The following is a 115,343-nucleotide window of genomic DNA, read 5'->3' as shown; positions in this document are numbered from 1 at the left end:
GGTGGCCGTGGATCTGGCCCTCATGGGGCCGAGCGGCGTCCACCTCGACAGGTCCGGGCTCGAGGCCCGGTTGGGCCCGCAGGACCGCCCGGTCCGGATGCACATCGAGGTGCACACCTACCGGGCGCTGCCGGCCGGCGCGCCTGTAGAGCCCGGGGGGCCTCTACAGCAGTGAGGCGTACATCCGATGGGTCTGCTCGGCGATCGCCTCCCACGAGAACCGGGTACGGGCCCGCTCCTCGCCCGCCCGTCCCATCCGGGCGGCCTTGCCCGGGTCCGCCACCAGGTCGTTGACGGCAGCCGCGAGCCCGGCCTCGAATGCGTCGGTCGCGGATGCGTCGTAGTGGACGAGGGTGCCCGTCTCGCCGTCGACGACCACCTCGGGGATCCCGCCGACATCGGACGCCACGACCGCCGTGTCGCACGCCATCGCCTCCAGGTTGACGATGCCCAGTGGCTCGTAGACCGACGGGCAGGCGAAGACCGTCGCGGCGGAGAGGATCTCGATGACCTCCTCGCGCGGCAGCATGTCGCGCAGCCAGAACACACCGTCGCGGGTGGACTGCAGGTCCGCCACCAGCGACTCCATCTCGGCGGCGATCTCGGGGGTGTCCGGGGCGCCGGCACACAGCACCAGCTGGGCGTCAGGGTGGAAGTCCCGGGCGGCGCGCACCAGATGCGGCACGCCCTTCTGCCGGGTGATCCGGCCGACGAACGCGACGATCGGCCGGTCCGGGTCCACCCCGTTCCGGCGCAGGACCGAGCCCTCGCCGGCGAAGGTCTCGACGGGTGACCACACGGAGGTGTCGATGCCGTTGAGGATCACGTGGATGCGGTCCGGGTCGATCTCGGGGTAGACGCGCAGGATCTCGTCCTTCATCCGGGCGCTCACCGCGACCACCGCGTCGGCTCCCGCGAAGGCGGTGCGCTCCGACCACGACGAGACCCGGTATCCGCCGCCGAGCTGCTCGGCCTTCCACGGCCGGCTGGGTTCCAGCGAATGCGCGGACACGACGTGCGGGATGCCGTAGAGCTGCCCCGCGAGGTGCCCGGCAAGCCCCGTGTACCAGGTGTGGGAGTGGACGAGGTCCGCGCCCTCGGCCGCGACGCTCATGCGCAACCCGGCGGAGAGAGTCTGGATCGCGGGGTTGGCGTCCGCGCCCAACTCGGGATCCGGTCGGAAAGCGCGGGCGGTGTCGCGGTCGGCCCCCATGCACAGCACGTCCACCTCGCACAGCGGCCGTAGGTTGGCCACCAGTTCGGTCACGTGCACTCCGGCACCGCCGTAGACCTCCGGCGGGTACTCCCTCGTCATCATCGCTACTCGCACACCGGCCAAGGTAGTCGCTCGGGCCCCCGCCCGAGGCGTGCCCGGCGAACACCGCCCGACCGCGGGGTTACGGTTCGGTACTGGGCGGGGGCAAACCGCACGATGACCGGTCCGGGTGAGGGCGGAGTCGATACGGTGGGGGCGTGAGGAATCAGCCGCACGTCCTAGCAATCGTCCTCGCCGGTGGCGAGGGCAAGCGACTCTTCCCGCTCACGGCGGACCGGGCCAAACCCGCGGTGCCGTTCGGGGGGTCCTACCGTCTCATCGACTTCGTACTCAGCAACCTCGTCAACGCGGGGTTCATGCAGATCTGCGTCCTCACCCAGTACAAGTCCCACTCGCTGGACCGCCACATCGCCCAGGTGTGGCACATGCGCGGGATGGGCGGCGAGTACGTCGCACCGGTCCCCGCCCAGCAACGTCTGGGCCCCCGCTGGTACACCGGGTCGGCCGACGCGATCCTGCAGTCGCTCAACCTGGTCTACGACGAGAAGCCGGACCACATCGTCGTGTTCGGCGCGGACCACGTGTACCGGATGGACCCCAGGCAGATGCTGGACCACCACATCTCCACGGGCGCCGCCGTGACCGTCGCGGGGATCCGTGTCCCGCGCAGCGAGGCGTTCGCGTTCGGCTGCATCGACGCCGGCGACGACGACCTGATCCGCGGCTGGGTCGAGAAGCCCTCCGACCCCCCGGGCACGCCGGATGATCCGGACGCGACCTTCGCCTCCATGGGCAACTACATCTTCACCACCGACGCCCTCATCGAGGCGCTCAAGGCGGACGCGGAGAAGCCCGACTCCACCCACGACATGGGCGGCGACATCATCCCGGCCCTCGTCGAGCAGGAGCGGGCCTACGTCTACGACTTCGCCCTGAACAACGTCCCCGGCGAGACCGAGCGTGATGCCGGGTACTGGCGCGACGTGGGCACCATCGACGCGTTCTACGACGCGCACATGGACCTGGTGTCGGTGCACCCCGTGTTCAACCTCTACAACTCCCTGTGGCCCATCCGGACCCAGCAGGACAACCTGCCGCCGGCGAAGTTCGTCAACGGCGGCATGTCCCAAGAATCCATGGTCGGCTCGGGGACGATCGTCTCCGCCGCCACCGTGCGCAACTCGGTGTTGTCGAACAACGTCATCGTCGAGGACGGGGCGGTCGTCGAGGGCAGTGTCCTCATGCCGGGCGTCCGCATCGGTCGCGGGGCCGTGGTCCGCAAGGCGATCGTCGACAAGAACTGCCACATCGGCGACGGGGACCTGATCGGTGTGGATCACGAACGCGACCGCAGCCGGTTCCCGGTCAGCGCGGGCGGCGTGGTGAGCGTCGCCAAGAACACCACCACCTCACTGCAGGGCTGACCTCGCGCCCCGGGGGGTGAACCCTCGGGAGGGGAGGACCGCTCAGAGGGTGACCACGGTCAGGCCGGTCCCCACGGGGAGCACCGTGACGTGCGCGCGCTCGGGGAGCTCCGCGTCCTCGGGCAGCGGGGCGTGCTCGCCCATCAGGACCAGCGCGCCGCCGGCGCGCAACAGCTGGTGGGATCGGGAGATCACGCGCGGCACCGAATGTGCCGGGACGTCCGCGACCACGAGGTCGTAGGCGCCGTCCGCGAGTTTGTCGGCCACCTCGAGCGGCCGGGCGGCGATGTAGCGGGCGGAGGAGGCGGGATGGCCCGCGCCGCGGACGGCCGATCGCGCCGCCTCGAGGTGATGCGGGTCGTCGGTGATGCAGGTGACCACGGCTCCGGAGCCGGGCGCGGCCGCCGCGAGGATCGCCAGAGCGGGGACTCCCGGCGCGGGGGTGATGCACACGGCGGCGCGGGTGCCGTTCAAGCGGGCCACCAGGCGGATCGCGTCCGCGGTCAGGGCGTCCGGCGAGGCGGCCCCGAGTTCCTCGGCCTCGGCCCGTGCGGAGGCGTAGAGCGAGTCGTCGACAAGGGCGGCGCTGCGTTGCGCCATCCCGTCGAGACCGGAGCGATCGGTGGCGGGGACATCAGAGGAATCGGACACCTGAGCAGCGTATCCCCGACCGGGGAGGCAACGGTGACCAACGCGCGGTGATCGGATCGGTATCAGACTCTCAGGGCTGTCTCAGTACGTGTATACCGTGAGGACAGCCCCGTAGGGGAGGGTGGGTACACGTCGCGCCACGAGGGCGCGGCCACCACCGCGCGGGCTCCCACAGGCCCGGGCCGGAAGGCGGCGGCAGCGCATGTACTCACGAACCGTGCACGGGACGGCGATCGCACCGGTCGCCCTCGACGAGGCGGCCGGGACTGCTCGTTTCGACGCCACCGGCGAGGCTACGGACATGCCGTCCTGGTCCGAGCTCGTCGCGCAGCACGGTGACCGTGTCTACCGCCTGGCGTATCGCCTCTGCGGGAACGCCCACGACGCCGAGGACATCACCCAGGAGGCGTTCATCAGGGTGTTCCGCTCGCTGGACCGCTACAAGCCGGGGACCTTCGAGGGCTGGATGCACCGTATCGTCACCAACCTGTTCCTCGATTCCGCACGCCGGCGCGGGCGCATCCGCTTCGAGGCGCTGCCCGAGGACGCCGAAAGGGTGCCCGGTCGAGAACGCAGCCCGGAGCAGGTGATCTCGGAGGAGACGTTCGACCCCGTCCTGCAGACCGCCCTGGCCAACCTGTCTCCGGAGTACCGCGCCGCCGTGGTCCTCAGTGACATCGAGGACCTCAGCTACGAGGAGGTCGGACGCATCCTGGGCGTGAAGATGGGCACCGTCAGGAGCCGGATCCACCGCGGACGGGCCGCGTTGCGTGCGGAACTCGAGGCGGCCGGGGTCACCGGCGCCCACCAGCGCATCGACTGATCCCTCCGGCGATCGGCACAACCCGCGTCCGTACCGGGAACAGCGGGTGGCGGCGCGGGAACCCTGCGGGTACGCCGGACGTTGACCCCTCGACGGGGACTCGGACGAGCCCACGAGATGACCGGAGAAGGGGAGGGGCGTGGACAGACACCTCCACGAACGCGGACCCGGCCCCGAGTTCACGCTGTCGTTCGACTCGGCGCGGAAAGTGGTCGACAGGACCGGCCCGCCCCGCGCCAGGGAGAGCTTCCTGTCCACCGACCACCTCTCCACGGAAGCCGCGGCAGCCTATGTCGACGGTCGGCTACCGCCCTCGGGGCAGTCCCGGGCCGACGCCCACCTGGCCCGGTGTCCGCACTGTCGTCGGGAGGTCGAGGTCCAGCGTGAGGCACGCCGCGCACTGCGCGGATCCGGCCCCATCCAGATGCCCCGCGAACTCCTCGAACGGCTGCGGTCACTCGAGGACGCACCCGATCCGGCCACGCGGACGGGCCCCGATCCGGTGGCCGGGTCCGAGGAGACCCACGGTTGGTCGAGACTGCTTCGCCGGCTGTGGCGACGCGGCAACTAGGGTGGGCCGGGTGGAGGACGACACAGGCGCGGCCGGGCCCGCGGCGCGGGACGGGGAACCGGACCGCCCGCTTCGTGAACCCGCCCCGATCGATCGGCCGGCGGTGGGCGAGGACGATGTCGCACGGTTCGCCCGACCAGACGGGGTCACCGGTGGATTCGACCCGTCCCGTGCCGGTGCCGCCGCGCACCCCGGCCCGCTCCTCGGCGGCGACGCCGATCCGGTCCTCGAGCAGGCCTTCGCCCCGGCCCCGGGAGCCGCTCGGGGTATAGAGCGGCATCCGGCGTGGCAGGACGAGTCCGAGGTTCCACCGCCGCCCGCTCCGGACCCGTGGCGCGACCCCGACGCTCCGGTCGGGTACGGCGCACCCGCAGTGCCCGCCACTGCCGACCACGAGCCGGTCGACCTGTCGGGCGCGGCCGCGGCCCCCGCAGCCAGGCTCTCGCTGTCCGAGGCACTGTTCGAACGTCGGCTGAGCAGTCAGGCCGTGGCCGGCGCGACCGCGGCCGTCGCCGTCGTCGCCCTCGTCGCGGGCGCCATCGGCGCCGTCGTGGCGGACTCCGCGCGCGTCCTCACCACTTCCACCGTCCGGATCGCCGACGCCCCGGAGAACGTCATCCGATCCGACAACCCGATCGGTGAGGTCGCCCAGCGCGTCCAACCCGCCGTCGTCAACATCTCGGTGTCCACGGCGTCGGCCCAGGGGGAGGGCTCCGGCATCGTCATCGACCCACAGGGCTACATCGTGACGAACAACCACGTCGTCACCATGGACGGCGCCGCCGACCGCGCGGACATCGACGTCATCTTCCCCGACGGCTCCAGGGCCTCGGCCGAGATGGTGGGGCGCGACCCCGCCACCGACCTCGCGGTCCTCAAGGTCGACGACGTCCAGAACCTCACCGTCGCCACCCTGGGCGACTCGGACGACGTCCAGGTGGGGGAGCAGGTCATCGCCATCGGCTCGCCCCTCGGACTCGCCCGGACCGTCACCGAGGGCATCGTCTCGGCGACCCGGCGCCCGATCGCCCTCGGGGAGGCCACCTCGGACGGCGACGTGGTGATCGACGCGATCCAGACGGACGCCGCCATCAACCCCGGTAACTCCGGGGGACCGCTCATCGACGGGACCGGAGCGGTCATCGGTATCAACACCTCCATCTTCACCCAGTCCGGGGGTTCCATCGGTCTCGGCTTCGCCATCCCGGTCAACGACGTCCGCGAGATAGCGACGTCGCTCATGACCGACGGGGCGGTCCGCCACGCCACAATGGGCGTCAACGCCCGCAAGGCGGACAACGGGTCGGTGGAGGGCGCCGAGATCGTCAACGTGCGTGAGGGCTCGCCCGCCGAGGAGGGCGGACTCCGGGAAGGGGACGTCGTGACCAGGGTCGGTGACCGGCAGGTGCGTTCCTCCGATGAACTGGTGGTGGCCGTCCGTCGCGCCGGGGCGGGCGTCGACGTCCCGGTCGAGGTCATCCGCGGTGGAACGCGGGTCGAACTGACCGTGCGCCCCGCGCTGGGCTGACCGGGGGCACCGGACAACTCGGGTTCCCACCGGTGAGCCCGGCGACGTATCCTGGCTGCGATGTTCACAAACGTGGGGTGGTCCGAGCTCCTGGTGCTCGGCGTGGTGGCGTTGGTGGTCCTGGGGCCCGAGCGCCTACCCGAGGCCGCCCGTTGGCTGGCCTCGGCGATCCGCAAGGTCCGTGAGTTCGCCAGCAACGCCCAGCAGCAGCTCAGGGACGACTACGGGACCGAGTTCGAGGAGTTCCGGGAGCCCCTCAAGCAGCTCAACGACCTGCGTGGGCTGAGTCCGCGCGCGATGGTCACCAAGCATCTCCTGGACGGTGACGACTCCCTGTTCTCCGGGGACTTCGGAGCCGCTGCGCCGGCGGGCGCTCCCGCGGTCGCCGGCGGGGCGGGTTCCGCGGGAACGGCCTCCGCCGACCCCCGCCGGTCGACGGCGCCGCGGACCGCCGGCACCGCACCCGTCCGGGACACCCCGGCGCCGCCGCCCCCGTCATCGGGACCCGTGTGGGACAGCGACGCCACCTGACCCGCCCTCACGACCGGCCCGGCGCGCGTCCGGCCCGACCCGCGGCGGACAGACGGCACGAACGGCCGGGGGCTGAGCCCCCGGCCGTCGCCGTCCGTCAGAGGTGCCGGGTGGTGTCGATCCCGAGGTTCATCCCCGCCAGGCCCCGGGGGCGCACGGCCAGACCGTCCGCGATCTCGCGGTATGCGCGCCCGGACGGCGAATCCGGCTCGGCGAGGACGATGGGCGTGCCCTCGTCCCCGTGCTCGCGCACGGCCTGCTCCAGGGGGACCTGACCGAGCAACGTGACGGGTGCACCGACCGAGCGGGACAGATTGGCCGCCACCTCGGCACCGCCGCCGGTGCCGAAGACATCCATCCTGGTGCCGTCGGGCAGCTCGAGCCATGACATGTTCTCGATGACACCCGCGATGCGCTGACGGGTCTGCAGCGCGATCGATCCGGCCCGCTCGGCCACCTCTGCGGCAGCCTGCTGGGGCGTGGTGACCACGAGGATCTCCGCGGAGGGGATGAGCTGCGCGATCGAGATCGCCACATCGCCCGTGCCGGGGGGCAGGTCCATCAGCAGGACGTCGAGATCACCCCAGTAGACGTCCGCGAGGAACTGCTGCAACGCCCGGTGGAGCATGGGCCCGCGCCACACAACCGGGGTGTTGCCCTTCGTGAACTGTGCGATCGAGATGACCTTCACGTCGTGCGCGACGGGCGGCAGGATCATCTGCTCCACCTGGGTCGGCCGCGCGTCGGTCCCCAGCATCCGAGGGATCGAGTGGCCGTAGATGTCGGCGTCCAGTACACCCACGGAGAGCCCCCGCGAGGCGAGGGCCGTGGCGAGGTTGACCGTCGCGGTGGACTTGCCGACCCCTCCCTTGCCCGAGGCGACCGCGTAGACGCGGGTCAGGTTGCCGGGCTGGGCGAACGGGATGACGGGCTCCGCGGCATCCCCGCGCAGATGCTTGCGCAGTTCGGTGCGCTGCTCGTCGCTCATCACGTCGAGCTCGACAGCGATCTCGCCGACGCCCGGGACGTCGGCCACCGCCGTGCGGACGCGGTCGGTGATGGTGTCCCGCATCGGACAGGTGGCGACGGTCAGGTAGATGCCGATGTCGACCCGGCCGGTGGCGGGGTCCACCTCGACACCCTTGACCATGCCGAGCTCCGTGAGCGGCTTCCGGATCTCCGGGTCGTCGACCTTCGCCAGGGCGGCCCGGATCAGTTCTTCGCTGGGTGCACTCATGATGCCCCGAGTCTAGGCGTCACGGCACCGGGTGACGATTCAGGCAGGCGGCGGCACGCAGAACGGAGGTATGCAGGGCAACTCGATCACGGGCAAACCCGGTAGCGCCGGAGCCGGGGGCGCCACCGCCGGAGGCGCCGGGCGTTCGGGCGACGGCGTCGGAGTCGGCGTCGCCGACGGCGAAGGCGAGGCGCTGGGCGCGGGCGGGGCCGGAGTCGTCGGGGACTCGACCTCCGTGCAACCGGGCACCGGGGCCTCGGGCTCACCCGGAGCAACGGGCTCGGGTGCCTCGGTGGGCTCGCCCTCCCACCCCTCGGGGCATCGTTCGGGCGGCTCCGGGGGTTCGATGGTGGGTTCGGGCTGGTGGATCTCCGGCAGGTCCGACGGCAGCGGGACGGCGTTGACCGCATAGCCGTGGGCCCAGGCGTTCACGTTGGCGACATAGGCCAGCGAGTTGTTGTAGGCCAGGACCGCCCGGGTGCGGGCGGCGGGATCGGCCATCGATCCCCCCTGCCCACACAGCAGGGACGCCGCCGACAGCGCGCCGTCGTAGATGTTGTTCGGATCGGCCACCCCGTCGTCGTTGGCGTCGCGACCGAGACCGGCCCAGGTCGAGGGGATGAACTGCACGGGGCCCACCGCGCGGTCGAACTCCGCATCGCCGTCGAACCGGCCCCCGTCCGTGTCGGTGATGACGGCGGTTCCCGGAAGGCTCCCATCGAGGCGGGGGCCCAGGATGCGGCCGATGGTGTTGCCGTGGACGTCGAACCGACCACGTCCCTGGTTGGACTCGACCTGGCCGATACCGGCCAGGAGAGTCCAGTCCATCTCGCAGGCGGGCTTCTCCGCATTGAGGCGGTCCGCGGCGCGGTGATAGGCGTCGAGGGCGATGCCGGGGATGCCCAGCGGCCCGTCCGGGATGGTCGCCGGCTCGATGTGGGCGGCGCCGGGGTCCTCCGGGGCGGCCGGTTCCTCCTCCGGGGACGGCTCTATGGTGCGGGAGGTGGCGGGAGCCTCGGTGACCGTCGGCGTGCTGGGCGCGTACTCGGCCAGCGGAGTGATGTCCGGCGGCGCGGGGCGACTGGTGTCCATGTTCAGTCCCACGGCCGACAGCACAGCGATCGCGCTGGCGGTAACGGCGGCACTGGTCAGAACCCGGCGATCGGCGTTGTGCGCAAAAAGGCGCAAGACTTCCCCCTACGACTTCCCGGTCGGCCCAGCGAACGTGCTGCGCCCCACGACGTTCCGTCCCGGCCGAGGCTACCCCCGGCCCTTGACGTCTGAATCGGTTTTGTTGTGATCGGCGTTACACGTCCCGGGTTCGAGGCCGGAGAGGAGGGTCTCGATCCGCTCGACGGAATCACGGAGGTCGTCGAGCTCCCGCCGGAGGTAGTCGCGGGTGACCGTCTCACCGACGGAGAGCCGGACCGAGGCGAGTTCCCGGGCGAGGAACTCGGTGTCCGCCTTGGTCTGCGTGGCGCGGAGGCGATCCTCCCTGACGGACTCCTTGTCGCGGTCCTCCTGCCGGTTCTGTGCGAGCAGGATCAGCGGAGCGGCGTAGGCGGCCTGCGTCGAGAACGCGAGGTTGAGCAGGATGAAGGGATACGGGTCGAAGCGCAGGGCGACCACCGCGACGTTGATGATGATCCAGACGATCACGATGATCGTCTGGATCAGCAGATATGTGCCGGTCCCGAAGAACCGCGCGACGGACTCGCTGTAGCGGCCGACCGCGTCTGCGTCGAAGCTGATCCTCGGTCTGCGCGAGGTCACCGGCATCGAGAGCGAGGACCGCACGGTGGGCTCGCTCATCGGGTCGCCTCCCTGTCGTCGTGCAGGTCCATGTCCCGCCAGTCGTCCGGGAGCACATGGTCCAGCAGATCGTCGACCGCCACCGCGCCGAGCAGGTGTCCCTCGTCGTCGACCACCGGCCCGCACACGAGATTGTAGGTGGCGAAGAACCTGGTCACGGCGTCCGTCGAGTCGGACGGGCGCAGCGTGGACAGGCTGGTGTCGACGGTCTCGGCCACCATCATCGACGGCAGCTCCCGCAACAGCGCCTGGATGTGGACGCATCCGAGGTACTTGCCCGTCGGTGTCGCGGTGGGGGGCCTCACGACGAAGACGAGGCTGGCCAGGGCCGGGCTGAGGTCGGGGTTGCGGCAGTGGGCGAGGGCCTCGGCCACCGTCGTCTGCGGAGACAGGATGATCGGCTCGGGGGTCATGAGCCCGCCCGCGGTGTCCGCGTCGAACGTGAGCAGACGCCGGACGGGAGCCGAGTCCTCGGGGTTCATGCGTTCCAGGAATGACTCGGCGTCCTGCTCCGGCAACTCACCGAGCAGATCGGCCACGTCGTCGGGGTCCATCGCCTCGAGCACGTCCGCCGCCCGCTCCAGCTCGAGCCGGGTGACGATCTCGGTCTGCTCGTCGTGGGGCAGCTCCTGGAGGATGTCGGCCAATCGCTCGTCGTCCAGTGTCCTGGCGACCTCCAGCCGACGGACCTCCGGCAGTTCCCGCAGGGCGTTCGCGACGTCGGCCGGGCGCATGTCGGCATAGTGCTCGACCAGGCTCTCGGCACTGTGTTCCGGGGTGCCGATCGCGTCGTCGTCGAGGCCCCGGATTCGGCTCCACGGGTGGATCGACACCTCGCCGCGGCGGCCGAGCGAGGCGCGCCCGCGTCGTGCGCGTACGGCGAGTCGGGAGACGAGCCAGTCCCTCGAACGCTGACGCTCGATCTCCACGTCGACCACCTGGTAACGGATGTCCTTCTGGTCGCCGCCCGACTTCTCCGAACCGACCTGGTCCCGCTCGACTCCGATCACGGAGTCGACCAACGCTCCCAGCACGAGGTTCTCCCCGGGTCGGGACTGGAACCGGTGCAGATTGATGGTTCCCGAGACCAGGGAGACGGACCGGGGGTCGATCGAGGCGACCCTGAGCATCGGCACGAATATCCTGCGACGCGTGGGCAGCTCGACCACGAGTCCGATCACCCGGGGGGGCTTGTGCCGCGACCGCATCGTCACCACGACGTCCCGGATCCGTCCGATGTCGTCCCCGTCAGGGCCGATCACCGGGAGTCCGGCTAGCCTGGCGACGAAGGCCTTGTTGAGGTTCGCCATGTCGACCAGGCTAGTCACCCACGGGCGGCGCCCGCCCGCCATACCGGACGTAAGGGAGTGCCACTCACGATGACCGCAGCCCCCCACGCGACACCCGCGCCATCGGAGGACGCCGCCGCGGCGCTCTCCGAACTCCGTGCCCGTCCCCGGCGCACGGTACTGGCCGTGCCCGGCAGCAGTGTCAAGATGATCGACAAGGCCAGGGGACTGCCGGTGGACGAGGTCTTCCTGGATCTCGAGGACGCGGTGGCGGGTCCCGCCAAGGAGGAGGCCCGCCAGAACGTGGTGGCCGCCCTGAACGGCGGGGACTTCGCCGCGCCCACGGTCGTGGTGCGCGTCAACGCGTGGGACACCGAGTACACGGTGCGGGACGTCACCGAGATAGTCGGTCGCGCGGGTGCCCGCGTCGACGCACTGTTGCTGCCGAAGGCGCGCTCCGCGGCGGAGGTCGTCGCCCTCGACCTGGTGCTGACCCAGGTCGAGAAGGCGGCGGGACTACCGGTCGGGCACATCGGCATCGAACCCCAGATCGAGGACGCCCTGGGGTTGACCAATATCGATCAGATCGCCACGGCCAGTCCCCGTGTCCTGACGCTGGTGTTCGGTCCGGCCGATTTCATGGCCTCCGTCGGGATGCGCACCCTCACGGTCGGGGAGCAACCGGAGGGTTACGCCCCGGGTGACGCCTACCACCACGTACTCATGACCATCCTCGTCGCCGCCCGCGCCCACGGCCTCCAGGCGATCGACGGGCCCTTCCTCAAGGTGCGGGACGTGGAGGGGTTCCGCCGGGCGGCCGCCCGCACCGCAGCACTCGGCTTCGACGGCAAGTGGGTGTTGCACCCGGCGCAGGTCGACGCGGGCAACGAGGTGTTCAGCCCCCGCCAGGAGGAGTTCGACCAGGCCGAGGCCATCCTCGAGGCCTACGCGCGGTCGACGTCCGTCGAGGGAGGTGCTCGCGGTGCGGTGATGTTCGGCGACGAGATGCTCGACGAGGCCAGTCGTAAGATGGCGCTGGTCGTGTCCGCGCGGGGTCGTGCGGGCGGGATGACCGTGACGGATCAGGCCGGTGCAGGAACGGACCCGGAAGGACGGACATCATGAGCTCTCCCGTGAATCCGGCAGGCGGTAGGACCCGGGGTGGACAGACCCCGGGCCTGCCCACGCCGCCGACCGGTTGGGTGGTCGGGTCGTACCCCACCTACGCGCAGGCCCAGGCCGCGGTCGACCATCTCGCGGACGAGGAGTTCCCCGTCCACGAGGTCACGATCGTGGGAGTGGACCTGATGCAGGTCGAGCGGGTGACCGGCCGGCTCACATGGCCCAAGGTCCTGCTCGGTGGCCTGGCCACCGGCGCCTGGCTCGGGCTGTTCATCGGCCTGTTGCTCGGCATCTTCACGCAGCCCATGTGGGGAGTCGTCCTGACGGGCCTGGTGGGCGGGTCGGTGTTCGGTGTCGTCTCGGCCTCGCTGTCCTACGCGGCCACCCGCGGCAAGCGTGACTTCGCGTCCACCTCGCAGCTCGTCGCGGGACGGTACGACGTCCTGTGCGAGCCCGCCAACGCGGAACGGGTGCGCGACGAGCTCGCCCGCCTCGGGCTGAAGTAGTGCTGCCCGGCGGTCCGACGAGCTCCTCGGACGTGCTCTCCGCGGTGCGGGCGCATCTGATCGAGCACCACGGCCCGGAGCCCCAGGAGGCGTCGGTGACGTTCCTCGGCGCGTCACCGATCAGGATCCTGCGGTTCGTGGACATCGAGTCCGGCGTGGTGCGGTATGTCTCGCTGGGGTGCTCAGCCGAACCGATGGGGGACCCCTCGGCCCTCGTTCCCGACCCCACCGCGCCGCGGGCGGAGCTGAGTCTGATCCTGCGTGGCGGGGTGGACGGTCTGGTCCGCGCGCTGGCGGTGCTCGCGGCCGCACCCGCGGTGGAGGGCCTCGTCCTGTCGGAGGGAGCACTGATCGACCTGGGCGAGCCGCTCTGGCCGGGCGCGTCGTTCACGGGGGTCGTCCTGCGGGCTCCGGAGATCCCGGACGTGCCGTTGCCCGGTGACGCCTCTCCGGTCACCGTGTTCCGGGCCGTTCCGGTCACCCACACGGAGGCGGCGTGGGTACGGATGAAGGGCGCGGCGGAACTGGAGGAGGCGTGGGCGGAGGCAGGCATCGATGTCACCGATCCCGGGCGCTCGGCGGTCAACCCCGGGCTGAACCGCTGATCACAACCAGCGGTTCCGGCGAAACAGCAGGAAGAGCCCGGCGCACATCGCCACCATGATCCCCAGCACCACGAAGTACCCGTATCGCGCCTCGAGCTCCGGCATGTGGCGGAAATTCATGCCGTAGACGCCCGCGATCATCGTCGGTACGGCCGCGATGGCGACCCAGGCGGAGATCTTGCGCATGTCGGTGTTCTGTTGGACCCCGACTATCGCCGCCGCCGCGCTGACGAGCGAGGTACTCTGCTCGTCCAGGGTCGCGACCACCGCTGCCGCCTGTGCGTGGTGGTCCTGGACGTCGCGGAAGTAGTGGCGGGCCTCGGCAGGGACGAGGTCGAGATGATCGACCGACAGGCGTCGCAGGGGCGTGGTCAACGGCCCGATGACGTGTTTCAGTTCGAGTAGCTCCCGCTTGAGGACGTAGATCTGTTCGATGTCCACCCGGGTGCGCGGCGTGAAGAGCGCCGACTCGAGTTCGTCGATGTCCGCGGCCATCCCCTCAGCGGCCTCGATGTAGCTGTCGACGACACGGTCCGCCACGGCGTGCATCACCGCCGCCGGCCCGATCGCGAACCGTTCCGGCGAGTACCCGGGCGCGCCGACGAGGTCGGTGGGGGTGATCTGGTCCCCGTGACGGACGGTCACCACGAAGTCCCGGCCCAGGACCACCATCAGCTCGCCGGTGGACACGATGTCGCTGACCTGCGTGACCGTCTCGTGGGCCAGGTACCGCACGGTCGACATGTTGAGCACGAGAGCGTCGTCGTAGGCCTCCAACTTGGGACGCTGCCGGCCACTGGTCGCGTCCTCGGTGATGAGCTCGTGCAGCCCCAGGTCCCGGGACAGCGCCTCCATCTGGTCGTGCCCCGGGGCGTCGAGGCTGATCCAGACGAAGCCTCGACCGCTGTCGCGCACGCGGCGGATCGCCTCCCGGTGCGGGACCCGGCCGCGTTCACCGACACCGTCGATGTAGACGACGCAGTCCACGGTCGCGTGGTGCGCCGACCCGGCCGGGCCTCGTGGCGTGGCATCTGCTCGGATTGTCGACGGCCGTCGTGGTGGGATCGCGGGCACCCGGTCCCCTTTCCTCGTCTCGCCTGACAATATCCGCCGTGCGGGCCCTCGGAGTGACGACCGGCGGGCGTGGCTGGGAGACTGTCCCTCGAGGTGATCCGCGCCGACCGGCGCGGCCGGGGTGAGGAAGGGCGTGGTCGGATGCTGCGGACGGGGGATCGGGCGGGGCGGTGCGCGATGGTGCTCGCGGGGGTTGGCGCGATGGCACTGTCCGGCTGCCAGGCGCAGTCGTCGATCGTTCCCGCGCACCGGGACGATCCGGTGGTGGTCGTCGAGACCGCATCCTTCGGCGAGGTCGAGATCGTCGGTCATATCTACGGCAACGCCCTGGTGCGGTCGGGGTCGCGGGTGACCGCCCGCCCGCAGGCCGGGACCCAGGACGAGGTCGTGGAATCCGTGGTGACCGGGGAGGCGACGTTCACGATCGGGTTCACCGGTGAGTTGCTCCGGACCTTCGACGAGAACTCCACCCAGGTCGAGGCCGATGAGGTGTACACCGCCATGATGGCCGCCCTCCCGGAGGGCGTGACCGCGGCGGATCCTGCGCCCGCCGAGGACGCCCCCGTGTACGCGGTCACCCGGCACATCTCGGAATCGCGAGGCCTGCGGACGATGTCCGACCTGGCCGGGAGGTGCGGTGAGTTCACCCTCGGCGCACGCGAGGAGGCGCTCGCGGATCGGGAGCTCGCCACATCCGTCGGTACCACCTACGACTGCGGTTTCGGCCGTCGCGTGGCGCTGGGGCCCAACCCCCGCGCGGTGTTCGACGCCCTGCGGGAGGGGGAGATCGGGGTTGGTCTGGTCCAGTCGGCCGACCCCGTCCTCCATCCGGAGGACATCGTCGCGTTGGACGACGACGAGGACGCCGTCCTCGCCCAGCACCTCGTGCCCGTGTTCCGCAAGGGCTCGCTCTCGGAGGATCAGCTCGCCCTGGTGAACCGCATCAGCGGGGAGCTGACCACCGAGGATGTCCGCGAGCTCCTGCTGGGGGTCGAATTCGGTTCCGCGACCCCCGTCGCGTTGGCGAACTACTGGTTGGACGAGCACGGTTACTGACCTCCGCGAGGGGTGGAACACGAGGAAGGGCCCGACCTGGTGGTCGGGCCCTTCCTCCTACGCGGTCACTCGAGGTCCGCAGTCCTCCGATTCGGCGGTCACTCGAACGCCTGGTCCACCAGCGCCTTCTGCTCGACGGCGTGGACCTTGCTCAGACCCGTCGAGGTCGCGGCCATCGGGCGACGCGAGACCCGCTTGAGGGGCGGGAAGTCCTCGATGCGCTCGGGCAGCTCCAGGGCGAGGAAGCTCCACGCTCCCTGGTTCGCCGGCTCCTCCTGCACCCACCGGACCTCGGTGAGGTTCGGGTAGTGGTCCAACGCCTCGCGCAGGCGGCGGTGCGGCACCGGGTGGATCTGTTCGACCCGGACGATCGCGATGTCGTCGCGGCCCTCCTTCTCCTGGCGGGCGGCGAGCTCGTAGTAGAGCTTGCCGGACACCAGCAGCATGGTCTTGACCTTGCCCGGGTCCTTCGAACCGTCGGCGAACGTCGGGTCGTCGAGAACCGAACGGAACTTGCCGTTGGTGAAGTCCGAGATCGCGCTGACGGCCTTCTTGTTCCGCAGCATCGACTTCGGCGTGAAGACCACCTGCGGCCGCTTGATGCCGTCGGTGGCATGACGACGCATGAGGTGGAAGTAGTTCGCCGGGGTCGACGGCTGCGCGACGGTCATCGAGCCCTCGGCACACAGCTGGAGGAACCGCTCGATGCGACCGGACGTGTGGTCCGGGCCCATCCCCTCGTGCCCGTGCGGCAGGAGAAGGGTGACGGAGGACTTCTGACCCCACTTGGCCTCGCCGGAGGAGATGTACTCGTCGATGATGGTCTGCGCGCCGTTGACGAAGTCACCGAACTGCGCCTCCCACAGCACGAGGGCCTCCGGGTCCCCGACCGAGTAGCCGTACTCGAATCCGACGCCCGCGTACTCGGTGAGTGCGGAGTTCCACACCTCGAAGCGGCCCTCGGCGTCCTCGAGGTTCTGCAGGGGCGAGTAGGGCTCCGACGTGGTCTTGTCGACCACCACGGCGTGGCGTTGCGTGAAGGTTCCGCGTTGCGAGTCCTGACCTGCGAGACGCACGGTCCGGCCCTCCAGGACGAGGGAACCGATCGCCAGCAGCTCGGCGAACGCCCAGTCGATGTTGCCGTTGTAGGCCATCTTCTGGCGCGCCTCGTAGACCGGCTTCACCCGCGAGTGGATGTGGAAGTCCGCGGGCAGGTTGCCGAAGGCGTCGCCGATGGCGTGGATGACCGACTCGTCCACCGCCGTCACCAGGCGCTTGGGCAGCGGCTGGTTGGGCAGGATCGACTCGGATGCCTTCACCGGGTGCTTCTCGAGCTCGCGGACCTCGTTGAAGACCCGCTCGAGCTGCCCCTGGAAGTCGCGGAGAGCGTTCTCCGCCTCCTTCTCGGTGATGTCGCCGCGACCGACCAGATCCTCGGTGTAGGACTGGCGGACGCTCTTCTTGTCGTCGATGACCTCGTACATCCGCGGTTGCGTCATCGACGGGTCGTCGGCCTCGTTGTGACCGCGGCGGCGGTAGCAGACGAGGTCGATCACGACGTCCTTCTTGAACTGCTGGCGGAAGTCCATCGCCAGCCGGGCGACCCGCACGCATGCCTCGGGATCGTCACCGTTCACGTGGAAGATCGGCGAGCCGATCATCTTGGCGACGTCCGTGGAGTACTGGCTGGAGCGCCCGGCCTCGGGCGCCGTGGTGAACCCGATCTGGTTGTTGACGACGATGTGGATCGTGCCGCCGGTGCGGTAACCGTCGATCTGAGAGAGGTTCAGGGTCTCCGCGACCACTCCCTGTCCGGCGAATGCCGCGTCACCGTGCAGCATGAGCGGCACGACCGGGTACTCGGAGCGCCATTCCGGATCCTCGATGAGGTCCTGCTTGGCGCGGACGATTCCCTCCAGGACCGGATCGACGGCCTCGAGGTGCGACGGGTTGGCGGTGAGCGACACCTTGATCTCGTTCTCGCCGAACATCTGGTACTGGATGCCCTCGGCCCCGAGGTGGTACTTGACGTCACCCGACCCGTGCGCGGCGGAGGGGTCCATGTTGCCCTCGAACTCGGTGAAGATCTGCCGGTAGGGCTTGCCCACGATGTTGGCGAGCACGTTGAGCCGCCCGCGGTGGGGCATGCCGATCACGACCTCGTCGAGGCCGAACTCGGCGGCCTCGTCGATCACCGCGTCCATCATCGGGATGACGGACTCGGCGCCCTCGAGGGAGAAGCGCTTCTGGCCGACATACTTGGTCTGCAGGAACGTCTCGAAGGCCTCCGCGGCGTTCACCTTGGACAGGATGTACTTCTGCTCGGCGACGGTCGGCTTGTCGTCGACCCCCTCGAGGCGCTCCTGGATCCACTGGCGCTGCTCGTTCTCGAGGATGTGGGTGTACTCGATACCGATCTTGCGGCAGTAGGCCGCACGCAACGCGGACAGTACGTCCCGCAACCGCATCTTGTCCTTGCCGACGAAACCGCCGACGGAGAACTTGCGGTCGAGGTCCCACAGGGTGAGCTCGTGGGAGTTGACGTCGAGGTCCGGGTGGAACGTGCGACGCCGCTTGGCGTGCTTCCCGTCGAGCGGGTCGATGTCGGCCATGAGGTGGCCGCGGTCGCGGTAGGCGGCGATCAGCTCGAGGACGCGTGCGTCCTTGTCCACCCGCGGGTCGGTGATGTCCTGACGCCACCGGACCGGCTCGTAGGGGATGCCGAGGACGTCGAAGATCTCGTCGTAGAACTCGTCCGCGATCAGCAGACGGTGGATCTCACGCAGGAACTCGCCGGATTCGGCGCCCTGGATGATCCGGTGATCGTACGTGGAGGTGAGGGTGGTGATCTTGCCGATGGCGTTGTTGGCCAACTGCTCGTCACTCGCGCCCTGGAACTCGGCGGGGTACTCCATCGCGCCCACGCCGAGAATGGCGCCCTGGCCCACGGTGAGGCGCGGGACCGAGTGCACCGTGCCGATTCCGCCGGGGTTCGTCAGCGAGATCGTGACGCCGGAGAAGTCGTCCATCGTCAGCTTGCCCTCGCGGGCGCGGGCGACGATGTCCTCATAGGCGTCGAGGAATCCGCGGAAGTCGAGCTTCTCGCAGTTGCGGATCGCGGCCACGACCAGGGACCGGCCGGCCTTGGTCTTCATGTCGATCGCCAGACCGAGGTTGATCCCGTTCGGGGTGACGACGTTCGGCTTGCCGTCGACCTCCTCGTAGTGGTTGTTCAGGTTCGGGTAGGCCTTGACGGCCTGGACCATGGCGTACCCGATGAGGTGGGTGAACGAGATCTTCCCGCCGTGGGTGCGCTTGAGGTGGTTGTTGATGACCACCCGGTTGTCGACCATCAGTTTCGCCGGGACCGCGCGGACCGAGGTCGCGGTGGGGAGGGACAGCGACGCGTTCATGTTCTTGACGATCGCGTTGGCCGCGCCCCGGATGACCTTGCTCTCCTGCTCCGCGGGGGGCTCGTACTCGGGGCGTGACGGCTTCTTCGTCGCCGCGGTGTCGGACTTCTTCCGAGTCTCCGACTTGTGCTCCGGGGCGGGCACCCCCTCCCCGCGGGCCTTGCGCTTGGGCGAGGCGTCGGCAGCGGGCTTCGCCGCGATGTCCTTGGCGGACGCCTCGGGGGTGGAATCGTCGACGGTGATCTCGGACGGTTTCTTGTCTGATGTGACCGATTCCCCACTGCTCCCACCTCCCGATCGGGGCCGACTGCTCTTGCCGGATTTTCCGCCCGAGCTGCCGGGGGAGGTGCCGTTGGTCGAGTCACCACCGGAGGAGGAGGCGGCCTCCGGGTTGGCGTCGAAGAACTCGTGCCAGGACTTGTCCACGGAGGACGGGTCCTTGGCGAACCGCTCGTACATCTCGTCTACGAGCCACTGGTTCTGTCCGAACTGTGAGACGTTGTTGCTCACGATCTCTTGGTGCCTCTCTGGTTCTGTGGTGGGTTTCACACGTCAATAGATCCAGGCTAGACCTTCTGCCCGTGCCGGGCTCTCCGATCTCACCTGACAGGGGGATGCCCCCGGCCCGTCACGGCCGGTTCACGTGGCGGGCCACGAGTCCGGTGGCGTGCCGAACGCGGCATCAGCGGTCTCCACGACCGTCCGCCCCAGCTTCCGGTTGCCCCATCCACCCACAGCGGCGCCGAGCCCCGCGGGTGCCAGTTTGCCCACGGCGAGCCCTGCCCGCTTCACGGCGAACTTCCTGACGAAGCGGGTCATCATCCGACGGTTGATCTCCTTCAGCCCGGGTACCCGGAGTGCACGGCCGGCCAACGAGCCGCCCGTGGCCGCCCCTCCCGACGAGCTGACCGCGTTGGCCAGGATGGCGGTGCCGGACGCACCCAACATGACTGTCATGACCAGCAGTTCCTCGTGCTCGTCGTGGCGGACGTCCACGCCGTGGACCTCGGCCACGGCGAGCGTGTAGAACGCGGCGGCCTCGAGGAACACCAGCGACTCCGCGCCGATCGCGCCGAAGGCGACGATGGTTCCGAGACCCGGCACCGCGGCCGTGGCACCCACGGCCGCACCGGACGCGGTGACGGTGTTCAGGAACCGCGCGTCGAGACGCTCGCGGATCCGGGCCGGGCTCTCGTCCGGGTGATGGGCCCGGAGTGTGCGTACGTAGGCGCGGGCGGCACCGGTCTGGCTCCGGATCGCCCGGCGCAGGGCGGCAGTGATCACCCCCGCGGCCGGGCCGGAGACGTCGGATTCAGCGGGCACTCGATCGGGCACTGGGCACTCCTGGAGGTCAAGGCGGCGCGGGGGCGGGCCGGGCTCGAACCTCTACCGTACGTAAGGCGCGCGGGGTGGTGGCTCAGGGCAGCACACGCTCGGTGTAGTCGTTGCCGAAGACACGCTCCGGGTCGAGACGGTCACGGACGGACACGAAGTCGTCGAAGCGGTCCACCATGGCGGACAGGTCCTCCGCGGTGCGGGTGTGCATCTTTCCCCAGTGCGGTCGCCCGCCGGCGGCGAGGAAGATCCCTTCCGCGAGACGGAACAGTTCGGTGTGATCCATCAGGTGGTACTGGTGCACGGCGATGTAGCAGACCTCGCGCCCGTACGCCGTGGACATCCACACGTCGTCGGCGGCGGCGAACCGCACCTCCACGGGGAACGGGGTGACGATGCCGGAGCGGTCGATGGTGTCGCGGAGGTCGCGCAACACCCCGGCCGCCGCCGCGACGGGCACGGCGTACTCCATCTCCCGGAAGCGGACCCGCCGCGGGGAGGCGAAGACCCGGTAGCTCCGGTCGGTGAAGTCCCGTGCGGACAGAGCCCGTGAGGCGACCCGGTTGAGCCGGGGGGTCAGCGCCGGACGTCGGGTCGCGGCCCGGCACACCACGTCGAAGACCTCGTTGGAGAGGAGTTCGTCGCCGATCAGACCCCGGATGCGTCCCACCGGGTGCAGCTCGGCGTCCCCGGGCAACCGGGTGTTGCGTTTGACGTTGATCGCGTCGGTGTGGGGGAACCAGAAGAACTCGGCGTGGTCCGCGGAACGTGCGAAACCCTCCAGGTCCGCCAGTGCGGCGGTCAGGGTCCACGGACGCTCCTCGGCCCGCAATGCGAAGGCCGGGACGCATCGGACCGTCATCTTGGTGATGATCCCCAGTGCGCCGATCCCGAGGCGGGCCGCCTCGAACACCTCGGGGTCGGATTCGCGGGAACAGGTGAGAACGGAACCGTCGGCGGTCACGATCTGGAGCCCGACGACCGTGGCGGGCAGGCCCGGTGCCGCACATCCCGTGCCGTGGGTCCCGGTCGACACCGCCCCGGCGAGGGACTGTTCGGCGAAGTCCCCGAGGTTCGGCTGTGCCAGACCGAGCTCCCACAGCAGCGGTCCCAGTCGGTGCAGCCGGGTACCCGCCCAGACGGTCACGTCCGCGCCGTCGACGCGACCGTCAGCACCACGGGTCGGCACGATCGATTCCACACCGGCGAGGTCGTCCAACGACACGAGCACGCCGTCCGTCGCGGCCGCCGGCGTGAAGGAATGGCCCGCGCCGACACACTTGACCCTGGTTCCGCGCTCGGCCGCCCGCGTGACAACGTCGCTCACCTCGGCAACGGTCGTCGGGAGCGACCGGCCCGAGGGAGAGGCCAGGACATTGCCGGCCCAGTTCTGCCAGGGGGCCACCGAGGTCGTCATGGCAGGAGAGGGTACCCGCGCGAGGCGGGGCGGGAGGCGGTCCTGGACCATCGACCCGGAGTGGGGGCGGACGCCCGGCACGCCGGGGGAGCGGGTGCGGTGAACGGTGTGCACGTCCACGTCGTCGTCGTACCATGGACGCGTGACCAGACGACTTCCTGCCGATCAGCGCCGGGCGCAGCTCCTCCAGGCCGCCCTTGAGATCGCCGAACACGACGGACTGGGTGCGGTGACCGTCCGCGGCGTGGCCGAACGGGCGGGCGTGTCGCTGGGGGTCGTCCACTACTGCTACACGGATAAGGAAGAGCTTCTCCGCGAGGTCATCGGCGCCGTCAACTCGGAGGTCCACCAGGCCGCCCGGGCCTTCGTGAGCGTTGACTTCGATTCCGGGATCCGGGGCACCGAGGGCCTGCGGCGACGGCTGTACGAGGCGATCGACCTGATCTGGGCGGTGATCTCCGCATCGCCCGACCGGCAGCTCCTCACCTACGAGATCGTGTCGTACTCGTTGAGGACCCACGGGCTGCCCGAAGTCGGCCTGGCCCGCGACCAGCAGGAATCCAACGAGGCAATAGTGCGTTCGGTGCTCGAGCGCACGGCGCAGTCCGCCGACGTGCAGTGGGCGATGGGCCTCGACGACATGGTGCGCGTCGTCCTGTCGATCATCACCGGCATCAGCCTGCGGTGGCAGATCTACCGGAACGACGACGAGGCCAACGACCTCCTCCACCGGGCGGTCGACCTCGTCGTACGGGACGCGCGACCGGTCGACGGTGCCTAGCAGGGAGGCGGACGGCCTCCCCGTGGTCGTCGACTCGCTCCGGGTCGCGACCGCGGGCCTCGACGCGCCCCTCGCCGCTCTGCACCTGCCGAGTCTGCGGGCGAACGTGGACGACCTACGCCGCCGGGCAGGGGGCACCAGGATCCGGGTGGCGAGCAAGTCCGTGAGATCCCGAGGCGTGCTGCGGGAGGTGCTCGGCGACCGGCTGCGCGGCGACGACTCCGTCCGCGGGATCATGGCCTACTCGCTGGACGAGGCGTTGTGGTTGGTGGAGTCGGGGTGCGACGACGTCCTGATGGGGTACCCCACCGTCGACCGCTCGGCCCTGGGACGCCTCGGAGCAGATCCGCAGGCGCTGGACTGCGTGACACTCATGATCGACCATCCGCGCCAGCTGGAGATCGCACGGGAGGCGGGGGCGTCCGGGGCGCGGGTGTGCATCGACGTCGACTGCTCCCTCCGGCTGGGGTCCGTCCACCTGGGCGTGCGCCGCTCCCCGCTACGCGGACCGGACGACGTCGAGCCGCTGGTACGGCGGGCCGTCGCCACCGGCTTCCGCGTGGTGGGCGCGATGTTCTACGAGGCGCAGGTGGCCGGGGTGCCCGATGACGTGCCGGGGATCGGCGTCGTCAAACGGCTCTCGATGCGGCGGCTGCGGGATGTGCGACCGGCGGTGGCGTCCACGATCGAGTCGATCACCGGGACACCGCCGGAGATCATCAACTCCGGGGGATCCGGGTCCGTCGCCGAGAGCGCCGGAGCGCCCGCCGTCACCGAGGTCACCGCGGGATCGGGACTGTACGTGCCGGGGCTGTTCGACGCCTATCGGACCTTCACCCCGCGGCCGGCGCTGCTGTTCGCACTGCCCGCCGTGCGGACGCCGGCCCGTGGTCTCACCACGTTCCTGTACGGGGGATACGTCGCGTCCGGCGTCCCGGGGCGCGACCGGCTCCCGGTGCCCGCCGCCCCGGCGGGGTTGCGATACCTCGGTCGGGAGGGGGCCGGAGAGGTCCAGACGCCCGTGCGGGGGCAGGTGGCCATCGGCGAGAGCGCATGGTGGCGTCACGCGAAGGCGGGGGAACTGTGCGAGCGGTTCGACACTCTCCACGTGGTGGACGAGACTGCTGACGGGCCCGTCGTGGTGGATCGCTGGCCCACCTACCGTGGTGAAGGGAAGTGTTTCGGATGACCGACGCCCAGCAGATGTCCGGGCAGGCGCGGGAGCGGATGCATGCCGAGGCCGTCGCGATCACGGCGGACCTCGTGTCGATCGACTCGACCAACACCGGTGACCCCGCGACGATCGGCGACGGCGAGACGAGGGTGTGCCGCCGGATCGCCGAGTACCTCGACGAGGTCGGCATCTCCAGCGAACTCGTGGAGTCTGTTCCCGGACGAGGGAGCCTGTTCGCCCGGGTCGAGGGAGCCGACCCGGACGCGGGCGGACTGGTCGTGCACGGACACGTCGACGTCGTCCCCGCAGTCGCCGAGGACTGGACCGTCCCGCCGTTCGCCGGTGAGATCCGCGACGGCTGGCTCTACGGACGAGGCACCGTCGACATGAAGAACATGATCGGCATGATGCTCGCGGTGGTCCGCCACTACCGCCGGGAGGGGATCCTGCCCCGGCGGCCGCTGCTGCTCGCGTTCTTCGCGGATGAGGAGGCCGCGGGGATCATGGGTGCCAAGTGGGTGGTCCGGGAGCGGCCCGAGATCTTCGACGGCATGACCCAGGCGCTCAGCGAGGTCGGGGGCTGGTCGGTACCGGTCGACGGCCGCCGCCTCTACCCGATCGCCGTCGCCGAGAAGGGCGTCGCCTGGGCCACGGTGACCGCACACGGGACCGCCGCACACGCGTCCCGCCCGACCGGGGACAACGCCGTCGCCGCGATCGCCGGGGCGGTTCATCGCGTGGCCGATCTCGACTTTCCGGTGCAGCCGACCGAGGCAAACACCGCGCTGGCCGCGGCGGTCGGTCGGCTGGCCGGAGGAAGCGGCGAGGTCGCCGAACTGCCGGATCGGCTCGAGGTCCTCGGGCACTTCGGGCCCCTCGTCTCCGCCTCGCTGTCCCACACCGCCTCACCGACGGTCCTGTCCGCCGGGTACAAGACCAACGTCATCCCCACCGAGGCACGCGCGGAGATCGACTGCAGAGTACTCCCCGGAGGTGAGGACACGTTCCGTGCCGAGATCGAGCAGGAGCTCGGCCCCGACGTGACGGTCGAGTGGATCTGGGAACCACCGATCGCCGCACCGGCCGACGCCCCGTTCGTGGAGGTGATCCGCGAGGCCGTCAGGCAATCCGACCCCGATGCCATGGTCGTGCCGTACCTGTTGCCCGCCAGCACGGACAACAAGCATCTGGCCCCGCTCGGGATCGACGGCTACGGGTTCGTCCCACTGCGCGTGCCCGACGAGTTCGACGTCTTCGGCCATTTCCACGCCGTGGACGAGCGGGTACCGGTGGACGCACTGCATTTCGGTGCCGACGTGCTCGCCCGAGTGCTCCGATCCGCGTGAGGGGCGCGCTCACCGGACATCCGACGCCGTCTGCGCGGACCCGCCTGCCCGCGGACGTCTGGGTCCTCGTCGCGGCCGCGTTCGCCGTGGCGATCGGCTACGGTCTGGTCGCCCCGGTGCTGCCGCAGTTCGCCCGCAGCTTCGACGTGTCGGTCACGGCGGCGTCGGTCATCGTCAGCGCATTCGCGTTCTTCAGGTTGGTGTTCGCGCCGGCCGGTGGGTTCCTCGTCGACAAACTCGGCGAGCGGTGGGTCTACATGTCCGGTCTCCTCATCGTGGTGGTCTCCACGTTGGCGACCGGGCTGGCGCAGAACTACTGGCAGCTCCTGGTCTTCCGCGGTCTCGGCGGTCTCGGGTCGACGATGTTCACGATCTCCGCGATGGCCCTGCTCACCAGATTGTCCCCGCCCGGCGCCCGGGGACGGATCGCCGGCCTGTACGCGACCGCGTTCCTCATCGGCAATATCGGCGGTCCGGTTCTGGGCGGATTGTTGGCGGGCTTCGGCATGCGCATCCCGTTCTTCGTCTACGCCGGCACGCTGCTGGTGGCGACCGGCGTGGTGGCGGTCTTCCTCCGCGGGGGCCGACGGCCCTCACCCGACGACGGGTCCCCCGAGCAGGAACCCCTCCCGGTCGCCGAGGCGCTACGGCACAGCGGGTACCGCGCCGCGCTGATCTCCAGCTTCGTCAACGGGTGGACCTCGTTCGGTGTGCGGGTCGCCATCGTCCCGCTGTTCGCCGCGGCCAACTTCGATGCCGGCGCCGGTATCGCCGGCACCGCGCTGGCGTCGTTCGCGGTGGGGACCGCCTCGGTGGTCTCCGCGGCCGGGTGGTTGTCCGACAGGTACGGGCGACGTCCGATGGTGATCCTGGGTCTGGTGATCTCCGGCGTCACCACCCTCGTCCTGGGCTGGTGTGACACCGTGCCGTTGCTCGTGGCGGCCTCGGTCATCGCCGGGATGGGCGCCGGGATCCTCAACCCGTCGCAACAGGCCGCTGTCGCGGACGTGATCGGCGCGGACCGGGCAGGCGGCAAGGTCCTCGCCACCTTCCAGATGGCCAGCGACTCCGGAGCGATCCTGGGACCGGTCGTGGTGGGGCTGGTGGTGGACCTGCTGGGCTACAAGGCGGGGTTCGCGGTGTCCGGCGTGCTCCTATTGGGGGCCGCGATCCCGTGGATCATCGCCGAGGAGACCCGTGAGGCCACGAACCCGGTGACCACGGGGGAGTGACCTGCGGCAGCCGTGTCGCTCAACAGCCCCCTGACGCCGTAGAATGTAAAACCTCATGGAGAACAACGACGAGGACCGTACCGCCACCGCCGGCGACGAGGTCGACACCGACGCCAGCAATCCCGAACCAGCCTCCGCCGCGGACAACGGCGCCGCGAACAATGGCGCCGCGGACAACGGCGCTGCGGACACGGCCGCGCCCGCGCGCACCGGCGCCGCCGCCCCTGCAGCCGGCGGTGAGGACGAGCCCGAGGTGACGTTCGCCGACATGGGGCTGGCCCCCGCGGTCGCGCAGGCGGTCAGGGACGTGGGTTACGAAGTCCCCTCCGCCATCCAGGCCGCGACGATCCCGCTGGTCCTCGAGGGGCGTGACGTGGTCGGCCTGGCACAGACCGGCACCGGTAAGACCGCCGCGTTCGCGCTGCCCATCCTGTCGCTGATCGACCCGGCGGTGAAGAGCCCCCAGGCCCTCATCCTGGCGCCGACCCGAGAGCTCGCCCTCCAGGTCGCCGAGGCCTGTGTCACGTACTCGGCGAACATGCCGCAGGTGAACGTCCTGCCCATCTACGGCGGGCAGGCCTACGGCATCCAGCTCTCGGGGCTGCGGCGCGGTGCGCAGATCATCGTCGGCACCCCGGGGCGTGTGATCGACCACCTGAAGAAGGGCACGTTGGACCTGTCGGGTCTGCGGCACCTCGTCCTGGACGAGGCCGACGAGATGCTCGCGATGGGGTTCCAGGAGGACGTCGAGCGGATCCTGTCGGACACCCCGGAGACGACCCAGGTGGCCCTGTTCTCGGCGACCATGCCCGCCGCCATCCGGCGGATCTCGCAGAAGTACCTCACCAATCCGACCGAGGTGAAGGTGGCGTCGAAGACGTCGACCGCGCCGAACATCACGCAGCGCTACGTCCTGGTCAACCACCGGGACAAGCTCGACGCTCTGACGAGGATCTTCGAGGTCGAGGACTTCGACGCGATGATCCTGTTCGTCCGGACGAAGTCCGCCACCGAGGAGCTGGCAGAGCGACTCCGTGCACGGGGGTTCTCCGCCGCGCCCATCAACGGCGACATCCCGCAGAACCTGCGTGAGCGCACGATCGAGGCGCTGAAGGACGGTCGCACGGACATCCTCGTCGCCACCGACGTGGCCGCCCGGGGTCTCGACGTCCCCCGGATCAGCCATGTCGTCAACTACGATATCCCGCACGACACCGAGTCCTACATCCACCGGATCGGCCGGACCGGTCGCGCCGGTAGGAGCGGTGAGGCGCTGCTCTTCGTCACCCCGCGCGAGCGCCGGCTCCTCTCCCAGATCGAGCGGGCCACCCGCCAACCGTTGACCGAGATCCAGCTCCCGAGCGTGGACGACGTCAACGAGATGCGGATGGCCAAGTTCGCACAGTCGATCACCGAGAGCCTCGAGGACCCGAGCATCGCGCTCTTCCGCCGACTGGTGGAGGAGTACGCCTCCGAGCACTCGGTCTCGATGTCCGACATCGCCGCCGCTCTGGCGACCCAGTCGCGGAACTCGGACGACTTCCTCATGCGGGAGCCCGAGCGCCCGCCGCGCCGGGACGACCGTCGCGAGCGGCCGGCACGCGACTTCTCGGACGGGCCGCGTCCGTCGCGGTCGGGGAAGAACATGGGGCAGTACCGGATCGCCGTGGGTAAGCGGAACAACGTCAAGCCCGGCTCGATCATGGGCGCCCTGGCCAACGAGGCCGGGCTCCGGGGCGGTGACATCGGACGCATCTCGATCCGGTTCGACCACTCGATCGTCGAGCTGCCGGCGGATCTCCCCGCGGACCAGCTCAACTCGATGAAGGGAATCCGGGTCGGGGGTTCCGAGATCGACATCCGCCCCGACTCCGGCGCTCCGTCGGGTCGTCCGTCGTCGTTCCGGGACGACAGGGGCGGCAAGCCGCGTGGCGGCGGACCCCGACGCGATGACCGTGGTGACCGTGGTGACCGGCGCGGCGGCCGTGACGAGAAGCGCGACGACCGTGGGGGCTTCCGCCGCGGTGACGACGACCGCCGCGGTGGTGGCTTCCGCGGGCGTTCCGGCGGGGGCCCGGACCGCCACTGACGCCGGGCCTTACGGGCCGGGCGGGCACCGCCGGATCGCGCCCGCGAGAGCGTCATGATCGGCCCTCGTCACCGGCAGGCCGTAGGCGATGGCCGCGGTGAGGTACCGGGAGGCGTAGAAGCAGTGTCGACCGGGATCCGGGGGTAGCCAGTCCGCCGGGGTCGAGTCGCTCTTGCCGGTGTTGACCGACGCTGCGACGGCGAGCAGGTTCCGGTCGACGTCGTTGGCGAACGCGGCACGTCGCCCGGCCGGCCACGACCACGCGCCCAGGTCCCACGCCGCGGAGAGCGGGTAGACGTGGTCGACGTGGATGCCGCGCACCCCCGTGGTGCCCACGTCGACGAGCCTGCCGGTGTACGGATCGGTCAGGACTCCGCCAGACACCTCGCACCGTGCCCCGGGCGTCCTGGTGCCGCCGACGAGGTCGCGGGCCAGGACATCGTGACGGGTGGAGCACCCGTTTCGGGACCCCGGCGCCCCGGTGGTGTCACTCCAGGCCGGGCCGAACACGCACGCGGACGCCCCCGAGCAGTCCCGCTCGTACCCGGGAGCGGGGTTCCGCGACTCCACCACCTCGACCGCGTCGAGCAGTGCCCCCACCGCTTCCCGCGGTGGGCTGCCCGGGACGGAGCGGGGCGGTTGGCCGGACCACCACACGGCGGCGAGCACGCCGAGCACGACGAGGGCCAGGGCGAGCGCCCGGGGTGCGGGCGGCGGCACGACTCGGCCAGCAAGCGGGCGCCTCCGGGTACGGGGATCATGGCTCACGCATCGAGTCTGACGCGGGGGTCGTCGGGTCGCGCCCGCCGACGGGGTCGGCAGGGCGGGACTGTGGACAGGTGCGCGCCTGTGGACAGCGGCCTCGCCTGTAGCTCTCAGGGGAGCACGCGGGCCCGCTGTCGGACCGGCGTGCTTACATGTGCACGTGACCCCGACCGCCGCACCCCGACTACACGCCGTGTGGCAGTCCGGGGTCGTGGGGTTGTGGTGCGAGACGGGATTGCGTAGGCCGGAATCGATCGCCCCCGCCGCCGAGGTCACGGCTGTGGGCCGGGCCGGAGCCCCGCCGGAGGTGATCCGGTTCCTGGAGCGCTACTCGCTGACGCACCGGATCGGGGTTCGTGCCCCGGTCGAGGGCCGGGTCCGGACCGCGACGGTGCCGGGGATCCGGGTCTCGGTCGGCGCGGCGGTGGATCTGTCCGGGATGGTCGACGCCACCGACCACTGGGTCGGATCCGGGCTGCGGGCCCTCGCGGCACTCTCGTCGGGCGTGGCCGCCTTCGTGCGTGCGGGGCACGTCGTCCCCGTCCTCGGCCGTTCGGAGGGCGCATGGGACGCGTCATGGACTCTCGCCGCCTCACCCGTGGTGTCGGCGTGGGCAGCGGAGAGCCTGTCCCGGTGCCACGGGCTGGTGGCGAACCGCGAGGACCTCGACCGACTACTCGCCGCCCTGGCGGACCAGCACGCTCGGATGGCCCTGGCGCCCCTGGCGGGCGATCGCCGGAGCGACCTGGGCACGGCCTTGATCACGGGCGGGGGCGTGACGTCCGGGGGCCAGGCGTTGGCGGAAGCGATCGACGAATTCGGACGGGCGGCGGCGGCACGGGACGTCGAGGTGGTGTTCCGGATCGTCGAGCCGACCGGCGGTGACGACGAGGGCCCGGGCGATTCCGACGGCGGGGCCGGGCACGCCGCGCCCGGGGAGATCCTCTGGCGGCTGGAGACGCTGGTGCGCACGGGCACCGATTCCCTTCGGCCCTTCACCGAGCTGCCCGATACGTCGGCCGTGGGTGACGCGGTGCGCGACGTCGTCGACCGGGCGGTCCGGTCGTGGCCACCGCTGGGGCGTGCCACCCACACCGCCGGCAGTCCGGACCTGATGATGCCCACCGACCTGGTGGTGCAGTTGGTCGACGAGGGGGTGGAGGCACTACGGGGGAGAGGTGTCGAGATCCTCCTGCCGCGAGCCTGGACCAGGGTGCGGACCGCCGTCCGGGTCGCGGTCACGGAGCCGGGCACCGAGAACGTCGATTCGGGGCGTCGGCTCGGGCTCGATCAGCTGGCGGACGTGAACTGGGAGATGGTCGTCGACGACGTCCCCCTCGACCCCGCCGAGGCCCAGATGCTCCTCGACGCCGCGTCCGATCTGGTCAAGCTCCGCGGACAATGGGTCCGGGCGGACCCCGGTGCACTGCGTCGGGCGGCCCGCTTCCTCGCCGCGCGGCGCGGGGGGCGGGTCACGGCACCCGCACTGGTCGCCGCCCTGATGTCCGAGGAAGGCGAGGGCGTCGAGGTGGAGGCGCCCACGACCATCGACTGGATTCCCTCGTCGTCGTCGATCCCGGTCGACCTCCCACCCTGGTTCCGCGCCACGCTCCGTCCGTACCAACTGGAGGGGGTGCGGTGGTTGACCGCGCTGTCCAGCGCCGATGTCGGCGCCGTGCTGGCCGATGACATGGGGCTCGGCAAGACCATGCAGGTGCTCGCGCTCACCGCGTCCGAGCACGCGGCGGGCCGGACCGGCCCCACTCTCGTCGTGGCGCCGCTCACCCTGGTGGCCACCTGGGCCCGGGAGTCGGCGACGTTCGCCCCGGAGCTGCGGGTCCACGTCCATCACGGACCGGCCCGCGAACGGGGTGACGACGCGGCCACACTACTCGGAGCCGCCGACCTCGTGCTGACCTCCTACGGGACGGCGTCCCGGGACGCGGAACTGCTCGCCCGGGTGGCCTGGCGGCGGTTGGTCGCCGACGAGGCCCAGACCATCAAGAACCCCTCCACCTCGGTCGCGCGCGCCGTCGTCTCGATCCCGGCGGAGCACCGGATCGCGCTGACAGGGACACCGGTGGAGAACCGGTTGGACGAGCTCCGCGCCGTCCTGGACTTCGCCAATCCGGGGATGTTGGGTTCGGCCAGCACCTTCCGTGCCCGGTTCGCGATCCCCATCGAGTCCCACCGTGACGAGGCCGCGGCATCGAGGCTCCGGGCACTCGCCGCACCGTTCGTGCTGCGCCGCCTCAAATCCGACCCCCGCGTGGTCGCCGATCTCCCGGACAAGCAACACATCAGGGTCGATTCGCCGCTGACCCGTGAGCAGGCGACCCTGTACCGGGCGGTCGTCGAGGACATGATGGAACAGGTCAAGGAGTCCGAGGGGGCCGCCCGCAAGGGCGCCATCCTCTCGGGGCTCACAGCCCTGAAACAGGTGTGCAACCACCCCGCCCACTACCTCGGGGACGGGTCCGCACTCCTGCGCGGCGGCCGCCACCGTTCGGGCAAACTCGCCGCACTCGACGAGGTCCTCACCGAGATTCTCGACGCGGGGGAGAAGGTGCTGCTGTTCACCCAGTACCGGGCATTCGGCGATCTGATCCTGCCCCTACTCGAGCGTCGGGCCGCCACCGCCGTGCCGTTCCTGCACGGCGGGGTCACCGCGGCCGGACGGGCTCAGATGGTCGAGGAGTTCCAGGCATCGCACGGCCCACCGGTGATGCTCGCGTCGCTACGCGCGGGAGGGACCGGACTGACCCTCACCGAGGCCAACCACGTCGTACACCTGGATCGCTGGTGGAACCCGGCGGTGGAGAACCAGGCCACCGACCGGGTCCACCGCATCGGCCAGACCCGGGTGGTCCAGGTGCGCACGCTCGTCGCACCGGGCACGGTCGAGGACCGTATCGACGAACTCCTCGAAGCCAAGCGGGACCTCGCGGAGTTGACGCTGGGACCGTTGGCCGGCGCGCTGACCGAGCTCGCGGACGCGGACCTGGCGGCACTCGTCGAGTTCACCGACGTGGGGCGGGACGAACCGTGAGCGGCGAAGCGGGCATCCGGGCGAGGTCCCGGGCCGGGCAGTTCGGCGCACACATGTGGAGCAGACGCTGGGCGAGTGACATCGAATCCGGGGTATCCCGGGGTGACGCCCACATGGCACGACAGGACGCCCGCAGGGGCAAGGTCCTCTCCCTGCACCACTCGGGCCGGTCCGTCCGGATCGACGTCGACGGGAGCAGACCGGAACCCTTCACCGTGGAGTTCACGTTCGCCCCGCTCGACGACACCGACTCCGACGCCCTGCGCATCGCCCTCAGGCGGGAGGAACGGGGAGTGCTCGGCGCCCTGGCCGGGGACTTCTCCGACACCGTCGGGTTCCTCCTCCTGCCCGCGGTGCACGGGGCGACCACGTTCACCTGCCATTGTCCGGTGCAACCCGGCCCCTGCCGACACGTGCTGGCGGCCGCCTACATCATGGTCGAGTGGTGGGACTCCCGGCCGGAGGTGTTGTTCGAGCTCAGGGGCCTGCGACCCGAGCAACTCGGCGCCGTCCTCCGGGGCGGAGGGGACGACGACGAGGTGTCCTTCGACGTGGAGGAGACGCTGTGGGGTGGTGAGCCGATCCTGCCGGCGTCGCCGTCACCCGGGCCGGCCGGTCTCGAGGACCTGCTGGACGCGCCCGTCACCCGCAGGCTCGCCGCGGCGGCGACCAACGACGCGCTCGAGCAACTCCGGGTGGTGGCGGACCTCGAGGACTTCCTCGACGCGTTCGGCCGGTACCGGCCGCGGTGAGGCGGGCCGCCGGTGCGTAGCGTGTCCGACCCGCGTCCTACGATGCGGCCATGACCAACCCACGGGACGGCGACGCCATCCGATTCCTCCACTCAGCCGATTGGCAGCTCGGTATGACCCGGCGGTTCCTCGGAGACGAGTCCCAGGCCGTCTTCACGGCGGACAGGCTCGCGGCCGTGGAGGCACTCGGTGGGTTGGCCGAGCGACACGGGGCACAGTTCGTGGTGGTCGCGGGCGACGTGTTCGAGGACAACGCGGTACCCCGGTCGGTGGTACTCCGCGCGGTCGAGGCCCTGTCCGCGTTACCGGTGCCGGTGCTGGTGCTGCCGGGCAATCACGATCCACTGGACGCGTCCTCGGTGTTCCGGTGCAGGGACTTCTCCCCGGCGCTCGAGGGCGGGGTCGTCGTGGTCCTCGACGGTTCGGGCCCGGTCGAGGTCGTTCCCGGCGTCGAGGTGGTCGGCGTCCCGTGGACGTCCAAGCGTCCGGACCCCTCGCGGTTGCCGGCGCTTCTGGCGTCTCTCGAACCCACTGACTCCGTGCGGGTCCTCGTGGCGCACGGGGGTACCGACGAGATCTACGGCGGGCACTCCCCGTCGGTCGAGGCGATCGCCGTGGCTTCGCTGGAGGAGGCGATCGAGTCCCGCCGCCTGGACTACGTGGCGCTCGGGGACAGGCACTCGGTCACCCGCGTGGGCTCCGGCGGGCGCATCTGGTTCTCGGGGAGTCCGGAGACCACGGACTTCGACGACGTGGAGAAGGACTCCGGCAACGTCCTACTGGTCGAGCTCGGTGGGAGAGGTCCGTCGGGGGAGAGGCGAGCGTGCGAGGTCACCCCGCTGGCGACGGGCCGGTGGTCCTTCCTGGCGGTGGACGCGGAGATCGATACGGACGGGGACCTCGACTCCCTCGCCGAGCGGATCGAGGCGGTGCAGGACAAGCCGCGCACCGTGCTGAAACTCGGGCTGACCGGCACCGTCGGGGTGGCCCTGCGCGCGCGGATCGATGCGCTCCTGGAGACCTGGGACGCGGTGTTCGCCTCCGCGTACCTGCGCCAGTCACGCACCCACCTCGTGGTCCGCGCGGAGGACTCGGACTTCACGGATCTCGTGGACGGGTATGCGGGCCGCGCGGTCGCGGACCTCGTCGACATGGCGGCCACCGGCGGGGTGGACGCCGAGGACGCCGGGCACGCCCTGAGCTTGCTGTACCGGCTCGTGGACGGGGGAACGCGATGATCCTGCACCGGTTGATGATCGAGGACTTCCGCGGGGTGGTGCGCGAGGAGGTCGACCTGCCCCCGCGTGGGGTGCTGGTGATCGAGGGCCCCAACGAGTCGGGGAAGACCAGCCTCATGGACGCCTTGGAGATGCTGCTCGAGCACAAGGCCTCGTCCGGGCGTGCCGAGATCAAGGCTGCCAGCCCTGTCGGCAGGGACGTCCCCGTGGTGGTGGAGGCCGAGTTCTCCGTCGACGGCGAACGGATGCGCTACCGCAAGGAGTTCGTCCGCGGCAAACGCACCTCCCTCGAGTTCCCGGGTTCGGCACGCACGGCGATGGCGGGAGACGACGCCCACGACTTCGTCCGCGACCTGTTGGACCGTCAGGTCGACAGGTCACTGTGGCGCGCCCTGCGCATAGCCCAGGACGAACCTCTGGGCCAGGTCGACGCGGCCAAGGGTATGGACTCTCTCCGCCGCGCGTTGGACGCCGCGGCGGGCGGTGAGGACCCGACCGGCGACGACTCGCTGGTCGAGCGCGTCGCCGAGGAACGCAATCGCTATCTCACTGCGCGGCGGGGCGAGCCGACCGGCGACCTGGCGCGGTCGGAGTCCCGGCTCACCGAGGCGCGGGCCGCGCTGTCCGAGGCACGGGCCCGGCACGCGGAACTCGACGCGGCGGTCGCGGACCACGAAGCCCGGTCCGCAGTCCATCGCGCGCGACTCGACGCGCTCGCCACGCTCGAGAAGGAAGTCGGGCGTCTCGAGGCCGCGGGCCGGGCAGTCGCGGACCTCAGAGGGGTCAGCGCATCCGCCGATGCCGAGGTCGACCGGGCGGTGGCCGCGCATGACGCCGCGCTGCGCGAGCAACGAGAGCGTCGGGAACTCATCGACAGGGCGATGACCGAACAGCGGAGGGAGACCGATCTGCGGGCGGCTGCCGCCACCGCGGCCGAGAGGCTGGAACCCGCCCAGCAGCGGGCCCGTCGGGCGCGGGCCGAACTGGAGGCGGCGGAGAAGCGAGTGATCCGGGCCCGCACGCGCCTCGATGCCGCACGCGCGGTCGAGGAGGGCGACCGCAGGCGGGCGGACCTCGAGCACCTGGAACGACTCCTCGGGACCCTGACAGAGGTGGGGGACGAGCTGCGCCGCAAGGAGGCGGAGCTCGCCGCGGTCGACGTCGCCGATGGCTCGGTCGACGCCATCCGCCGCGCGGACGAGACGCTGCGGGAGGCCGTCATCCGGTCCGCAGCCAGTGCTCCCCGGGTGGAGATCACCGGGGAGGGCGAGTTCCGGGTCGGAGGGGAGGGCCTCGACGCCTCTGCGGGGTGGACGCACGAGATCGTGGAGGACACGGTCTTCGAGGTCGGGACGGTATCGCTGACTGTCGTCCCCGCGGGTGACACGGACTCCGTCCGACGGGACGAGCAGTCCGCTCGCCTCCGGCTGGACCACCTTCTCGCGGAGCTCGGTGTGGAGAACCCCACGGAGGCGGAGGAACGCTCCCGGCGGGCGGGCGCGCTGCGTGCCGAGATCGAGGCACTGCGTCGACGGCGATCGGACCTCCTCGGCGGCGAGACGGCGGATGATCTCACCGCGAGGCGGGACGACCTGCGCTCACGGGTCCCGGCCGGGACCGTGCCGTCCGGCCAGGTCGCGGAGGAGAGGGCAGGAGGAGCCGTCGCGGAGGGGGAGGACGATCCGGAGACCGAGTACGCCGCCGCGGAGGAATCGGTCGTCCGCTGCAGGGCGGAGGATCGTGCCGCATCCGCCGAGGCCGAAACACTCCGCACCGAGTACGCGACCCGTATCGCACTGGCAGACGAGGCAGCCGGCCGGCACGGTGAGTGCGGGGAGGCGCTGTCGGCCGCGCGAGACGCCACCCCGGATCTCAGCCTCGAGGAGAAGGCGGGGGCGGCGCGCCTCCGGGCAGAGACCGCCCGTGAGAAGGCACGCGAGGCGAAGGCGGAACTGGACGAGGCGCTCGCCGACGCGCCGCCCGGTCTGCTGGACAACGCCCGGGCCTCACTGTCTTCACTGGCCGCCGAGGAACGCGAATCGGCTGCTGCCGTCGCCACGTCGATGGGCCGGGTCAACGCGATCGGCGACCAGGGCCGGCTCGAGGGGGTCGCTTCCGCCGAGCGCGAACTCGAGGCGGCGGAGAGGGAGAACGCAGCGCTGTGGCGCCGAGCCCGTGCGGCGGACCTGCTCCACCGCACACTCGCGGCGCGTCGATCGGAGGCTCTGCTCGCGTACCAGGCCCCGTTCCACAGGGCGGTCGTCGAACTCGGTTCCCTCGTGTACGGGCGTGACTTCGACGTCAGGCTCGGCGAGGATCTGACCATCCTGTCCAGGCGGGTCGGGGATGTGACCGTCGACTACGAATCGCTATCCGGGGGCGCCAGGGAGCAGTTGGCGGTGATCGTCCGGATCGCCTGTGCGCGACTCGTCGGCGACGACGGCGTCCCCGTTTTCCTCGACGACACCATGGGCTATACGGATCCCTCTCGCCGACTCACCATGGGAGCGGTCATCGCCGCGGCTGCGGCGACGTCACAGGTCATCGTGCTCACGTGCGACCGCGCCCGGTTCGCGGGCATCGGGGGCGCACACACCCACGTCATGCAGAGGTCTGGCACCGATCGCGAGTGAACGCCGTTGACGGCGGCGGGCGCCCCGGAGCGATGGTGGAGGAATGCCGAGTGGGTCGTCGTGCTGTAATAGCCCCATGACGGAGACACGCTGGTTGAGCGATGACGAGCAGCGCATGTGGCGCCGGTACCGCGATGTGAACCAACTGCTCGAACTCGCCATGGAGCGCCAACTCCAGCGGGACGCCTCGATGTCTCAATCCGATTACTCGGTTCTGGTGAGCCTCAGTGAGGCCGACAACCGGGGACTCCGGGCGAGGGAACTCGGCGCCGCGCTCGGCTGGGACCGAAGCCGGGTCTCTCACCAGGTCCGGCGTATGGAGGGGCGCGGCCTGGTGGCCAAGGGAGAATGCGCGGAGGACGGTCGCGGGACCGTCGTCACCCTCACCGAGGCGGGCGCCCAGGCGATCGCGTCAGTGGCCCCCAAGCACGTCGAGAAGGTCCGGGAGCTGTTCATCGATGTGCTCTCCGAGCACGAGGTACTCGCACTCACCGACATCTACGAGCGAATCGTCGACCGCATCGGTGAGGTGGACGGCATCACCCGGCCCACCTGACGCGGAGCGGGAGAGACGAGAAGGGCCCGGGCAATCGCCCGGGCCCTTCTCGTCCTGCGTGTGCCCCCGAAGGGAATCGAACCCCTGACCTTTGGTACCGGAAACCAACGCTCTATCCCCTGAGCTACGAGGGCGGGATACCGACCCTCACGGGCCGGAGGCCGCTCCAGCGGACGCCCCGCATTGGCGGGGATCGCTCGAACAGCGAGACTGATCGTAGCACCGGCGGTCGGGCAGGGCCGCATCGGGCCCGTCGGGGCTCGGACGGGTCGCCCGGACAGACGTCCGATTCCCCCCGCGACGTGCCGACACCTAGGATAGGAAGACGTGACTCCCGCCGATCTCGCCGCCGTCATCCGCGCCGCCCTCATCTCCGTTCTCGCCGACCGCGGGGCCGACACGTCGGTCGTTCCGGAGTCGGTGACGGTGGAGCGGCCGCGCAACCCCGAGCACGGGGACTACGCGACGAACATCGCTCTCCAACTGGCCAAGAAGGTGGGGTCGGCCCCTCGCGAACTGGCGCAGGATCTCGCGACCGCGCTGGTGGCCGACCCGGGCGTGGCCTCGGCCGAGATCGCGGGACCGGGGTTCCTCAACATCCGTCTCGATTCCGGGGCCCAGGGCTCGCTCGTCGCCACCGTGCTCTCCGCGGGCGAGGAGTACGGCAACGGGGACGCGATGGCCGGCCGCCGGGTGAACCTGGAGTTCGTCTCCGCGAACCCCACCGGGCCCATCCACCTGGGCGGAACACGCTGGGCGGCGGTCGGTGACGCCCTCGGTCGTGTGCTCGAGGCCTCCGGCGCAGCGGTCACGCGTGAGTACTACTTCAACGACCACGGTGCGCAGATCGACCGCTTCAGCCGTTCGCTGGCCGCGGCTGCTCGCGGCGAGGCGACCCCCGAGGACGGCTACGCGGGGGCGTACATCCAGGACCTCGCGTCGAACGTGGTCGCCGAGCACCCGGACGTGCTGGAGCAGCCGGAGTCCGAGGCCCTCGAGACGTTCCGAGCGGTCGGCGTGGACCTGATGTTCAGCCACATCAAGAACTCGCTGGCCGAGTTCGGAACCGTCTTCGACGTCTACACCCACGAGAACTCGATGTTCACCTCCGGTGCGGTGGACCGCGCGATCGAGACGCTCAAGGGCAACGGGAACCTCTACGAATCCGAGGGCGCCTGGTGGCTCCGGTCCACCGCGTTCGGTGACGACAAGGACCGCGTGGTTCTCAAGTCCGACGGCGACGCCGCCTACATCGCCGGTGACATCGCCTACTTCCTCGACAAGCGCGAACGCGGCTTCGACCTGTGCATCTACATGTTGGGAGCCGACCACCACGGGTACATCGCCCGGCTCAAGGCCGCCGCAGCGGCCCTGGGCGATGACCCGGCGACGATCGAGGTGCTCATCGGTCAGATGGTCAACCTCGTCAGGGACGGCGCCCCGGTCAAGATGAGCAAGCGGGCGGGAACCGTCATCACGCTCGACGACCTCGTCGACGCCATCGGCGTCGATGCCGCGCGGTACGCGCTGATCCGGTCCTCGGTCGACCAGACGATGGACATCGACCTGGCGCTGTGGACGTCGGCGACGAACGACAACCCCGTCTTCTACGTGCAGTACGCGCACGCCCGTCTCTGCTCCCTGGCGCGCAACGCCGCCGATCTGGGGGTCACCCCCGAGGGCGCGGACCTGGCGCTGCTCACCGAGGACCGGGAGGGTGCGCTCATCCGCACCATCGGTGAATTCCCCCGGGTCGTCGCCAGCGCCGCGGACCTGCGCGAGCCCCACCGCATCGCGCGCTACCTCGAGGAGTTGGCCGCCGCGTATCACCGCTTCTACGACACCTGTCGTGTGTTGCCGATGGGTGACGAGGAGCCGGGCCCGCTGCACGCCGCCCGGTTCGCGTTGAGTACGGCCACCCGGCAGACCCTCGCGAACGGCCTCCGCCTGATCGGCGTCAGCGCACCGGAGAAGATGTGAGCGCCCACCCCGCCGGGGCCCGGCACGAGGTCCCGCACGCGCCGGGGATCGGTGAGCGGCCCGCCGACGCGAACGACGTCATGGCACTGGCGCCCTCCGTGTGGCCACGCGGTGCCGACCGGCGCGACGACGGAGTGGTGGAGTTCGCGGGTGTCACCGCGAGCGAGCTCGCCGCGGAGTTCGGTACGCCACTGTTCGTGATCGACGAGGACGATTTCCGCTCCCGGTGCCGCGAGATGGCGGAAGCGTTCGGCGGGGCGGACCGCGTGCACTACGCATCCAAGGCGTTCCTGACCACGGAGACTGCTCGCTGGGTCGCCGAGGAGGGGCTGGGGCTGGACGTCGCCTCGGGCGGCGAGCTCGCGATCGCGCTGAGGGCCGGGTTCCCGCCCGAACGGATCACCGTCCACGGAAACAACAAGTCAGCGGACGAGCTGCGCCTGGCCGTCCGCAGTGGCGTCGCCCACGTCGTGATCGACGCGATGTCGGAGATCGAGATCCTCGACCGGATCGCCGGTGAGGAGGGCGTCGTCCAGGACGTGTTCATCCGGGTCACGGTCGGCGTCGAGGCCCACACCCACGAGTTCATCGCGACCGCCCACGAGGACCAGAAGTTCGGCTTCTCGCTCGCGGGCGGTGCGGCGATGCAGGCCGTCCGCGCGGTGTTCGACGCGCCGAACATCCGGCTGACCGGGCTGCACAGTCACATCGGGTCCCAGATCTTCGATATCGACGGGTTCGAACTCGCGGCGCGACGGGTGATCGGACTGCTGCGCGAGATCGTCGACGAGTTCGGCGCCGAGCGGACAGCTCAGCTCGACCACCTCGATCTCGGCGGCGGTCTCGGCATCAGCTACGTCTCGTCGGATGATCCGCCGCCGGTGGCCCAGTTGGCGGCGTCCCTGCGGGAGATCGTCGAGGGTTTCGCCCGGGATGCCGGGCTCGTCCCGCCGACGCTGGTCGTCGAGCCCGGTCGTGCCATCGCCGGCCCGGGCACGGTCACGCTGTACGAGGTGGGCGTGGTCAAGGACGTCGAGCTCGCGGGCGGGGAGAACCGGCGCTACATCAGTGTCGACGGCGGGATGAGTGACAACATCCGCACGGCCCTGTACGACGCCGTCTACGACGCCCGGCTGGTGGGACGCTCGTCAGACGCCGAGCCGGTGGTGTCCAGGCTGGTCGGCAAACACTGCGAGAGCGGCGACGTGGTGGTGCGCGACCTGTGGATGCCGGAGGACGTGGGTGGCGGTGACCTGGTGGCCGTCGCGGCCACGGGCGCATACTGCTACTCCATGTCGAGCCGATACAACATGATCGGGCGACCCGCCGTGGTGGCGGTGCGCGACGGGCGGGCACGATTGGTGCTGCGCCGTGAGACCCTGGACGATCTGACGAGCCTGGAGGTGGGACAGTGAGCGACGCAAGCGCGTCAGGCGTGCGACCCGTGGGGGTGGCGGTGCTCGGGATGGGCACCGTCGGATCCGAAGTCATCCGCTACATGACCGAGAACGCCGACGCACTGGCGGCCCGCATCGGCGCGCCCCTGGCCCTCCGCGGCGTGGCGGTGCGCGATCTCACCAAGGATCGCGGGCTCGATCCGGACCTGCTCACCGCGGACCCGTCGTCGTTGGTCGCGCGCGACGACGTCGACGTCGTCGTGGAGCTCATGGGCGGCATCGACGTGCCGCGTCCGCTCCTCCTCGAGGCGCTGCGCCACGGCAAGGCCGTGGTGACGGCCAACAAGGCACTGCTCGCGGAGTACACGGACGAACTGGCGGCGGTGGCCGACTCCACGCACACCGATCTGTACTTCGAGGCGGCCGTGGCCGGTGCCATCCCGGTGATCGGCCCGCTGCGCCGATCGATGGCCGGCGACCAGGTGGAGCGCGTGCTGGGGATCGTCAACGGCACCACCAACTACATCCTTTCGGAGATGGGTTCGACCGGGGCCGACTACTCGGAGACCCTCGCGGAGGCCTCCCGTCTCGGGTACGCCGAGGCCGACCCCACGGCCGATGTCGAGGGGTATGACGCGGCCGCCAAGGCCGCCATCCTCGCGTCGATCGCGTTCCACAGCCGCGTCACCGCCGGGGATGTCTACCGTGAGGGCATCTCGCGGATCTCGCCGGACGACTTCGAGTCGGCCCGCGACATGGACTGCACCATCAAGCTGCTCGCCATCTGCGAGAAGCTCACCCAGTCGGATGGGTCGGAGGCCGTGTCGGCGCGCGTGTACCCGGCGCTGCTGCCCAACACCCACCCGCTCGCCACGGTGAACGGGGCGTTCAACGCCGTCGTCGTCGAGGCGGAGGCCGCCGGTCGACTCATGTTCTACGGACAGGGTGCGGGAGGTTCCCCGACCGCGTCCGCGGTCCTGGGCGACATGGTCGCCGCCGCCCGCAACAAGGTCGGTGCGGGTCGCGCCCCGGGGGAGTCGACGTACGCCGCTCTTCCGGTCGCCTCCATGGACGAGATCTCGACCCGCTATCACGTGCGCATGCGGGTCGCCGACAAGCCGGGCGTACTCGCCCTCGTCGCCGCCGAGTTCTCGCGGCACGGCGTCTCCATCGCACAGGTGCGACAGACCGAGGTCGAACTGCCGGAGACCGAGCTCGACGATGTCGAGCCCTCCGCGGAGCTCACCGTCCTGACCCACCGGGCGTCGGAGCGCGCGCTCTCCGACACCGTGGCAGCACTGTCGGATCAGGACGCCGTCACGGCCATCACCAGCGTCATCCGTCTCGAGGGAGTGGACACCGAATGAGCAACACCCACCAGCCCGTGCACAGCCGGTGGCCCGGCCTCATCGAGGCCTACCGCGACCGACTCCCGATCGGGGACGACTGGGAGCCGGTGACGCTCTACGAGGGCGGGACCCCGCTCATTCGCGCGACCCACCTGTCCGCCGTGACGGGTTGCGAGGTGTACCTCAAGGTCGAGGGCCTCAACCCGACCGGATCCTTCAAGGACCGGGGCATGACGATGGCGGTGACGGATGCCAAGGCTCGCGGCCAGAAGGCCGTCCTCTGCGCGTCGACGGGCAACACGTCCGCATCGGCGGCCGCCTATGCCACTCGCGCCGGGATGGAGTGCGCCGTGCTCATCCCGCAGGGCAAGATCGCCGCCGGCAAGCTCGCCCAGGCCGTGATGCACGGGGCCACCATCATCCAGGTCGACGGCAACTTCGACGACTGTCTGGAGTTGGCGCGCAAGACCACCGCCACCTACGCCGAGATCGGGTTGGTCAACTCGGTCAACCCGGTCCGGATCGAGGGACAGAAGACGGCGGCGTTCGAGATCGTCGATGTTCTCGGGCGCGCCCCCGACCTGCACTTCCTGCCCGTCGGCAACGCGGGCAACATCACCGCGTACTGGAAGGGTTACACCGAGTACCACGCCGACGGGATCATCTCGTCCCGCCCGCGGATGATGGGTGTGCAGGCCGCCGGCGCCGCACCGCTGGTCGACGGCGCCCCGGTCAAGAACCCCGAGACCATCGCCACCGCCATCCGGATCGGCTCCCCGGCGTCGTGGGACGGCGCGGTGACCGCCCGCGACGAGTCCGGGGGGACGTTCCGCAAGCGCACCGACGAGCAGATCCTCGAGGCGTACCGCATGGTCGCCGGCAAGGATGCCGTCTATGTCGAGCCCGCCTCCGCGGCCTCGGTGGCGGGGTTGCTCGACGCGCACGCGGGCGGTGAGCTGGAGGCGGGACAGACCATCGTGTGCACCGTGACCGGCAACGGACTCAAGGACCCGGACACCGCTCTGCTGGGGATGCCCAAGGTCGAGGCCATCCCGGTGGATCCGTCGGCCGTCGCCGGCGCCCTCGGCCTGCAGTGAGCGAGGTGAGCGGTCCCGGCCCGGAGGTCTTCGGCAGCTCGGGTGGGCACATCCTGCCGGTCGGGCGCACGGTCACGATCGAGGTACCGGCGTCCAGCGCGAACCTCGGGCCGGGTTTCGACGCTCTCGGGGTGGCCCTGGGGCTGTACGACACGATCACGGTGACCACGATCGACTCCGGCCTCGAGCTGGAGGTGTCGGGGGAGGGCGCCGGTCAGGTTCCCGAGGACGCCTCGCACCTGGTGGCCAAGGCCGTCGAGGCCGGGCTGCGTGCCGGTGGTGTGGGTGTGCCGGGCGTACGGATCTCCTGCCGGAACGCGATCCCGCACTCCCGCGGTCTCGGGTCGTCGGCGTCCGCCGCGGTCGGCGGACTGGTCGCGGCGAACGGTCTGATGGGCGGGGTGCTGACGAACGACCACCTGGTCCAGCTCTCGAGCGAGTTCGAGGGCCACCCGGACAACGCGGCGGCCAGTGTCCTCGGCGGGGTCGTGGTGTCGTGGACGGAGCGCTCGGCGACAAGCGTGCACTACCGTGCGGTCCGCATGGAGGTGGATCCCTCGATCGTCGCCACCGTTCTGGTGCCGTCCGAGACGTCGTCGACCGCGCAGACCCGCGGCCTGCTCCCGGCCACCGTCCCGCACGAGGACGCGGCCTTCAACGCGAGCCGCGCCGCGCTGATGTCGGTCGCGCTCGCGGCCCATCCGGAGTTCCTGCTGGCCGCGACCGAGGATCGGCTCCACCAGTCCTACCGGGCCCCGGCCCTGGTCGGCACCACCGAGTGGGTCACCAGACTGCGTGAGCGGGGTCTCGCGGCGACGGTCTCCGGCGCCGGCCCGACCGTGCTGGTGTTGGGCACCGACGGGTTGCCGACCGACCTGCGCGCCGATGCCGAGGCGCAGGGATGGACGGTGCTGGACCTGCAGATCGCGGACGGTGCCCGGGTCGTGGCCGGAGACTGACACCCGGTCGGGCGACGCCCCGTCCGATCGGTAGAGCGTCCCTTCGAGACCCCGTCTGAGGGATTCAGTCGGACGCCTCCGGGGCGATCGTCGTGATCTCGTAGTCGCCCGCGGCGTGGCGCGCCCGGATCCTGATCTTGTCGAACTTTCCGACCGTGGTCTGCGGGATGTGGTCGACGAAAGCCCAGTGATCCGGGCGCTTCCAGTTCTCCACGACGCCCTCGAGACCCTCCCAGAGGGCGCGGGCGGACGCGGTCGCCCCGGTCTTGAGCTGGACCAGGACGAGCGGCCGGTTGCCCCAGCGTTCGTCCGGGACGCCGACCACGGCCACCTCTGCGACCCGGTCGTCGAGCAGGACCGCGTGTTCGAGTTCGACCGTCGAGATCAGTTCACCGCCGGAGGCGATGATGTCGTCGACCCGGTCCACCACGTCGAGGTAGCCCTTGGGGGAGATGCTGGCCACGTCCCCGGTGCGTAGCCATCCGTCGACGAAGCGATCGGAGGCCTCGTCGCCGAGGTAGCGGGCCGTCACCCACGGGCCGCGGATCTGGAGTTCGCCGACGGACCACCCGTCGTTGTGCTGGACCCGGCCGCCGTCCACGATGCGTGCCTTCACTCCGGCGGGGAACCGTCCCTGACCGAGCATCTGTGCGCGTCGCCGGGTCGCGGAGGAGTGGGGGTCCGGTCGCGCGAACGTCGCGATGGGGCTGGACTCGGTGAGTCCGTAGGCCTGCATGATCGTGACCCCGTGACGCTCGACGAACGCGTCGAACAGGGCCTCGGGGACGGGTGATCCGCCGACGAGGACCTCGCTGAGATGCGCGATCGATTGCGGATGGTTCTCCAGCCGCCGGAGTAGCCGTTGGAGGGTGGCCGGTGTGGTGGCCATCTTGTTCGGCCTGTATGTGCGCAGCAGGTCGGCCATGTCGTGGCCGGTGGTGAGCACCCGGCCGGGCCGTGGTCGCGCGGTGACGAGGCCGGCGCCGGTCATGAAGGCGGCGTACGGCAGCCCCCAGGACATAACGTGGTACATCGGCACGGTGGTCAGGACGGTGTCGCCGCTGCGCAGGGCCGCGCTCTCGGCCATGGACATCTGCATGGAGTGCAGCCAGATGGACCGGTGGGTGTAGGCGACGCCCTTGGACGCGCCGGTGGTGCCGGAGGTGTAGGCGATCGCCGCGGCGGAGCGTTCATCGAGGTCGGGCCACGGGTAGGCGGTGGGTTGGCCGTCGAGGAGGGTCTCGAGGGCGTGGACGTCGGCATCGAGCTCGCCGAGGTCTGGGGGTACCTGACCGTCGACGACGACGAGGTGGCGCAGCGAATCGAGCTGCGCGGCCACCAGGAGTGCCGAGGAGAGCAGCTCCGGGTCGACGAGTACGACCGACACCCGGTTGTCGCTCAGGACGGAGAGCATGAACTCCCGCGAGCGGAGGACGTTCACCGGGAGGGCGACCGCGCCCATCGCGGGGAGGGCGAACATCGCCTCGACGACCTCGGTGCGGCTGCCGGACAGGATGCCCACCACATCGCCGGGTCGTACCCCGAGCCCGGCGAGGGCGTGCGCGGTGGCGGCCGCGCGGGAGGCCAGCACGTCGTATCGCACCGGACGGGGTTCCAGGTCGCCGACGAATCCGGTGACAGTGGACCCACCGTGTCGTTCCGCCGCGTGCTCGAGGATCCGGGACACGAGCAGTGGCGTGTCCAGCATCGTTCCGAGCACGGTCACCTCCGAGGTCGTGTGGCCCTTGTCGTGTGCTGTACGTTACCGCCCGCATCCGACGCGGTGAGCGCCAGTCGCGACTCGCGGAAGGGGGACCTGCGCGCGATCGGCCACAGAGTAGTATGCTTGGACCCAGCCACGGGCGCCCGGTCGTCCCAGCATTCCGAGTCGATCCTCGCAGCACCCTCCGCACCAGGTCGGTGTGGTGTGGATCGGACTCGGTGGGACAGGCCGATCGGCGAGTGGCGTACAGGGATCCCCACTATCGAGCGGTTCTCCCCTCACGAGGATCCCCCTCAGACGAAAGATCCGTGTCCGGCCACGTTGCCGCCACGGAAGGCCCCAGCGGCCACCCCGGGACGCCGAGTCCGCTTCCCGGACACCTGCTCGATGCGAGGCGGCGTACGCCGCCCCGGCCCCGGGCCCAGAAAGGATCCCCGTGACCTCGACGGACACCACTTCCACGCCAGCACAGGGTGCCTCGCTGTCGGCGATGCGCCTGAACGATCTCAAGTCGCTGGCCCAGCAGATGGGCCTCAAAGGCCTGTCGGGTAAGCGCAAGGGCGACCTCGTCGCGATGATCGAGGGCGCCCGGGGTGGCAGGCCCGCGCCGGCCCGTGAGCCCGCCCCGAAGACCGCGCCCGCCCCGGAAACCGAACCCCCGGTGGCCGGCGAGCCCGCGGCGAAGGCCGAGTCGGCTCCGGAGAAGGCGCCGGACCGCGATGAGGCGTCTGCACGAGACGAGGCGTCTGCACGGAGCGGGGCGCCCGCCCCGCAGGCCGAGTCCGGCCGACGGGATCGTGGCGACAGGGCCGGGGGCGGTGCGGAGAACCCCCGGGGCGGGTCGGATGACTCCGACTCCGGTCGCCAGGGGGACCGGTCCCGTCGCGAGGACGGCAACCGCGGTGGCGGGCAGCGACAGGGGCGTAACCAGCAGAACCGGGATCAGCAGGGCGGCCGCAACCGCGATCAGCAGGGCGCGCGCAACGACCAGGGCAACCAGGGCGGCAACCGCGATCAGCAGAGCGGCCGCAACGACCAGTCCGACCAGGGCGGCGGCGACAACGGCCCCCGCGGTGACGGTCAGAACCGGGATGACGACGGAGGAGGCCGCGGCCGTCGCAGCCGCCGGCGCCGCGAGCGCAATCGCGGCGGGGGGCGCCCGGCCGAGGGTGAGACGGAGGTGCGGGACGACGACGTCCTGCAGCCGGTCGCGGGCATCCTCGACGTGCTGGACAACTACGCGTTCGTCCGCACGTCCGGCTACCTCGCGGGACCCAACGACGTCTACGTCTCCATGAACATGATCCGTCGTCACGGCCTGCGTCGCGGTGACGCGATCACCGGCGCGGTGAAGATGCCCCGCGACGGCCAGAACGACGGCCAGGGCGGCGGCCAAGGCGGCGGCGGGGGCCAGGGTGGCGGCAAGAACCGTCAGAAGTTCAACCCGCTGGTCCGCATCGACACCGTCAACGGTGGCCCGGTGGACCAGGTTCGCAACCGCCCGGACTTCGCGAAGCTCACCCCGCTGTACCCCAACCAGCGACTGCGCCTCGAGACCGAGAAGAACATCATCTCGACCCGCGTGATCGACCTGATCATGCCGATCGGCAAGGGGCAGCGCGCGCTGATCGTCTCCCCGCCCAAGGCCGGTAAGACCACGATCCTGCAGAACATCGCCAACTCGATCGCGGTCAACAACCCGGAGTGCCACCTCATGGTCGTCCTCGTCGACGAGCGGCCGGAGGAGGTCACCGACATGCAGCGTTCGGTGAAGGGCGAGGTCATCGCCTCGACCTTCGACCGTCCGCCGTCGGACCACACCCAGGTCGCGGAGCTCGCGATCGAGCGGGCCAAGCGTCTGGTGGAGATGGGGCAGGACGTCGTCGTCCTCCTCGACTCCATCACGCGACTCGGCCGCGCCTACAACAACTCCTCGCCCGCCTCGGGTCGCATCCTGTCCGGCGGCGTCGACTCCACGGCCCTGTACCCGCCCAAGCGGTTCCTCGGCGCGGCGCGCAACATCGAGAACGGTGGATCGCTGACGATCATCTCCACCGCGATGGTGGAGACCGGCTCGGCCGGCGACACGGTGATCTTCGAGGAGTTCAAGGGCACCGGCAACGCCGAGCTCAAACTGGACCGTCGCATCGCCGAGCGGCGGGTGTTCCCCGCGGTCGACGTGGGACCCTCGGGGACGCGCAAGGAAGAGCTGCTCATGACCCCCGAGGAAGCCGGGATCATGCACAAGTTGCGCCGCGTGCTCTCGGGGCTGGACTCCCACCAGGCCATCGACCTGCTCATGTCGCAGTTGCGCAAGACCAACAACAACTACGAATTCCTGCTGCAGGTGGCCAAGACGACGCCCACCCTGCCGCAGGACGAGGAGTGACCGGGAGCGAGGGACGGTCGCCGTCCTCGATCGACGACGTCCTGGCCGAGTACGGGGGCCTCGAGACGCAGTTGTCCGACCCCGCTCTGCACGAGGACGCCACCGCCGCCCGCCGGGTGGGCAAACGCTTCGCCGAGCTCACCCCGATCGTGCAGTGTCACCGTGCGCTGGTGTCCACGCGCGAGGACGCCGCCGCGGCGCGGGAGCTCGCCGGCGACGATTCCTCGTTCGCCGGGGAGGCCGAGGAGCTGGAGGCTGAGGCGGCCGAGCTCGAGACCCGCCTGGCCGACCTGCTGGCGCCCCGCGACCCACACGATGCGGACGACGTGGTCATGGAGATCAAGTCGGGGGAGGGCGGCGAGGAGTCCGCACTGTTCGCCGCCGACCTCGCCCGCATGTACACGCGGTACGCCGAGAAACACGGATGGGTGATCGAGGTCCTCGGCCTCACGGAGTCCGACCTCGGCGGGTACAAGGACGCGACCTTCTCCATCCGGGCTCGCCAGCCGTCTCGCGACGGGGTGTGGTCCCGCCTCAAGTTCGAGGGCGGGGTGCACCGGGTCCAGCGGGTGCCGGTCACCGAGTCCCAGGGCCGGGTCCACACCTCGGCCGCGGGCGTGTTCGTCTACCCGGAGCCCGAGGACGTGGGTCCGGTCGAGATCGACGAGTCCGACCTGCGCATCGACGTCTACCGCTCATCCGGCAAGGGCGGGCAGGGCGTCAACACCACCGACTCCGCGGTGCGGATCACCCACCTGCCCACCGGCACGGTCGTCACGTGTCAGAACGAACGCAGTCAGCTGCAGAACAAGCAACGCGCGCTACAGGTGCTCGCGGCGCGACTCCAGGCCGCCGCCGAGGAGGCCGCCAACGCCGAGGCGTCTGAGGGCCGGGCCACCCAGGTCCGCACCGTCGACCGGTCGGAGCGCATCCGCACCTACAACTTCCCGGAGAACCGCATCGCCGACCACCGGGTGGGGTTCAAGGCGCACAATCTCGACGCCGTGCTGGACGGTGACCTCGACGCGGTGCTCGACGCCCTCGCCACCGAGGAGCGGCGGCGACGAATGGAAGAGGCCTAGGCCGTGAACCCGCGCTCGGCCGGGGTGACCGGGGTCGTGCGTTCGGCCGCGCAGGCGCTCGGCGCGGCGGGCGTCGACTCCGCGCACGTCGAGGCCCAGCTCATCTGTGCGCACGTGCTCGGCATCGACCGCACCCGGCTCATGCTCGCCGACGACCTCGACGCCGCCGCGGTGAGCGAGGTCGAGCGGATCGTCGCCGCCCGCGCCCGCGACCGGACCCCCCTGCAGTACCTGCTCGGCCGCGCGGTCTCCGGACGGCTCGAGTTGGCCGTCGGGCCGGGGGTGTTCATCCCGCGACCGGAGACCGAGTTGCTGGTCGAGTCGACGCTCGCGGCCCTGCCCGCACCGGGCCCCGGCCCCGGCCCGGTCGTGGTGGACCTCTGCGCCGGCAGCGGCACCCTCGCGTTGGAGATCGCCCACGCCCGGCCCGACGCCCGCGTCCACGCCGTCGAACTGCACGAGGCCGCGCTGGAGTGGCTGCGCCGCAACGCCGCCGAGCGCGCCGCCGCCGGGGACACCCCGATCGAGGTCCACCACGCCGACGCCACCGACGCGGACGTCCTCTCGGACCTGCGGGGCAGCGCCGCCGCCGTGGTGTCCAACCCCCCGTACATCCCGGTCACCGATGATCTCCCCGCCGACGTCCTCGAGCACGAGCCGGCGACGGCGCTGTTCGGGGGGCGGGACGGCCTCGTCGTCGTCACCCCCCTCGTCGGCGTGGCCGCCGCCCTCCTCGCGCCGGGAGGGCACCTCGCCGTCGAGCACGACGACACCACCGGCGCCGCGGTCGCCGCGGTCGTGGCCGCGCAGGGGGGCTTCGGTACCGTGGAGCAGCACACCGACCTCGCCGGCCGACCGCGATTCGTCACCGCGACGCGACTCGACGCGGGCCACGACGACACGCACGACGACGACGACCGCGACGACGACAAGGTCGACACGACAGTCCGGAAGGGGACCACCCGGTGACCATCACCTACGACTGCACCGAGGACACCGGCCGCGAAGTCGGTCTCAGTTCCGCTGCCGGCGCCCTGCGCTCGGGCCGGCTGGTCGTGACCCCCACCGACACGCTCTACGGCATCGCCGCCGATGCCTTCGACCCGGACGCGGTGGTCTCGCTGCTGTCGGCCAAGCGCCGTGGCCCGGACATGCCGGTGCCGGTCCTGGTCGGCTCGTGGGAGACCATCGACGGCCTCGTCGTGAGCACCCCGGCCGCCGCCCGCGACCTCATCCGCGCCTTCTGGCCGGGGGGCTTGAGTCTCATCGTGCACCAGGCACCGTCCCTGGGCTGGGACCTCGGCCAGACCCGCGGCACGGTCATGCTCCGGATGCCGCTGCACCCCGTCGCCATCGAACTCCTGCGCGAGGTCGGCCCGCTCGCGGTGTCCAGTGCCAACGTCTCCGGTCAACCGCCGGCCACCACCGTGGCCCAGGCCCGGGAGCAGCTCGGCGACTCGGTGGCCGTGTACCTCGACGGCGGCCCATGTGCGATCGGCCAGCCCTCGACGATCGTCGACCTCACCGGGCCCGGTCCGCGCATCGTCCGCGAGGGCGCGGTGACCGCCGAGCGCGTGGGAGAGGTCCTCGGCGTCGACCCCGCGGTCCTGCGCGGCTGAACCATGGGTGCCGGGGTCCCGTTCCGGGAGCTGCTGCTCATCGCGGTCACCGCCGGACTGGTCACCTTCGTCGTCACCGGTCTGGTCAGGGGAGTGGCACCCGCGATCGGCGGGCTCGCCTACCCGCGGGAGCGGGACGTGCACCAGGTCCCCACCCCCCGGCTCGGCGGGGTGGGCATCTTCACCGGGATGCTCATCGCCGTCTACCTCGCCGCGCAGCTGCCGGCCCTGAACCGGGCCTTCCCGCCCTTCGCCCCCGACGTGGAGGCCACCATCGTCGCCGGCGGGGTGATCGTGCTGGTGGGGATCGTGGACGACATCCTCGGGCTCGGGGCCGTCACCAAACTCGCGGGCCAGGCCGCCGCGGCCGGGGTCCTGGTCGCGATGGGCGTGTCGTGGACGCTGCTGTACATCCCCTTCGGGGACGGCAACATCCTCGTCCTCGACCAGCTCCAGGCCGGACTGCTCACGGTCGTGTTCACACTGACGATCGTCAACGCGATGAACTTCGTGGACGGACTCGACGGGCTCGCCGCCGGACTCGGGGCCATCGCGGCCACGGCGATCTGCGTGTTCTCCGTGGGCATCATGCTGGACCAGGGCGGGACCGTCGGGGCCTACCCGCCGGCACTGGTCACCGCGGTCCTGGCCGGGGCGCTCATCGGGTTCCTGCCCCACAATTTCCAACCCGCCCGGATCTTCATGGGCGACTCCGGGTCCATGCTGATCGGACTGGTCCTCGCCGCGGCCTCGACGAGCGCCTCCGGGAAGATCTCGCAGAGCCTGTACGGGCCCCAGGACATGATCGTCCTGCTCTCGCCGGTGATCGTGGTCGCGGCCGCGATGTTCGTGCCGATGCTCGACCTCGTCATGGCGGTGGTGCGGCGGGTCGGGGCCGGCCGTAGCCCCTTCGCACCCGACAAGATGCACCTGCACCACCGGCTGCTCGCGCTGGGGCACTCCCACCGGAGGGTCGCGCTGGTCATCTACGCGTGGGTCTCCCTCATCGCGTTCGGGGCCGTCGGGGCGACGATGCTGCCCACCGAGGTGATCGTCCCCGCGATCGCGGCCGGTCTCCTCTCCGTCCTGGCGGCGACCCTCGTCCCTCGCCTCCGCAGTTCGCGCGGGAAGCACCGGACGGCCGACGGGCCCCGATCCCCGGGCGACTAGGCTGCGGGGTATGGACGACACCCCCGGACACGACGCCCCCGGACACCAGGTCGAGAGCGCCCACACCATCGGACTACGCAGGGCGGTGACCCTCGGCGCCGCCGCGCTCGCCGTGCTCATGGTGATCAGCGCAGGGCTGTGGTGGGCGGTGGATGGTCGCTCCGGCCTGTGGGGCGCCCTGCTCGGGGCCGCGATCGGTGGCGTGTTCGTCCTCCTCACCGCGGTGGTGGTGATCGCCACGGCCCGAACCTCACCCCAGGTGACCGGAGCCGTCCTGTTGGGAACGTGGCTCCTCAAGCTCATCGTGGCGATCGGGGTCGTCGCGGCTCTCAAGCCGCTCGACTTCTACTCCAAGCCCGCGTTCGCCACGACCATCGTCGTGGCCATGGTCGTGGTCCTCGCGTCGGAGACGGTGGCCATTCTGCGCACGCGCGCCCCGTACGTGGAGCCCTGAGCTGGGATTTTCCGGCACTCCCGATCGGTCACGGACTGGTTTCGGGGAGATGTGGAGCTGATAACGGCGTGAGGTGCCCCCAGGGGTCCGCAGGGGATGGCCTTTGCTACGATGCTCTGCGGAGGGAAACCGGAAAAGGGTGCGGCGGTACACGCCGCGAGAATCCCCGGGCCCTCCCGGGTTCCGCAGGTCGGAACGAAACACTGGACATGACCACCGTCTCTGCAGGCGGCCCGAACAGGGGAGAGAGCGCTGAGCACGTCACTGCTGGCATTCAAGGGCGAGTTCCATCCGCCGTCACTAAATGACTTCTTCCCGCCGGCCGTGCTCTTCGAGGGGACTCCGTTCGCTCTGGACCGGCTGATGATCATCCGGCTGATCGCGGCGGCCGTCGTCGCGGTGCTGTTCTACCTGGCGATGCGCCGGTCGGCCGTCGTGCCGCGCGGACTGCAGAACGTCGGCGAGATCGCGCTGGACTTCGTCAAGAACAACATCTCGGACGAGATCATCGGGAAGAAGGACGGTGACCGGTTCCTCCCGGTCATCGCGACGATCTTCTTCCTCACGCTGTTCATGAACCTGCCTGCCGTGATCCCGGGCTTCAACATCTCGCCCAACGCGCGGATCGGCATGCCGCTGGTCATGGCCGCGGTCGCGTATGTGGTCTTCATCTATGCGGGAGCCAAGAAGTACGGCTTCTTCTCCTTCGTGGGCAAGTCGGTCGTCGTGCCGAACCTTCCCCCGGCGCTGCACCTGCTGGTCGTGCCGATCGAGTTCGTGTCGACCTTCATCCTGCGGCCGGCCACGCTGACCATCCGTCTGATGGCCAACATGCTGGCCGGGCACATCATGATCGTGCTGCTGTTCTCCGCCACGAACTTCTTCTTCTGGCAGTTCAACGGGTGGACCGCGGTCAGCCTCGTGACCATCATCGTGTCGGTGGCGTTCACGTTCTTCGAGCTGCTGGTGATCTTCCTGCAGGCGTACATCTTCGCGCTGCTCACCGCGGTGTACATCGACCTGTCGTTGCACGCCGACAGTCACTAAAAGACTTCCGGCGCCGCGAGCGCCGGGACACCCAGACCACACCGACGACCGAGTGCGGACATCCCGCACCGGCCATCTGAAAGGGAACGGAAACCCACATGGATATCGTCACTCTCGCCCAGGCAACCGAGACGACCGCCCGCGGTTACGGCGCCATCGGCTACGGCCTCGCCGCGATCGGCCCCGGCATCGGCATCGGCATCGTCGTCGGCAAGGCGATCGAGGGCATGGCCCGCCAGCCCGAGATGGCCGGCCAGCTGCGCACCACGATGTTCCTGGGCATCGCCTTCACCGAGGCCCTGGCGCTCATCGGTATCGTCACCGGCTTCATTTTCTGATCGCCGGCTGGCGAAGGTCAACGACATGAATCCGATCCACATTCTCGCCCAGAGCGAGACCGAGGGGCTCCCGCTGGAGGAGACGCCCAACGTCCTCTCGCCGGCGCTGTACGACATCGTCTGGTCGCTGATCCCGTTCGCTGTCGTCCTGTTCGTGTTCTGGAAGTTCGTCCTCCCGATGTTCAAGCGGGTCCTGGACGAGCGCACCCAGCGCATCGAGGGCGGCATCGAGAAGGCGGAGGCCGCACAGGCCGAGGCGAAGGCGGCCCTGAACAAGTACAACGCCCAGCTCGCCGAGGCGCGTGGCGAAGCCGCGAAGATCCGCGACGACGCGCGTGCGCAGGGGCAGCAGATCCTCGCCGACATGAAGGCGGAGGCCCAGGCCGAGAGCGACCGCATCGTCGCCGCCGGGCAGCAGCAGCTCGCCGCGCAGCGTCAGCAGATCGTCACGGAGCTCCGTGGCGACCTCGGACGCCAGTCGGTCGAGCTCGCCGAGCGGCTCATGGGTGAGCAGCTGTCCGATCCGGTCCGCCGTTCGGGCACCATCGACCGTTTCCTCGCCGACCTGGACAAGGTCGCCGGGGCGGGCCAGAAGTAAGGAAGAAGCAGACTATGCACGCAGCAAGCCGCGACGCCCTCGAGCAGTCCCGGTCGGTCCTGCAGTCCACGCTCTCCGCGAACCCGGCCGGGGGCGCCACGGGCGCCAAGGTCGGTGCCGAGCTCTTCCGGGTCGTCGACGTCCTGGAGGGTGACCGCTCCCTGCGGGTCGCCGTCGCGGACTCGTCCGCACCGGTCGAGGCCCGCGAGGACCTCGCCCGTTCGGTGTTCGGCTGGAAGATCGACGAGTCGACCCTCGCGGTCGTGCTTGCTGCGGTCGCACTGTCCTGGTCCACCCCGCGGGATCTCCGTGAGGGCCTCGTCACCCTCGGCCGGGAAGCGCTCCTGCTCTCGGCCCGGGAGCAGGGTCAGCTCGGGACGGTCGAGGACGAACTGTTCAGATTGGGCCGCATCGTCGCCGGCGACGCGGAGTTCGAGCAGGCTCTGTCCGACCGCACGACCACCACGGAGTCCAAGCGCGCACTCCTCGGTCAGGTCCTCTACGGCAAGGTGACCGCGGTCACCGAGGCGCTCGCCGGACAGGCGATCGCCCGGCCGGACGCCATGCCCGCCGACGATCTGGACGCGCTGTCCAGGCAGGCGGCCGAACTCCAGGGACAGTCGGTGGCCGTGGTCACCAGTGCTACGGAACTCACCACCGAGCAGCGGGCCGCACTCGAGGGCAAGCTCGCCGAGATCTACGGACGGGAGATGGCGGTCCACGTCCAGGTCGACCAGGCGGTCCTCGGCGGCATGGTGATCCGCGTCGGTGACGAGATCATCGACGGTTCCGTCGCCGGGCGGCTCTCGGCCGTACGACGGGCGCTTCCCTAGGCCTCGACACCCGACGAGCAACGGTCGCACTCGGTCGATGCTCACCTGACAAGACACATCCAGACCACACTTAGTGAGAGCAGGAATGACATGGCGGAGCTGACTATCTCCTCCGACGAGATCCGCAGTGCGATTGCGAATTACACCTCGACGGTCTCCAACGAGGCGTCGCGCGAGGAGGTCGGAATCGTCACCGACACGGGCGACGGTATCGCCCACATCAGCGGACTCCCGTCCGCGATGGCCAACGAGCTGCTGGAGTTCCCGGGCGGCATCCTCGGCGTCGCACTGAACCTCGAGGACCGCGAGATCGGTGCGGTCGTGCTCGGCAACTTCGACGAGATCGCCCAGGGGCAGGAGGTGCGTCGCACCGGGGAGGTCCTCTCCGTTCCGGTCGGCGACGGCTTCCTCGGTCGCGTCGTCAACCCGCTCGGGCAGCCCATCGACGGCCTCGGCGACATCGAGTCGGAAGGCACCCGCGCCCTCGAGCTGCAGGCGCCGTCCGTTCTGGAGCGCCAGCCGGTCGAGGAGCCCATGCAGACCGGCATCAAGGCCATTGACGCCATGACGCCGATCGGTCGCGGTCAGCGTCAGCTCATCATCGGTGACCGCAAGACGGGCAAGACCGCGGTCTGCATCGACGCGATCCTCAACCAGAAGGCCAACTGGGAGTCGGGCGACAAGACCAAGCAGCTCCGGTGCATCTACGTCGCGATCGGCCAGAAGGGCTCCACCATCGCGGGTGTCAAGGCGACGCTCGAGGAGAACGGCGCGATGGAGTACACCACCATCGTCGCCGCCCCCGCCTCTGACTCGGCCGGCTTCAAGTGGCTCGCGCCGTTCACCGGTTCGGCCATCGGGCAGCACTGGATGTACGACGGTGCGCACGTCCTGGTCGTGTTCGACGACCTGTCCAAGCAGGCCGACGCGTACCGCGCGATCTCGCTGCTGCTCCGTCGCCCCCCGGGTCGCGAGGCGTACCCCGGCGACGTCTTCTACCTGCACTCCCGCCTGCTCGAGCGGTGCGCCAAGCTCTCGGACGAGATGGGCGGTGGGTCGCTGACGGGTCTCCCGATCATCGAGACCAAGGCCAATGACGTCTCGGCGTTCATCCCGACCAACGTCATCTCGATCACCGACGGTCAGGTCTTCCTCGAGTCCGACCTGTTCAACCGCGGTGTGCGTCCGGCCGTCAACGTCGGTATCTCCGTCTCCCGAGTCGGCGGTGCCGCGCAGACCAAGGGCATGAAGAAGGTCTCCGGCTCGCTGCGTCTGGACCTGGCCGCGTACCGCGACCTCGAGTCGTTCGCGACGTTCGCGTCCGACCTCGACGCCGCCTCGAAGGCGCAGCTCGAGCGTGGCCAGCGTCTGGTCGAGATCCTCAAGCAGGACCAGAACTCGCCGGTCGCCGTGGAGGACCAGATCGTCTCGATCTACCTCGCCGGTGAGGGTTTCTACGACTCCGTCCCGGTCGAGGACGTCCGTCGCTTCGAGGGCGAGCTGCTCGAGACCCTGCGGCACTCCGCCTCCGACGTCTACAGCCAGATCGAGGGGGGAGCCGCGCTCTCCGACGAGTCCAAGTCGACCCTCGAGGCCAAGACCAACGAGTTCAAGGAGGGCTTCGTCGCCACCGACGGTTCCCGTGTGGTCAACGAGCCCGAGGCCGAGGCGCTGTCCGAGGACGAGATCGATCGTGAGAAGCTCACGGTCACCAAGAAGAAGAAGGCCTGAGGCCTGCGATGACAGCCATCCGATTCAAGGTCGAGAGGAGAGTGATCCACGCCCATGGCCAACATGCGTGAACTACGCGACCGGATCAAGTCGGTCAACTCGACCAAGAAGATCACCAAGGCCCAGGAGCTGATCGCGACCTCGCAGATCTCCAAGGCCCAGGCCCGGGTCGCGGAGGCCAAGCCCTTCGCGGACCAGATCACCGCGATCCTCACCGATCTCGCGAGTGCCTCGTCGCTCAAGCACCCGATGCTCAACGAGCCGGAGAACCCGAAGCGGTCCGCCGTGCTGGTGGTGACCTCCGACCGGGGCATGTGTGGTGGTTACAACCACAACGTGCTCAAGGAGGCCGCCGAGCTCATCGCCTACCTCGAGAGCGAGGGGCGTGAGGTCGACATCTACGTGATGGGCAACAAGGGGATCGTGTACTACACGTTCCGCGAGGTCGAGCTCGCCGGTGCCTGGCACGGGCATTCGCAGAAGCCGGACTACCAGGAAGCGCGTCCGGCGTTCCAGCTCCTGTCGGCGGCTTTCAAGGCCGGCGGCGAGTCGACGTTCGACGCCTCCGAGTTCCTCGAGGGGGACGGCACGGACACCACCCGCAAGGGCGTCGACGAGGTCCACATCGTCTACACCCAGTTCAAGTCGATGCTCACGCAGACCCCGCGGGCGCGTCGACTGGCCCCGATCGAGACCGAGGTCGAGATCGAGGAGCTGGACCTCAGCGACGGCATGATGGACGACAGCCCCAGGTCGGAGTCCGAATTCAAGCCGGAGGTCTCCTTCGAGCCGGATGCGGACACCCTCCTGGACAACATTCTCCCGAGGTACATGTCGACCCGTGCCTTCGCCTCGCTCCTTGAGGCGGCGGCGTCGGAGTCGGCGGCACGACGGACCGCCATGAAGTCGGCGACCGACAACGCCACCGAGCTGGTGGAGGGCCTGAGCCGCGAGGCGAACCAGGCACGCCAGGCACAGATCACCCAGGAAATCAGCGAGATTGTCGGTGGCGCTGGTGCGCTCGCCGCTAGCGCAGGAAGTGACTAAGCAATGACCACAGCTGTTACCGATCAGAGCACGACGGGCACGGCCGGTCTCACCGGTCGGGTCGCCCGCGTCCTGGGTGCGGTCGTCGACGTGGAGTTCCCGCGCGGCGCCCTCCCGGCCCTCTTCAACGCCCTCACCGCCGAGATCACCCTCGCGGCGGTCGCCAAGACCGTGACGTTCGAGGTCGCCCAGCACCTGGGCGACAACATGGTGCGCTGCATCTCGATGCAGTCCACCGACGGACTCGTCCGCGGTGCCGAGGTGGTCGACTCCGGTCAGCCGATCTCGGTTCCGGTCGGCGACGTCGTCAAGGGCCACGTCTTCAACGCCCTGGGCGACTGCCTCGACGCGCCCGGCACCGGCCGGGACGGCGAGCAGTGGGGTATCCACCGCGAGCCGCCGGCCTTCGACCAGCTCGAGGGCAAGACCGAGATCCTCGAGACCGGCGTCAAGGTGATCGACCTGCTGACCCCGTACGTCAAGGGTGGCAAGATCGGTCTGTTCGGTGGTGCCGGTGTCGGCAAGACGGTGCTCATCCAGGAGATGATCACCCGTATCGCGCGTGAGTTCTCCGGTACGTCGGTGTTCGCCGGCGTCGGTGAGCGCACCCGTGAGGGCACCGACCTCTTCCTCGAGATGGAGGAGATGGGCGTCCTCCAGGACACCGCCCTGGTGTTCGGTCAGATGGACGAGCCGCCGGGGACGCGTATGCGCGTCGCGCTCTCGGCCCTCACCATGGCCGAGTACTTCCGCGACGTGCAGGGCCAGGACGTCCTCCTGTTCATCGACAACATCTTCCGCTTCACGCAGGCCGGTTCCGAGGTTTCGACGCTGCTCGGCCGCATGCCGTCCGCCGTCGGTTACCAGCCGACCCTCGCGGACGAGATGGGTCAGCTGCAGGAGCGAATCACCTCGACGCGTGGTCGCTCGATCACGTCGCTGCAGGCGATCTACGTCCCCGCCGACGACTACACCGACCCGGCGCCGGCCACGACGTTCGCCCACCTCGACGCCACCACGGAGCTCTCCCGCTCCATCGCGTCGAAGGGCATCTACCCGGCCGTCGACCCGCTCACCTCGACCTCTCGGATCCTCGAGCCGGGCATCGTGGGCGAGGAGCACTACCGCGTCGCCCAGGAGGTCATCCAGATCCTCCAGAAGTACAAGGAACTCCAGGACATCATCGCCATCCTCGGTATGGACGAGCTGTCCGAGGAGGACAAGGTCACGGTTCAGCGTGCCCGTCGCCTCGAGCGCTTCCTCGGCCAGAACTTCCTGGTCGCCGAGAAGTTCACCGGTCAGGTCGGTTCGGTCGTCCCGCTGTCGGACACCATCGAGGCGTTCGACAAGCTCTGCAAGGGCGAGCTGGACCACCTTCCGGAGCAGGCGTTCAACGGCATCGGCGGTCTCGACGATGTCGAGGCCAACGCCAAGAAGCTCTCCGGGAAGTGACGGTCGTCCATGGCTGAGATCGAAGTCGAGTTCGTCACCGTCGAGCGCAGGTTCTGGTCCGGGACCGCATCCATGGTGGTCGCCAAGACCAGCGAGGGTGAGATCGGTATCCAGGCCGGTCACGAGCCTCTGCTCGGTGAGCTGGATGCCGCCGGTACCGTCACGGTGTACACGGACGAGGGGCGCAAGGTCGCTGCCGTCCAGGGCGGCTTCCTGTCAGTGACCGCGAACAAGGTCAGCATCCTCGGGGAGTCCGCAGAGTGGTCGGACGCGATCGATCGCGCCGCCGCGGAGCGGCAGCTGTCCGAGGCCGGCGATGACGCCTCCGCCGCGGCCACCGCCCGGGGCCGACTCCTCGCCATCGAGAAGGCCGGCGCCTAGTACGCACGGTCCGCCCGTCACACACGGCCGCGACCGCCGGAAGGGGATGAGCAGAGTGACGGCTCCCATCGAGATCATTCTCGGTGTCGTCATCCTGCTCGTGCTCGTCCCGGTGGTCGCGGCCGTCGTGTATCGACTGGTCGTCGTGCGTCGTAATTCCACGTCGGTCCTCGTTCGCAGGGCCGGGGAGGATGCGTGGGGATACGGCGCCGTCCGGTACTCGGATACCGAGGTCGCGTTCTACCGTCTGCTGAGCGTGAAGTTCGGTGCCGACGTGCGGTTGGACCGGCGGACCCTCGTGCTGGGCCCGCGTCGACAGCCCACCGGTCCGGAGCTCGACGTGGCAGAGGAGGGCGAGGTGATCGTTCCGTTCTCCGGACACGACCGCCGCGCCCGTCCGGTCGAAGGTGAACTCTGCGTGGCCCTCGCAAAACTGACCGGGATGCTCGCGTGGGTCGAGGCCTGCTCCACCGAGCAGGTCCGCCCCCGGCGTCCCCACCGCTGACACCATCCGCGCCGCGTGCCGGGGGCGGTGCCCGTACCCAGGAGGAACCGTTGCGTCTCGTCGTAGCCACGTGCCAGGTCGACTACGTCGGTCGCCTCACGGCTCATCTTCCGATGGCCCCGCGGTTGTTGCTCGTCAAGGCCGACGGGTCTGTGAGCGTTCACGCCGACGACCGCGCCTACAAGCCCCTCAACTGGATGACCCCGCCGTGTTCCCTTACCGAGCGGGATCACCCGGAGAACCCGGAGCATCAGTTGTGGGTCGTGGAGAACAAGGCGGGGGAGCAGCTACGGATCACCGTCGCCGAGGTGCACCACGACTCCCGACACGAACTGGGCGTGGACCCGGGACTGGTGAAGGACGGTGTCGAGGCCCACCTGCAGGAGTTGCTCGCCGAGCACATCGAGACGCTCGGTCAGGGGTACAGCCTGGTCCGCCGGGAGTACATGACGGCGATCGGCCCCGTCGACATCCTCGGCCGTGACGGGGAGGGCACGACAGTGGCGGTGGAGATCAAACGTCGCGGCGAGATCGACGGGGTGGAGCAACTGACCCGCTATCTGGAGCTGCTCAACCGCGACCCGTTGCTCGCGCCGGTCAGCGGGATCTTCGCTGCCCAGATCATCAAGCCCCAGGCTCGCACCCTCGCCGAGGATCGTGGCATCCGATGCGTGACCCTGGACTACGACTCCCTGCGAGGGATCGAGTCCACCGACCTCCGACTCTTCTGACCGCAGGCCATCGGGATGCCCAGGCGACACCGACGCGGCGAAGCCGACCGGCCGCTACCGCCGCGGCACGGACTCGGGGGCTCGGCGCTCGAACCCGGGCCGGCCGGTGACCCCGATTCGTACCACGTACGGCGGATCCCCGGGGCCAGAGCGGGCAAGGACTACCGGTGCCCCGGTTGCGATCACCTGGTGACCTCCGGTACCGCGCATGTGGTGGTGTGGCCGGACCGGCCCGGAGGGGACGAGGAACGTCGCCACTGGCACACCGGGTGCTGGTCCGGCCGGGGCCGGAGAGGCCTCACCCGTCGCTGGAGTTGAGGTCCGGTTCCTCCGGCAGGTCGAACTCCACGTCGTCGCCTGTCCCGGGGACAGGTTCGAGCTTCGCCCGGATCGCGCCGAGATCGTCGAGCACACGCTCGCGGAGCACGCGCAGATCGTCCACATGCCGTCGCGCCCGGGAGACCAGCTGGTCCGCCCGGCGGCGGGCGTCGTCGACGAGCCGACGGGCCTCCTCCTCGGCCTCGCGACGCGTGGACTCCGCGGCCGCCAGCGAGGCGTCATGGCGTTGCGTTGCCGCGCGCAGCTCCTCGCTCCGGCGCAGATCCGAGGCCAGTCGGTGGTCCTCATCGATCTCGTGCCGCCGGCGCGCCGCCTCGTCGTCCAGTCGCCGGGCCTCTCGTTCCGCGGCGAGGATGATCTCCCGGGCGCGGGCGCGTGCCGCATCGAGGACGGACGAGTGCTCGGTGCGGGTCGCCTCGGCACTCCTGCGGACCGCGGCCAATTCGGCGCCCGCGGTCTCCCGTAGCCGCCACGCGTCCTCCTCGGCCTCCGCGCGAATCCGGTCGGCGGTGGCGTGAGCGGAGTCGCGGATGGACTCGGCTTCGGCGGTGGCCAGCGAGAGCATCGTCGACACCCTGTCCGACATCTGACCGCTGGTGACGGGAGCCCGGCCGAGTTCGGCGACCCTGGCCTCGAGGTCGGCCACGCGTGCCCGCTGCCGGTCGGCCTCCGCCGCTGCTCTCTCGGCACGCTCGACCGCGGCGTCCCTGTCAGCGCGCAGTACCCCCGTCTCCGTCTCGAGACGGGTGAGTGCTCCCATCACCTGCTCACGGTCAAATCCCTTGCGCACCACCGCGAAGGACTCCGCCGTGGTGGGTGACGTGTGCATGCTCGACATGTCACCACCCTAGCGGCGGGCGCGTGAGGGGCGACTAGTGCTGTGCGTCGGCGGGCTCGACGAGCTCGAGGAGCACGCCGCCCGCGTCCTTGGGATGGACGAAGTTGATCCGGGAGTCCGCGGTGCCCCTCCTGGGTGCCGGGTAGAGGACTCTGACGCCCCGCCCCGTGAGGTGTGCCGTGATGGCGTCGATGTCGGTGACCCGGACCGCCATCTGCTGGATCCCCGGCCCGTTGCGGTCGATGAACTTGGCGATGGTGGAGGACTCGTCCAGCGGTGCGAGGATCTGCAGCAGGGCGCCGCCTTCCGGGCGACCGGGGGAGCCGAGCATGGCCTCGCGCACGCCCTGCTCCTCGTTGACCTCCTCATGGAGGTTCTCCATCCCCAGGTTCTCGCGATACCAGTCGACGGCGGCGTCGAAATCGGGCACGGCGACCCCGACGTGGTCGATCGCCACGACGAGGTCGGAGGGCAGGAGGGGTTGGCCGGCTGGGGTAGTCGTCATGCCCATCACGTTAGTCGGTCGGTGCTCGCGGTAGTTTGGTGACCACAGTCTCATCCCCTCCATCGGAAGGTGTCTCATGACCGCCGACCCCACCCGTACCGTCATCGTCTCCGGCGCCCGCACCCCGTTCGGCCGCCTGCAGGGCGGCCTGTCCTCGCTGTCCGCCCCGGAGCTCGGCGGCATCGCGATCAGTGCGGCCCTCGAGCGGGGCGGCGTCTCCCCGGAGGCCGTCGATCAGGTGATCATGGGACAGGTGCTCTCGGCCGGCAACGGCCAGATGCCCGCGCGTCAGGCCTCGCTCGCCGCCGGGCTGCCCAAGCGCGTCGACGCGCTGAGCATCAACAAGATGTGCCTGTCCGGTATGACCGCGATCGCGCTGGCGGACCAGGCGATCCGGTCCGGGTACTCCGAGGTCATCGTTGCCGGCGGCCAGGAGTCGATGTCCCAGGCTCCGCACCTGCTGCCCAAGAGCCGCGCCGGGTACAAGTACGGGTCGATCGAGGTCCTCGATCACATGGCGTACGACGGCCTGCACGACGTTCCGACCGACCAGCCCATGGGTGCGCTCACCGAGGCGCGCAACGTCGAGCTGGAGATCACCCGTGAGCACCAGGACGAGTTCGCGGCGACCTCCCACCAGCGCGCGGCCGCGGCGGCGAAGGAGGGGCGGTTCGCCGACGAGATCGTGCCGGTGACGGTAAAGGGCCGCAAGGGCGACACCGTCGTGGACACCGACGAGGGCGTGCGCGCCGACTCGACCCCCGAGTCGATGGGCAAGCTCCGTCCCGCGTTCTCCAAGGACGGGACCATCACCGCCGGTTCGTCGTCGCAGATCTCGGACGGCGCCTCGGCGACCATCATCACGTCCGCGGCCCGTGCCGAGGCCGAGGGCTGGCCGGTGCTGGCCGAGATCGTCGGCTACGGCACCGTGGCCGGCCCGGACTCGACCCTGCAGCACCAGCCCGCCGACGCGGTGCTGAACGCGTGCGAGCGGGCGGGAGTCGACGTCTCCGACATCGACCTGTTCGAGTTCAACGAGGCCTTCGCCTCCGTCGGACTGCACTCGACCCGCATGCTCGACCTGAGCCCCGACAAGGTGAACGTGAACGGCGGCGCCATCTCGATCGGTCACCCGATCGGGGTGTCCGGCAACCGCGTGGTGCTGACCCTGGCCCTCGAGCTCGCACGCCGCGGCGGCGGGCTCGGAGCGGCTGCCCTGTGCGGCGGCGGCGGCCAGGGTGACGCCCTGATCATCCGGGTGCCCGCGGCCGGCTGACACCCCCGCGCGCCCGTCGTGGCAGGATCGGTGCCGTGACGAGACCAGGTAACCGACCCCCGTCCGCCGCCGAACAGAAGCTCGCGGCGTCGCTCGCAGGCGCCGTCGACCTGTCCGGTCTGAAGAAGCGGGCCGAGACCCGCCGGGGCGCGACCGACACCGGTCGCGCCCCGGGTCAGGGCGGCCCGCCGCCGGGCTCCGGTCCGGAAGTGGTGGTGGAGGTGGACGAGGCCTCCTTCGAGCAGGAGGTGCTGGCCCGCTCCGCTCAGGTTCCGGTGATCCTCGAGCTGGTGTCCCAGCGGGCGCCGACCGCGTTGACCGGCTTGTTGGACGCGCTGGCCGTGGAGGCCGGCGGGCAGTGGGTCCACGCGACAGTGGACGTCGATGCCTCCCCGGGCATCGCACAGGCGCTGCAGGCCCGCGCGGTGCCGACCGTGTACGCCGTGGCGGCGGGCCGCCCGCTCGCCGACTTCGAGGGCGAGCAGCCGGAGGAGGCCCTGCGGCAGTGGCTCGCGGCCGTGCTGCGCGCGACCGAGGGCAAGTTGGGTGGGCCCGCACCGGACACCGACGACGTGGAGCCGGAGGAGCCCACCGACCCCGAGCGGGACGCCGCCGAGGACGCGCTCGCCGAGGGGGACCTGGCGGCCGCGGAGGAACGGTTCACCGCGCTCGTGGAGGCCCGCCCGGGCGAGCACTCCCTGGTGGAGGCGCTGCGCTACGTGCAGGCCGCGCGCCGGTCGACGGAAGCGACCGACTCGGGAGAGGGTTCCGTCCCCGACGCGTTGCGGGCTGCAGACACTGCCCTGGTGGGCGGAGAGTACGAGGCCGCGTTCTCGACACTGGTGGACGCGATCCGTGTCCACGTCGGCGACGAGCGCGTCACGTTGCGTGCGCGCCTGCTCGAGCTCCTCGAGGCCCTGCCGGTGGACGATGAGCGGGTGCTGGCCGCGCGCCGGAACCTCGCGAGCGCGCTCTACTGACGCTCGGCTCCCGGCCGCTCAGGCGCCCGCGATCTCCGTCGTCGTCGGTGCCGCGTGTCGGAACCACACGGTGGCGCGGGGGCCGACCGTGATCGCCGCGGAATAAGGCCGTCCGTGGTGGGGTGCCGGCTCGGCGTGGACACCGCCGAGGTTGCCCGCGCCCGAGCCCTCGTAGGCCGAGGCGTCGGTGTTGAGGATCTCCTCCCAGTACCCGTCCTCGGGGAGCCCTATGCGGTAGTCGCCGAGCGCGGCGCCGGAGAAGTTGACCACGCACGCGACGGTGTTGCCGGCGTGGTCCGTCCGCAGGAAGGACAGCGTGTTGTGGGCGGCGTCGTTGGCGTCGATCCACGAGAACCCGGAGGGGTCGTCGTCGAGCGACCACAGGCCGGGATTCTCGGCGTAGCGGGCGTTGAGGTCACGCACGCAGGCGAGGATGCCTCGGTGGTACTCGCCCTCCCAGCCCTCGAGATTCTCCCAGGCGACACCCTTGTCGGCGTCCCACTCGGTGGTCTGCCCGAACTCGAGGCCCTGGAAGAGCAGCTTCTTGCCGGGGTGCGCCCACATGTAGGCGTACAGGCTGCGGATGCCGGCCGCACGGTCCCACGAGGTGCCGGGCATACGCTCCCACATCGATCCCTTGCCGTGGACCACCTCGTCGTGGCTCAGGGGGAGGACGAAGCGCTCGCTCCAGGCGTACATCATCGAGAAGGTGATCTCGCCGTGGTGGAAACCGCGGTAGATCGGGTCGAGCCCCACGTAGCGCAGGGTGTCGTTCATCCAGCCCATGTTCCACTTCATGGAGAACCCGAGGCCGCCCGTGTAGGTGGGCGACGTGACGCCGCCCCAGGACGTGGACTCCTCGGCCACGGTGAGGAAACCGGGGTGCTCCCGGGCCAGGGTGGCGTTGACCTCCTGGAGGAACGAGATGGCCTCGAGGTTCTCCCGTCCACCGTGGATGTTGGGGGTCCACTCGCCGGCCTCGCGGGAGTAGTCGAGGTAGAGCATCGAGGCCACGGCGTCCACCCGCAGTCCGTCGATGTGGAACTCCTCGGCCCAGTACAGGGCGTTGGCGACGAGGAAGTTGCGCACCTCGTGGCGGCCGAAGTCGAAGACGTAGGTGCCCCAGTCGGGCTGTTCGCCGCGTCGGGGGTCGGCGTGTTCGTAGAGCGGGGTGCCGTCGAACCGGCCGAGCGACCACTCGTCCTTGGGGAAGTGGGCGGGTACCCAGTCCACCAGGACTCCGATACCGCGGGAGTGGAGGTGATCGATGACGTAGCGCAGGTCGTCCGGGGTGCCGAACCGGCTGGTCGGGGCGAAGTACGACGAGACCTGGTAGCCCCACGAGCCGCCGAAGGGGTGCTCGGCGACCGGCATCAACTCCACGTGGGTGAACCCGGTCTCGATGATGTGGTCGGCGAGTTCGTGCGCGAACTCGCGGTAGCCGAGGCCGGGCCGCCAGGAGCCGACGTGGACCTCGAGGACGGTCATCGGGGAGTGCGAGTGGTCGCGGGTCGCGCGGGCGGCGATCCACTCGTCGTCGTTCCACTCGTAGCCGGAGGTGAACACCTTGGACCCGGTCGAGGGCGGCACCTCGGTGGCCACCGCCATGGGGTCGGCGTGGTCGATGGTCCGGCCGTCGGCCCCGCGGACGCAGTACTTGTAGACGGCGCCGTCGGCGACGTCGGGGACGAACAACTCCCACACCCCGGAGGACCCGATCGAGCGCATGGGCAGCGCGGTGGGATTCCATCCGCAGAAGTCGCCGACGACGCTCATCCCGCGGGCGTTGGGCGCCCACACGGCGAACGATGTGCCGGTGACCGGTCCGCCCGCGGTGTCGTAGGTGCGCACGTGGGCGCCGAGGACGTCCCACAGTCGTTCGTGGCGCCCTTCGCCGATGAGGTGCAGGTCGACCTCGCCCAGCGTCGGGAGGAAGCGGTAGCCGTCCGCGACGGTGCGCGTGTGGCCGTCGGGGTAGCGGACCCGGAAACGGTAGTCGGCCACGTCCGTCTCGGACACCGCCGCGTGGAACACTCCGTCGCCGACCGGGGTCATGGGGACGGTGCGGTCGTCGAACACGATCTCCACCTCCACCGCCCCCGGCTGGACGGTGCGGACGACCGAGCCGTCGCCGTCGCGGTGCGCGCTGTAGACGGAGTGCGGGTCGTGGTGGGTGCCGGACCGGAGCCGGCCGAGGACGTCGTGCGGGATCGGCGTCGGTTCCGTGGGAGTGACGGGCCCGGGGGACGCGACGGGCGGCGTGGCCGGCGCGGGCGGTGTCGGTGACGGCGGTGACGGCGGCGACGACGACGAGGGCGACGACGACGAGGTCTGCTCCGGCTGGAGCCGGTCGGTGGAGCGGTCCTTCTTCTTGTGCTTTGCCATGGCCGTTCGCCTCAATCCACGGTGTGCGTGCGGTAGGACTGTTCGACCCTACGTGCTTCGTCGCAGGGCGGGATCGCGATGATGTGTGCGACGGCGGTCCACGGCTCGAGCCGGACGTAGTTGCTCGACCCCCAGTGGAACTCGGAGCCCGTCACCTCGTCGCGGACGCTGAACCGGGCGTCGTCGTCGTATCCCAGGGCCGCCATGTCGAGGTGGAGGGTGCCCTCCTGGACGCCGAGGGAGTCCAGGGAGACCACCGTGAGAACACAGTCTCCGGTGGCCGGGTCGACCTTGGAGTAGGCGATGATCTGGTCGTTGTCCACGTCGTGGAACGTCAGGGTGCGCAGCTGCTGCAGGGCGGGGTGCTCGCGGCGGACCCGGTTGAGGGTGCGCAGCCACGGGGCGAGCGACTGCCCGGCGGCCTCCGCGGCGGCGAAGTCACGGGGCCGCAGCTCGTACTTCTCCGAGTCGAGGTACTCCTCGCTGCCGTCGGCGACGGGCTGCCATTCGTAGAGCTCGTAGCCGGAGTACACGCCCCACGAGGGCGAGAGCGTCGCGGCGAGCACCGCCCGGATCGCGAACATCGCCGGGCCGCCACGTTGGAGCGACTCGTGGAGGATGTCCGGGGTGTTGGTGAACATGTTGGGGCGGGCCTCGTCGACGTGGGCCAGCAGCTGCTCGCAGAACTCCACCAACTCGGCCTTCGTGGTCTTCCACGTGAAGTAGGTGTAGGACTGCGAGAACCCGCGCTTGGCCAGTCCGAACAGCCGGGCCGGCCGGGTGAAGGCCTCCGCCAGGAACAGCACGTCCGGCTCGGTCCGCTTCACCTCGCTGATGAGGCGGTTCCAGAAGTCGGCCGGCTTGGTGTGCGGGTTGTCCACCCGGAAGATCCGTACCCCGAGGGACGTCCACAGCCGGACGACACGCAGCACCTCGGCGTAGATGCCCTCGGGGTCGGTGTCGAAGTTGACCGGGTAGATGTCCTGGTACTTCTTGGGCGGGTTCTCGGCGTAGGCGATGTGCCCGTCGGGCAGCACGGTGAACCACTCGGGGTGTTCGGCGGCCCAGGGGTGGTCGGGCGCGCACTGCAGGGCCAGGTCCAGTGCGACCTCGACGCCGCGCTCCCCGGCGTAGGTCACCAGGTCCCGGAAGTCGTCGACGGTGCCGAGGTCGGGGTGGACCGCGTCGTGTCCGCCCTCGGCGGAGCCGATGGCCCACGGGGACCCGACGTCATCGGGCCCGGGGGTCAGGGTGTTGTTGCGGCCCTTGCGGTTGATCTCTCCGATGGGGTGGATCGGCGGCAGGTACACGACGTCGAACCCGAGGTCGGCCGCGTGGTCGACGTAGGAGCGCGAGGTGGTGAACGTCCCGTGGACGGGACGGCCCTCGTCGTCCCACCCGCCGGTGGAGCGGGGGAAGAACTCGTACCAGGAGCTGAACTGCGCCTCGCGACGGTCCACCCACACGCGGTGGGTCTGACCCACGGTCACGAGTTCGCGGACGGGATCGGCGGCCAGCGCGGCCGCGGTCTCGTCCGACAGCGCCGGGGCGGTCCGGGTGGCCGCGTCGCCCGGACCACGCAGCGCGGCGGCGGCCCCGGTCAGCAGGTCGACCCGGTCGGCTGCGCCGGCGACCGTCGCCCGGGCGATCGCGGTGTCGAGCACGCGGGCGCCCACCTCGAACTCGTTGCCCAGCTCGCCCGAGTCCAGACCCGCGGCCATCTTCTTGACGATGCCGCTGCGCCACGTCGCGAACGGGTCGGACCACGCCTCCACCCGGAACGACCACATCCCCGACACATCCGTGGGCAGCAGCGCGTGGACGGTGTCCGGCTCGGTGCCGGGCACCATCGTGGTGCGGGAGGACGCGCCGCCGGGTCGGCGGACGACCAGGCTGGCGGACAGGGCGTCGTGGCCCTCGCGCCAGACGATCGCGGAGACGGGCAGGATCTCCCCGACCACGGACTTGGACGGGAACCTCCCGCAGGAGACGAGGGGGCGGACCTCATCGATGGCCAGACGGTCGTTCACGTCGGTGCTCCTCTCGGCGGGTGGGCGCCGCGGTGGGCGGCGTCACCCCCACGACGCTAGCGAAGTCGGGCCGATCCTTCAGGGGTGCCCGAGTCGGCGTTCACCTGCACGGCCGTGTTCTTCGCCACCCGTCCTCCCGATTACCGGTTAGATGGGCGTCGTGAGCACCCTGATCGACATCGACCCCGACCTCGTCCTCGACCTCCGCGACGTCTCGCTCCGGCGGGACGGCACGTCCCTCGTGGGGCCCCTGTCCTGGCAGGTGGAACTGGACGAGAGGTGGGTGGTGCTCGGCCCCAACGGCGCGGGCAAGACCTCGTTGCTGCGGATCGCCTCGGCCCTGGAGTACCCGAGCACGGGGACGGCCGTCATCCTCGGGGAGCAGCTGGGCCGGACGGAGGTGACCGAGCTGCGCAGCCGTGTCGGCCTGTCGTCGGTCGCGGTCGCCGGCCGCATCCCCGGCGACGAGGTGGTGCAGGACCTGGTCATCTCCGCCGGATACGCCGTGCTCGGCCGCTGGCGGGAGAAGTACGACCCGGAGGATTTCGAGCGCGCCGCGGACACCCTCGAGTCGATCGGGGCGGAGCACCTGGCCGAGCGAACCTGGGGCACCCTCTCCGAGGGGGAGCGCAAGCGCGTGCTCATCGCCCGCGCCATGATGACCGATCCCGAACTGCTGCTCCTCGACGAGCCGGGGGCGGGGCTGGACCTGGGCGGCCGGGAGGACCTGGTCGCCCGCCTCGGGGACATGGCGATGGATCCGGACGCCCCCGCCACGGTCCTGGTCACCCACCACGTGGAGGAGATCCCCCCGGGGTTCACCCACGCCATGCTCCTGGCGGAGGGCGAGGTCACCGCGATGGGGCTGATCGACGAGGTGATCACCTCCGACAATCTCAGCAGGGCCTTCTCCCAGTCGATCGTCGTGGACGCGATCGACGGACGCTACTTCGCGCGCCGGGCGCGCCGCTCGGGCCGGCACCGGCGGGCACCACGGGCATGACGGCACGTGAGGCTCCCGCGGCGTTCGCGCCGGAGGCCGTGCCGGTCCGCGAAGCCGCCACGGTCGCCCTGGTCCGCGACGCGCGGGTCGGCGGGGGAGTGGAGGTCTTCCTGCAGCACCGGGTGGCGACCATGCAGTTCGCCGCCGGGATGTCGGTGTTCCCCGGCGGAGGCGTCGAACCGCGGGACTACCACGGCACCCGCCCCTGGCGCGGGCCCGAGCCGGAGTGGTGGGCCGGGCGGTTCGGGATCGAGGCGGACCGCGCCGCCGCGGCCGTCCGCGGGGTGGCGCGGGAACTGTTCGAGGAGACCGGGGTGCTGCTCGCCGAGCCGGCGACCGGGCCGGGAGCCGCCGCACCGGCCGACCCGCCGGGCCCCGACGAGCGGCGCGCACTCGATGCGGGGGAGGGCGACCTGGATTCGCTGCTCGCCGCGCACGGCCTGGTGCTGTCCGCGCACCTGCTGCGACCGTGGGACCGGTGGACCACCCCGGTCGGGCCCCCGCGCCGGTACGACACCCTGTTCTTCGTGGCGGCCCTGCCCCACGGCGTCGAACCGGACGGGGGCACGACCGAGGCGCGCGCGACCGAGTGGATCCGCGCCGACGACGCCGCGCAGGCGGGGACCCTCGGCCGGCTCGGCATGCTGCGCCCGACTCTCGACGTACTGTCCGATCTGGCCGCCGCCGCCGATGTCGACGAGGTCTTGGCCACCCCGCGGGCCATCGCTCCGGGCGGGAACTAACGTTGCGTCGGTGACCCCCGAGGACCTGGAGTTCCTGCGCACCGCCGCCGGACGCGACCTGCTCGACCTCGCCGCCGGCCTGGCGTGGTCCCGCGCGGACCTCGTGGCCTCGACAGCGGCCGTCCGGCGCGCGGATCCCGTGCACGCGGCGGCGGCGATCGACGTCGTCACCGCCCGGGCGCGCGCGAGGGGTCGAATCCGGGGTGCCGGGGCGATGCTGCTCACCGACGAAGCCGTCCAGCAGGCCACCGCGTGGCCCGTCGCGGCCCTGCGGGCCGGGCGCCTGGCAGGACGGGACGTCCACGACGTCACCTGTTCCGTCGGCGCCGAGCTCACCGAACTCGTCCGGACGGCCGACCGGGTGATCGGCTCGGATCTGGATCCGGTCCGCGCGCGGATGGCGGCCCACAACGTCCCCGGAGCACTCGTGTGCGTGGCCGACGCGCTCGCCCCGCCCAGCCGCGACGCCGTCCTGGTGGCGGACCCCGCCCGCCGGTCCGGGGGCCGTCGGGTCCACGACCCGGCGCGGCTCAGCCCGCCGCTGCCCGACCTGCTCGCCGTCGCCGCCGACCGCGATCACGTCATCAAGTGCGCCCCGGGCCTCGACACCTCGGTGCTCGACCACTGCGGGGAGGTCGAACTGGTGTCCCTCGACGGCTCGGTGCGGGAGGCGTGCCTGTGGTCGCCGGGCCTGTCCGCGGGTGTGCGCCGCCGTGCGACCGTGGTCCGCACCACCGCCGCCGACGCGGCCGGACCGTGGGGACCACCGCGCCTCGTCGCGGACGGGGTCGCGGTCCACGTGGAGGAGGTGACCGACGGCGACGACGACGAGGTCGACGCCCACGAGGAGGCCGAGCGGTTCATCGTGGACCCCGACGGGGCGGTCGTCCGCGCCGGACTCGTACGGCACTGGGCCCGCCGCCACGGGCTCCGCCAGCTCGACCCGAGGATCGCCCATCTGACCGGGCCACGGGTCCCGGACGGCTACACCGGGTTCGAGGTGCTCGAGAAGTGCAGGCTCGACCGCAAGCAGCTGCGCCGCGTGCTGCGCCGGCGAGACTGCGGGTCGCTGGAGATCCTCGTCCGCGGCGTGGACACGGACCCGGACGTGCTGCGGCGCTCGCTCTCGCTCAGCGGGTCACGGCCACTCGCGCTGGTGGTGACCCGGATCGGCAGCTCCGCCGTGGTGTTCGTGTGCGGGCCGCGCACCGCTCACTCGAACACGTAGAGGGCGCCCACCGCGGTCGTCAGCGCGATCCGGCCGTCCGCGTCGACGCTGAGTCCCGAGACCGGGCCCGTCGCGGCGGGCACCTCGATCCGGTGGAGGGTGGCGCCGTCGGTGCCGTCGAGCAGGTGGACCGCGATGCCGGGCTCGTCGTCGGATCCGCCCGAGCGCACGGCCACCAGCACCCGCCCGTCCGGCGTCGCGGCGGGGTTGGTGAGCTGGCGCAGGTCGTCCCGGCGCCAGACCACCCGGCCGGTTCCGTCCTGCCCGCGAACGGCCACCACCGGCGCCGGGCCCGCGTCGTCGTCGTGGTCGTCGTCGGGTCCCCTCCACACGGTCGTCGTGCGACCGCCGCTGACCACGGTGCCGTCGGGCAACAGGGCGGGAGGCGTGTCCGGTCGGTACCCGACGGGGGCGGTCCACAGTGCCGCGCCGTCGGACGTCGAGTACGCGGCGAGATCGCCGTCGGCCGCGTGGACGTAGACCTCGTCCCGGTCGTTCGACAGCACCACCGGCGTCCCCAGGCGCCCGTCGGGCAGGGGTGCACGCCACAGCACGTCGAGGGCAGTGAACTCACCGGCGACCAGTCGCACCGCCACCAACTCCGGATCGTCGGCGCCCGGCGTCCACGCGGTGAGGTAGGCGGTGGCCGTGTCCGTGTCCACGGCCGCGGGGGCGGGGACCGGGCAACCCCGCGCGCCGGTCGCGCACCACGGGAGCCCGTACGCCGGGTCGTCCGTGGAGATGTCGCCGGCGATCCGCAGTTCGGGCGTGACGTCCAGACCGGTGTGGGCGTTGATCACCCGTGCCGCCCCCAGGTGCGACACGAGCAGCAGGTGGCGTCCGTCCAGCAACGTCACGGTCGTGGGCACGCCCCGGGTCGCGGCGGTCCATCGGTTCTCGCCCTCGGCCGTCAGGGCGCCGACCCCGCCGTAGAGGGGCACGAACAGCGAACCGCGCCCGTCGACTGTCGCGGTGATCCGCGGCCCGTCGGTCGGCAGGCGCAGACACCACCGCTTGCGGCCGTCGTCGGCGGTCAGTGCGAAGAGGTTGCACCCGCGCTCGGAGATCGTGGCCTGGAACGACGTGCCGATGCCGTCCGAGGAGGCCACGCCGACCGCGGGCGCACCGAGGGCGCGTGACCACAGCAGTCCGGGGGCGTCCGAGACCCCGGAGTGTGCGCGACCGGAGTTCGGCGGGCCACCCGCGAGCGAGGACCAGCTCGCGGCCTGGCCCAGGCGGGCGCCGCCGCTCTCGGTGTCCGAGGCGCACCCGGCGGCCAGCCCCGCCGCCAGCGCGACGGCGACCAGGGCCCGCGCGGTGCGCGGCGTCAGTGCCGGTGTCGGTGCCGGTGCCACAGGTCCCCCCGTCGAGTCGAGACAGTCACACGAGAGAGTAGTCCGCCGCCCGCCGCCCACCCGACCGGCGCTCCGACGTGGCGCACGCGGGGGCCGACCGGGCAGGGGTGCGGGCGGGGGAATCACGGATCGCGGAGTGCACTCCGCCGCTAGCGTGACGGGCATCACCCGTGCCCACGGAAGGCGGCCACACCCCGATGACAGCGAACTCCGGACTCGACACCGCGCTCACCCCGCTGAGCTTCCTTGAGAAGGCCGCGCGCGTCTCGCCCGACGCCACCGCGGTCGTCGACGGCCCACGCCGTCAGACCTACGCCGAGTTCGCCGACCGGGCCACCCGGCTGGCCTCCCTGCTGAAGATGCGTGGCGTCGCGCGCGGTGACCGGGTGGGCGTCCTGGCGCCGAACTCGGCCGAGGCGCTGCTCGCGCAGTTCGGCGTCCCCCTCGCGGGCGGCGCCGTGGTCGCCCTCAACACCCGCCTCGCCCCGGCGGAGATCGCCTACATCGTCGAGCACGCCGGGATCGCCGTTCTCATCGCCGACGCGGAACTCCTCGCGGGGCTGGGCGACGAGGTCCCCGACGCGTTGCGTCTCGTCCTGGTCGCCCCGGACGCCGACGGCACGCAACCCGACCCGGCCCGGTTCGGCCCGCGTGCCGAGGCCCTCGAGGACGCTCTGGCGTCCGCCTCCCCGCAGCCGGTCTCGTGGACGGTCGCCGACGAGGACTCCGTCATCGCGGTCAACTACACCTCCGGCACCACCGGCCGGCCCAAGGGCGTCATGTACACGCACCGGGGTGCCTACCTCAACTCCCTCGGCGAGATCGTCACCCAGGGCCTGGACGCCGACTCCAAGTACCTCTGGACGCTGCCCATGTTCCACTGCAACGGGTGGTGCACGACCTGGGCCCTGACCGGTGCGATGGGGACCCACGTGTGTCTGCGCGCCGTCCGCGGGGACGAGATCTGGAGACTGTTCGACGACGAGGGGGTCAACCGCCTGGCCGGCGCACCAGCAGTGTTGTCCACCATCGCCGACGACCCGGCCGCCCGGCCGATCGACGGGATCCGCATGGTCACCGCCGGGGCCCCGCCCTCGCCGACCATCCTGCGCCGCTTCGAGGAGCTCGGCATCGACGTCACCCAGGTGTACGGACTGACCGAGACCTACGGCCCGTTCACGGTGTGCACCCCGCAGCCCGGATGGGCCGACCTGGACCCTGACGAGCGGGCCGGGCTCAAGTCGCGCCAGGGCGTCGCCATGATCCACGCCGACACCGTGCGTGTGGTCGAGCGCACCTCACCGGGGGAGAGTCGGCTGGTCGACGTCCCCGCCGACGGCGTGACCATGGGCGAGGTCGTCATGACCGGCAACGGGGTCATGAAGGGGTACTTCGGCGACCCCGAGGCCACGGCCACCGCGTTCGCCGGCGGGTGGTTCCACTCCGGCGACCTGGGCGTCATGCACCCGGACGGATACGTGCAACTGCTGGACCGCGCCAAGGACGTCGTGGTCTCCGGCGGCGAGAACATCTCCACCATCGAGGTCGAGCAGGCGGTCGTGTCCCACCCCGACGTGGTCGACTGCGCGGTCGTGTCCATGCCCGACGAGAAGTGGGGCGAGCGTCCCAAGGCCTACGTCGTGGTCCGGCCGGGCTCCACGCTCGACGAGGCCGCCGTGATCGAGCACTGCCGGACCAGGATCGCGCGCTACAAGGTGCCCGGTGCGGTGGAGTTGACCGAGGCCCTGCCCCGGACGTCGACCGGAAAGGTCCGCAAGAACGAACTGCGCGACGCCGCCTGGTCCGGCTGGGACAAGCGCATCAACTGAACCACCCGCCCCACCCGGTGGCCGCCGACCGGGCGCCGTGCCCCGCCACCGACCGCCCCGGCACCGTCACCGCGGCCACGGCCGCGTTATTGTGTCTGGCAGGACCACAATCCGGTGCGCCCGGTCTAGACGGGGGCGCACCCCGCCCCGACTCGCAGGAGGTCGACGCAGGCCCATGACGAACATCGTCGTACTGATCAAGCAGGTTCCCGACACCTATTCCGAGCGCAAGCTCACGGACGGGGACTACACCCTGGACCGCGAGGCCGCGGACGCGGTCCTGGACGAGATCAACGAGAAGGCCGTCGAGCAGGCGCTCCAGATCAAGGAGGCCCACGGCGGCGAGGTGACCGTCCTGTGCGCCGGTCCGGACCGCGCCACCGAGGCCATCCGCAAGGCCCTGTCCATGGGCGCCGACAAGGCCGTCCACCTCAACGACGAGGCCCTGCACGGTTCCGACGTCGTCCAGACCTCGTGGGCCCTGGCCAACGTGCTGGGCACCATCGAGGGCACCGAGCTGGTCATCGCCGGCAACGAGGCCACCGACGGCCGCATGGGTGCCGTCCCGGCCATCCTCGCCGAGTACCTCGGCCTCCCGCAGCTGACGCACATGCGCACCCTGGAGATCGCCGACGGCGTCGCCAAGGGCGAGCGTGAGACCGACGAGGGCATCTTCGAGGTCGAGGCCACCCTGCCGTGCGTCGTCTCCGTCGGCGAGAAGATCAACGAGCCGCGGTTCCCGTCCTTCAAGGGCATCATGGCCGCCAAGAAGAAGCCGGTCGAGTCCCTCACGCTGGCCGACGCCGGCGTCGAGGCCGCCCAGGTGGGCAAGGACAACGCCGCGTCCAGCGTCACCTCCGCGAGCCCCAAGCCGCCGCGCGCCGCCGGCGAGAAGGTCACCGACGAGGGCGAAGGCGGCAACGACGTCGCCAAGTACCTCGTGTCGCAGAAGCTCATCTGACGCGAACTCACCCCGACCGACTCATCCCAGTCTTTTTCAAGGAGAATCCACCATGGCTGAAGTCCTCGTCGCGGTCGAGCACGTCGACGGCGAACTCAAGAAGGTGTCCCTCGAGCTGCTGACCGCCGCTCGTGCCCTCGGAGAGCCCTCCGCGGTCGTCTTCGGTGAGACCGGCACCGCCGCCGCGCTCACCGATGCCCTCAAGGAGGCCGGCGCGGAGAAGATCTACGTCGCCGAGGGTGACGCGGTCCAGAACTACCTCGTCACCCCCAAGGTCGACGTCCTGGCCGGCCTCGCCGAGCAGGGTGCGGCCGCGATCGTCCTGGCCGCCACGTTCGAGGGCAAGGAGGTCGCGGGTCGTCTCGCGGCCCGCACCGGCTCCGGCACCCTGTGTGACGTCGTGGAGATCAAGTCCGACGGTTCGGCCGTCCACTCGATCTTCGGTGGCGCCTTCACCGTCGAGGCGACCGTCTCCGGCGAGACCCCGATCTACACGCTGCGTCCGGGCTCCGTCGAGGCCGCCCCGGCCGCCGGCGCCGGCGAGGTCGTCGAGGTGCAGGTCCCCGAGCCCGAGAACGCCGCCAAGGTCATCTCGCGCAACCCGATCGTGGGCGGCGACCGCCCCGAGCTCACCGAGGCGACCGTCGTCGTCTCCGGTGGTCGTGGCGTCGGCTCCGCGGACAACTTCGAGAAGGTCGTCGAGCCGCTCGCCGACTCGCTCAAGGCCGCCGTCGGCGCGTCGCGCGCCGCCGTGGACTCGGGCTACTACCCGGGCCAGTTCCAGGTCGGCCAGACCGGCAAGACCGTGTCGCCGCAGCTGTACATCGCGCTCGGTATCTCGGGTGCCATCCAGCACCGCGCCGGCATGCAGACGTCGAAGACCATCGTCGCCGTCAACAAGGACGAGGAGGCCCCGATCTTCGAGATCGCGGACTACGGCATCGTCGGCGACCTGTTCAGCGTCGCCCCGCAGCTCACCGAGGCCATCAACGCCCGTAAGTGAGCAGGACGCACCGCGTCCACCAGCGTCACCCGGACCCCGGCACCCCTGCGGTGCCGGGGTCCGGCGCGTTCGGGCGTATCCTTGCCAGCGATATGCCCACCACCCGCTCCGTGCACTATCTCGACCACGCCGCGACCACCCCGATGCGCGCGGCGGCCGTCGACGCCTACGCCGAGGCGTCCTCCTCGGTCGGCAACGCGTCCTCGCTCCACGGCTCCGGACGCCGCGCCCGCCGCCGCGTCGAGGAGGCCCGCGAGTCCCTCGCGCACCACCTCGGCTGCCGACCGTCCGAGGTGGTGTTCACCTCCGGCGGGACGGAGTCCGACAATCTCGCCGTCCTCGGGCAGGTGGGTGCCTCGGCGGGCGACGTGGTGGCCGTGGGGGCCACCGAGCACCACTCCGTCCTCGACGCCGCCGCCCACCTGGCCACCGACCGGGGCGGCCGGAAGGTCGTCAGGGTGTTGCCCGTGGACCCCCGCGGCGCCGTCACCCCGGCGACGGTCCGTGACCTCGCGGACGAGCTCGGCCCCCGCCTGGCCCTCGTCGCGATGATGCTCGGCAACAACGAGATCGGCACCCTCACGGATGTCGCGGCGGCGGCCGGCCCGGTCCGCGCGGTGGGCGCGGCCGTCCACACCGATGCCGTCCAGGCCGTCGGCCACGTCCCGGTCGACTTCTCCGCCCTGGGCGTGACCTCCCTCAGTCTCTCCGCACACAAGTTCGGTGGACCGCTCGGTGTCGGAGCGTTGCTCCTCGACCGTGGTGCCGACTGCGTACCGATCGGGTACGGGGGTGGCCAGGAGCGGGACCTGCGGTCCGGGTCCGTGGACGTGCCCGGGGTCGTCGCCATGGCGGCCGCGCTCGAGGAGGCGGTCCGTGAGATGGAGTCCGAGGCCCTGCGTCTGAGCCGGTTGCGCGATCGGCTCGTCGCCGGGGTGCTCGCCGAGGTCCCCGGTGCGATCGCCAACGGGGGCGGGGAGCGCCTTCCCGGGATCGCCAACCTCACCTTCCCCGGCTGTTCCGGCGAGTCGCTCATCCTGCTGCTCGACGCCGCCGGGATCGAATGCTCCACGGGCTCGGCCTGCACCGCCGGGGTGGCCGAGCCGAGTCACGTCCTGCTGGCCCTGGGTGCCGACGAGGCCGCTGCCCGCAGCAGTCTGCGCCTGAGCCTGGGGTACACCACCACCGAGGACGACGTCGACGCCGCCGTCGCGGCCATCGGGCCCGCGGCCGAACGCGCCCGCGTCGCCGGCCTCGGGCTCGCCCGCACCGGGATGGCCCGCACCGGGATGGCCGCATCATGAGGGTCCTCGCCGCCATGAGCGGGGGAGTGGACTCCGCTGTCGCCGCCGCCCGTGCCGTCGCCGCGGGACACGACGTCGTGGGAGTCCACCTCGCACTCAGTGCGGATCCGGCGACCCTGCGAACGGGATCGCGCGGGTGCTGCTCGCGGGAAGACGCGGGGGACGCCCGCCGGGTCGCCGACCTGCTGGGCATCCCGTTCTACGTGTGGGACTTCGCGGAGCGCTTCCGTGCCGACGTGATCGACGACTTCGTCGAGTCCTACGCGCGGGGTGAGACCCCCAACCCGTGCCTCCGGTGCAACGAGCGGATCAAGTTCGAGGCCCTCCTCGACCGGGGCATGGCGCTCGGTTTCGACGCGGTCGCCACTGGCCACTACGCGCGGTTGTCGTCCGAGGAACTGCCCGACGGCACCCGGCGGCCGGTCCTGCGCCGCGCCGTGGACGACGCCAAGGACCAGTCCTACGTCCTCGGAGTGCTCACCCCGGAGCAGCTCGCGCACTCGATGTTCCCCCTCGGGGATTCACTCAAGTCGCAGGTCCGCGCCGAGGCCGAGGCCGGCGGGCTGCCCGTCGCCTCGAAGCCCGACAGCCATGACATCTGCTTCATCCCGTCGGGCGACACCCGCGCCTTCCTCGGGGCGCGTATCGGCATGCGTCCCGGCGCTGTCGTCGACGCCGACACCGGCGACGAGCTCGGCCGCCACGAGGGAATCCACGGGTTCACCATCGGCCAGCGCAAGGGCCTCGGGGTCAGCGGCCCCGCGGCGGACGGCCGCCCCCGCTACGTCACCGCGATCGACGCCGACAGTGGCACCGTCACCGTCGGTGGCGCGGACCATCTGCTCTCGTCCGGCATGACCGCGTCCTCGCCCTACTGGCTCGTCGACGACGACATCCGCGAGACCGACTGCCTGGTGCAGATCCGCGCCCACGGCGAGGCGACCCCGGGCCACGTCCGACGCCTCGGCGACGGACCGGATGCCCGGCTCGAGATCACGCTCGAGAAGCCGATCCGCGGCGTCGCCCCCGGGCAGGCCGCCGTGCTGTACCGGCCCGAACCGGGCGGCGACCGCGTTCTGGGCAGCGGCACCATCTCCGCGTCCCGTCCGGCCGCGGAGAGCGCGTGACGCCGGTGGGACCGTCCAGCACCGGGGCCGGCCCCATGCCCGGCACCGACCCGCGGGAATCGGCGCGGGTGATCATGGGGGAATGCCACGCGCTGCCGTTCCTGCCCGAGCTTCCGGATCGCGGCCCCGGGGCCGACCAGGTCGGCCGCACGCTGGCGATGCTCGCCGACCTGCCGGTCGACGTCTCGCCACGCGGATGGCGACTCGCCGACGCCCCGGGCCGCCTCGCCCGTCGTGCCGCCGACTTCCTCGACCGGGACGCCGACGCCCTCGAGGAGGCCGACGAGCGGGCCCGTGATCCCGAGGGGGACCCCGCCACCGACTCCCGTCGTCTGCAGGTCCGGATAGTGGGCCCGTGGTCCCTTGCGGCCGGGGTGGAACTGCCCGGCGGTTTCCCCGTCCTCAGCGACCGCGGCGCCCGGCGGGACCTGGCCGCCTCCCTGGCGGAGGGCGCGGGTGAGCGAGCCGTGCGGCTGGCGGGCCGGATAGGGGCAGGCGCACGGATCCTGGTGGACGAGCCCCTGCTCTGGCATGTCGCCGCCGGGACGGTCCGCTCGCCCAGCCGTCTCGACCCGATCGCGGCCGTCCCGCCCGATCGACTCGCCCTGTCGCTCTGCCGGTTCGCCGATGCGCTCCGCTCCGCCGGGGCCGCAGAGGTCCTGATCCGGCTCCCGGTCACCTCCGACCCGGGGGCGCCCCCGGTCTGGGAGATCGTCAGCGACCCCCCGCGGGGTGAGACGCCCCTTGACGGGGTGTGCCTGGCGGCCGCGCCGCTGCACGCTGCCCGGTCGCATGCCGCGCTGGATGCAGCCGGAACGGTCCTCGGTGACGGCGGGATCCTCCACCTGGAGGGCCTACCCGGTGGCGGCCCGCCGCCACGCACCGTGGCGGAGGCCGAGGACACCGCAGTGGGGCTGCTGGCCCTGCTCGACCGACTGAGCGCACCCAGGTACTCGAGCCTGGACCGCGTCGTCCTCACGCCCACCGAAGAGGAGACCTCGACCGGTGAGGGCCGAGCCGCGGCCGCCCTCCGCGGCGCCCGTCTGGTGGCCGAGACCACCCCACGGGTGGCGGAGTAGCAGGCGTCGCGGCGCTACGGCATCGCCATCGGCCAGAGCGTGTTGACGTCGGACGAGTCCTTTCCGGACCGCTCCAGGTACGCGACGAAGTCCCGCTGGCGCGTCTCGTGCCAGCTCGCCTGGCGCGCATTGACCTCCCGCCAGTCCGGACCCGACAGTTCCGGCTGTCCGCCGAGCATCTTCCACGCCAGCCGGGCGGCGGCGAGCGCATCCGCCGCGGCCTCGTGGGCGCTGTCGAGTCGTACCCCGTGTAGACCGCACAGGGCCTCGAGCGTCCGCTTGCCCTTCCGGTAGGGATCCACCGCGCGGTCCACGACATACGGGTCGATCACGGGACCGAGGATCTCGAACGACGGGTCCCACCGTCGCAGGATCGTCAGGTCGTAACAGGCGTTGAACACCACCAGCGTGCGTCCCTCGCCCCATCCCCGGCGGATGGCGGCCACCGTCTCGGCGATGACCTCGGCGTGGGGGCGGCCGTTCTCGCGGGCATGGGCCGTGGTGATGCCGTGGACCGCCGTCGCCCCCTCGGGAATCTCTATGCCCGGGTCGGCGAGCCAGTTCCGTTCCTTCTTGTGCTGCCCGTCTATCGCGATGAGGGCGGAGGAAACGACGTGGGCGGTCCGGGGGTCCGGGCCCGTGGTCTCGAGGTCGAACGCGAGCAGTCGGTTCCGGTCGATGGCGAGGGGTGGCTGTGTGTGGGTTGTCATGGGCTCACCGTAGGGCAGGGCTCCGACATCGAGGCCCCGCCCGGCATTACCCTGTCCTCGTGAGCCTTCCCGATGACAACAGTCAGCCCGTCGGCACGGGGGACATCCCGCCCGAGGTGCGGCAGGAGTGGACCGAGCTCGCGGAGACGGTCCGCGATCACCAGTTCCGCTACTACGTCAAGGACGCGCCCATCGTCTCCGACGCCGAGTTCGACCGGCTCTTCGAGGAGTTGCAGGCGCTCGAGGTGACGCACCCGGGGCTGCGGACCGCCGATTCGCCGACCCAACTGGTCGGCGGTGGCTTCTCGACGGATTTCGCCCCGGTCGAGCACCTCGAGCGGATGACCAGCCTGGACAACGTGTTCTCCGAGGAGGAGCTGCGCGACTGGGTCGCCTCCGCCGTCGAGCAGGCGGGAGTATCGGAGGACCGGCTGCCGTTCCTGTGCGAGGTCAAGATCGACGGGGTGGCCCTGGACCTGGTCTACCGCGACGGGAGGTTGGTCAGCGCCGCCACCCGCGGTGACGGGCGTACGGGGGAGGACGTGACCCTCAACGCGCGGACCATCGACGACATCCCGGTCACGCTCACCCCGTCGGACGACCGCCCGTTGCCCTCGCTCATCGAGGTGCGGGGCGAGGTGTTCTTCCGACTCGAGGACTTCGCCGAGCTCAACGCCCGTCTCGTGGCCGAGGGCAAGGCACCGTTCGCCAACCCGCGCAACAGCGCGGCCGGGTCACTGCGCCAGAAGAACCCCGCCATCACCGCCCAGCGCCGACTCGGCATGTACTGCCACGGTCTGGGCGCGGTCGAGGGCGCGACCTTCGAGAGCCTCCACGACGTCTACCTCGCCCTCGCCGACTGGGGACTGCCAGTCTCACCGCACACGGCGCCCGCCACCGGGGTGGAGGAGGTGGTCGATCGGATGAGGTTCTGGGGTGAGCACCGCAGCGACCCCGAACACGAGATCGACGGTCTCGTCGTGAAGATCGACGACCGCGCGGTCCAGCGTCGACTCGGCCAGACCTCTCGCGCGCCGCGGTGGGCGATCGCCTACAAGTACCCACCGGAGGAGGTCATGACGGAACTACTGGACATCCGGGTCTCCGTCGGGCGCACCGGGCGGGTGACCCCCTTCGCCCACATGCAGCCGGTCACGGTCGCCGGTTCGACGGTCTCGTTGGCCACCCTCCACAACCAGACCGAGGTGATCCGCAAGGGCGTGTTGATCGGCGACACGGTGGTGATCCGCAAGGCCGGTGACGTGATCCCCGAGGTCCTCGGCCCGGTGGTCGAGCGGCGCGACGGTACCGAGCGCGAGTTCGTCTTCCCCGAACGTTGTCCGGAGTGCGATACGGTCCTGGCCCCGGCGAAGGAGGGCGACGCCGACTGGCGCTGCCCCAACCAGCGTTCCTGTCCCGCCCAGCTGCGGGAGCGGCTGTTCTATCTGGCCTCGCGCAACGCCCTGGACATCGAGGCGCTCGGGTACGAGGGCGCCTCGGATCTACTGACCAGCGGGGTGCTCGTCAACGAGGCCGGACTGTTCGACCTCACCGAGTCCGACCTGCTCAGGACAGACCTCTACACCCGCGTCGACAAGGCCACCCGCAAGCAGATCGAGGCGGGGGCCGAACCCGAACGGACCGTGCTCACCGAGAACGGTCGCAAGCTGCTGGCCAACCTCGCCACCGCCCGGGACCGACCGCTCTGGCGGGTACTGGTCGCGCTGTCGATCCGACACGTGGGCCCCACGGCCGCGCGCGCCCTGGCGACCCGGTTCGGGACCATGGAGGCCATCCGCGCCGCGTCCGAGGAGGAACTGGCGGAGACGGACGGGGTCGGGTCGACCATCGCGGCCTCGGTGGTCGAGTGGTTCGACGTCGACTGGCACCGCGAGATCGTCGACCGGTGGACCGCCGCCGGCGTCTCGATGGCCGACGAGCGTGACGAATCGATCCCGCGGACGCTCGAGGGCCTGACGATCGTGGCGACCGGCTCACTCGAGGGTTTCACGCGCGACGGCATCAAGGAGGCGATCATCGCACGCGGCGGCAAGGCCTCCGGGTCGGTCTCCAAAAAAACCGACTACGTCGTGGTGGGCGACAATCCGGGGTCCAAAGCGGCCAAGGCCGAGGAGTTGGGCCTGACGATCCTGGACGAGGCCGGCTTCGTCGACCTGATGGACAACGGTCCGGCCGGGGCGGGGGAAGGGGACCTGGACCCGGATGTGAACGCGGAACCGGAGGAAACCGACCCGTGACCCCGGTGACGCCCCTCGCCCAGTTCCCCTGGCCGCTGTTCCTCGGAGCGGGCGTCGGTCTCGCGCTCGCGGTCGGTGTCTCCCTCCGTGGTCTGCGGGGCGAGGGTCCCGGGCGCCTCCTCTCGGTGTCGGCCTCCGCCGTGGCGGGGGCATCGACCGGAGCGTTCGCCGGACTGGTGTGGCTCTGGGTCGGCCCGATGTCGAACCCGGTCTCCTGCCTCTACTCCTGTAACGAAGTCGCGCAGTTCCTGTCGAACGAGCAGTTCCGTCAGATCGTCCTCATGACGGACCTGGCATGGGTCCTGCCGGTCACAGCGCTGCTCTTCGCGGCGGTCGCGGTGTGGTCGTGGCGACGCGGACCCCGCCGCTGACCGACATCCGTGCCGGACCGGCGTCGAGGGAGCGGCGGGCCCGCCCGGTCAGCCGGCGTCGAGGGAGCGCAGGATCCCTGTGAGGTACCCCAGCCGAGCGACCTCGGACGGCCTGAACGAGGGACCGCCCGGTCGGCCCACCACGAGGATGTGCCCCGAGTTCAACGGCGCGGCCGCGAGCGAGGTGTCCATGGCCGTCCACTCCGCCGGCACGCCGTCGTCGTCGTCGTCCAGTGCGGTCACCCGCTCCAGGCCGCACAGCACGGAGACCTCGCCGCCCTCCCACATCGGTGCGGACTCGCCCCGCGCGATCAGACGGCACCGCGCGTCCGCGGTCACCTCCACGACCAGCGCCCAGCCGACGCGCAGCGCGGAAGGGAGCTCGTCGGCGAGCAGTTGGGAAGCCCCGGCACCCGCCCCGGCGACGGCGTCGATGAGTTCGAGTTCCCGATGCGCGTCGAGGATCCCGCCGAACGGCCGCAGGGAGTCCACCATCACGCCGTCCAGGCGCTCGGCGGCGGTGATGAGGGCGTCCGGGAAGGTGCCGTGCGGGACCTCCACGACTATGTCGTCGACGGCGACCCCGTCGAACCGGTCCACCACGTCGAGGCTGATGATGTCCGCGTCCACGGTCCCCAGCGCCACCGCGAGGGAGCCGAGACTGCCCGGTCGGTCGGGCAGCATGACACGGAGCAGATAAGACATGACGCCCATTGTGCCGCACGCATTCGGGCTGACTAGGCTGGGCCGGTACCGACCACGTCACGGAAAGGGGCAGGCACGTGACCTCGATCTCACGCGGGGACGTCGCGCATCTGGCCAGGCTCTCCCGCCTGGAACTGAGCGACTCCGAGCTGGACTCGTTCGCACAGCAGCTCACCGACATCCTCGACCACGTGCAGGCGGTGTCCGAGGTCGCCGCGGAGGACGTGCCCGCGATGAGCCACCCCACCGCGATCACCAACGTCTACCGCGACGACGTGGTCACGCCCGGCCTCACCCCGGAGCAGGCACTCGACCAGGCCCCGGCGGCCGACGAACAGCGCTTCGAGGTTCCGCAGATCCTGGGGGAGGACGCATGACCGAGCTCACCACCGCCACCGCCGCCGAGCTGGCCGGGCGGATCGCCGCGCGGGAGGTGTCCTCGGAGGAGGTCACCCGGGCGCACCTGGACCGTATCGGCGAGGTCGACGGCGAGATCAACGCCTTCCTCCACGTGGGCGCGGACGAGGCCCTCCGGGCGGCCCGGGACGTCGACACCCGACTGGCGGCCGGCGAGGAGCTCGGACCCCTGGCGGGCGTGCCCATCGCCCTCAAGGACGTGTTCACCACCACCGACGCCCCCACCACCTGTGGCTCACGGATCCTCGAGGGTTACCGTTCGCCGTACGACGCCACGGTCACCGCGCGACTGCGCGAGGCGGGGATCCCGATCCTCGGCAAGACCAACATGGACGAGTTCGCCATGGGGTCGTCGACCGAGAACTCGGCCTACGGCCCCACCCGCAACCCGTGGGATCCGAGCCGCACCCCCGGTGGTTCCGGCGGTGGCTCGGCCGCGGCGCTGGCCTCGCACCAGGCCCCGATCGCCATCGGGACCGACACCGGCGGGTCGATCCGCCAGCCCGCCGCGCTCACCGCGACGGTCGGCGTCAAGCCCACCTACGGGACGGTCTCGCGCTACGGGCTCGTCGCCTGCGCGTCGTCGCTCGACCAGGGCGGGCCCTGCGGCCGCACAGTCGAGGACACCGCGCTGCTGCACCAGGTCATCGCGGGGCACGACCCGCGCGACTCGACGAGCCTCGACGTGGCGGTCCCGGACGTCGTCGCCGCCGCCCGTGAGGGCGCGAAGGGTGACCTGACGGGCCTGCGGGTGGGCGTGGTCACGGAGTTCTCCGGCGAGGGCTACCAGCCCGGCGTCGAGGCGTCGTTCCGCGCCGCGGTGGACACCCTGCGAGACCTGGGTGCCCAGATCGTCGAGGTCTCCTGCCCCAACTTCCGGTACGCGTTGCCCGCCTACTACCTCATCCTCCCGTCCGAGGTGTCCAGCAACCTGGCACGCTTCGACGCCATGCGTTACGGCCTTCGGACCGGTGACGGGTCGGCCGACCAGGTCATGGCCGCCAGCCGCGAGGCGGGCTTCGGCCCCGAGGTCAAGCGCCGCATCATGCTCGGCACCTACGCCCTGTCGGCCGGGTACTACGACGCGTTCTACGGCCAGGCCCAGAAGGTGCGCACGCTCATCGCACGCGACTTCGATGCCGCCTACGAGAAGGTCGACGTGCTGATCTCGCCGACCACGCCGACGACCGCGTTCCCGCTCGGGGACAAGGTCGAGGACCCGGTCGCGATGTACCAGTTCGACCTGTGCACCCTGCCGCTGAACCTGGCCGGTCACTGCGGGATGTCCGTGCCGTCCGGTCTGGTGGAGGGCCTGCCCGCCGGTCTGCAGATCATGGCACCGGCACTCGCCGACGACCGTCTCTACCGGGTCGGGGCCGCCTACGAGGCCGCGAGAGGCGCGATAGCGTGACGACCGTCCCCGAGAGGGACGCATGGAAGGCGCTCGCGGCACTCGTCATCGGGTTCTTCATGATCCTGGTGGACCAGACGATCGTGGCGGTGGCCACCGACGCGTTCGTCACCCAGCTCGGCGCCACGACCAACCAGGTCATCTGGGTGACCAGCGCGTATCTGCTCGCCTACGTGGTGCCGTTGCTGTTCACCGGTCGGCTGGGGGACCAGATCGGGCCGCGACGGGTGTCGATCGCGGGCCTGGTGCTGTTCACCGGCGCCTCCCTGTGGTGCGGGTTGGCGCCCGACATCGAGACCCTCATCGTGGCGCGGGTGTTCCAGGGCTTCGGCGCGGCACTGCTCACCCCGCAGTCGCTCAGTGTCATCACCCGGGTGTTCGCGCCCGCGCGCCGCGGCGCGGCCATGGGTGCATGGGGTGCGGTGGCGGGTATCGCCTCCGTGGTCGGCCCGGTCTTCGGCGGTGTGCTCATCGACGCGTTCGACTGGCGGTGGATCTTCTTCGTCAACATCCCGTTCGGTGTCCTCGCGGTGGTGTTGGTGTGGCTCTGGGTCCCGGTGCTGGAGACCAGGTCGCGCTCGTACGACATAGCCGGGATCTTCCTGTCCGCCGTGGGCATGTTCCTGCTGGTGTTCGGGATCCAGCAGGGTGAGGAGCACGGATGGGGCGGCACCACCGCCGGGTTCATCGCGGCGGGCGTGGCGGGTCTGACCGTGTTCGTGTGGTGGCAGTCCCGCGTCCGCACCGAGCCGCTCGTACCTCTACGACTGTTCCGGGACCGCAACTTCTCGATCGGCACGTTCGGCGTCTCGACGATCGGCTTCGTCACCGCCGGCACGATGGTGCCGCTCATGTTCTACCTCCAGGGGGTCAAGGAACTCAGCCCGACCCGCGCGGGGATGATGTTGCTGCCCATGGCCCTGATCGCGGGTGTTCTGGCGCCGTTGGTCGGACGCTGGGCGGATCGTCTCGATCCGCGGATCTTCACGGGCATCGGCTACTTCTCGTATGCGGTCTCCCTGTTCTGGCTCGCGCTGGTGATGGACGCCCAGACCTCGATCCCCGTCCTGCTCGGTCCGATCGCCCTCATGGGGGTGGCCAACGGGTGTGTGTGGGCGCCGACGTCGTCGACCGCGATGCGACGCCTCGAGTTGGCGTCGGCGGGCGCGGGATCCGGTGTCTACAACACCACCCGCCAGGTCGGGGCGGTGCTGGGGTCCGCCGCGATCGGCGCGGTGGTACAGGCCCGGTTCGTGGCCCACGGTGACATCGGCCAGGCGGTGGCCGACGCGATGTTCCTCCCCGCTGTTGTCGTCCTGCTGGGAGGTCTGGCCACCATGGCGTTCCGTACCGGTGAACAGTCGGTGAGCCCGGGGCGGTGACCGCCGCGATGCGGGGCGGGCGGACCTAGACTGCGGGGTAACCGAGAGGAGCTCGACGTGCGTATAGGTGTACTGACCGCCGGCGGCGACTGTCCGGGACTCAACGCGGTCATCCGCGCTTTGGTCCGCACCGCCAACTCGGAGTACGACTCCCCGGTCCTGGGCTTCCAGGACGGGTGGTCCGGGCTGGTGAACGACCGTGCCGTGCCGCTGTTCGACGACGAGGGCATCGATCGCATCCTGCTCCGCGGTGGCACGATCCTCGGAACCGGCCGACTGAACCCCGACATCCTCACTGCGAGCCTGCCGGTCATCCGCCAGACCCTCGAGCGGCACGCGATCGACGCGCTCGTCGCGATCGGCGGAGACGGCACGCTCAAGGCGGCCCGCTGGCTGACCGAGAACGGCATCCCCGTGGTGGGGGTGCCCAAGACCATCGACAACGACGTCGGCGGCACCGATTACACCTTCGGCTTCGACACCGCCGTCTCGATCGCCTCCGATGCCATCGACCGGCTGCACACGACGGCGGAGTCGCACGAGCGGGTCATGCTCGTCGAGGTGATGGGCAGACATGCCGGCTGGATAGCCCTGCACGCGGGCCTGGCGTCCGGTGCGCACATGATCGTGATCCCCGAGGTCCCGTTCGACATCGACTACGTGTGCAAGGTGATGAAGCGCCGGTTCCAGATGGGGGAGGCGTACGGGATCTGCGTGGTGGCCGAGGGCGCGACGCCGGTCGAGGGTTCCGGCATGACGCTGCGCCGGGGCGGCACCGACCAGTTCGGCCACGAGGTGTTCACCGGGGTGGCCGACCAGATGGCCGCGGCGATCAAGGAGCGGATGAACCGCGACGTCCGGACGACCGTGCTCGGCCACATCCAGCGCGGCGGTACGCCGACCGCGTACGACCGCGTGCTCGCGACCCGTTTCGGGGTGCACGCGGCGCACGCCGCGCACCGGGGGGATTTCGGGCAGATCGTCGCGCTCCGTGGGGAGTCGATCGAGATGGTGCCGGTAGAGGACGCGGTCGCCGTGCTCAAGACCGTCCCGGAGGACCGCTACCGCGAGGCCGCATGCCTCTTCGGCTAGATTGTTCCGCATGGAGTTCACCGAGGTCGTGTCACGTTTCGATCCCGTCATGGGCATGGAGGTGCACGTAGAGCTGCACACCAACACCAAGATGTTCTGCGGGTGTCCCACCGCGTTCGGGGCGGATCCCAACACCCAGGTGTGTCCGGTGTGCATCGGTCTGCCGGGCGCGTTGCCGGTGGCCAACCGCCAGGCGGTGGAGTGGGCCATCAAGATCGGTCTGGCGCTGAACTGCTCGATCGCGCCGTACAGCAGGTTCGCGCGGAAGAACTACTTCTACCCGGACCAGCCGAAGAACTACCAGATCTCGCAGTACGACGAGCCCATCGCCCACGACGGGTACCTCGACGTGCAGCTCGAGGACGGCAGCACGTGGCGCGTGGAGGTCGAGCGCGCGCACATGGAGGAGGACACCGGCAAGTCCACCCACGTCGGATCCGCCACCGGCCGCATCCACGGCGCCACCCATTCGCTGCTCGACTTCAACCGGGCGGGTGTACCGCTCATCGAGATCGTCTCCAAGCCGATCGTCGGTGCAGGGGAGCGGGCGCCCGAGATCGCGCGCGCCTACGTCACGACGCTGCGTGATCTGCTCCGGAGCCTCGACGTGTCCGACGTCCGGATGGACCAGGGCTCGATGCGCTGCGATGCGAACGTCTCGTTGATGCCGAAGGGCGCCACCGAGTTCGGCACCCGCACCGAGACCAAGAATGTCAACTCCCTCCGCAGCGTCGAGATCGCGGTCCGCCACGAGATGTGCCGCCAGGCGGACGTGCTCACCGCGGGTGACGAGGTCGTGCTCGAGACCCGGCACTTCCACGAGTCGGACGGCACCACCACCTCCGGCCGGCCGAAGGAGTCGGCGGAGGACTACCGCTACTTCCCGGAGCCGGATCTCGCGCCCGTCGAGCCGACCGAGGAGCTCATCGAGGAGATCCGCGCGACACTGCCGGAGCTGCCGTGGGTGCGCCGCGCACGGGTCCAGGCGGACTGGGGCGTCTCGGACGAGGAGATGCGCGACCTCGTCAACGCCGGGGCCCTCGACCTGATCCTCGCCACGGTGGACGCGGGCGCACCGGCCGCCGAGGCCCGCTCGTGGTGGGTGTCGTACCTGACCCAGCAGTCCAACAAGCGTGGCGTCGCGCTCACCGAACTCGAGATCTCGCCGGTGCAGCTGGCGCGCGTGATCGAGTTGGTCGCCGAGGGCAAGCTCACCAACAAGCTCGGCCGCCAGGTCGTCGACGCCGTCCTCGACGGCGAGGGCGAGCCGGACCAGATCGTCGCCGACAAGGGCCTCGAGGTGGTGCGAGACGACTCGGCGCTGCAGAAGGCCGTCGACGACGCCCTGGCCGCGCAGCCCGACATCGCGGAGAAGATCCGTTCGGGCAAGGTCCAGGCCGCCGGAGCGATCGTCGGTGCCGTCATGAAGGCGACCCGCGGTCAGGCCGACCCGGCGCGCGTGAAAGAGCTGGTCATCGCGGCGTGCAACTGAAACTCGCACGGTAGCTGAATCGGCACGGTAGCGAAATCGGCACGGTACCTGAATCGGCACGGCCATCCACGCCGACCGACCAAGGCTATGCGGACTGATCGCCCTCGGTCGCGTCATCAGGGCGGAGTCGCCGTTCGGTGCCGGTGGCGTTCGGCCGGGTGGTGCCTGGCGGGTTGGTGAGGTGGCCGTCGTCGGCGGTGAGGCGGTCGAGGTGTTCTCGCCATTGGTGTTCGAGGATGTGGTTGCGTGCCTGGGCCAGGGGGCCGGTGGGGTTGGTGTGGTGTTCGTGGCCGGTTTCGGTGATGATGGTCAGCTCGCCGAGGGGGCCGGGGCGGTAGGCGCAGTGGCCGAAGGTCTTTTCGCGGTGGTGTTTGCGGCAGAGGCACATCAGGTTCCACTCGGCGGTGGGGCCGCCCAGTTCGGGGCGCCTGTGATCGAATGCGATGACGTGGTCGATTTCACAGTCGTGGGCGTCGACGGTGCATCCGGGGTGGCGGCAGGTCCCGTCGCGTAGTCGGATCCGTTCGGCCAGGGCCGGGGTGATGAAGTATTTGAGGGGTGCTTCGGGGGCGTCGAGGGTGCCGGGGGCGGGGTCGATGAGTTCGAACCGGACGGTGGCGTCGCCACCGGAGAGGATCTCCTCGCACAGCCAGTCGAAGCTGGCGTAGGCGCCGTTGACGAACTGGACCTGGTTGGGCAGTCCTTGGGCGATGGTGTTGATGACCGAGATGCGGACGGGCTTGTCGGTGCCCCATGAGGCGCCCAGCGGGGGCAGGTGGCCGCGGTCGCCGTCGACGGTGTTCGCGGTGTCCTCGGGGTGGTGTGCGGGGTCGGCGATGTCGGTGGTGTTGGGGTCGCCCAGGGCGATGAGGGCGTCGGCGCGGAGTTGGTTGCGGCTGCGGGGATGGCACAGGTCTGCGGCGGCACGGGCGGCGGCCTCGATGCGGCGGCGCAGCTTCTCGGCGTCGCCGGAGGGCAGGTTGGCCCACATGGAGGTCATGCCGTTGCGTCCGGGGCGGAACCGCACGGTCCGTTCTTCGGCGGCGGCGTCTGCGGCGTCCTGGGCGGCTTGTGGGGCGTGGCGTGCGACCGCGTTGTCGACGGAGGTGTCCAGTGCGGAGCGGCTGGGCCGGTGGCCGCCGGCAAGGGCCCGGGTGAGGCGGCCGATGACATCGGACTCGACGGCGCCGACGACCTCGTCGGGCACGCCGGCCAGGCGGCAGGCGGCGTCGATGGCGAGTTGCTCGGGCAGTAGGCCGCGTTCGAGGGCGCCCCGCAGTAGCGGGAGCCGGGTGTGGGCCTGGATGGCGGCGGTGACCAGGTGGCCGGCGTGCCAGCAGGTCAGTGACATGGCCGCGGCCAGGTGGTCGCGGGCCCGGCCGGCCGGATCCAGGCGGGCGTGGGCGGGGCGGGTGTCGTCTTGCGTGTCGCCGTGGGTGGCCTCGTCCAGGCGGCGGAAGCTCTCCACCAGCAGGTACGCGGCGTGCAGCCGCCTCGCCGCGGCGAGGTTCTGCGCCAGCGTCACCGACCGGGCCACCTCGCTGAGCGCTGACGCGTCCAACGACTCCAACGGCTCATCCACCGCGCGCAGCGCCCAGAAGTCGGAAGGGCTCATCGTCGTCACCAAGGCCCTCACCCCCATGCGCCAGGCATTCCGAATCGAATGTGTGCACTACCCTACCCGGGGTGTCGTATTGGCACAAGCGTTCGACGAGCTAGGTCCGGGCGTCGCCGCCACCACCGGACTGGGGGAGGATCACGGCCCGGTCATCGGTGGGCACCGGTGATGCACCATCCTTGTTGGTGGTGCCCGCCAGCAGGACCCCCTCGCCGACGACGGACAACCCGGTCAGCCGCCCGTACCGGCCCTCAGCCAGCGCCTCGGGCTGACCACGAGCCGCGCCGCCGGCGGTCTGGAGGGTGTCGACCCGCTCGGCGTCCGGGAGGGCGATGGCGAGCGTGCCCTCGGATGCGGCGCACCCACCGGCGGAACGCTGGTCCGGCCACGTCCACACCGTGCGATCCGGTGTCCGGATCGCCGCACCGCGGTCGGTGACCGTGGAGAGGAAGAGATCCTCGCCGAGAGGACACAACGCCTGGATGCGCCCGAGGTCGCGTCCGATCACCTCGGGGTCCTCCGCGCGGCCGATCCCGGTGAACGTCGGGAACCGGACGACCTCGGAGCCGGCGCCGACGGTCAGGATGTCGTCGACGAACGCGAGGCCACCGCTGTCCGCGGGTGCGAGCTCCGCGACCGTGCGGGGGGCGTCGCCGCGCGCCAGTCGTTCGACCCGGGTGGGTCCGTCGCCGACGACGAGGAGATACACCAACCGGTCCTGGGCGAAATCCGGGGACGGCGCGACCGCGGCCACCCGACCGGACCGGGGATCCACTCTGCCGAACTGCTCGGGGTCCGCATCGGCGGAGACGATCTTCACCCCGCCCGTGGACTCGGCGACCAGCGCTCGCTCACCGAGCCCGGCCACCGCGACGGCCGGCTCGAGGCAGGTCGCGATGACGGCGGGGTCGGGATCGACGCAGGGTCCCGTCTCGGCCGGGGGCTCCGGCTCCCCGGGGCGCGACGTCGGGGGAGGGGTCGGTGCGCCGGGAGGGCTCGGCGGAGCGGCACCCATCCCCGGCCCGGCCGCGGGCGTGAACGGGTCCTCGAGGCGGTCGTCGAACCTCGCGCAACCGGACACGGCGACGGCCAGTGCCAGCAGCAGCGGGAGCGATCTCATGCCGACCAGACTACGGCGCGCCGTGTCCTTCAGCGTCCGCGCACCGGCATCGGCCTACAGTCGATCCGTGACTTCCTCAAAGCGCGGAGACGACGACGCCCGTACCGAGATCATCCACGACGTCGATTACCCGCTCGACGTCCCCAACGCCCAGGGCGCGGGCGCCGGTTCGCGGGGCGGCCCGGGGGACGGCGCGACCACCGCGTTCCCCGCGGCCGGGCGCACCGACTACTCGCAGTTCGCCGAGTCCGGGGGGTACGACGTGTCCTCGCCCCTGCCCTTCGGTGACCAGCCCACCACCATCGCGCCCGCGTCGCGGGACACGATCGGCCGCCGGGGAACGGCCGACTTCGGGCTGTTCGTCCTGAGACTGGCCGTGGGCGTCCTCCTCGCGATGCGGGGACTGCAGAAGCTCGTCGGACTGTTCGGCGGGCCCGGGATCGACGGGTTCACGCAGACTCTCACCGACTCCGGATTCGACCAGGCCCGCATCCTGGCGATCGCTGGCGGCGCCGTCGAACTGGTGGCGGGCGTCATGCTCGTGGTGGGACTCGCCACCCCGGTGGCGGCGGGCGGTCTGCTGGGGCTCATCGGACTGGGGATAGCGATCCGACTGACCGGGACCGACCCCATCCCCGTGCTGAGTGACACCACCCGCGGACTCGAGGTGTCGATCCTCTACGCCGCGGCACTGGTGACCCTCCTCTTCTCCGGACCGGGACGATGGTCCGCCGACCGCAAGTGGGCATGGTCCCACCGTCCCCGCTTCAGCGGCGTCGTGTGGGTGATCGTCGTGGCGGTCATCGCCGGTCTGGTGTGGTACTTCCTCAACGGCACCAATCCGCTGACCTCCTCAGCCGACAGCGCCCCGGTCACCGCGGGCTGAGAGCCCGGGAGCCGGGGCGCGCGGCCCTGACCAGGCGCGTCAGTCGGGCAGGATGCGCACGGCACCCTTGTCCGCCGAGGACGCCATCGAGGCGTACGCGCGGAGAGCGGTGGACACTTTCCGATCACGCTTGACCGGCCGCCACGGGAGAGGGCCCCTCTCGGCGCGGCGGCGGGACAGCTCGTCGTCGTCGACATCCACCGAGATGGACCGCGTGGCGACATCAATGGTCACGATGTCACCGTCACGCACCAGGCCGATCGGGCCGCCCGAGGCGGCCTCCGGTGCGATGTGACCGATGGACAGCCCGGACGACCCGCCCGAGAAGCGGCCGTCGGTGATGAGCGCGCATTTCGTCCCGAGGCCGGCACCCTTGATGAACGCCGTGGGGTGCAGCATCTCCTGCATCCCCGGACCGCCGGCCGGGCCCTCGAAGAGCACCACCAGCACCTCGCCGGCCTGCAGCGTCTTGTCCAGGATGACCGAGACGGCCTCCTCCTGGGACTCGACCACCCTGGCCGGACCGGAGAAGTGGAAACTGTCCTCGGACACGCCGGCGGTCTTGAAGACGGACCCGTCCGGCGCGATGTTCCCGCGCAGGACCGCGAGCCCGCCCTCCGCGGTCGCCGGGTGCTCGACCGAGTGGATACAGCCGTTCTCGGCGTCCGTGTCGAGCGACTCCCAGCGGTTGTCGGTCGAGAACGGCTCGATCGTCCGCACCCCGCCCGGGGCCGCGTGGAACAACTCGATCGCCTTCTCGGTCGCGGTGCCGCTGCGGATGTCCCAGTCCGCGACGTGCTGCTCGAGCGACGGGGAGTGGACCGAGTGGACGTCCGTCTCCAGCAGGCCCCCGCGGTACAGCTCGCCCAGGATCGCGGGAATGCCGCCGGCCCGGTGGACGTGCTCCATGTAGTAGTCCGAGTTGGGCGCGACCTTGGCCAGGCAGGGGATCCGGCGGGAGATCTGCTCGATGTCGCTCAGGTCGAAGTCGACCTCGCCCTCCTGCGCGGCGGCGAGGATGTGGAGCACGGTGTTTGTGGAGCCGCCCATCGCGACATCCAGCGCCATGGCGTTGGTGAAGGCGGACTTGGTGGCCACCGAACGGGGGAGTACCGAGTCGTCCCCGTCCCGGTAGTGGCGAGTGCACAGATCGACGATGACGCGGCCGGCCTCGGCGAACAGCTCACGCCGCGCACTGTGGGTGGCGAGGGTCGAACCGTTGCCGGGCAGCGACAGCCCCAGCGCCTCGGTGAGGCAGTTCATCGAGTTGGCGGTGAACATCCCGGAGCAGGACCCGCACGTCGGGCAGGCCGAGCGCTCGATGGCGTCCAGGCCCTCGTCGTCCACGGCCGAGTTGGCGGACGCGGAGATCGCCGTGATGAGGTCCGAGCCCGCCTTGACCACGCCGTCGACGACGACGGAGAACCCCGACTCCATCGGCCCGCCGGAGACGAACACGGTGGGGATGTTCAACCGCATCGCGGCGTTGAGCATGCCCGGGGTGATCTTGTCGCAGTTCGAGATGCACACCAGCGCGTCCGCCGTGTGGGCGTTGACCATGTACTCCACCGAGTCCGCGATGATCTCCCGGCTGGGCAGCGAGTAGAGCATGCCCGCGTGGCCCATCGCGATCCCGTCGTCCACCGCGATGGTGTGGAACTCGCGGGCCACGCCGCCCGACGCCGCGATCTGCTCGGCGACGATCTCACCGACGTTCTTCAGGTGGACGTGGCCCGGCACGAACTGGGTGTACGAGTTCGCGATCGCGATGATCGGCTTACCGAAGTCCGAGTCCGTCATGCCGGTCGCGCGCCAGAGGGCACGCGCCCCCGCGGCGTTGCGTCCGGCGGTACTGGTTCGTGACCTCAGGGGCGGCATGGGACCTCGCTCCGACTCGATGGGGAGGGCGCATTCCGGGGGTCGTGCCGTACGGGGCAGCGGTGTGCGCGCGCCCCGCGGTGACACCCGATCGCGCCGTGACCACCACACAATACGCCCCGATGTGGGTCTACTCTTCTCACGGTCGGCCATCCGGCCGGCCTCGACGTGACGCGAATGGGGATGGACATGACCGACTCCGGTCACACGGGTGGGCTACGTGAGTTCCTCTCGCACTCGGCGGGGGCGGTGGCCCTGGTCTGTGGACTGTTCTTCCTCCTGTCGTTCATGTACCTGGGGGGCACCGCGGATCCGCAGTCCCACGCGAGGTACATCCCCGTGGCGGTGGTGGACGAGGACGTCGCCGCGACCCTGGAGACCCCGATCGGTCCGCGTGGTCTCGACATGGGGTCGCGGATCACCGCGGGGCTGCTCCAGAACAACGACTGGGGGAGGGTCCGGCTGCACGTGGTGGATCCGGAGGCCGCCGAGGAGGGCCTCCGGGACGGCACGTACTTCGGTGCGGTCCGTATCCCACCCGAACTGAGCGGGCGGGTGGCCGGGCTCGTCGAGGCCGCGGCGACGGAGGCGGGCGACGCGGCGGGGCCACCCGAACGCGCCCGCATCTCACTCGAGTACTCGCCACGCGTGTCCATCGTCTCCGGTCAGGTCATGAACACCATGGCGGACGCGATGCAGGAATCGTTCCACGACCGGATGGGGACCGAACTGCTGTCGCAGTCCCGGCTGCTGGCCGAGGCCGAGGGCAGGACCGTCGGCGCCGCGGCCGCGGTCGCGCTCTCCGATCCGGTGGCGATCGACGTCGTCGCGTGGAACCCGCTGCCGGACGGGGTGTCGAACGCGTCGCTCCCGATGTTCTACGCGCTGGTCGTGATCCTGGCGGGATTCACCGGGGCGATGATCATCTCCGCGCTCCTGGACGCCCGGCTCGGCTTCATCCCGCTGGAGATCGGGCCGGTGGCGCTCCATGTCCACGTGGCGCCGTTCGGGCGGCTCCAGACACTGGCCCGCAAGTGGGTGGTCACCCTGATCACGGCGCCGCTCGTCTCGGGGCTCGTCCTGTGGGTGGCGGACATCATCGGTGTCACCGGGTACGACCCGTGGCACATGTTCTGGTTCTCGAACCTGGTCATCATCGCGGTCGGGGTGTGTGCGCACACGATCATCGCTGCTGTCGGCAACGCCGGTCTGCTCGTGAACCTCGTGGTGTTCGTGGTGCTGGGGATCCCCACCTCGGGCGGCGCCACCCCGACCGAGATGCTCCCGCGGGTGTTCGTGGCCATCGGGACGCTACAGCCGATGCACCAGGCCTACCTCGGGCTGCGGTCGATCATGTTCTTCGACTCCGGGTGGGAGGCGGGTCTCGGACACGCGGTCTGGGTCCTCGGCGGCTGGGCGGTCGCAGGACTCGTCGTGGGTGTGGCGGTCACGGTCGTCTACGAGCGGATGGGTATGCGACGCCAGGCCGTGGCCGACCGGGTCCCCGCCGGCCGCGGGGTGACCGGCGGAGCGGGAGGGTCAGGCGGACTCGGGTCCGCTCGCGGCGTACGGGTCGCGGATACGGCCACGGCTGGCGCCGGACAGCCGCGGGAGGTCGTGGAACGAGACCCCGCCCATCGGGAGTGACGTGTCAGAGGTGGTCACGAGCCGGGCGAACCCACGCCTGGGGAACATCACACCCCTGACCTCATCCCACGGCACGGACCGTCGGGAGCGCCAGGACGACAGGTGGACACCGTCCTCGTCCAGTCGGGTCCAGGTCCGGGCCACCCACCAACCGAAGGCGACGGGGAGCAGCACCAGCCAGCCCAGGGCGACGGGGTAGGACGTGACGGGCCAGAGGATCGCCAGCACGAAAATGGCGATGACGACGTACGACATCGGGTTGACCCGGAAGAGGGCGTGATCGCGGGGGCTCGACTCCGGGACGGGAGCTCTGAAAGGGGCACTCATGATGCCTCCAGTCTGGCATGGCCCACATAGTGGGATCGATGTTCCACGAGTTGACGCTACCGTCGGCCGCGGCCTAGTCTGGGCCTCGTGAACACCTGGAACGGTCTCGTACTCGGCCGGCGCGTCGGCGCCTGAGCCCTACCTGGCTTTCCGTCGACGCGCACCCTCGCCGGCCTTTCGTGGCCGACGGGGGTTTTTTGTTGCCGGGTCAGACCGCGGTCAGAGAAATCCACGATCACGGCCGACCACGAACCACGGCTCCACGACCAGCATGAAGGACAGTTGAAGTGAGCGCACCAACGGCACAGCCCGGACCCCGTCCGGGTGCAGAGCAGAAGGCCCGGTCCGCGGCCCCAGAGCGGATGACGGGGGCCCAGGCCGTCGTCCGGTCCCTCGAGGAGATCGGCACCGAGGTCGTCTTCGGCATCCCCGGCGGGGCCATCCTGCCGGTCTACGACCCGCTCTACGACTCGGCCAAGGTCCGGCACGTCCTGGTCCGGCACGAGCAGGGCGCCGGTCACGCAGCGACCGGCTACGCCCAGGCGACCGGAAGGGTCGGCGTCTGCATGGCGACCTCGGGCCCCGGCGCCACCAACCTGGTGACCCCGCTCGCGGACGCGCAGATGGACTCGGTCCCGATCGTCGCGATCACGGGTCAGGTCGGGACCGCACTCATCGGCACGGACGGTTTCCAGGAAGCCGACATCTCGGGCATCACCATGCCGATCACCAAGCACAACTTCCTCGTGTCCCACGGCGAGGACATCCCGCGGATGATCGCCGAGGCGTTCCACATCGCGCAGACAGGTCGCCCCGGCGCTGTGCTCGTGGACATCCCCAAGGACGTCCTGCAGGCCGAGATGACGTTCTCGTGGCCGCCGGAGATGAAGCTGCCCGGCTACCGGCCCGTCACCAAGCCGCACGGCAAGCAGATCCGTGAGGCCGCCCGGATGATCGGCAAGGCCAGGCGCCCGGTGCTGTATGTCGGCGGCGGCGTCATCAAGGCCGACGCCTCCGCGGAGCTCATGGCGCTCGCCGAGCTGACCGGCATCCCGGTCGTGACCACGCTCATGGCGCGCGGGGCGTTCCCGGATTCCCACCGGCTGCACTACGGCATGCCGGGGATGCACGGAACCGTCGCCGCCGTCGCGGCGCTGCAGCGGTCCGACCTGCTGGTCACCCTGGGCGCCCGGTTCGACGACCGGGTCACCGGTCGCCTCGACACCTTCGCCCCGGACGCCAAGGTCATCCACGCCGACATCGACCCGGCCGAGATCGGCAAGAACCGGGCCGTCGACGTGCCGATCGTCGGCGACATCAAGGAGGTCCTCGTCGAGCTCGTCGAGACGCTGCGCGGCGAGCGCGAATCCGGCACGCTGGGCGAGCCCGCCGTGTGGGTCGGTGAGCTGGACGAGATCCGCAGTGAGTTCCCGCTGGGCTACGGCCCGCAGTCGGACGGCTCCCTGTCTCCCGAGTACGTCATCGAGCGGCTGAGCGCCGCCGCCGGCCCGGACGCCGTGTACTGCGCGGGCGTCGGCCAGCACCAGATGTGGGCGGCCCAGTTCGTCCAGTACGAGAAGCCGCGCACGTGGCTGAACTCGGGCGGCCTGGGGACCATGGGGTACGCGGTCCCCGCGGCGATGGGTGCCAAGTTCGGCCGTCAGGACGCCGAGGTCTGGGCCATCGACGGCGACGGCTGCTTCCAGATGACGAACCAGGAGCTGGCCACCTGCGCCATCGAGGGCGCACCCATCAAGGTGGCGCTGATCAACAACGGCAACCTCGGCATGGTCCGTCAGTGGCAGACACTGTTCTACGAGGAGCGGTACTCGCAGACCGACCTGTCGACCCACTCCATGCACATCCCGGACTTCGTCAAGCTCGGCGAGGCCCTGGGCTGCGTGGCGCTGCGGTGTGAGCGCGCCGAGGACGTCGACGACGTGATCGCACAGGCCCGCGCGATCAACGACCGCCCGGTCCTCATCGACTTCATCGTGGGCAAGGACGCCCAGGTGTGGCCGATGGTCGCGGCGGGCACGTCCAACGACGAGATCATGGCGGCCCGGGACATCCGGCCGCTGTTCGACGACACCGATTCCGTGGCGGACGACGCCGCGGACATCCACGAGGCGACCGAGCGGATCGACGCCGCGGTGATCGCCGCCGAGGAGGAGGACCAGTGAGCGCTCGCTCCCACACCCTGAGCGTGCTGGTGGAGGACAAGCCTGGCGTGCTCGCGCGCGTCTCGTCGCTGTTCTCCCGGCGCGGGTTCAACATCGAGTCGCTGGCCGTGGGCCCGACCGAGACCGAAGGCCTGTCGCGCATGACCATCGTCGTGAACGTCGAGGACTTCCCGCTCGAGCAGGTGACCAAACAGCTCAACAAGCTCGTCAACGTCATCAAGATCGTCGAGCAGGATCCGGCCGGCTCGGTGGCCCGCGAACTCACTCTCGTCAAGGTCCGCGCCGACGCCACCAACCGCGGTCAGATCGTGGAGATCGCGAGTCTGTTCCGCGCACACATCGTGGACGTCTCACCCGAGTCGCTCACGCTCGAGGCCACGGGTACCCCCGACAAACTCGACGCGCTACTGCGGATGCTCGACGGCTACGGCATCCGCGAGATCGTGCAGTCCGGCATGGTCGCGCTCGGACGCGGCCCCAAGTCCATCAACACCACTCGATAGTCTCGACTCCTACACAAGTCTCGACTTCACGAAACAACACGAAGGGAATCCACCATGGCAGTGGAGATGTTCTACGACGACTCGGCGGATCTGTCGCTGATCCAGGGCCGCAAGGTCGCCGTCATCGGGTACGGCTCGCAGGGGCACGCGCACTCGCTCAGCCTGCGCGACTCCGGTGTCGAGGTCGCCATCGGTCTGCGTGAGGGCTCCAAGTCCCGCGCCAAGGCCGAAGAGGCCGGCCTCAAGGTCATGACCGCCGCCGAGGCCACCAAGTGGGCCGACGTCATCATGCTGCTCGCCCCCGACACCTCGCAGGCGCAGATCTTCGCCGAGGACATCGAGCCCAACCTCAACGACGGCGACGCGCTGTTCTTCGGTCACGGCCTCAACATCCACTTCGGCCTCATCAAGCCGGCGGAGAACATCACCATCGCGATGGTCGCCCCCAAGGGCCCCGGCCACCTCGTGCGTCGTCAGTTCGTCGACGGCAAGGGCGTCCCGGCGCTCATCGCCGTGGAGCAGGACCCGAAGGGCGAGGGCGAGGCGCTCGCGCTGTCCTACGCGAAGGCGATCGGTGGCACCCGCGCGGGCGTCATCAAGACCACCTTCAAGGACGAGACCGAGACCGACCTGTTCGGTGAGCAGGCCGTGCTGTGCGGCGGCACCGAGGAGCTCGTCAAGACCGGGTTCGAGGTCATGGTCGAGGCCGGCTACGAGCCGGAGCTCGCCTACTTCGAGGTGCTCCACGAGCTCAAGCTCATCGTCGATCTCATGTACGAGGGCGGCATCGCGCGCATGAACTACTCGGTGTCCGACACCGCGGAGTTCGGCGGCTACCTCTCCGGCCCGCGGGTCATCGACGCCGGCACCAAGGAGCGCATGAAGGAGATCCTGTCCGACATCCAGGACGGCACCTTCACCAAGCGTCTCGTGGCCAACGTCGAGGGCGGCAATAAGGAGCTCGAGCAGCTCCGCAAGGAGAACGCCGAGCACCCGATCGAGGTCACCGGCCAGAAGCTGCGCGACCTCATGAGCTGGGTCGACCGGCCGATCACGGAGACTGCCTGAGGGTCCTCGGGTCCGACCCGGTGAAGCCCCTGTAGGGTCCACCGGGATCGATTCCCGACTTTTCAGCAGGAGGACCGCCGTGCGCCACTTCAACCGAGGAGTGGGTGCGGCGGTCCTCGCCGTTTCCCTGGTGGGGACGACCGTGGCGTGTACGTCCGACCCCGGTGACGGCGGACCGAGAACCGAAGCCGCCCCGGTGGAGGGCACGCGGGTCGCCGCCGACGCCGACGGGTCCGGCGTGGAGACCACGAGACTGCTCATCGAGTCCGCCCCGGTGGTCGTGGTGGCAGCCCCGGACGCCGCCGCGCAGGCGCGCGCCGCCTCCGTCGCGGTCGGGTTGCACGCACCGATGCTCACCGCCGTCGAGGGCGGGGACGCGGCATTGGCCGACGAGGTGTCGCGACTCGGCGCCGAGCGGGTGTTGCGGGTCGGGCAGGTGGACTTCACACCCGACGACGGCGAGGTGGTCGACGCCCCGGGAGGTCGGCCGGAGCTCGAGGCGCTGACCGGGATCACGTTCGACTCCGAGGTCGAGGTCCCGCCGGGGCGGATCGACGACGTCACCGTCCACCAGGTGCCGGGTACGCCTGCGCTGATGACGGCGGGGGAGTTCACCGCTGCCGACGGCGCGGGCGCGGCCCCCGAGTCGTTCGACAGCGGCGAACCCGCATGGGACGGCGAGGGCGCACCCAGCGTGCTCGTGTACGACGAGACGCCGGTCGCGGCGGTCGCGACGGCAGTGGCCGTCGGGGCGGCGGTGTCCCACCTCCGTACCCCGGACCCGCGGGTCGACGGGGGGTCCGTGGAGGCGGTGCGGGACGCCGAGGCGGTCTACGCGCTCGGGCCCGGGTGGGGCACCGAGGACGAACTCGGGGACCGGGTGGAGAAGGCGCGGACGGTTCCCGAGCTGCCGGGCGGCGGACAGCTGCTGTTCCCGGGCCGGCGGTTCGTGGCCGCCTACGGGTCGCCGATCACGCCTGCCCTGGGGATCCTCGGCGAGCAGGGACCAGAGGAGAGCGTGGCGCGGGTTCAGCAGTTGGTCGGGGAGTACCAGCCGCACTCCCCGGAACCGGTCATCCCGGCGTTCGAGATCATCGCGACGGTCGCCTCGACGTCCGCCGGACCCGACGGCAACTACACCAACGAGTGGGACCCGCAGGAGTTCGTCCCGCTGATCGACGCCATCACCGACGCCGGCGGGTACGCGGTGATCGACCTCCAGCCCGGCATGGCCGACCTCCTCGATCAGGCGAGGATCTTCGAGGAGTTGCTCACCCGCCCGAACGTCGGACTCGCGCTCGACCCCGAGTGGAAGCTCGAGCCGGGACAACAGCCGGGCGCGCAGATCGGGTCGGTGGACGCCGAGGAGATCAACCGGGTCACCGACTGGCTGGCGGACCTGACCCGGGACAGCGGAGGGCCACAGAAGCTCCTCATCCTCCACCAGTTCAGCATGGCCATGATCGACGACCGCGACCAGATCGACACCTCCAGGCCGGAGGTGGCGATCGTCCTTCACGCCGACGGTCACGGCACCCCGGACCTGAAGATGGAGACGTGGGACGTCCTGCGCAGCGGGCTGCCGTCCGGTATCCGGATGGCGTGGAAGAACTTCTACGACGAGGACACCCCCACGTTCACGCCCGAGCAGACCATGGCGGTCGAGCCCCGGCCGTGGTTCGTGTCCTACCAGTGATTCGTGTCCTACCAGTGAGCGGGTAGCCGGCCGAGGATCCGCTCCGCCACGTGCTGCCCGGCCATGCCGTGCACGCCCGGGCCGGGAGGGGTCGAGCCGGAGGCGTGCCACACCCCGGGCACCCCGGTCGCGAACGGGTCGGCCCGCGGCACCGGGCGGGCGATGAGCCCCCGCAGGTCCACGCGTCCCGCCGCGATGTCCCCACCGGCGTTGTTGGCGTTGTGCTCGGCCATCCGGTCCGCGGGCGTGCAGTGGGCGGCCACGACCACGTCCCGCACCCCCGGCGCGACCGCCTCGAGCGCGGCGAGCACCTGCTCGGTCTGGTCACGGTCGGAGAACGCGGGCACGTGCGCGTAGGTCCACAGTGGACGTCGACCGTCCGGGGCGATTCGTCCCGGGTCGGTCACCCACGGCTGGGAGACGAGGATCATGGGCCGATCGGCGTGCCGACCGGCGGCGACCTCGCGCTCGGCGGCCGCGATGGCATGGGAATCCCCACCCAGGTGGACGGTGCCGGCGTCGGCGAGCCGGCCGTCGCGCCACGGAACCGGGCCGGACAGGACCAGGTCGACCTTCGCCGCGGCCCCGCCGACCGGCGCCTCCAGGAGTCTGCGTGCGCGGCGGGCCACGGCCGCAGAGGGCGAGGATGCCATGAGGATCTCGCCGAGGATCCGGGAGGACGTGTTGAAGACGACGTCCCGGGCGTCGAGCCGTGCCAGCGAATCCACGCCGACCCCGGTGCGGATCTCCCCCCCGGCATCCCGGATCGCCTCGGCCAGTGCGGCGGTGATGGCCCCGCTGCCGCCGACCGGCAGCGTCCAGCCGAGCGGCGAGTGGAGCAACGAGCCCAGGACGAGGCCGACCCCCGTCGCGGCCGGGGAGGACAGCGGGGTAATCGCGTGGGCCGAGATACCGCTCAGGAGGGTGCGTCCGTCCGGCCCGAGTGCGTCACCGAGTGCGCCGCGTGGGTGGGCGCGGACGAACGCCGCGCCGAGCGCCGCGGTCGCCCCCACCGGCGGGACCGAGCGCTGATCGGTCAGTGCCGTGGCGACGACGTCCTCCGCCCTGCGGCCCAGGGGGCCCATGAGCTTCCACCACCGGTCCGCCTCGGCGCGTGACCCCAGGCCCTCGGCGAGGGCGGCGGGGGAGGGGGCCGCGGGCACCACGATGGCGTCGCGGCCCGGTAGTGCGTGAGCCAGCTGAACGGGGGGAGTGAGCATCTCGACCCCGTGGGCCGGCAGGTCGAACCCACGGAAGAACGGGGATGCCCCCGCCATGGGGTGCACGGCCGAGCACGGATCCACCAGCAACCCGTTCACGACGTCCTCCGGGATGCCGGTCGCGATATCGCCCATCGGCAGGGTTCGGCACCCGCCACCGATGGTCTCCTGGGCCTCCAGCACCACCACCCGCCGCCCGGCCCGCGCACACAACAGCGCGGCAGCCAGGCCGTTGGGGCCGGAGCCCACCACGACGACGTCCGCACGTACGGTCCCCGCCGCGCTCATTCGAAGACCGCCAGACCGTAGGTGCGCCGCAACCGCTCCAGCAGTTCTTCCTGTGACCGGGCCTGGTCGGCCAGTCCCCGCAGCAGCCGGCCGGTGCCGGGACCGCCGGGCTCGTCGTCGCTGTCGTCGTCGTCGCTGCTGTCGTCGGGCTCCCCACCGGATCTCCCGGCAGCGGACGCCGGGCCGTCCGCGACCCACGACGCGGCGAGCAACTCCCACATCGACCGTTTGGCGACCACCAGCGTGCGCAGCGCCTCCAGGACGGCGAGCCGTGCCAACGGATCGCGCACCACCGGGCCCACCGGCAGCGCGGTCAGGGTGACCGCGGCCGACAACCGCACCAGACGACGACCCGGGGTCCCCAACGGTGACAACGCCGCCAACAGGCGGGAGGCGGTGTCGATCTCCTCCTCGAACTCCCGGCGCAGCGGAACCAACCGCACCCGGTCCTCCGGATCGACCGCACTGATGCAGCGGTCCAGGACGCTGCGCCCCACCGCGGCGCCGTACAGGTGGGCCCGCAGATACATCGCCACCGCCGACGGGCCGCGTGCCGGGGCCAGCACCGGCAGCCAGGGATCGGGGAAACGGACCGGCGGCTGGGCCGACCGGGGAGTGCGGGGCATCGGTGCTCCGTTCGTCGCGCGGCGGTGGTCACGTCGGGTCGCCGACCCTCGTCACGGTAGGCGTCCGGGCGCGTACCGGCCACTGCTCGGCGCCGGTGACAGGTGCCCTAGACTGGCCGTGCCCGAAATGACACCGAGGAGAACCCACTGTGACAGCATCCGGACGGCCCGTCGTCCTCATCGCCGACAAGCTCGCCCAGTCGACCGTCGACGCGCTCGGCGACGCCGTGGAGGTCCGCTGGGTGGACGGCCCGGATCGCCCCAAGCTGCTCGAGGCGGTCGCCGACGCCGACGCACTGCTCGTGCGCTCGGCTACCACCGTCGACGCCGAGGTGCTCGCCGCCGCGCCGAACCTCAAGATCATCGGGCGCGCGGGCGTCGGCCTGGACAACGTCGAGATCCCCGCCGCCACCGAGCGCGGCGTCATGGTGGTCAACGCGCCCACCTCCAACATCCACTCGGCCGCCGAGCACGCGGTCGCGCTGCTCATGTCCGCCTGCCGCCAGATCCCGGCCGCGGACCGCACCCTGCGCGAGCACACCTGGAAGCGCAGTTCCTTCAACGGCGTCGAGCTGCTCGGCAAGACCGTCGGCGTCGTGGGCCTGGGCCGCATCGGCCAGCTCGTGGCGCAGCGACTCGCCGCGTTCGAGACCAACCTCATCGCCTACGACCCCTACCTGCCCGCCGCCCGCGCGGCGCAGCTGGGAATCGAGCTGGTCGACATCGACGAGCTGGTCTCCCGCGCCGACATCATCACGATGCACCTGCCCAAGACCAAGGAGACCGCCGGTCTCTTCGACGCCGAGCGGCTGGCCCGTGCCAAGGACGGCGTCGTGATCGTCAACGCCGCCCGCGGCGGTCTGATCGTCGAGGACGCGCTCGTCGACGCACTGAAGTCCGGCAAGGTCCGCTCCGCGGCGCTCGACGTGTTCGACACCGAGCCGTGCACCGACTCGCCGCTCTTCGAGCTCGAGAACACCGTCGTCACGCCGCACCTCGGCGCCTCCACCAGCGAGGCGCAGGACCGCGCCGGCACCGACGTCGCCCGCAGTGTGCTGCTCGCCCTGCGCGGGGAGTTCGTCCCCGACGCCGTCAACGTCACCGGTGGTCCCGTCGGCGACGAGGTCGCACCCTGGCTCGACCTCGTCCGCAAGCTCGGACTGGTCGCCGGCCACCTGTGCCCGGGTATCCCGACGACCGTCCGGATCGACGTCGCCGGCGAGCTCGCATCCGAGCAGGTCGACGTCCTCGGGCTGGCCGCCCTGCGCGGCATGTTCTCCGCGATCACCGACGAGCCCGCGACCTTCGTCAACGTCGGCCAGATGGCCGAGCAGCGGGGGGTCACCCACTCGGTGGAGACCCACAGCGAGTCCAAGTCCTACCGCAGCACCGTCACCGTCACGGCCGTGGCCGCGGACGGCGCGTCGGCCGATGTCACCGGCACGCTGGCCGGCCTGGATCAGGTGCAGAAGATCGTCCGGATCAACGAGCGCGGGTTCGACCTGCGCGCCGAGGGCCAGAACCTGTTCGTTCACTACTCCGACCGCCCGGGCGTGCTCGGCAAGGTGGGCTCCATCCTCGGCGGGGAGGGCATCGACATCCAGGCCGCAGCACTGAGCCAGGACGCCTCCGGCGAGGGCGCGTCGCTGATCCTGCGGGTCGACCGCACGGTCGCCGAGCCGACCGTCGACCGGATCGTCTCCGAGCTCGACGCCACCGCGACCCAGATCAACCTAGTCTGAGCGGGGACGACGACATCATGAAGCTCGCAGTCATCCCCGGCGATGGTATCGGCGTCGAGGTCACGGCCGAGGCACTGAAGGTGCTCGACGCGCTGGTCCCCGGTGTCGAGAAGACCGAATACGACCTCGGCGCGCGCCGGTACCTCCGCAACGGCGAGACCCTGACGGACGCGGACGTGGAGAGCCTCAGAGGCCACGACGCGATCCTGCTGGGCGCCATCGGTGATCCCCGCTCCGTGCCGGCCGGCGTGCTCGAGCGGGGCATGCTGCTCCCGCTGCGGTTCGCACTCGACCACCACGTCAACCTGCGGCCCTCCCGGCTCTTCCCCGGGTCGGCAACCCCGCTGAAGGACCCGGGCGAGATCGACTTCGTCGTCGTCCGCGAGGGCACCGAGGGGCTCTACACCGGTAACGGCGGTGCGATCCGTGTGGGGACACCGCACGAGATCGGTACCGAGACCTCCGTCAACACCCGGTACGGCGTGGAGCGCGTGGTCCGCGACGCGTTCTCCCGTGCGCAGTCGCGGCGCAACAAGCTCACGCTGGTCCACAAGACCAACGTCCTCGTCAACGCCGGTGGGCTGTGGCAGCGCACCGTCGACGAGGTGGCTCCGGAGTTCCCCGGGGTCGAGGTGGACTACTGCCACATCGACGCCGCCACCATCTACATGGTCACCGATCCGTCCCGGTTCGACGTGATCGTCACCGACAACCTCTTCGGCGACATCATCACCGACCTGGCGGCCGCGGTCACCGGAGGCATCGGCACCGCGGCGTCGGGCAACATCGACGCCTCCGGGACCAACCCGTCCATGTTCGAGCCCGTCCACGGTTCGGCCCCGGACATCGCCGGACAGGGCAAGGCGGACCCCACCGCCGCCATCCTGTCCGTGGCACTGCTGCTGCGCCACCTCGGTCACACGGCCGAGGCCGATCGCGTGGAGGCGGCCGTCGAGGCCGACCTCGGCTCGCGCGGCGACGCCCCGATCGTCACCTCCGAGGTGGGCGACCGGATCGTCGCGGCCGTCAGCGGTTAGACCACCGCCCCGCTGACCCCACGTCCGGACCCCGGCCCGCGGGTGTGAATCGCGAGAAGTGATCACACCGCGGGCCGTCGGCGTCCACAGTGGTGGCATGGACGTCGAACTCGCCGAGGTCAGGGATTTCCTCGCGCGCTGTGCCCCCTTCGACGAGCTGCCCGGAGAGGTGCTCGACCGCCTGCCCGCGAGGCTCAGTCAGCGCTACCACCGGCGGGGGACCGTCATCCTGGAGGCAGGGGACGCCAACGACACCCTCCACATCATCCGCACGGGCGCCGTCGAGGTGTGCGACCCGGACGGTGTCCTGCTCGACGCGCGCGACGAGGGTGACTGCTTCGGCTACTCGACGCTGACCCGTTCCGGCCCGTCGCGGTACCGCATGGAGGCCGTCGCGGACACTCTGCTACTCGAGATGCCGCGCGAGGTGTTCGACGAACTCGCGGCCGCCCACCCCGGGATCCGGGACTTCTTCGGTGCGCGGAGTGATCGGATCCGCCAGGACCTCGCCTCCGCCCGGGTCGCCGCGGCCGGGGGAGACCCCCTGAGCACACCGGTGGGGGATCTCCTCACCCGCGACGCGGTCACCACGGGGCCCGGGACCACCATCCTCGAGGCGGCGCAGATCATGTCGCGGGAGCGCGTCTCCGCGCTGCTCGTGGTGGAAGACGGACGCGTGGTCGGCATCTTCACCGATCGCGACCTGCGCTCGAAGGTGGTCGCGGTCGGTGGCGACACCGCGGCGCCGGTGTCGACGATCATGACCCACGACCCGGTGTCGGTGGACGCCCGGACCCGCGCGTTCGACGCGACCCTGCTCCAGATCGAACGCGGCGTCCATCACCTGCCGGTGTGCGAGGCCGGTGCCCCCGCGGGGATGGTCACGAGCGGGGACCTGCTGCGCCTGGCGCAGTCCGACCCGGTCTATCTGGCCGCGCGGATCTCGCGGGCCCCCGACACCGAGACCGTGGCGGAACTGTCCGCCCGGTTGCTACCGCTGGTCGGCGAGTTCGTCCGGCGGGGCACCACGCCGCGGGATATCGGCCGGGTCGTCACCGCCACCGCCGATGCGGCGACGCGCCGCCTGATCGCGCTGGCGGAGGCCGAACTCGGACCGCCTCCCGTGCCGTACTCCTGGGTGGGACTCGGTTCCCAGGGCCGGGGTGAGCTCGGGGTGTCCAGCGACCAGGACAACGCGCTGATCCTCGACGACAGGGCACACGGGGTCGCCGGCTCCGACGACTACTTCGCGGAACTCGCCGACCGCGTCTGCACGGGACTCGACCGGGCGGGCTTCCCGCTCTGCCCCGGTGGGGTGATGGCGACCAACCCCCGGTGGCGCCGGACCTGCGCGGAGTGGGAGGGGACGGTACGGGACTGGGTCGGGGCCCCCGAGGCCGACGCGGTGCTGCACAGTCAGGTGTTCTTCGACCTCCGTCCCGTCCACGGTGAAAGCGGACTCGCCGCCCGCGTCCAGCGCGAGATGCTCGTCCGCTCGAAGGGCAGTCCGCGCTTCCAGGCGCATCTGGCCCGGATCGCGTGTGAGTGGCAGCCGCCACTCGGTTTCCTGCGCGGGCTCGTCGTCGCGCGCCGGGGCGAGTACCGCAACACCCTGGACCTCAAGGCCGGGGGGATCGCGCCCGTCGTCCAGATCGCGCGTCTGTACGCCCTGTCCGCGGGACTGGACGAGGTGTCGACCCTCGGCCGGCTCGACGCGGCGGCCACCGCCGGGGTGATCGCCCGCTCGGATGCCGAGAACCTCATCGAGGCGTTCCGGTTCCTGCGCGGGCTGGCCTTGCGCCACCACGCACGTCAGATCCAGGAGCACTCGGACCTCGACAACAACGTGGACCCGTCGACCCTCGGCACCAAGGACCGCCATCGGCTCCGGGCGGCGTTCCGGATCATCGCGGGAGCGCAGAGCGCGCTGCAGATCCGATACCGGGTCGGGCAGATGTGATGGTCCTGCCACGGCTGACCGCGGCCGGCCGCCGGAGGAGTGCCGCCCGCCGGGCCCCCGACGGGCCACTGCGGCGATTTCTGGAGACACCGCCGCCGGATCCGACCACTCCGCTCGAGGACCTGTCCCTCCTCGCGGTGGACGTCGAGACCACGGGGCTCGATCCCCGGCACGACCGGGTCCTGGCGGTGGGGTTCGTCCCCGTCGACGGGGACCGGATCGTCCTGGGCGGAGCGGGATCGGTGCTGCTGCGTCCCGATCACGGTCCGGACGACGACGACGACGGGGTGGGGCAGAGTGCCACCGTGCACGGACTCACGGACGACACGATGGCCACCGGGGAGGATGTCGAGGACGTCCTGGACCGGGTGTTCACGGCTCTGACCGGGCGGGTGTTGGTCGCGCACTACTGCCCGATAGAGGTCGACTTCCTGCGAGCGTTGTGTCGGCGCACGTTCGGCATCCGGCCACCACTGGAGTCCGTCGACACCCTGGAACTGCACCGGCGGGTCCTGGGCGGGGGCGTCGACATGGGCTTCACCGCCGACCCGTCGCCCGAGAGGCTGCGGCTCTGGGGTGCTCGCGAGAGGTACGGGTTGCCGCAGTACCGCGCACACGACCCGCTGGTCGACGCCCTCGCCTGCGCCGAGCTGTACCTCGCACAGGTCACCGAGCTCCGCGACCGTGGGGCGCGGACGCTGCGGGACCTGCGGACCGCCTAGGATCGCGGGTATGCGTCTCGCCCGTATCGCCCACCCGCAGGGATTCGCCTTCGTCGAGGTCCGCGGAGACATGTCCGACCCGTCCTCGCTGACCTGTGCCGAGATCTCCGAGCACCCCTTCGGTACCCCCGAGTTCACCGGCCGCGAATGGCCGCTGGCCGACGTGCGTTTGCTCGCCCCGATCCTGGCCTCCAAGATCGTGTGCGTCGGTAAGAACTACGCCGACCACGCCGAGGAGATGGGGTCGGAGGCCCCGGCCGAGCCCCTGATCTTCCTCAAGCCCAACACGTCGGTCGTCGGCCCCGAGGCATCGATCGCCTACCCGCCGAGTTCGGAGCGGGTCGACCACGAGGGCGAGCTGGCCGTGGTGATCGGGCAGCCGTGCCGGGACGTCGCCGCCGCGCGGGCCCACGAGGTCATCCTCGGCTACACCTGCGCCAACGACGTCACCGCCCGCGACCAGCAGCTCTCGGACGGTCAGTGGACGCGGGGCAAGGGGTACGACACCTTCTGCCCGCTGGGTCCGTGGATCGTCACCGACCTGGACCCCAACGGGCTCGACGTCCGGGTCACCCTCACCCACCCCGACGGCACGTCCGAGGTACGGCAGGACGGCAACACCTCCCAGTTCATGCACACCGTCGGCGAGATCGTCGAGTACGTCAGCCGGGTCATGACCCTCCTTCCCGGCGATGTGATCCTCACGGGTACCCCGGCAGGGGTCGGCCCGATGCTGCCCGGCGACCGTGTGACAGTCGAGATCGAAGGCATCGGCTCGCTGACGAACCCCGTCGTCGACCGGTAGGTCCGGGCGACCGGCGCCGACCATCGCTCTAGGACGCTCCGAACGCCCTCAGGATGGTGCGGAGTTTGGCGCCGGTCTCGGCGACCTCGTCGTCGGGTTGCGAGTCCGCGACCAGGCCGCCGCCGGCCCAGGCGATCGCTCCCGACCGGTCCGCGTCGATCTCGGCGCACCGGATGGTGACCATCCAGTCGCCGTCTCCGCCGGCGTCCGACCACCCGACGGCCCCGGCGTAGAACCCCCGTTCCCCTTCTATCGCGGCGATGAGCCTCCGGGCCTCGTCCGTCGGTGTCCCGCACACCGCCGGCGTGGGGTGCACGGCGAGGGCGAGGTCCAGCGAAGTGGTGCGGGGGTCGGCGACACGGCCCCGGATACGGGTCCCGAGGTGCCACATCTCGCGGGTGGACGTGAGAGTGGGGCGGTCGGGGATCTCCAAATCCGTGCACAGTGGTTGCAGGGCCCGTGCCAGCGACTCCACCACGAAGGCATGCTCCGAGGCGTCCTTGCCCGACGCCCGCAGGGCGCGGCCCGCGGCCTGGTCCGCGACAGGGTCGGTGGAGCGGGGCGCGGAGCCGGCCAGCGGGTGGCATTCCACCAGATCGCCGCGGCGGCGCACGAGGAGTTCGGGGCTCGACCCCACCAGGACGCGCCCGGCGTGGACCCCGCCGGCGGGGGAGAGGTCGACGAGGTACCCGTCCGCCGCCGGGCTGGAGTCGATGAGTGCCGCGCACACCGCGTGGGGGTCGATGGGCTGATCGGCCGACAGCCGGACCGCCCTGGCCAGCACCACCTTGTCGATCTCGCCGGAGCGCACCCCCGCGATCGCGGTCGACACCCTGGCGCGGTGCTCCGAGGACGAGGGGATCTCCCGGGTGACGTGGGTGCGGGTGCGCATCCGGCGGAAGTAGGCGGGGGGCTCCAGTGGGCCGTCGACGCGCACCACCACGTCGGGTTCGACGAGGGCCGCGGGCGCGTCGGGCTCGAAACCGATCGCGCCCACGATCAGACCACTGGCGCCGGACCGCAGGGCCAGGGCCGCGTCCGCCGGATCCGTGAACGAGTTCAGGGCACCCTGGGTGCGCAGCGAGCCCGTCGGACGGGACAGCAGGAAGTCCGGGGCGGTCACCGGGCGCGCGACGTCGGGTTGGTGCCCAGACGCCACGGCACGCCTCCCTCGATTCGGACTCCTGCGTGGATCGCGCCTCCTCGGACGGCGGCCACGGGTACCCGCCGATCCTAGGCCGGTCCTCGCCGGGGGTGCGAGCCGGGACCGTCACTAGGATGGGCTCCATGACCGCCTCGAACGTCCGCGTCCGCTTCTGTCCGTCCCCCACCGGCACACCCCATGTGGGTCTCGTCCGTACGGCCCTGTTCAACTGGGCCCACGCCCGGCACACGGGCGGCACGTTCGTCTTCCGCATCGAGGACACCGACGCCGCCCGGGATTCGGAGGAGTCGTACCAGTCGCTCCTCGACGCCCTGCGGTGGCTCGGCCTGGACTGGGACGAGGGTCCCGAGGTGGGTGGCCCGTACGCGCCGTACCGCCAGTCCGAGCGGCGCGATCTGCACCTGGACGTGGTGCGCAGGCTGGTCGAGGCGGGGGAGGCGTACGAGTCGTTCTCCACCCCCGAGGAGGTCGAGGCCCGCCACCGGGCCGCCGGGCGGGACCCCAAACTCGGGTACGACGGGTTCGATCGCGGCCTCACGGAGGACCAGAAGCAGGCGTTCCGTGACGAGGGGCGCGGCGCGGTGATCCGGTTGCGGATGCCGGACGAGGATCTCGCCTGGGACGACCTGGTCCGCGGGGAGACCGTGTTCAGGGCGGGCACCGTGCCGGACTTCGCGCTCACGCGGGCCAACGGGATCCCGCTCTACACGTTGGTCAATCCGGTCGACGACGCACTGATGAAGATCACCCACGTCCTCCGGGGCGAGGATCTGCTCAGCTCCACCCCCCGACAGATCGCCCTCTACCGTGCCCTGATGCGGATCGGGGTGGCGGATGACGTCCCCGCGTTCGGGCACCTGCCGTTCGTCATGGGCGACGGCAACAAGAAGCTGTCCAAGCGTGACCCCGAGTCGGACCTGTTCCTCCACCGCGACCGCGGGATGTTGCCGGAGGGGTTGCTCAACTACCTGGCCCTGCTCGGGTGGGGGCTGTCGGATGACCGCGACGTGTTCTCCCTGCAGGAGATGGTCGAGGCGTTCGACGTGCGCCAGGTGAACGCCAACCCGGCCCGCTTCGACCAGAAGAAGGCCGACGCGATCAACGCCGAGCACATCCGGCAGCTGCCGGCCGAGGAGTTCGCCCGCCGCCTGCGCGAGTACCTCGTCGCGCACCCCGACGAGGACGGGGTGACCCTGCCGGAGAGTTTCGACGCCCAGCGGTGGGCGATCGTGGCAGATCTCCTCCAGACCCGCATCGTCGTCCTGTCGGATGCGTGGAAGCTCATCCGGTTCCTCCTCGTGGACGAGGCCGGGTTCACCGTCGACGCCCAGTCTGCGGCCAAGAACCTCAAAGCGGAGTCCCGAGAGGTCGTGGACGCGGCGATCGCGGCGCTGGAAGCAGTCGAGGAGTGGACGACCCCGGCCATCGAGGCCGCACTGTCCGGCGCGCTGGTGGAGGACCTGGGCATCAAGCCGCGCAAGGCCTACGGGCCCGTGCGGGTGGCGGTCACGGGATCTCACATCTCGCCGCCGCTGTTCGAGTCGTTGGAGCTGCTCGGTCGGCAGGCCACACTGTCGCGGCTGCGGTCCGCGCCCGTCGCCGACTAGCTCGGGGTCTGGAAACAGACGGATTGACCAGGAGATTTGCTATTCACCCTCGGTGGTTTGATAGTCTCTTCGAGGCGCCCCGCGAGGGGCGGAAAAGTGAATGCAGTGGCCTATGGTGTAATTGGCAACACAGCGGTTTCTGGTACCGTCGTTCTAGGTTCGAGTCCTGGTAGGCCAGCTGAGCGCGTCGCAGCGCTCGCTACAGCGGATCCCACGCGGATCCGTGTCCTAGCCCCCGTCGTCTAGCGGCCTAGG

98 protein-coding genes and 2 tRNA genes (1 of these 100 running past the window's edge) are annotated in these 115,343 nt (G+C 70.8%); 73 read left to right on the top strand and 27 right to left on the bottom strand.

Translation table 11 applies throughout. From position 1 onward, the window contains the following. Positions 1-175 carry the 3' end of a putative RNA methyltransferase gene (locus AYO52_RS13750; RefSeq protein ID WP_253702169.1) on the top strand. 788 nt of this gene lie to the left of the window's left edge, so 175 of the gene's 963 nt are visible here — the last part of the coding sequence; the start codon falls outside the window, past its left edge; its stop codon occupies positions 173-175. On the opposite strand, the gene glgA is transcribed toward AYO52_RS13750, so the two are convergent. After that, the gene (gene glgA / locus AYO52_RS13745; RefSeq protein ID WP_067718426.1) at positions 164-1,330 is read right to left on the bottom strand and encodes a glycogen synthase; all 1,167 of its coding nucleotides are present in this window, start codon (positions 1,328-1,330) and stop codon (positions 164-166) included. The two genes, AYO52_RS13750 and glgA, sit on opposite strands and share 12 nt — an antisense overlap. Positions 1,331-1,473: 143 nt before the next feature. On the opposite strand from glgA, the gene glgC reads away from it, so the two are divergent. Next, positions 1,474-2,700: a glucose-1-phosphate adenylyltransferase gene (gene glgC / locus AYO52_RS13740; protein ID WP_067718424.1), complete on the top strand. Its 1,227-nt coding sequence runs from the start codon at positions 1,474-1,476 to the stop codon at positions 2,698-2,700. A gap of 42 nt (positions 2,701-2,742) precedes the next feature. Here glgC and AYO52_RS13735 read toward each other — a convergent pair whose 3' ends face one another. Then, positions 2,743-3,351 carry a hypothetical protein gene (locus AYO52_RS13735; RefSeq protein WP_067718421.1) on the bottom strand — a complete coding sequence of 203 codons (609 nt, stop codon included), beginning with the start codon at positions 3,349-3,351 and terminating at the stop codon, positions 2,743-2,745. A gap of 202 nt (positions 3,352-3,553) precedes the next feature. Between AYO52_RS13735 and sigE the strand changes: the two genes are divergently transcribed. The 4 genes from sigE (at position 3,554) to tatB (ending at position 6,804) form a co-directional block, all read left to right on the top strand. Next, on the top strand, positions 3,554-4,174 hold the full coding sequence (gene sigE, locus AYO52_RS13730; RefSeq protein WP_067718417.1) for an RNA polymerase sigma factor SigE: 621 nt from the start codon (positions 3,554-3,556) through the stop codon (positions 4,172-4,174). 139 nt (positions 4,175-4,313) lie between these two features. Beyond that, the gene (locus AYO52_RS13725) at positions 4,314-4,745 is read left to right on the top strand and encodes an anti-sigma factor (RefSeq protein ID WP_067718415.1); all 432 of its coding nucleotides are present in this window, start codon (positions 4,314-4,316) and stop codon (positions 4,743-4,745) included. A gap of 10 nt (positions 4,746-4,755) precedes the next feature. Beyond that, positions 4,756-6,273: a S1C family serine protease gene (locus tag AYO52_RS13720; protein WP_082924032.1), complete on the top strand. Its 1,518-nt coding sequence runs from the start codon at positions 4,756-4,758 to the stop codon at positions 6,271-6,273. Between the two features lie 60 nt (positions 6,274-6,333). Then, positions 6,334-6,804 carry a Sec-independent protein translocase protein TatB gene (gene tatB, locus AYO52_RS13715; RefSeq protein ID WP_067718409.1) on the top strand — a complete coding sequence of 157 codons (471 nt, stop codon included), beginning with the start codon at positions 6,334-6,336 and terminating at the stop codon, positions 6,802-6,804. A 97-nt stretch (positions 6,805-6,901) separates the two neighbouring features. On the opposite strand, the gene AYO52_RS13710 is transcribed toward tatB, so the two are convergent. From AYO52_RS13710 to AYO52_RS13695, 4 genes are all read right to left on the bottom strand, one after another. Further along, complete coding sequence (locus AYO52_RS13710; RefSeq protein ID WP_067718407.1) at positions 6,902-8,041, bottom strand: Mrp/NBP35 family ATP-binding protein; 1,140 nt, start codon at positions 8,039-8,041, stop codon at positions 6,902-6,904. Between the two features lie 39 nt (positions 8,042-8,080). After that, positions 8,081-9,133 (bottom strand): lytic transglycosylase domain-containing protein, encoded by a 1,053-nt coding sequence (locus tag AYO52_RS13705; RefSeq protein ID WP_253702167.1) that lies wholly within the window; start codon positions 9,131-9,133, stop codon positions 8,081-8,083. 168 nt (positions 9,134-9,301) lie between these two features. Then, complete coding sequence (locus tag AYO52_RS13700; RefSeq protein ID WP_067718401.1) at positions 9,302-9,853, bottom strand: DUF1003 domain-containing protein; 552 nt, start codon at positions 9,851-9,853, stop codon at positions 9,302-9,304. Further along, positions 9,850-11,163, bottom strand: a complete 1,314-nt coding sequence (locus AYO52_RS13695; protein WP_067718399.1) for a magnesium transporter MgtE N-terminal domain-containing protein — start codon at positions 11,161-11,163, stop codon at positions 9,850-9,852. Before AYO52_RS13695 ends, AYO52_RS13700 begins: the two co-directional genes overlap by 4 nt. Before the next feature lie 69 nt (positions 11,164-11,232). Between AYO52_RS13695 and AYO52_RS13690 the strand changes: the two genes are divergently transcribed. Genes AYO52_RS13690 through AYO52_RS13680 form a run of 3 tightly spaced genes read left to right on the top strand, consistent with a single transcriptional unit; the run spans position 11,233 to position 13,375 of the window. Further along, entirely contained in the window at positions 11,233-12,267 is a 1,035-nt protein-coding gene (locus tag AYO52_RS13690) for a CoA ester lyase (RefSeq protein WP_082924019.1), read from the top strand. Next, complete coding sequence (locus tag AYO52_RS13685; protein WP_167457806.1) at positions 12,264-12,770, top strand: general stress protein; 507 nt, start codon at positions 12,264-12,266, stop codon at positions 12,768-12,770. Before AYO52_RS13690 ends, AYO52_RS13685 begins: the two co-directional genes overlap by 4 nt. 32 nt (positions 12,771-12,802) lie before the next feature. Next, positions 12,803-13,375 carry a suppressor of fused domain protein gene (locus AYO52_RS13680; protein WP_067718596.1) on the top strand — a complete coding sequence of 191 codons (573 nt, stop codon included), beginning with the start codon at positions 12,803-12,805 and terminating at the stop codon, positions 13,373-13,375. Here AYO52_RS13680 and AYO52_RS13675 read toward each other — a convergent pair whose 3' ends face one another. Continuing rightward, positions 13,376-14,449, bottom strand: a complete 1,074-nt coding sequence (locus AYO52_RS13675) for a magnesium and cobalt transport protein CorA (protein WP_067718396.1) — start codon at positions 14,447-14,449, stop codon at positions 13,376-13,378. Positions 14,450-14,518: 69 nt separating this feature from the next. Between AYO52_RS13675 and AYO52_RS13670 the strand changes: the two genes are divergently transcribed. Further along, on the top strand, positions 14,519-15,505 hold the full coding sequence (locus AYO52_RS13670) for a glycine betaine ABC transporter substrate-binding protein (RefSeq protein ID WP_253702165.1): 987 nt from the start codon (positions 14,519-14,521) through the stop codon (positions 15,503-15,505). Between the two features lie 98 nt (positions 15,506-15,603). Here AYO52_RS13670 and AYO52_RS13665 read toward each other — a convergent pair whose 3' ends face one another. The 3 genes from AYO52_RS13665 to AYO52_RS13655 all read right to left on the bottom strand — a co-directional run bounded on the left by AYO52_RS13665 (position 15,604) and on the right by AYO52_RS13655 (position 21,670). Further along, positions 15,604-19,428 (bottom strand): multifunctional oxoglutarate decarboxylase/oxoglutarate dehydrogenase thiamine pyrophosphate-binding subunit/dihydrolipoyllysine-residue succinyltransferase subunit, encoded by a 3,825-nt coding sequence (locus AYO52_RS13665; RefSeq protein WP_172812176.1) that lies wholly within the window; start codon positions 19,426-19,428, stop codon positions 15,604-15,606. Positions 19,429-19,557: 129 nt separating this feature from the next. After that, positions 19,558-20,253 carry a hypothetical protein gene (locus tag AYO52_RS13660; protein ID WP_067718393.1) on the bottom strand — a complete coding sequence of 232 codons (696 nt, stop codon included), beginning with the start codon at positions 20,251-20,253 and terminating at the stop codon, positions 19,558-19,560. Between the two features lie 82 nt (positions 20,254-20,335). Next, the gene (locus AYO52_RS13655) at positions 20,336-21,670 is read right to left on the bottom strand and encodes a D-arabinono-1,4-lactone oxidase (RefSeq protein ID WP_067718583.1); all 1,335 of its coding nucleotides are present in this window, start codon (positions 21,668-21,670) and stop codon (positions 20,336-20,338) included. A gap of 142 nt (positions 21,671-21,812) precedes the next feature. Between AYO52_RS13655 and AYO52_RS13650 the strand changes: the two genes are divergently transcribed. Genes AYO52_RS13650 through AYO52_RS13630 form a run of 5 tightly spaced genes read left to right on the top strand, consistent with a single transcriptional unit; the run spans position 21,813 to position 28,292 of the window. Continuing rightward, complete coding sequence (locus tag AYO52_RS13650; protein ID WP_067718391.1) at positions 21,813-22,451, top strand: TetR/AcrR family transcriptional regulator; 639 nt, start codon at positions 21,813-21,815, stop codon at positions 22,449-22,451. Beyond that, positions 22,444-23,640: an alanine racemase gene (locus tag AYO52_RS13645; protein WP_156523617.1), complete on the top strand. Its 1,197-nt coding sequence runs from the start codon at positions 22,444-22,446 to the stop codon at positions 23,638-23,640. Before AYO52_RS13650 ends, AYO52_RS13645 begins: the two co-directional genes overlap by 8 nt. After that, a complete protein-coding gene (locus AYO52_RS13640; RefSeq protein ID WP_067718385.1) occupies positions 23,637-24,971 on the top strand; it encodes a M20/M25/M40 family metallo-hydrolase in 1,335 nt (444 codons plus the stop codon). Before AYO52_RS13645 ends, AYO52_RS13640 begins: the two co-directional genes overlap by 4 nt. After that, complete coding sequence (locus tag AYO52_RS13635; protein ID WP_067718383.1) at positions 24,968-26,203, top strand: MFS transporter; 1,236 nt, start codon at positions 24,968-24,970, stop codon at positions 26,201-26,203. The genes AYO52_RS13640 and AYO52_RS13635 overlap by 4 nt, the downstream gene beginning before the upstream one ends. A 55-nt stretch (positions 26,204-26,258) precedes the next feature. Then, positions 26,259-28,292: a DEAD/DEAH box helicase gene (locus tag AYO52_RS13630; RefSeq protein ID WP_067718381.1), complete on the top strand. Its 2,034-nt coding sequence runs from the start codon at positions 26,259-26,261 to the stop codon at positions 28,290-28,292. Between the two features lie 9 nt (positions 28,293-28,301). Here AYO52_RS13630 and AYO52_RS13625 read toward each other — a convergent pair whose 3' ends face one another. Further along, positions 28,302-29,060 (bottom strand): HNH endonuclease family protein, encoded by a 759-nt coding sequence (locus AYO52_RS13625; protein WP_172812175.1) that lies wholly within the window; start codon positions 29,058-29,060, stop codon positions 28,302-28,304. A 157-nt stretch (positions 29,061-29,217) separates the two neighbouring features. Between AYO52_RS13625 and AYO52_RS13620 the strand changes: the two genes are divergently transcribed. The 5 genes from AYO52_RS13620 (at position 29,218) to AYO52_RS13600 (ending at position 37,285) form a co-directional block, all read left to right on the top strand. Further along, positions 29,218-32,106: a DEAD/DEAH box helicase gene (locus AYO52_RS13620; protein WP_253702163.1), complete on the top strand. Its 2,889-nt coding sequence runs from the start codon at positions 29,218-29,220 to the stop codon at positions 32,104-32,106. Positions 32,107-32,219: 113 nt separating this feature from the next. Beyond that, the gene (locus AYO52_RS13615; RefSeq protein ID WP_253702161.1) at positions 32,220-32,858 is read left to right on the top strand and encodes a hypothetical protein; all 639 of its coding nucleotides are present in this window, start codon (positions 32,220-32,222) and stop codon (positions 32,856-32,858) included. Positions 32,859-32,908: 50 nt separating this feature from the next. After that, complete coding sequence (locus tag AYO52_RS13610) at positions 32,909-34,096, top strand: metallophosphoesterase (protein ID WP_082924018.1); 1,188 nt, start codon at positions 32,909-32,911, stop codon at positions 34,094-34,096. Then, positions 34,093-36,729 carry an AAA family ATPase gene (locus tag AYO52_RS13605; protein ID WP_067718373.1) on the top strand — a complete coding sequence of 879 codons (2,637 nt, stop codon included), beginning with the start codon at positions 34,093-34,095 and terminating at the stop codon, positions 36,727-36,729. Before AYO52_RS13610 ends, AYO52_RS13605 begins: the two co-directional genes overlap by 4 nt. A 76-nt stretch (positions 36,730-36,805) precedes the next feature. Continuing rightward, on the top strand, positions 36,806-37,285 hold the full coding sequence (locus AYO52_RS13600) for a MarR family winged helix-turn-helix transcriptional regulator (RefSeq protein WP_067718370.1): 480 nt from the start codon (positions 36,806-36,808) through the stop codon (positions 37,283-37,285). A 61-nt stretch (positions 37,286-37,346) separates the two neighbouring features. Here AYO52_RS13600 and AYO52_RS13595 read toward each other — a convergent pair. Next, positions 37,347-37,419 (bottom strand) — tRNA-Arg (locus AYO52_RS13595). A gap of 193 nt (positions 37,420-37,612) precedes the next feature. On the opposite strand from AYO52_RS13595, the gene argS reads away from it, so the two are divergent. From argS to thrB, 5 genes are read left to right on the top strand one after another with little or no spacing between them, the layout of a single operon-like run. Next, the gene (gene argS, locus AYO52_RS13590; RefSeq protein ID WP_067718367.1) at positions 37,613-39,265 is read left to right on the top strand and encodes an arginine--tRNA ligase; all 1,653 of its coding nucleotides are present in this window, start codon (positions 37,613-37,615) and stop codon (positions 39,263-39,265) included. Further along, on the top strand, positions 39,262-40,680 hold the full coding sequence (gene lysA, locus AYO52_RS13585) for a diaminopimelate decarboxylase (protein ID WP_067718365.1): 1,419 nt from the start codon (positions 39,262-39,264) through the stop codon (positions 40,678-40,680). The genes argS and lysA overlap by 4 nt, the downstream gene beginning before the upstream one ends. Next, on the top strand, positions 40,677-42,029 hold the full coding sequence (locus tag AYO52_RS13580) for a homoserine dehydrogenase (RefSeq protein ID WP_067718363.1): 1,353 nt from the start codon (positions 40,677-40,679) through the stop codon (positions 42,027-42,029). The genes lysA and AYO52_RS13580 overlap by 4 nt, the downstream gene beginning before the upstream one ends. Continuing rightward, positions 42,026-43,108 carry a threonine synthase gene (gene thrC, locus AYO52_RS13575; protein ID WP_067718360.1) on the top strand — a complete coding sequence of 361 codons (1,083 nt, stop codon included), beginning with the start codon at positions 42,026-42,028 and terminating at the stop codon, positions 43,106-43,108. Before AYO52_RS13580 ends, thrC begins: the two co-directional genes overlap by 4 nt. After that, the gene (gene thrB / locus AYO52_RS13570) at positions 43,105-44,067 is read left to right on the top strand and encodes a homoserine kinase (protein WP_067718358.1); all 963 of its coding nucleotides are present in this window, start codon (positions 43,105-43,107) and stop codon (positions 44,065-44,067) included. Before thrC ends, thrB begins: the two co-directional genes overlap by 4 nt. A gap of 64 nt (positions 44,068-44,131) precedes the next feature. On the opposite strand, the gene AYO52_RS13565 is transcribed toward thrB, so the two are convergent. Beyond that, entirely contained in the window at positions 44,132-45,793 is a 1,662-nt protein-coding gene (locus tag AYO52_RS13565; RefSeq protein WP_253702159.1) for a long-chain-fatty-acid--CoA ligase, read from the bottom strand. Positions 45,794-46,226: 433 nt separating this feature from the next. On the opposite strand from AYO52_RS13565, the gene rho reads away from it, so the two are divergent. The 17 genes from rho (at position 46,227) to AYO52_RS18985 (ending at position 61,485) form a co-directional block, all read left to right on the top strand. Beyond that, positions 46,227-48,179, top strand: coding sequence for a transcription termination factor Rho (gene rho / locus AYO52_RS13560; RefSeq protein WP_082924017.1), 1,953 nt, complete (start codon positions 46,227-46,229; stop codon positions 48,177-48,179). Next, a complete protein-coding gene (prfA, locus tag AYO52_RS13555; RefSeq protein ID WP_067718354.1) occupies positions 48,176-49,261 on the top strand; it encodes a peptide chain release factor 1 in 1,086 nt (361 codons plus the stop codon). The genes rho and prfA overlap by 4 nt, the downstream gene beginning before the upstream one ends. A gap of 3 nt (positions 49,262-49,264) precedes the next feature. Continuing rightward, positions 49,265-50,230: a peptide chain release factor N(5)-glutamine methyltransferase gene (prmC, locus tag AYO52_RS13550; RefSeq protein ID WP_067718351.1), complete on the top strand. Its 966-nt coding sequence runs from the start codon at positions 49,265-49,267 to the stop codon at positions 50,228-50,230. Next, on the top strand, positions 50,227-50,880 hold the full coding sequence (locus AYO52_RS13545; RefSeq protein ID WP_067718348.1) for an L-threonylcarbamoyladenylate synthase: 654 nt from the start codon (positions 50,227-50,229) through the stop codon (positions 50,878-50,880). Before prmC ends, AYO52_RS13545 begins: the two co-directional genes overlap by 4 nt. Positions 50,881-50,883: 3 nt before the next feature. Continuing rightward, entirely contained in the window at positions 50,884-52,050 is a 1,167-nt protein-coding gene (locus tag AYO52_RS13540) for a glycosyltransferase family 4 protein (RefSeq protein ID WP_067718345.1), read from the top strand. Positions 52,051-52,060: 10 nt separating this feature from the next. Continuing rightward, the gene (locus AYO52_RS13535) at positions 52,061-52,504 is read left to right on the top strand and encodes a hypothetical protein (RefSeq protein ID WP_067718342.1); all 444 of its coding nucleotides are present in this window, start codon (positions 52,061-52,063) and stop codon (positions 52,502-52,504) included. Between the two features lie 363 nt (positions 52,505-52,867). Continuing rightward, positions 52,868-53,551, top strand: a complete 684-nt coding sequence (gene atpB / locus AYO52_RS13530) for a F0F1 ATP synthase subunit A (RefSeq protein WP_235027792.1) — start codon at positions 52,868-52,870, stop codon at positions 53,549-53,551. Between the two features lie 98 nt (positions 53,552-53,649). Beyond that, positions 53,650-53,889, top strand: coding sequence for an ATP synthase F0 subunit C (locus AYO52_RS13525; protein WP_067718337.1), 240 nt, complete (start codon positions 53,650-53,652; stop codon positions 53,887-53,889). 25 nt (positions 53,890-53,914) lie between these two features. Further along, positions 53,915-54,487 carry a F0F1 ATP synthase subunit B gene (locus AYO52_RS13520; RefSeq protein ID WP_067718335.1) on the top strand — a complete coding sequence of 191 codons (573 nt, stop codon included), beginning with the start codon at positions 53,915-53,917 and terminating at the stop codon, positions 54,485-54,487. A gap of 14 nt (positions 54,488-54,501) precedes the next feature. Beyond that, positions 54,502-55,320: a F0F1 ATP synthase subunit delta gene (locus AYO52_RS13515; RefSeq protein WP_067718333.1), complete on the top strand. Its 819-nt coding sequence runs from the start codon at positions 54,502-54,504 to the stop codon at positions 55,318-55,320. Positions 55,321-55,410: 90 nt separating this feature from the next. Beyond that, on the top strand, positions 55,411-57,051 hold the full coding sequence (gene atpA / locus AYO52_RS13510) for a F0F1 ATP synthase subunit alpha (protein WP_067718330.1): 1,641 nt from the start codon (positions 55,411-55,413) through the stop codon (positions 57,049-57,051). A gap of 54 nt (positions 57,052-57,105) precedes the next feature. Beyond that, positions 57,106-58,098 (top strand): F0F1 ATP synthase subunit gamma, encoded by a 993-nt coding sequence (locus AYO52_RS13505; protein WP_067718328.1) that lies wholly within the window; start codon positions 57,106-57,108, stop codon positions 58,096-58,098. 3 nt (positions 58,099-58,101) lie between these two features. After that, positions 58,102-59,550 carry a F0F1 ATP synthase subunit beta gene (atpD, locus tag AYO52_RS13500; protein WP_067718325.1) on the top strand — a complete coding sequence of 483 codons (1,449 nt, stop codon included), beginning with the start codon at positions 58,102-58,104 and terminating at the stop codon, positions 59,548-59,550. Between the two features lie 9 nt (positions 59,551-59,559). Further along, a complete protein-coding gene (locus tag AYO52_RS13495) occupies positions 59,560-59,931 on the top strand; it encodes a F0F1 ATP synthase subunit epsilon (protein WP_067718322.1) in 372 nt (123 codons plus the stop codon). A gap of 55 nt (positions 59,932-59,986) precedes the next feature. Further along, a complete protein-coding gene (locus AYO52_RS13490; RefSeq protein WP_067718320.1) occupies positions 59,987-60,436 on the top strand; it encodes a DUF2550 family protein in 450 nt (149 codons plus the stop codon). Positions 60,437-60,486: 50 nt separating this feature from the next. Beyond that, entirely contained in the window at positions 60,487-61,167 is a 681-nt protein-coding gene (gene nucS, locus AYO52_RS13485) for an endonuclease NucS (RefSeq protein WP_067718317.1), read from the top strand. Between the two features lie 15 nt (positions 61,168-61,182). Further along, the gene (locus AYO52_RS18985) at positions 61,183-61,485 is read left to right on the top strand and encodes an ATP/GTP-binding protein (protein WP_082924016.1); all 303 of its coding nucleotides are present in this window, start codon (positions 61,183-61,185) and stop codon (positions 61,483-61,485) included. On the opposite strand, the gene AYO52_RS13480 is transcribed toward AYO52_RS18985, so the two are convergent. Continuing rightward, positions 61,466-62,344 (bottom strand): hypothetical protein, encoded by an 879-nt coding sequence (locus tag AYO52_RS13480; RefSeq protein WP_156523616.1) that lies wholly within the window; start codon positions 62,342-62,344, stop codon positions 61,466-61,468. The genes AYO52_RS18985 and AYO52_RS13480 overlap by 20 nt on opposite strands. A gap of 34 nt (positions 62,345-62,378) precedes the next feature. Then, a complete protein-coding gene (gene mce, locus AYO52_RS13475; RefSeq protein WP_067718569.1) occupies positions 62,379-62,849 on the bottom strand; it encodes a methylmalonyl-CoA epimerase in 471 nt (156 codons plus the stop codon). Between the two features lie 76 nt (positions 62,850-62,925). On the opposite strand from mce, the gene AYO52_RS13470 reads away from it, so the two are divergent. Further along, positions 62,926-64,125 carry an acetyl-CoA C-acetyltransferase gene (locus tag AYO52_RS13470; protein WP_067718314.1) on the top strand — a complete coding sequence of 400 codons (1,200 nt, stop codon included), beginning with the start codon at positions 62,926-62,928 and terminating at the stop codon, positions 64,123-64,125. A gap of 35 nt (positions 64,126-64,160) precedes the next feature. Then, on the top strand, positions 64,161-65,105 hold the full coding sequence (locus AYO52_RS19205; RefSeq protein ID WP_067718310.1) for a tetratricopeptide repeat protein: 945 nt from the start codon (positions 64,161-64,163) through the stop codon (positions 65,103-65,105). An 18-nt stretch (positions 65,106-65,123) separates the two neighbouring features. Here AYO52_RS19205 and glgB read toward each other — a convergent pair whose 3' ends face one another. Beyond that, positions 65,124-67,490: a 1,4-alpha-glucan branching protein GlgB gene (glgB, locus tag AYO52_RS13460; protein WP_082924015.1), complete on the bottom strand. Its 2,367-nt coding sequence runs from the start codon at positions 67,488-67,490 to the stop codon at positions 65,124-65,126. 11 nt (positions 67,491-67,501) lie between these two features. Then, on the bottom strand, positions 67,502-69,520 hold the full coding sequence (locus AYO52_RS13455; RefSeq protein ID WP_067718308.1) for a maltotransferase domain-containing protein: 2,019 nt from the start codon (positions 69,518-69,520) through the stop codon (positions 67,502-67,504). 151 nt (positions 69,521-69,671) lie between these two features. Here AYO52_RS13455 and AYO52_RS13450 point away from each other — a divergent pair, with 151 nt between their 5' ends. From AYO52_RS13450 to AYO52_RS13440, 3 genes are read left to right on the top strand one after another with little or no spacing between them, the layout of a single operon-like run. Then, entirely contained in the window at positions 69,672-70,523 is an 852-nt protein-coding gene (locus AYO52_RS13450) for an ABC transporter ATP-binding protein (protein WP_067718305.1), read from the top strand. After that, positions 70,520-71,266 carry an NUDIX hydrolase gene (locus AYO52_RS13445; protein ID WP_067718303.1) on the top strand — a complete coding sequence of 249 codons (747 nt, stop codon included), beginning with the start codon at positions 70,520-70,522 and terminating at the stop codon, positions 71,264-71,266. The genes AYO52_RS13450 and AYO52_RS13445 overlap by 4 nt, the downstream gene beginning before the upstream one ends. Positions 71,267-71,276: 10 nt before the next feature. Next, a complete protein-coding gene (locus AYO52_RS13440) occupies positions 71,277-72,494 on the top strand; it encodes an SAM-dependent methyltransferase (protein WP_067718300.1) in 1,218 nt (405 codons plus the stop codon). Here AYO52_RS13440 and AYO52_RS13435 read toward each other — a convergent pair. Continuing rightward, positions 72,479-73,849 carry a PQQ-binding-like beta-propeller repeat protein gene (locus AYO52_RS13435; RefSeq protein WP_067718297.1) on the bottom strand — a complete coding sequence of 457 codons (1,371 nt, stop codon included), beginning with the start codon at positions 73,847-73,849 and terminating at the stop codon, positions 72,479-72,481. The two genes, AYO52_RS13440 and AYO52_RS13435, sit on opposite strands and share 16 nt — an antisense overlap. A 197-nt stretch (positions 73,850-74,046) precedes the next feature. On the opposite strand from AYO52_RS13435, the gene AYO52_RS13430 reads away from it, so the two are divergent. The 6 genes from AYO52_RS13430 to AYO52_RS13405 all read left to right on the top strand — a co-directional run bounded on the left by AYO52_RS13430 (position 74,047) and on the right by AYO52_RS13405 (position 81,152). Next, positions 74,047-75,678 carry an AMP-binding protein gene (locus AYO52_RS13430; protein ID WP_067718295.1) on the top strand — a complete coding sequence of 544 codons (1,632 nt, stop codon included), beginning with the start codon at positions 74,047-74,049 and terminating at the stop codon, positions 75,676-75,678. Between the two features lie 175 nt (positions 75,679-75,853). Then, on the top strand, positions 75,854-76,639 hold the full coding sequence (locus AYO52_RS13425; RefSeq protein WP_067718293.1) for an electron transfer flavoprotein subunit beta/FixA family protein: 786 nt from the start codon (positions 75,854-75,856) through the stop codon (positions 76,637-76,639). Between the two features lie 52 nt (positions 76,640-76,691). Beyond that, complete coding sequence (locus AYO52_RS13420; RefSeq protein WP_067718290.1) at positions 76,692-77,642, top strand: electron transfer flavoprotein subunit alpha/FixB family protein; 951 nt, start codon at positions 76,692-76,694, stop codon at positions 77,640-77,642. A 92-nt stretch (positions 77,643-77,734) separates the two neighbouring features. Beyond that, entirely contained in the window at positions 77,735-78,946 is a 1,212-nt protein-coding gene (locus AYO52_RS13415) for a cysteine desulfurase family protein (RefSeq protein ID WP_067718288.1), read from the top strand. Next, positions 78,943-80,073, top strand: coding sequence for a tRNA 2-thiouridine(34) synthase MnmA (gene mnmA / locus AYO52_RS13410; RefSeq protein WP_067718285.1), 1,131 nt, complete (start codon positions 78,943-78,945; stop codon positions 80,071-80,073). The genes AYO52_RS13415 and mnmA overlap by 4 nt, the downstream gene beginning before the upstream one ends. Beyond that, positions 80,070-81,152 carry a cobalamin-independent methionine synthase gene (locus AYO52_RS13405; protein WP_067718282.1) on the top strand — a complete coding sequence of 361 codons (1,083 nt, stop codon included), beginning with the start codon at positions 80,070-80,072 and terminating at the stop codon, positions 81,150-81,152. The genes mnmA and AYO52_RS13405 overlap by 4 nt, the downstream gene beginning before the upstream one ends. Before the next feature lie 14 nt (positions 81,153-81,166). Here the strand turns inward: AYO52_RS13405 and AYO52_RS13400 are convergent, their stop codons facing one another. After that, positions 81,167-81,862 (bottom strand): exonuclease domain-containing protein, encoded by a 696-nt coding sequence (locus AYO52_RS13400; protein WP_067718280.1) that lies wholly within the window; start codon positions 81,860-81,862, stop codon positions 81,167-81,169. A gap of 59 nt (positions 81,863-81,921) precedes the next feature. On the opposite strand from AYO52_RS13400, the gene ligA reads away from it, so the two are divergent. Then, positions 81,922-84,120: an NAD-dependent DNA ligase LigA gene (gene ligA, locus AYO52_RS13395; RefSeq protein ID WP_067718277.1), complete on the top strand. Its 2,199-nt coding sequence runs from the start codon at positions 81,922-81,924 to the stop codon at positions 84,118-84,120. Continuing rightward, on the top strand, positions 84,117-84,491 hold the full coding sequence (locus AYO52_RS13390) for a hypothetical protein (protein WP_067718274.1): 375 nt from the start codon (positions 84,117-84,119) through the stop codon (positions 84,489-84,491). Before ligA ends, AYO52_RS13390 begins: the two co-directional genes overlap by 4 nt. Before the next feature lie 48 nt (positions 84,492-84,539). Here AYO52_RS13390 and AYO52_RS13385 read toward each other — a convergent pair whose 3' ends face one another. After that, positions 84,540-85,196, bottom strand: coding sequence for an amino acid-binding protein (locus tag AYO52_RS13385; protein ID WP_067718565.1), 657 nt, complete (start codon positions 85,194-85,196; stop codon positions 84,540-84,542). 77 nt (positions 85,197-85,273) lie between these two features. Between AYO52_RS13385 and gatC the strand changes: the two genes are divergently transcribed. Genes gatC through gatB form a run of 5 tightly spaced genes read left to right on the top strand, consistent with a single transcriptional unit; the run spans position 85,274 to position 90,990 of the window. Further along, positions 85,274-85,573, top strand: coding sequence for an Asp-tRNA(Asn)/Glu-tRNA(Gln) amidotransferase subunit GatC (gatC, locus tag AYO52_RS13380; RefSeq protein WP_067718272.1), 300 nt, complete (start codon positions 85,274-85,276; stop codon positions 85,571-85,573). Further along, positions 85,570-87,024: an Asp-tRNA(Asn)/Glu-tRNA(Gln) amidotransferase subunit GatA gene (gatA, locus tag AYO52_RS13375; RefSeq protein ID WP_067718269.1), complete on the top strand. Its 1,455-nt coding sequence runs from the start codon at positions 85,570-85,572 to the stop codon at positions 87,022-87,024. Before gatC ends, gatA begins: the two co-directional genes overlap by 4 nt. Then, positions 87,021-88,406 carry a DHA2 family efflux MFS transporter permease subunit gene (locus AYO52_RS13370; protein WP_067718267.1) on the top strand — a complete coding sequence of 462 codons (1,386 nt, stop codon included), beginning with the start codon at positions 87,021-87,023 and terminating at the stop codon, positions 88,404-88,406. The genes gatA and AYO52_RS13370 overlap by 4 nt, the downstream gene beginning before the upstream one ends. Positions 88,407-88,463: 57 nt before the next feature. Next, positions 88,464-89,498, top strand: a complete 1,035-nt coding sequence (locus AYO52_RS13365) for an ATP-dependent 6-phosphofructokinase (RefSeq protein ID WP_067718264.1) — start codon at positions 88,464-88,466, stop codon at positions 89,496-89,498. A 10-nt stretch (positions 89,499-89,508) separates the two neighbouring features. Then, positions 89,509-90,990 (top strand): Asp-tRNA(Asn)/Glu-tRNA(Gln) amidotransferase subunit GatB, encoded by a 1,482-nt coding sequence (gene gatB, locus AYO52_RS13360; RefSeq protein WP_067718563.1) that lies wholly within the window; start codon positions 89,509-89,511, stop codon positions 90,988-90,990. 85 nt (positions 90,991-91,075) lie between these two features. Here gatB and AYO52_RS13355 read toward each other — a convergent pair whose 3' ends face one another. Together AYO52_RS13355 and AYO52_RS13350 are read right to left on the bottom strand one after the other, a co-directional pair. Beyond that, on the bottom strand, positions 91,076-92,605 hold the full coding sequence (locus tag AYO52_RS13355) for an HNH endonuclease signature motif containing protein (RefSeq protein WP_082924014.1): 1,530 nt from the start codon (positions 92,603-92,605) through the stop codon (positions 91,076-91,078). Between the two features lie 100 nt (positions 92,606-92,705). Beyond that, complete coding sequence (locus AYO52_RS13350) at positions 92,706-93,728, bottom strand: oxidoreductase (protein ID WP_067718261.1); 1,023 nt, start codon at positions 93,726-93,728, stop codon at positions 92,706-92,708. A gap of 67 nt (positions 93,729-93,795) precedes the next feature. Between AYO52_RS13350 and AYO52_RS13345 the strand changes: the two genes are divergently transcribed. After that, the gene (locus AYO52_RS13345; RefSeq protein ID WP_067718259.1) at positions 93,796-94,614 is read left to right on the top strand and encodes a DoxX family protein; all 819 of its coding nucleotides are present in this window, start codon (positions 93,796-93,798) and stop codon (positions 94,612-94,614) included. A gap of 39 nt (positions 94,615-94,653) precedes the next feature. On the opposite strand, the gene ilvD is transcribed toward AYO52_RS13345, so the two are convergent. Then, on the bottom strand, positions 94,654-96,492 hold the full coding sequence (gene ilvD / locus AYO52_RS13340; RefSeq protein WP_067718256.1) for a dihydroxy-acid dehydratase: 1,839 nt from the start codon (positions 96,490-96,492) through the stop codon (positions 94,654-94,656). Positions 96,493-96,681: 189 nt separating this feature from the next. Between ilvD and AYO52_RS13335 the strand changes: the two genes are divergently transcribed. Further along, on the top strand, positions 96,682-98,139 hold the full coding sequence (locus AYO52_RS13335; protein WP_253702156.1) for a YhgE/Pip domain-containing protein: 1,458 nt from the start codon (positions 96,682-96,684) through the stop codon (positions 98,137-98,139). On the opposite strand, the gene AYO52_RS13330 is transcribed toward AYO52_RS13335, so the two are convergent. After that, positions 98,032-98,466: a PH domain-containing protein gene (locus AYO52_RS13330; RefSeq protein WP_082924013.1), complete on the bottom strand. Its 435-nt coding sequence runs from the start codon at positions 98,464-98,466 to the stop codon at positions 98,032-98,034. The genes AYO52_RS13335 and AYO52_RS13330 overlap by 108 nt on opposite strands. Positions 98,467-98,753: 287 nt before the next feature. On the opposite strand from AYO52_RS13330, the gene AYO52_RS13325 reads away from it, so the two are divergent. The 4 genes from AYO52_RS13325 (at position 98,754) to AYO52_RS13310 (ending at position 103,916) form a co-directional block, all read left to right on the top strand. After that, complete coding sequence (locus tag AYO52_RS13325; RefSeq protein WP_082924012.1) at positions 98,754-100,649, top strand: acetolactate synthase large subunit; 1,896 nt, start codon at positions 98,754-98,756, stop codon at positions 100,647-100,649. Further along, a complete protein-coding gene (gene ilvN, locus AYO52_RS13320; protein WP_067718247.1) occupies positions 100,646-101,152 on the top strand; it encodes an acetolactate synthase small subunit in 507 nt (168 codons plus the stop codon). Before AYO52_RS13325 ends, ilvN begins: the two co-directional genes overlap by 4 nt. A 54-nt stretch (positions 101,153-101,206) precedes the next feature. Then, entirely contained in the window at positions 101,207-102,220 is a 1,014-nt protein-coding gene (ilvC, locus tag AYO52_RS13315; protein WP_067718245.1) for a ketol-acid reductoisomerase, read from the top strand. 79 nt (positions 102,221-102,299) lie between these two features. After that, a complete protein-coding gene (locus tag AYO52_RS13310; RefSeq protein WP_067718243.1) occupies positions 102,300-103,916 on the top strand; it encodes a hypothetical protein in 1,617 nt (538 codons plus the stop codon). Positions 103,917-103,924: 8 nt separating this feature from the next. Here the strand turns inward: AYO52_RS13310 and AYO52_RS13305 are convergent, their stop codons facing one another. Together AYO52_RS13305 and AYO52_RS13300 are read right to left on the bottom strand one after the other, a co-directional pair. Then, complete coding sequence (locus tag AYO52_RS13305) at positions 103,925-105,424, bottom strand: NAD(P)/FAD-dependent oxidoreductase (protein ID WP_067718241.1); 1,500 nt, start codon at positions 105,422-105,424, stop codon at positions 103,925-103,927. Continuing rightward, complete coding sequence (locus AYO52_RS13300; protein ID WP_067718238.1) at positions 105,421-106,050, bottom strand: hypothetical protein; 630 nt, start codon at positions 106,048-106,050, stop codon at positions 105,421-105,423. The genes AYO52_RS13305 and AYO52_RS13300 overlap by 4 nt, the downstream gene beginning before the upstream one ends. A gap of 149 nt (positions 106,051-106,199) precedes the next feature. Here AYO52_RS13300 and serA point away from each other — a divergent pair, with 149 nt between their 5' ends. From serA to AYO52_RS13275, 5 genes are all read left to right on the top strand, one after another. Next, positions 106,200-107,792 carry a phosphoglycerate dehydrogenase gene (serA, locus tag AYO52_RS13295; protein WP_067718235.1) on the top strand — a complete coding sequence of 531 codons (1,593 nt, stop codon included), beginning with the start codon at positions 106,200-106,202 and terminating at the stop codon, positions 107,790-107,792. 17 nt (positions 107,793-107,809) lie between these two features. Beyond that, the gene (locus tag AYO52_RS13290; RefSeq protein WP_067718233.1) at positions 107,810-108,829 is read left to right on the top strand and encodes a 3-isopropylmalate dehydrogenase; all 1,020 of its coding nucleotides are present in this window, start codon (positions 107,810-107,812) and stop codon (positions 108,827-108,829) included. A gap of 97 nt (positions 108,830-108,926) precedes the next feature. Beyond that, complete coding sequence (locus AYO52_RS13285) at positions 108,927-110,789, top strand: putative nucleotidyltransferase substrate binding domain-containing protein (RefSeq protein WP_067718554.1); 1,863 nt, start codon at positions 108,927-108,929, stop codon at positions 110,787-110,789. Beyond that, positions 110,789-111,511 (top strand): exonuclease domain-containing protein, encoded by a 723-nt coding sequence (locus tag AYO52_RS13280; protein WP_067718230.1) that lies wholly within the window; start codon positions 110,789-110,791, stop codon positions 111,509-111,511. The genes AYO52_RS13285 and AYO52_RS13280 overlap by 1 nt, the downstream gene beginning before the upstream one ends. 10 nt (positions 111,512-111,521) lie before the next feature. Then, entirely contained in the window at positions 111,522-112,316 is a 795-nt protein-coding gene (locus AYO52_RS13275) for a fumarylacetoacetate hydrolase family protein (RefSeq protein WP_067718227.1), read from the top strand. A gap of 28 nt (positions 112,317-112,344) precedes the next feature. On the opposite strand, the gene AYO52_RS13270 is transcribed toward AYO52_RS13275, so the two are convergent. Then, positions 112,345-113,475 carry an isochorismate synthase MenF gene (locus AYO52_RS13270; RefSeq protein WP_067718222.1) on the bottom strand — a complete coding sequence of 377 codons (1,131 nt, stop codon included), beginning with the start codon at positions 113,473-113,475 and terminating at the stop codon, positions 112,345-112,347. 128 nt (positions 113,476-113,603) lie between these two features. On the opposite strand from AYO52_RS13270, the gene gltX reads away from it, so the two are divergent. Then, positions 113,604-115,088, top strand: a complete 1,485-nt coding sequence (gene gltX, locus AYO52_RS13265; RefSeq protein WP_067718220.1) for a glutamate--tRNA ligase — start codon at positions 113,604-113,606, stop codon at positions 115,086-115,088. 106 nt (positions 115,089-115,194) lie between these two features. After that, positions 115,195-115,266, top strand: a tRNA-Gln gene (locus tag AYO52_RS13260). Positions 115,267-115,343: the final 77 nt, after the last annotated feature.

Origin of the sequence: Dietzia sp. 111N12-1, assembly GCF_001658045.1 — a bacterium.
Lineage (GTDB): Bacteria > Actinomycetota > Actinomycetes > Mycobacteriales > Mycobacteriaceae > Dietzia > Dietzia kunjamensis.
This window is presented reverse-complemented; position numbering and strand designations above follow the sequence as displayed.

Bases quoted from the DNA above. Each gene is read 5' to 3' on its own strand.
- AYO52_RS13700 (WP_067718401.1), bottom strand. From the start codon at position 9,853: ATGAGCGAGCCCACCGTGCGGTCCTCGCTCTCGATGCCGGTGACCTCG.
- gatB (WP_067718563.1), top strand. From the start codon at position 89,509: ATGGAGTTCACCGAGGTCGTGTCACGTTTCGATCCCGTCATGGGCATG.
- AYO52_RS13430 (WP_067718295.1), top strand. From the start codon at position 74,047: ATGACAGCGAACTCCGGACTCGACACCGCGCTCACCCCGCTGAGCTTC.
- AYO52_RS13630 (WP_067718381.1), top strand. From the start codon at position 26,259: ATGGAGAACAACGACGAGGACCGTACCGCCACCGCCGGCGACGAGGTC.
- AYO52_RS13640 (WP_067718385.1), top strand. From the start codon at position 23,637: ATGACCGACGCCCAGCAGATGTCCGGGCAGGCGCGGGAGCGGATGCAT.
- AYO52_RS13470 (WP_067718314.1), top strand. From the start codon at position 62,926: ATGACCGCCGACCCCACCCGTACCGTCATCGTCTCCGGCGCCCGCACC.
- AYO52_RS13605 (WP_067718373.1), top strand. From the start codon at position 34,093: ATGATCCTGCACCGGTTGATGATCGAGGACTTCCGCGGGGTGGTGCGC.
- AYO52_RS13540 (WP_067718345.1), top strand. From the start codon at position 50,884: ATGGGTGCCGGGGTCCCGTTCCGGGAGCTGCTGCTCATCGCGGTCACC.
- AYO52_RS13610 (WP_082924018.1), top strand. From the start codon at position 32,909: ATGACCAACCCACGGGACGGCGACGCCATCCGATTCCTCCACTCAGCC.
- AYO52_RS13690 (WP_082924019.1), top strand. From the start codon at position 11,233: ATGACCGCAGCCCCCCACGCGACACCCGCGCCATCGGAGGACGCCGCC.
- AYO52_RS13350 (WP_067718261.1), bottom strand. From the start codon at position 93,728: ATGAGATCGCTCCCGCTGCTGCTGGCACTGGCCGTCGCCGTGTCCGGT.
- AYO52_RS13425 (WP_067718293.1), top strand. From the start codon at position 75,854: ATGACGAACATCGTCGTACTGATCAAGCAGGTTCCCGACACCTATTCC.
- gatA (WP_067718269.1), top strand. From the start codon at position 85,570: ATGACCGAGCTCACCACCGCCACCGCCGCCGAGCTGGCCGGGCGGATC.
- AYO52_RS13615 (WP_253702161.1), top strand. From the start codon at position 32,220: ATGGCACGACAGGACGCCCGCAGGGGCAAGGTCCTCTCCCTGCACCAC.
- AYO52_RS13525 (WP_067718337.1), top strand. From the start codon at position 53,650: ATGGATATCGTCACTCTCGCCCAGGCAACCGAGACGACCGCCCGCGGT.
- AYO52_RS13710 (WP_067718407.1), bottom strand. From the start codon at position 8,041: ATGAGTGCACCCAGCGAAGAACTGATCCGGGCCGCCCTGGCGAAGGTC.
- AYO52_RS13515 (WP_067718333.1), top strand. From the start codon at position 54,502: ATGCACGCAGCAAGCCGCGACGCCCTCGAGCAGTCCCGGTCGGTCCTG.
- glgB (WP_082924015.1), bottom strand. From the start codon at position 67,490: ATGGCAAAGCACAAGAAGAAGGACCGCTCCACCGACCGGCTCCAGCCG.
- mce (WP_067718569.1), bottom strand. From the start codon at position 62,849: ATGACGACTACCCCAGCCGGCCAACCCCTCCTGCCCTCCGACCTCGTC.
- AYO52_RS13505 (WP_067718328.1), top strand. From the start codon at position 57,106: ATGGCCAACATGCGTGAACTACGCGACCGGATCAAGTCGGTCAACTCG.
- ilvD (WP_067718256.1), bottom strand. From the start codon at position 96,492: ATGCCGCCCCTGAGGTCACGAACCAGTACCGCCGGACGCAACGCCGCG.
- AYO52_RS13450 (WP_067718305.1), top strand. From the start codon at position 69,672: ATGGGCGTCGTGAGCACCCTGATCGACATCGACCCCGACCTCGTCCTC.
- AYO52_RS13355 (WP_082924014.1), bottom strand. From the start codon at position 92,605: ATGAGCCCTTCCGACTTCTGGGCGCTGCGCGCGGTGGATGAGCCGTTG.
- thrC (WP_067718360.1), top strand. From the start codon at position 42,026: ATGAGCAACACCCACCAGCCCGTGCACAGCCGGTGGCCCGGCCTCATC.
- tatB (WP_067718409.1), top strand. From the start codon at position 6,334: ATGTTCACAAACGTGGGGTGGTCCGAGCTCCTGGTGCTCGGCGTGGTG.
- AYO52_RS13495 (WP_067718322.1), top strand. From the start codon at position 59,560: ATGGCTGAGATCGAAGTCGAGTTCGTCACCGTCGAGCGCAGGTTCTGG.
- AYO52_RS13520 (WP_067718335.1), top strand. From the start codon at position 53,915: ATGAATCCGATCCACATTCTCGCCCAGAGCGAGACCGAGGGGCTCCCG.
- AYO52_RS13535 (WP_067718342.1), top strand. From the start codon at position 52,061: ATGGACGACACCCCCGGACACGACGCCCCCGGACACCAGGTCGAGAGC.
- AYO52_RS13400 (WP_067718280.1), bottom strand. From the start codon at position 81,862: ATGACAACCCACACACAGCCACCCCTCGCCATCGACCGGAACCGACTG.
- atpB (WP_235027792.1), top strand. From the start codon at position 52,868: ATGATCATCCGGCTGATCGCGGCGGCCGTCGTCGCGGTGCTGTTCTAC.
- mnmA (WP_067718285.1), top strand. From the start codon at position 78,943: ATGAGGGTCCTCGCCGCCATGAGCGGGGGAGTGGACTCCGCTGTCGCC.
- sigE (WP_067718417.1), top strand. From the start codon at position 3,554: ATGTACTCACGAACCGTGCACGGGACGGCGATCGCACCGGTCGCCCTC.
- AYO52_RS18985 (WP_082924016.1), top strand. From the start codon at position 61,183: ATGCCCAGGCGACACCGACGCGGCGAAGCCGACCGGCCGCTACCGCCG.
- AYO52_RS13275 (WP_067718227.1), top strand. From the start codon at position 111,522: ATGCGTCTCGCCCGTATCGCCCACCCGCAGGGATTCGCCTTCGTCGAG.
- gltX (WP_067718220.1), top strand. From the start codon at position 113,604: ATGACCGCCTCGAACGTCCGCGTCCGCTTCTGTCCGTCCCCCACCGGC.
- AYO52_RS13335 (WP_253702156.1), top strand. From the start codon at position 96,682: ATGACCGACTCCGGTCACACGGGTGGGCTACGTGAGTTCCTCTCGCAC.
- AYO52_RS13285 (WP_067718554.1), top strand. From the start codon at position 108,927: ATGGACGTCGAACTCGCCGAGGTCAGGGATTTCCTCGCGCGCTGTGCC.
- AYO52_RS13280 (WP_067718230.1), top strand. From the start codon at position 110,789: ATGGTCCTGCCACGGCTGACCGCGGCCGGCCGCCGGAGGAGTGCCGCC.
- AYO52_RS13695 (WP_067718399.1), bottom strand. From the start codon at position 11,163: ATGGCGAACCTCAACAAGGCCTTCGTCGCCAGGCTAGCCGGACTCCCG.
- AYO52_RS13445 (WP_067718303.1), top strand. From the start codon at position 70,520: ATGACGGCACGTGAGGCTCCCGCGGCGTTCGCGCCGGAGGCCGTGCCG.
- AYO52_RS13330 (WP_082924013.1), bottom strand. From the start codon at position 98,466: ATGAGTGCCCCTTTCAGAGCTCCCGTCCCGGAGTCGAGCCCCCGCGAT.
- atpA (WP_067718330.1), top strand. From the start codon at position 55,411: ATGGCGGAGCTGACTATCTCCTCCGACGAGATCCGCAGTGCGATTGCG.
- AYO52_RS13705 (WP_253702167.1), bottom strand. From the start codon at position 9,133: ATGGACACCAGTCGCCCCGCGCCGCCGGACATCACTCCGCTGGCCGAG.
- AYO52_RS13655 (WP_067718583.1), bottom strand. From the start codon at position 21,670: ATGACGACCTCGGTGGCCCCCTGGCAGAACTGGGCCGGCAATGTCCTG.
- AYO52_RS13420 (WP_067718290.1), top strand. From the start codon at position 76,692: ATGGCTGAAGTCCTCGTCGCGGTCGAGCACGTCGACGGCGAACTCAAG.
- atpD (WP_067718325.1), top strand. From the start codon at position 58,102: ATGACCACAGCTGTTACCGATCAGAGCACGACGGGCACGGCCGGTCTC.
- AYO52_RS13415 (WP_067718288.1), top strand. From the start codon at position 77,735: ATGCCCACCACCCGCTCCGTGCACTATCTCGACCACGCCGCGACCACC.
- AYO52_RS13385 (WP_067718565.1), bottom strand. From the start codon at position 85,196: ATGTCTTATCTGCTCCGTGTCATGCTGCCCGACCGACCGGGCAGTCTC.
- AYO52_RS13290 (WP_067718233.1), top strand. From the start codon at position 107,810: ATGAAGCTCGCAGTCATCCCCGGCGATGGTATCGGCGTCGAGGTCACG.
- AYO52_RS13305 (WP_067718241.1), bottom strand. From the start codon at position 105,424: ATGAGCGCGGCGGGGACCGTACGTGCGGACGTCGTCGTGGTGGGCTCC.
- AYO52_RS13300 (WP_067718238.1), bottom strand. From the start codon at position 106,050: ATGCCCCGCACTCCCCGGTCGGCCCAGCCGCCGGTCCGTTTCCCCGAT.
- AYO52_RS13480 (WP_156523616.1), bottom strand. From the start codon at position 62,344: ATGTCGAGCATGCACACGTCACCCACCACGGCGGAGTCCTTCGCGGTG.
- ilvC (WP_067718245.1), top strand. From the start codon at position 101,207: ATGGCAGTGGAGATGTTCTACGACGACTCGGCGGATCTGTCGCTGATC.
- AYO52_RS13685 (WP_167457806.1), top strand. From the start codon at position 12,264: ATGAGCTCTCCCGTGAATCCGGCAGGCGGTAGGACCCGGGGTGGACAG.
- AYO52_RS13600 (WP_067718370.1), top strand. From the start codon at position 36,806: ATGACGGAGACACGCTGGTTGAGCGATGACGAGCAGCGCATGTGGCGC.